86 protein-coding genes, 3 tRNA genes and 1 pseudogene (2 of these 90 cut by a window edge) are annotated in these 115,343 nt (G+C 50.0%); 54 read left to right on the top strand and 36 right to left on the bottom strand.

Features of this window, described 5'->3' with window-relative positions:
- From KNV97_RS02755 to KNV97_RS02735, 5 genes are all read left to right on the top strand, one after another.
- Positions 1 to 5,654, top strand: the 3' portion of a protein-coding gene (locus tag KNV97_RS02755; protein ID WP_407701879.1) for an Ig-like domain-containing protein. The gene continues 3,796 nt to the left of window position 1, outside the view; 5,654 of the gene's 9,450 nt are visible here — the last part of the coding sequence; its start codon lies beyond the left edge, outside the window; the stop codon is at positions 5,652 to 5,654.
- A complete protein-coding gene (locus tag KNV97_RS02750; protein WP_218562069.1) occupies positions 5,629 to 13,728 on the top strand; it encodes a beta strand repeat-containing protein in 8,100 nt (2,699 codons plus the stop codon). Before KNV97_RS02755 ends, KNV97_RS02750 begins: the two co-directional genes overlap by 26 nt.
- A gap of 193 nt (positions 13,729 to 13,921) precedes the next feature.
- A complete protein-coding gene (locus tag KNV97_RS02745) occupies positions 13,922 to 15,250 on the top strand; it encodes a TolC family protein (protein ID WP_218562068.1) in 1,329 nt (442 codons plus the stop codon).
- Positions 15,247 to 17,418, top strand: coding sequence for a type I secretion system permease/ATPase (locus KNV97_RS02740; protein ID WP_218562067.1), 2,172 nt, complete (start codon positions 15,247 to 15,249; stop codon positions 17,416 to 17,418). The genes KNV97_RS02745 and KNV97_RS02740 overlap by 4 nt, the downstream gene beginning before the upstream one ends.
- Entirely contained in the window at positions 17,418 to 18,605 is a 1,188-nt protein-coding gene (locus KNV97_RS02735; RefSeq protein ID WP_218562066.1) for an HlyD family efflux transporter periplasmic adaptor subunit, read from the top strand. Before KNV97_RS02740 ends, KNV97_RS02735 begins: the two co-directional genes overlap by 1 nt.
- 107 nt (positions 18,606 to 18,712) lie before the next feature.
- Here the strand turns inward: KNV97_RS02735 and KNV97_RS02730 are convergent, their stop codons facing one another.
- Positions 18,713 to 19,228 carry an NUDIX hydrolase gene (locus KNV97_RS02730; RefSeq protein WP_218562065.1) on the bottom strand — a complete coding sequence of 172 codons (516 nt, stop codon included), beginning with the start codon at positions 19,226 to 19,228 and terminating at the stop codon, positions 18,713 to 18,715.
- A gap of 309 nt (positions 19,229 to 19,537) precedes the next feature.
- On the opposite strand from KNV97_RS02730, the gene KNV97_RS02725 reads away from it, so the two are divergent.
- The 3 genes from KNV97_RS02725 (at position 19,538) to KNV97_RS02715 (ending at position 22,879) form a co-directional block, all read left to right on the top strand.
- Positions 19,538 to 21,193: an ATPase RavA domain-containing protein gene (locus KNV97_RS02725; protein ID WP_136483949.1), complete on the top strand. Its 1,656-nt coding sequence runs from the start codon at positions 19,538 to 19,540 to the stop codon at positions 21,191 to 21,193.
- A gap of 7 nt (positions 21,194 to 21,200) precedes the next feature.
- Positions 21,201 to 22,646: an ATPase RavA stimulator ViaA gene (gene viaA / locus KNV97_RS02720; RefSeq protein WP_218562064.1), complete on the top strand. Its 1,446-nt coding sequence runs from the start codon at positions 21,201 to 21,203 to the stop codon at positions 22,644 to 22,646.
- A 159-nt stretch (positions 22,647 to 22,805) separates the two neighbouring features.
- Positions 22,806 to 22,879, top strand: a tRNA-Cys gene (locus tag KNV97_RS02715).
- 208 nt (positions 22,880 to 23,087) lie between these two features.
- Here the strand turns inward: KNV97_RS02715 and KNV97_RS02710 are convergent.
- Genes KNV97_RS02710 through KNV97_RS21850 form a run of 3 tightly spaced genes read right to left on the bottom strand, consistent with a single transcriptional unit; the run spans position 23,088 to position 26,476 of the window.
- Complete coding sequence (locus KNV97_RS02710; protein WP_256611857.1) at positions 23,088 to 24,296, bottom strand: alpha/beta hydrolase; 1,209 nt, start codon at positions 24,294 to 24,296, stop codon at positions 23,088 to 23,090.
- Positions 24,262 to 26,091, bottom strand: coding sequence for a TonB-dependent siderophore receptor (locus tag KNV97_RS02705; protein ID WP_256611855.1), 1,830 nt, complete (start codon positions 26,089 to 26,091; stop codon positions 24,262 to 24,264). The genes KNV97_RS02710 and KNV97_RS02705 overlap by 35 nt, the downstream gene beginning before the upstream one ends.
- Positions 26,081 to 26,476: a hypothetical protein gene (locus KNV97_RS21850; RefSeq protein ID WP_256611854.1), complete on the bottom strand. Its 396-nt coding sequence runs from the start codon at positions 26,474 to 26,476 to the stop codon at positions 26,081 to 26,083. Before KNV97_RS21850 ends, KNV97_RS02705 begins: the two co-directional genes overlap by 11 nt.
- Positions 26,477 to 26,613: 137 nt before the next feature.
- Between KNV97_RS21850 and KNV97_RS02700 the strand changes: the two genes are divergently transcribed.
- Positions 26,614 to 27,558 (top strand): helix-turn-helix transcriptional regulator, encoded by a 945-nt coding sequence (locus tag KNV97_RS02700; protein WP_240798140.1) that lies wholly within the window; start codon positions 26,614 to 26,616, stop codon positions 27,556 to 27,558.
- A gap of 44 nt (positions 27,559 to 27,602) precedes the next feature.
- On the opposite strand, the gene KNV97_RS02695 is transcribed toward KNV97_RS02700, so the two are convergent.
- Together KNV97_RS02695 and KNV97_RS02690 are read right to left on the bottom strand one after the other, a co-directional pair.
- Positions 27,603 to 28,532, bottom strand: coding sequence for a CHAD domain-containing protein (locus tag KNV97_RS02695; protein WP_218562063.1), 930 nt, complete (start codon positions 28,530 to 28,532; stop codon positions 27,603 to 27,605).
- 87 nt (positions 28,533 to 28,619) lie between these two features.
- The gene (locus KNV97_RS02690; protein WP_136483953.1) at positions 28,620 to 29,516 is read right to left on the bottom strand and encodes a LysR family transcriptional regulator; all 897 of its coding nucleotides are present in this window, start codon (positions 29,514 to 29,516) and stop codon (positions 28,620 to 28,622) included.
- Positions 29,517 to 29,609: 93 nt separating this feature from the next.
- On the opposite strand from KNV97_RS02690, the gene KNV97_RS02685 reads away from it, so the two are divergent.
- The 4 genes from KNV97_RS02685 (at position 29,610) to KNV97_RS02670 (ending at position 33,514) form a co-directional block, all read left to right on the top strand.
- Positions 29,610 to 30,539, top strand: a complete 930-nt coding sequence (locus KNV97_RS02685; protein WP_136483954.1) for a DMT family transporter — start codon at positions 29,610 to 29,612, stop codon at positions 30,537 to 30,539.
- A 143-nt stretch (positions 30,540 to 30,682) separates the two neighbouring features.
- Positions 30,683 to 32,095 carry an NfeD family protein gene (locus KNV97_RS02680; protein WP_218562062.1) on the top strand — a complete coding sequence of 471 codons (1,413 nt, stop codon included), beginning with the start codon at positions 30,683 to 30,685 and terminating at the stop codon, positions 32,093 to 32,095.
- A complete protein-coding gene (locus KNV97_RS02675; RefSeq protein ID WP_136483956.1) occupies positions 32,070 to 32,867 on the top strand; it encodes a slipin family protein in 798 nt (265 codons plus the stop codon). The genes KNV97_RS02680 and KNV97_RS02675 overlap by 26 nt, the downstream gene beginning before the upstream one ends.
- Positions 32,868 to 33,088: 221 nt before the next feature.
- Positions 33,089 to 33,514: a VOC family protein gene (locus KNV97_RS02670; RefSeq protein ID WP_218562061.1), complete on the top strand. Its 426-nt coding sequence runs from the start codon at positions 33,089 to 33,091 to the stop codon at positions 33,512 to 33,514.
- Positions 33,515 to 33,595: 81 nt separating this feature from the next.
- On the opposite strand, the gene KNV97_RS02665 is transcribed toward KNV97_RS02670, so the two are convergent.
- From KNV97_RS02665 to KNV97_RS02650, 4 genes are all read right to left on the bottom strand, one after another.
- Complete coding sequence (locus KNV97_RS02665; RefSeq protein ID WP_136483958.1) at positions 33,596 to 34,582, bottom strand: LLM class flavin-dependent oxidoreductase; 987 nt, start codon at positions 34,580 to 34,582, stop codon at positions 33,596 to 33,598.
- Positions 34,583 to 34,691: 109 nt separating this feature from the next.
- Positions 34,692 to 35,555 (bottom strand): formate dehydrogenase accessory sulfurtransferase FdhD, encoded by an 864-nt coding sequence (fdhD, locus tag KNV97_RS02660; protein WP_218562060.1) that lies wholly within the window; start codon positions 35,553 to 35,555, stop codon positions 34,692 to 34,694.
- A gap of 13 nt (positions 35,556 to 35,568) precedes the next feature.
- Positions 35,569 to 36,471 carry a LysR family transcriptional regulator gene (locus KNV97_RS02655; protein ID WP_136483960.1) on the bottom strand — a complete coding sequence of 301 codons (903 nt, stop codon included), beginning with the start codon at positions 36,469 to 36,471 and terminating at the stop codon, positions 35,569 to 35,571.
- 243 nt (positions 36,472 to 36,714) lie between these two features.
- Entirely contained in the window at positions 36,715 to 37,020 is a 306-nt protein-coding gene (locus KNV97_RS02650) for a bestrophin family protein (protein ID WP_256611847.1), read from the bottom strand.
- Positions 37,021 to 37,778: 758 nt separating this feature from the next.
- Between KNV97_RS02650 and KNV97_RS02645 the strand changes: the two genes are divergently transcribed.
- A complete protein-coding gene (locus tag KNV97_RS02645) occupies positions 37,779 to 40,103 on the top strand; it encodes an FdhF/YdeP family oxidoreductase (protein WP_136483961.1) in 2,325 nt (774 codons plus the stop codon).
- A gap of 149 nt (positions 40,104 to 40,252) precedes the next feature.
- Here the strand turns inward: KNV97_RS02645 and uxaC are convergent, their stop codons facing one another.
- From uxaC to KNV97_RS02620, 5 genes are read right to left on the bottom strand one after another with little or no spacing between them, the layout of a single operon-like run.
- A complete protein-coding gene (uxaC, locus tag KNV97_RS02640; RefSeq protein WP_136483962.1) occupies positions 40,253 to 41,665 on the bottom strand; it encodes a glucuronate isomerase in 1,413 nt (470 codons plus the stop codon).
- A gap of 11 nt (positions 41,666 to 41,676) precedes the next feature.
- A complete protein-coding gene (locus KNV97_RS02635; protein WP_218562059.1) occupies positions 41,677 to 43,140 on the bottom strand; it encodes a mannitol dehydrogenase family protein in 1,464 nt (487 codons plus the stop codon).
- A 12-nt stretch (positions 43,141 to 43,152) separates the two neighbouring features.
- Positions 43,153 to 45,528, bottom strand: a complete 2,376-nt coding sequence (locus tag KNV97_RS02630; RefSeq protein WP_218562058.1) for a glycoside hydrolase family 31 protein — start codon at positions 45,526 to 45,528, stop codon at positions 43,153 to 43,155.
- Positions 45,529 to 45,584: 56 nt separating this feature from the next.
- Positions 45,585 to 46,886, bottom strand: a complete 1,302-nt coding sequence (locus tag KNV97_RS02625; RefSeq protein WP_218562057.1) for a TRAP transporter large permease — start codon at positions 46,884 to 46,886, stop codon at positions 45,585 to 45,587.
- Positions 46,887 to 46,896: 10 nt separating this feature from the next.
- Positions 46,897 to 47,424 carry a TRAP transporter small permease gene (locus KNV97_RS02620; RefSeq protein WP_218562056.1) on the bottom strand — a complete coding sequence of 176 codons (528 nt, stop codon included), beginning with the start codon at positions 47,422 to 47,424 and terminating at the stop codon, positions 46,897 to 46,899.
- Between the two features lie 313 nt (positions 47,425 to 47,737).
- Between KNV97_RS02620 and KNV97_RS02615 the strand changes: the two genes are divergently transcribed.
- From KNV97_RS02615 to uxuA, 3 genes are all read left to right on the top strand, one after another.
- Entirely contained in the window at positions 47,738 to 48,727 is a 990-nt protein-coding gene (locus KNV97_RS02615; protein ID WP_218562055.1) for a TRAP transporter substrate-binding protein, read from the top strand.
- A gap of 106 nt (positions 48,728 to 48,833) precedes the next feature.
- Positions 48,834 to 49,604 carry an FCD domain-containing protein gene (locus KNV97_RS02610; RefSeq protein ID WP_136483968.1) on the top strand — a complete coding sequence of 257 codons (771 nt, stop codon included), beginning with the start codon at positions 48,834 to 48,836 and terminating at the stop codon, positions 49,602 to 49,604.
- 66 nt (positions 49,605 to 49,670) lie between these two features.
- The gene (gene uxuA / locus KNV97_RS02605; protein WP_136483969.1) at positions 49,671 to 50,858 is read left to right on the top strand and encodes a mannonate dehydratase; all 1,188 of its coding nucleotides are present in this window, start codon (positions 49,671 to 49,673) and stop codon (positions 50,856 to 50,858) included.
- 303 nt (positions 50,859 to 51,161) lie between these two features.
- On the opposite strand, the gene KNV97_RS02600 is transcribed toward uxuA, so the two are convergent.
- On the bottom strand, positions 51,162 to 51,899 hold the full coding sequence (locus tag KNV97_RS02600) for a helix-turn-helix domain-containing protein (RefSeq protein ID WP_218562054.1): 738 nt from the start codon (positions 51,897 to 51,899) through the stop codon (positions 51,162 to 51,164).
- 276 nt (positions 51,900 to 52,175) lie between these two features.
- Here KNV97_RS02600 and KNV97_RS02595 point away from each other — a divergent pair, with 276 nt between their 5' ends.
- The gene (locus KNV97_RS02595; RefSeq protein WP_218562053.1) at positions 52,176 to 53,102 is read left to right on the top strand and encodes a ketopantoate reductase family protein; all 927 of its coding nucleotides are present in this window, start codon (positions 52,176 to 52,178) and stop codon (positions 53,100 to 53,102) included.
- A gap of 62 nt (positions 53,103 to 53,164) precedes the next feature.
- Here KNV97_RS02595 and KNV97_RS02590 read toward each other — a convergent pair whose 3' ends face one another.
- Positions 53,165 to 54,106 carry a sugar-binding transcriptional regulator gene (locus tag KNV97_RS02590; protein WP_136483973.1) on the bottom strand — a complete coding sequence of 314 codons (942 nt, stop codon included), beginning with the start codon at positions 54,104 to 54,106 and terminating at the stop codon, positions 53,165 to 53,167.
- Between the two features lie 223 nt (positions 54,107 to 54,329).
- On the opposite strand from KNV97_RS02590, the gene dalD reads away from it, so the two are divergent.
- The 12 genes from dalD to gnd all read left to right on the top strand — a co-directional run bounded on the left by dalD (position 54,330) and on the right by gnd (position 67,624).
- Complete coding sequence (dalD, locus tag KNV97_RS02585) at positions 54,330 to 55,697, top strand: D-arabinitol 4-dehydrogenase (RefSeq protein WP_218562052.1); 1,368 nt, start codon at positions 54,330 to 54,332, stop codon at positions 55,695 to 55,697.
- A 9-nt stretch (positions 55,698 to 55,706) separates the two neighbouring features.
- Positions 55,707 to 57,167, top strand: coding sequence for a xylulokinase (gene xylB, locus KNV97_RS02580; protein ID WP_136483975.1), 1,461 nt, complete (start codon positions 55,707 to 55,709; stop codon positions 57,165 to 57,167).
- A 104-nt stretch (positions 57,168 to 57,271) separates the two neighbouring features.
- Positions 57,272 to 58,546 carry an MFS transporter gene (locus KNV97_RS02575; RefSeq protein WP_136483976.1) on the top strand — a complete coding sequence of 425 codons (1,275 nt, stop codon included), beginning with the start codon at positions 57,272 to 57,274 and terminating at the stop codon, positions 58,544 to 58,546.
- A gap of 71 nt (positions 58,547 to 58,617) precedes the next feature.
- On the top strand, positions 58,618 to 59,259 hold the full coding sequence (gene hxpB / locus KNV97_RS02570; protein ID WP_136483977.1) for a hexitol phosphatase HxpB: 642 nt from the start codon (positions 58,618 to 58,620) through the stop codon (positions 59,257 to 59,259).
- A gap of 224 nt (positions 59,260 to 59,483) precedes the next feature.
- A complete protein-coding gene (locus tag KNV97_RS02565; RefSeq protein ID WP_218562051.1) occupies positions 59,484 to 60,509 on the top strand; it encodes a LacI family DNA-binding transcriptional regulator in 1,026 nt (341 codons plus the stop codon).
- Positions 60,510 to 60,772: 263 nt separating this feature from the next.
- Positions 60,773 to 61,768 carry a TRAP transporter substrate-binding protein gene (locus tag KNV97_RS02560; RefSeq protein WP_218562050.1) on the top strand — a complete coding sequence of 332 codons (996 nt, stop codon included), beginning with the start codon at positions 60,773 to 60,775 and terminating at the stop codon, positions 61,766 to 61,768.
- Between the two features lie 58 nt (positions 61,769 to 61,826).
- Positions 61,827 to 62,330, top strand: coding sequence for a TRAP transporter small permease (locus KNV97_RS02555; protein ID WP_136483980.1), 504 nt, complete (start codon positions 61,827 to 61,829; stop codon positions 62,328 to 62,330).
- Entirely contained in the window at positions 62,315 to 63,574 is a 1,260-nt protein-coding gene (locus KNV97_RS02550; protein WP_218562049.1) for a TRAP transporter large permease, read from the top strand. Before KNV97_RS02555 ends, KNV97_RS02550 begins: the two co-directional genes overlap by 16 nt.
- A gap of 165 nt (positions 63,575 to 63,739) precedes the next feature.
- Positions 63,740 to 64,699: a sugar kinase gene (locus KNV97_RS02545; protein ID WP_218562048.1), complete on the top strand. Its 960-nt coding sequence runs from the start codon at positions 63,740 to 63,742 to the stop codon at positions 64,697 to 64,699.
- Between the two features lie 2 nt (positions 64,700 to 64,701).
- Positions 64,702 to 65,700 (top strand): NAD(P)-dependent oxidoreductase, encoded by a 999-nt coding sequence (locus KNV97_RS02540; protein WP_218562047.1) that lies wholly within the window; start codon positions 64,702 to 64,704, stop codon positions 65,698 to 65,700.
- Positions 65,700 to 66,173 carry a YhcH/YjgK/YiaL family protein gene (locus KNV97_RS02535; RefSeq protein WP_218562046.1) on the top strand — a complete coding sequence of 158 codons (474 nt, stop codon included), beginning with the start codon at positions 65,700 to 65,702 and terminating at the stop codon, positions 66,171 to 66,173. Before KNV97_RS02540 ends, KNV97_RS02535 begins: the two co-directional genes overlap by 1 nt.
- A gap of 2 nt (positions 66,174 to 66,175) precedes the next feature.
- Positions 66,176 to 67,624 (top strand): decarboxylating NADP(+)-dependent phosphogluconate dehydrogenase, encoded by a 1,449-nt coding sequence (gene gnd / locus KNV97_RS02530; protein WP_218562117.1) that lies wholly within the window; start codon positions 66,176 to 66,178, stop codon positions 67,622 to 67,624.
- Between the two features lie 59 nt (positions 67,625 to 67,683).
- On the opposite strand, the gene idi is transcribed toward gnd, so the two are convergent.
- The 4 genes from idi to KNV97_RS02510 all read right to left on the bottom strand — a co-directional run bounded on the left by idi (position 67,684) and on the right by KNV97_RS02510 (position 70,687).
- The gene (gene idi / locus KNV97_RS02525) at positions 67,684 to 68,235 is read right to left on the bottom strand and encodes an isopentenyl-diphosphate Delta-isomerase (protein ID WP_218562045.1); all 552 of its coding nucleotides are present in this window, start codon (positions 68,233 to 68,235) and stop codon (positions 67,684 to 67,686) included.
- Positions 68,236 to 68,407: 172 nt separating this feature from the next.
- Positions 68,408 to 68,644 carry a non-oxidative hydroxyarylic acid decarboxylases subunit D gene (locus tag KNV97_RS02520; protein ID WP_136487635.1) on the bottom strand — a complete coding sequence of 79 codons (237 nt, stop codon included), beginning with the start codon at positions 68,642 to 68,644 and terminating at the stop codon, positions 68,408 to 68,410.
- Positions 68,644 to 70,083, bottom strand: coding sequence for a non-oxidative hydroxyarylic acid decarboxylases subunit C (locus tag KNV97_RS02515; RefSeq protein WP_136487636.1), 1,440 nt, complete (start codon positions 70,081 to 70,083; stop codon positions 68,644 to 68,646). Before KNV97_RS02515 ends, KNV97_RS02520 begins: the two co-directional genes overlap by 1 nt.
- 22 nt (positions 70,084 to 70,105) lie before the next feature.
- A complete protein-coding gene (locus tag KNV97_RS02510; RefSeq protein ID WP_136487637.1) occupies positions 70,106 to 70,687 on the bottom strand; it encodes a non-oxidative hydroxyarylic acid decarboxylases subunit B in 582 nt (193 codons plus the stop codon).
- Positions 70,688 to 70,890: 203 nt separating this feature from the next.
- On the opposite strand from KNV97_RS02510, the gene KNV97_RS02505 reads away from it, so the two are divergent.
- Positions 70,891 to 71,328, top strand: a complete 438-nt coding sequence (locus KNV97_RS02505; protein ID WP_136487638.1) for a MarR family winged helix-turn-helix transcriptional regulator — start codon at positions 70,891 to 70,893, stop codon at positions 71,326 to 71,328.
- Here the strand turns inward: KNV97_RS02505 and lpdD are convergent.
- A complete protein-coding gene (gene lpdD / locus KNV97_RS02500) occupies positions 71,312 to 71,695 on the bottom strand; it encodes a prenylated flavin chaperone LpdD (protein WP_136487639.1) in 384 nt (127 codons plus the stop codon). The genes KNV97_RS02505 and lpdD overlap by 17 nt on opposite strands.
- A gap of 696 nt (positions 71,696 to 72,391) precedes the next feature.
- Here lpdD and KNV97_RS02495 point away from each other — a divergent pair.
- Together KNV97_RS02495 and KNV97_RS02490 are read left to right on the top strand one after the other, a co-directional pair.
- Positions 72,392 to 72,979, top strand: coding sequence for a DsbA family protein (locus tag KNV97_RS02495; protein ID WP_322972678.1), 588 nt, complete (start codon positions 72,392 to 72,394; stop codon positions 72,977 to 72,979).
- A 1,269-nt stretch (positions 72,980 to 74,248) separates the two neighbouring features.
- Positions 74,249 to 77,302, top strand: a complete 3,054-nt coding sequence (locus KNV97_RS02490) for an NEW3 domain-containing protein (protein WP_218562044.1) — start codon at positions 74,249 to 74,251, stop codon at positions 77,300 to 77,302.
- Between the two features lie 156 nt (positions 77,303 to 77,458).
- On the opposite strand, the gene KNV97_RS02485 is transcribed toward KNV97_RS02490, so the two are convergent.
- Positions 77,459 to 79,642, bottom strand: a complete 2,184-nt coding sequence (locus tag KNV97_RS02485; RefSeq protein ID WP_256611834.1) for a hypothetical protein — start codon at positions 79,640 to 79,642, stop codon at positions 77,459 to 77,461.
- 857 nt (positions 79,643 to 80,499) lie between these two features.
- Here KNV97_RS02485 and KNV97_RS02480 point away from each other — a divergent pair.
- Both KNV97_RS02480 and KNV97_RS02475 read left to right on the top strand, forming a co-directional pair.
- Positions 80,500 to 80,586: transfer RNA gene (locus KNV97_RS02480), tRNA-Leu, on the top strand.
- 29 nt (positions 80,587 to 80,615) lie between these two features.
- A tRNA-Cys gene (locus KNV97_RS02475) sits at positions 80,616 to 80,689 on the top strand.
- 145 nt (positions 80,690 to 80,834) lie between these two features.
- Here the strand turns inward: KNV97_RS02475 and KNV97_RS02470 are convergent.
- From KNV97_RS02470 to KNV97_RS02460, 3 genes are all read right to left on the bottom strand, one after another.
- The gene (locus KNV97_RS02470; RefSeq protein WP_136487644.1) at positions 80,835 to 82,439 is read right to left on the bottom strand and encodes a BCCT family transporter; all 1,605 of its coding nucleotides are present in this window, start codon (positions 82,437 to 82,439) and stop codon (positions 80,835 to 80,837) included.
- A gap of 531 nt (positions 82,440 to 82,970) precedes the next feature.
- Complete coding sequence (locus KNV97_RS02465) at positions 82,971 to 83,165, bottom strand: hypothetical protein (protein ID WP_136487645.1); 195 nt, start codon at positions 83,163 to 83,165, stop codon at positions 82,971 to 82,973.
- 460 nt (positions 83,166 to 83,625) lie between these two features.
- The gene (locus tag KNV97_RS02460; RefSeq protein WP_218562042.1) at positions 83,626 to 84,840 is read right to left on the bottom strand and encodes a winged helix-turn-helix domain-containing protein; all 1,215 of its coding nucleotides are present in this window, start codon (positions 84,838 to 84,840) and stop codon (positions 83,626 to 83,628) included.
- 121 nt (positions 84,841 to 84,961) lie between these two features.
- Here KNV97_RS02460 and KNV97_RS02455 point away from each other — a divergent pair, with 121 nt between their 5' ends.
- The 5 genes from KNV97_RS02455 to cobA all read left to right on the top strand — a co-directional run bounded on the left by KNV97_RS02455 (position 84,962) and on the right by cobA (position 90,670).
- The gene (locus KNV97_RS02455; protein ID WP_136487647.1) at positions 84,962 to 85,489 is read left to right on the top strand and encodes a hypothetical protein; all 528 of its coding nucleotides are present in this window, start codon (positions 84,962 to 84,964) and stop codon (positions 85,487 to 85,489) included.
- Positions 85,490 to 85,839: 350 nt separating this feature from the next.
- Entirely contained in the window at positions 85,840 to 88,416 is a 2,577-nt protein-coding gene (gene nirB, locus KNV97_RS02450) for a nitrite reductase large subunit NirB (RefSeq protein WP_218562041.1), read from the top strand.
- Entirely contained in the window at positions 88,413 to 88,739 is a 327-nt protein-coding gene (nirD, locus tag KNV97_RS02445; protein ID WP_218562040.1) for a nitrite reductase small subunit NirD, read from the top strand. Before nirB ends, nirD begins: the two co-directional genes overlap by 4 nt.
- Positions 88,740 to 88,866: 127 nt before the next feature.
- Complete coding sequence (locus KNV97_RS02440) at positions 88,867 to 89,715, top strand: formate/nitrite transporter family protein (RefSeq protein WP_218562039.1); 849 nt, start codon at positions 88,867 to 88,869, stop codon at positions 89,713 to 89,715.
- A 193-nt stretch (positions 89,716 to 89,908) separates the two neighbouring features.
- A complete protein-coding gene (cobA, locus tag KNV97_RS02435) occupies positions 89,909 to 90,670 on the top strand; it encodes a uroporphyrinogen-III C-methyltransferase (protein ID WP_136487651.1) in 762 nt (253 codons plus the stop codon).
- 30 nt (positions 90,671 to 90,700) lie between these two features.
- Here the strand turns inward: cobA and KNV97_RS02430 are convergent, their stop codons facing one another.
- Positions 90,701 to 91,138, bottom strand: a complete 438-nt coding sequence (locus tag KNV97_RS02430; RefSeq protein WP_136487652.1) for a DUF4174 domain-containing protein — start codon at positions 91,136 to 91,138, stop codon at positions 90,701 to 90,703.
- A 149-nt stretch (positions 91,139 to 91,287) separates the two neighbouring features.
- On the opposite strand from KNV97_RS02430, the gene KNV97_RS02425 reads away from it, so the two are divergent.
- Entirely contained in the window at positions 91,288 to 91,761 is a 474-nt protein-coding gene (locus KNV97_RS02425) for a LabA-like NYN domain-containing protein (protein WP_136487653.1), read from the top strand.
- On the opposite strand, the gene KNV97_RS02420 is transcribed toward KNV97_RS02425, so the two are convergent.
- Positions 91,750 to 91,953, bottom strand: a complete 204-nt coding sequence (locus tag KNV97_RS02420; RefSeq protein WP_136487654.1) for a DUF2986 domain-containing protein — start codon at positions 91,951 to 91,953, stop codon at positions 91,750 to 91,752. The genes KNV97_RS02425 and KNV97_RS02420 overlap by 12 nt on opposite strands.
- A gap of 94 nt (positions 91,954 to 92,047) precedes the next feature.
- Between KNV97_RS02420 and KNV97_RS22300 the strand changes: the two are divergent.
- Positions 92,048 to 92,173: pseudogene (locus KNV97_RS22300) on the top strand (nitrous oxide-stimulated promoter family protein); the annotation flags it as partial.
- Positions 92,174 to 92,252: 79 nt separating this feature from the next.
- Here the strand turns inward: KNV97_RS22300 and KNV97_RS02415 are convergent.
- Together KNV97_RS02415 and trxC are read right to left on the bottom strand one after the other, a co-directional pair.
- Positions 92,253 to 93,407 (bottom strand): MFS transporter, encoded by a 1,155-nt coding sequence (locus KNV97_RS02415; protein WP_218562038.1) that lies wholly within the window; start codon positions 93,405 to 93,407, stop codon positions 92,253 to 92,255.
- Between the two features lie 194 nt (positions 93,408 to 93,601).
- Positions 93,602 to 94,036, bottom strand: a complete 435-nt coding sequence (gene trxC / locus KNV97_RS02410) for a thioredoxin TrxC (protein WP_218562037.1) — start codon at positions 94,034 to 94,036, stop codon at positions 93,602 to 93,604.
- A gap of 234 nt (positions 94,037 to 94,270) precedes the next feature.
- Between trxC and KNV97_RS02405 the strand changes: the two genes are divergently transcribed.
- Together KNV97_RS02405 and glpK are read left to right on the top strand one after the other, a co-directional pair.
- On the top strand, positions 94,271 to 95,365 hold the full coding sequence (locus KNV97_RS02405) for a ketoacyl-ACP synthase III (RefSeq protein WP_218562036.1): 1,095 nt from the start codon (positions 94,271 to 94,273) through the stop codon (positions 95,363 to 95,365).
- 192 nt (positions 95,366 to 95,557) lie between these two features.
- Positions 95,558 to 97,096 (top strand): glycerol kinase GlpK, encoded by a 1,539-nt coding sequence (gene glpK, locus KNV97_RS02400; RefSeq protein WP_218562035.1) that lies wholly within the window; start codon positions 95,558 to 95,560, stop codon positions 97,094 to 97,096.
- A gap of 137 nt (positions 97,097 to 97,233) precedes the next feature.
- On the opposite strand, the gene KNV97_RS02395 is transcribed toward glpK, so the two are convergent.
- The gene (locus KNV97_RS02395; RefSeq protein ID WP_136487659.1) at positions 97,234 to 97,551 is read right to left on the bottom strand and encodes a DUF496 family protein; all 318 of its coding nucleotides are present in this window, start codon (positions 97,549 to 97,551) and stop codon (positions 97,234 to 97,236) included.
- Positions 97,552 to 98,027: 476 nt separating this feature from the next.
- On the opposite strand from KNV97_RS02395, the gene KNV97_RS02390 reads away from it, so the two are divergent.
- From KNV97_RS02390 to luxQ, 4 genes are all read left to right on the top strand, one after another.
- Positions 98,028 to 98,666 (top strand): YceH family protein, encoded by a 639-nt coding sequence (locus KNV97_RS02390; RefSeq protein ID WP_218562034.1) that lies wholly within the window; start codon positions 98,028 to 98,030, stop codon positions 98,664 to 98,666.
- Positions 98,666 to 98,965, top strand: coding sequence for a GIY-YIG nuclease family protein (locus KNV97_RS02385; RefSeq protein WP_168797065.1), 300 nt, complete (start codon positions 98,666 to 98,668; stop codon positions 98,963 to 98,965). The genes KNV97_RS02390 and KNV97_RS02385 overlap by 1 nt, the downstream gene beginning before the upstream one ends.
- A gap of 410 nt (positions 98,966 to 99,375) precedes the next feature.
- Positions 99,376 to 100,470 carry an autoinducer 2-binding periplasmic protein LuxP gene (locus tag KNV97_RS02380; protein WP_218562033.1) on the top strand — a complete coding sequence of 365 codons (1,095 nt, stop codon included), beginning with the start codon at positions 99,376 to 99,378 and terminating at the stop codon, positions 100,468 to 100,470.
- 19 nt (positions 100,471 to 100,489) lie between these two features.
- Entirely contained in the window at positions 100,490 to 103,078 is a 2,589-nt protein-coding gene (gene luxQ / locus KNV97_RS02375; RefSeq protein ID WP_136487664.1) for a quorum-sensing autoinducer 2 sensor kinase/phosphatase LuxQ, read from the top strand.
- Between the two features lie 184 nt (positions 103,079 to 103,262).
- Here the strand turns inward: luxQ and KNV97_RS02370 are convergent, their stop codons facing one another.
- Positions 103,263 to 103,787, bottom strand: a complete 525-nt coding sequence (locus KNV97_RS02370; RefSeq protein WP_136487665.1) for a hypothetical protein — start codon at positions 103,785 to 103,787, stop codon at positions 103,263 to 103,265.
- A gap of 272 nt (positions 103,788 to 104,059) precedes the next feature.
- Between KNV97_RS02370 and KNV97_RS02365 the strand changes: the two genes are divergently transcribed.
- From KNV97_RS02365 to modC, 4 genes are read left to right on the top strand one after another with little or no spacing between them, the layout of a single operon-like run.
- Positions 104,060 to 105,541 (top strand): cobyric acid synthase, encoded by a 1,482-nt coding sequence (locus KNV97_RS02365; protein WP_218562032.1) that lies wholly within the window; start codon positions 104,060 to 104,062, stop codon positions 105,539 to 105,541.
- Position 105,542: 1 nt separating this feature from the next.
- A complete protein-coding gene (gene modA, locus KNV97_RS02360) occupies positions 105,543 to 106,316 on the top strand; it encodes a molybdate ABC transporter substrate-binding protein (protein WP_218562031.1) in 774 nt (257 codons plus the stop codon).
- A complete protein-coding gene (modB, locus tag KNV97_RS02355; RefSeq protein ID WP_136487668.1) occupies positions 106,297 to 107,016 on the top strand; it encodes a molybdate ABC transporter permease subunit in 720 nt (239 codons plus the stop codon). The genes modA and modB overlap by 20 nt, the downstream gene beginning before the upstream one ends.
- Positions 107,013 to 108,122, top strand: a complete 1,110-nt coding sequence (gene modC / locus KNV97_RS02350; RefSeq protein ID WP_218562030.1) for a molybdenum ABC transporter ATP-binding protein ModC — start codon at positions 107,013 to 107,015, stop codon at positions 108,120 to 108,122. The genes modB and modC overlap by 4 nt, the downstream gene beginning before the upstream one ends.
- 154 nt (positions 108,123 to 108,276) lie before the next feature.
- Here the strand turns inward: modC and KNV97_RS02345 are convergent, their stop codons facing one another.
- The 4 genes from KNV97_RS02345 to yccS all read right to left on the bottom strand — a co-directional run bounded on the left by KNV97_RS02345 (position 108,277) and on the right by yccS (position 112,667).
- Positions 108,277 to 109,533 (bottom strand): hydroxymethylglutaryl-CoA reductase, encoded by a 1,257-nt coding sequence (locus KNV97_RS02345; protein ID WP_136487670.1) that lies wholly within the window; start codon positions 109,531 to 109,533, stop codon positions 108,277 to 108,279.
- Positions 109,534 to 109,648: 115 nt separating this feature from the next.
- On the bottom strand, positions 109,649 to 109,936 hold the full coding sequence (locus KNV97_RS02340; RefSeq protein WP_218562029.1) for a hypothetical protein: 288 nt from the start codon (positions 109,934 to 109,936) through the stop codon (positions 109,649 to 109,651).
- Between the two features lie 194 nt (positions 109,937 to 110,130).
- On the bottom strand, positions 110,131 to 110,352 hold the full coding sequence (locus tag KNV97_RS02335) for a hypothetical protein (protein WP_218562140.1): 222 nt from the start codon (positions 110,350 to 110,352) through the stop codon (positions 110,131 to 110,133).
- Positions 110,353 to 110,513: 161 nt separating this feature from the next.
- Positions 110,514 to 112,667: a YccS family putative transporter gene (gene yccS / locus KNV97_RS02330; protein ID WP_136487672.1), complete on the bottom strand. Its 2,154-nt coding sequence runs from the start codon at positions 112,665 to 112,667 to the stop codon at positions 110,514 to 110,516.
- 264 nt (positions 112,668 to 112,931) lie between these two features.
- On the opposite strand from yccS, the gene helD reads away from it, so the two are divergent.
- Positions 112,932 to 114,995, top strand: a complete 2,064-nt coding sequence (helD, locus tag KNV97_RS02325; RefSeq protein WP_218562028.1) for a DNA helicase IV — start codon at positions 112,932 to 112,934, stop codon at positions 114,993 to 114,995.
- 112 nt (positions 114,996 to 115,107) lie between these two features.
- Positions 115,108 to 115,343: the beginning of a bifunctional nicotinamidase/pyrazinamidase gene (gene pncA / locus KNV97_RS02320; RefSeq protein WP_218562027.1), read on the top strand. Its footprint extends 391 nt past the window's final position; only the first 236 of its 627 coding nucleotides appear in the window; its start codon is at positions 115,108 to 115,110; its stop codon lies beyond the right edge, outside the window.

The raw sequence follows: 115,343 nt of genomic DNA, 5'->3' as shown, positions 1-115,343 counted from the left end.
TGACGTTTGACAGTATTAGCGCCGACACTGGAACCACCGGTGATTTCATCACCAGCGATAATAGATTGGTGTTTAATGGCAGCATTGACCCTGAAGATGGGACGACACTGAGTGTAAGAGTCGGTGACACCACATATACACACGGTGCGAGCCCAGAGCTGAGTGTGGATGATAGCGGTAACTGGAGCCTGGACCTGTCCAGCACAGCTCTGAACGATGGTAATTACACCGTTGTGGCGACGGTGGCGGATGCCGCCGGCAATACTTCCGAGACTCTGGCTCAGCAAGTCGTGGTGGATACGCAAATAGACACCAATGCTAATGGAAGCATGGTCACTTTCGAGGCAATCAGCGAAGATAGTGGAGTCACCGGTGATTTCATCACCAATGATAATACCTTGCTTCTTACCGGAACGGTGGATCTTGAGGATGGCAACAGATTAAGTGTCAGCGTTGGAGAGCGCACATATATCTATGGAGACGATCTTGAGCTAGTGGTTGATTCTGACGGGCAATGGGTCCTTGATCTCAGTGAAGTGCCATTAAGCGATGGAGATTATCGTGTTGTGGCATCGGTCACTGATATGGCCGGTAATTCTTTCAGTACAAGCAGTCAGACAGTGACTATCGATACTGCGATTGATGGTGATGGAGATGGTACAACGGTTACCTTTGACAGGATCAGTGAAGACAGCGGTATTGAGGGTGACTTCATAACTAATGATGTCGAGTTACAATTGCATGGCGCCGTGGATACCGATGATGATAACACGCTGAGTGTTATCGTCGGTGACAATACCTATGTGCAAGGCGTGGATTCGGAACTCACCACGGACAGCAATGGTAACTGGACACTGGACCTCAGTGCATTGGCATTAGATGACGGTACCTATTCAGTGACTGCACTGGTTACCGATGACGCCGGCAACATTGCTCGTACTATCAGTCAGCCACTGGTCATCGATACCACGATCGATGGTAACGGGGATGGTCAGACGGTGACCTTTGATGCTATCAGTGACGATACGGGGTTACCCGGGAATTTCATCACCAGTGATAATACCTTAATTTTACAGGGAACAGTCGATGTCAATGATGACAATGTGCTCAGTGTTAATGTTGACGGTACAGATTACGTACATGGAGTGGATCCTGAACTGAGCATTGATGCGTCTGGAAACTGGACACTGGATCTGACCAGCAGCGCTTTGGCCGACGGCACTTATACTGTGGTCGCAACCGTTACTGATGAGGCAGGGAATTCATTCAGTACTAATCCTCAGAGTGTTGTGATTGACACCGTGATCGACGCCGATGGTGACGGCAACACGGTTACGTTTGATGCAATCAGCATTGACAGTGGTGTGGTAGGTGACTTTATTACTGATGATAATACGCTGCTGTTGACCGGGACTGTAGATCTTGATGACGGTAATCTGCTGAGTGTTTCAGTCGGGGATACGATTTATGTTCAGGATGTGGATCCAGAGCTGTCGATAGATGCTGCCGGTAACTGGATATTGGATCTGACCGCAACGCCACTCGATGATGGTAGTTACACCGTAGTGGCGACGGTCTCGGATGAGGCTGGCAACAGTGCCAGTTCGGTCAGTCAGGACGTGGTGATTAATACCGGTGTCGACTCTGATCAAGATGGTTTTACGGTTGCTATTACCGCCATCAGTGATGACAGCGGCACGGTAGGTGACTTTGTCACGAATGACACCAACTTGCAGATCAGCGGGACGGTCGATCTTGATGACGGTAATGACCTCAGCATCACATTCAACGGAACCACATACACCGAAAATGACAGCGAACTGGTACTAGGGTCTGCGCCGGATGCGAATGGCCTGGTAAGTTGGACGTTGGATGTGTCTGGGACGACGCTGACTGATGGTACCTATCCATTAACCGCGACAGTGACCAGCAGTGCAGGTAATGAAAGCAGCGTACATCAGGATGTTGTGGTGGATACCATGGCAGGGGATGATGGTAGTGCACCAGTGGTTATATTGAGTGATGATCTGAATGATGATGGTTGGCTCAACGCCGAGGAAATGGCTGCGAACGAAGACGGCAATCTGCAGGTCAGTATCACTTTGCCTGATGGTGCGATTGCGGGGGATACCATCCGCGTCAGCGATGGTAACACCACCAACGACTTTATCCTGACGAATGAAGATATTGTTGCAGGTAATATCAGCACGGTTTATCCGCTGCCAGATGAAGGAAGCAGTTTAACTGTCCGTGCGGTTCTTATTGATCAGACTGGTAATACGTCGGCACAGGGTAGTGACAGTCTGAGTGTGGATACTCTGCTTGATACCGACTTTGATGGTGCCACCGTCACTTTCGATTCCATCAGTAATGACAGCGGTATCACTGATGAATTAGTTACCAATGATAATACCCTATTACTTCACGGGTCTGTGGATCTGGATGACGGCAATACATTGAGTGTGGCTGTCGGGGATACCACGTATGTCAATGAGGTTGATCCTGAGTTGACGGTGGATGATTCAGGGAACTGGATCCTGGACCTGACCAGCAATGAAATGAATGATGGCACATACGGGGTCGTGGCAACGGTGACAGATGCGGCCGGGAACACTATCAGTACCTCTCCTCGTGATGTGGTGATTGATACTTTGATTGATAGCAATGGCAACGGCACCACGGTTACATTTGACAGTATCACTGAAGACAGCGGGATTGCCGGAGATTTCATCACTAATGACAATACACCGGTTCTGAGTGGTGTACTGGATGTTGAAGATGGGAATACCCTGAGTGTCACTGTTGGCAGTGACAGTTATGTTCTGGGTACGGACCCTGAGCTTAGTGTAGACGACTCCGGTCGTTGGTATTTAGACCTGGCTGCTACTCCTTTAAGTGATGGCACTTATAGCGTTGTCACTACTGTGACAGACGCTGCAGGTAATACTGCCAGTACCGAGAGTCAAGATTTAGTCATTGATACCGTGGTTGATAATGACGGTGACGGTGACACCGTGACTCTGGATTCGATCAGCGAAGATACCGGAACAGAGGGAGATTTTATTACCAGTGACAACACACTGCGCTTTATCGGTAGGGTGGATCTGGACGACAGCAATATTCTTAGTGTAGCGGTGGGCGATACCACTTACATCCGTGGTGTTGACCCTGAACTGAGCGTTGACTCTTCCGGTAACTGGACGCTAGATCTTACCTCAACGCCGCTGGATGATGGCACCTACACCGTAGTGGCCACCGTGGTCGATATCGCTGGCAATACGGACAATATAAACCAAGATGTGATCATCAATACCGGCGTCGATACGGACGACGATGGATATTCGGTCACTATAGACAGTATGACTGACGACAGTGGAACCGATGGGGATTTCGTGACCAGTGATACCACCTTGCAAATTAGCGGCAGCGTCGATCTTGATGACAATAATACACTGACCGTCGATTTTAACGGCACTATCTACTCTGAAGCGGATCCGGAACTGACGCTGGACAGTACACCCGATGCCAGCGGAGTGGTGAACTGGACTCTGGACGTGTCTGGTATCAACCTGGCTGATGGTACGTATCCTGTTACGGCAACGGTGACCAGCAATGCAGGTAATCATATTAGTGCGCAGCAGGATATTGTGGTGGACACAGTCGCAGGCGATCTGGGCACGGCTCCTCAAGTCACAATAAGTGATGATCTAAACAATGATGCTTGGCTGAACAATGATGAATTGGCAGCGCTGACTGATGGCAATCTTGAAGTCGTGATCACGTTACCAGAGGGCTCTTCAGTCGGAGATATAATTCAGGTTAGTGATGGTACTAACAGCAGCGACCTGGTATTGAGTGAGACTGATATCTCCAATGGTAGCATTACCACTGAATTTCCGGCTCCCGCAGAAGGAGAGGGCGTCACCATTACCGCTGTGCTGATTGATGTGGCTGGCAATCAGTCGGCAACCGGCAGTGATCATCTGACGGTGGATACGCAGGCGGATGCCAATGATAACGGTAATACCGTAAGTTTTGATGCGATAAGTGATGATACGGGATCAGACTCTAGTGATTTCATCACCAATGACAATCGATTGCTGCTGACGGGAACAGTGGATCCGGATGATAACACCACACTGAGTGTCTCCGTCGATGGCACGACCTATGTACACGGCATTGCACCTGAATTGAGTATCGATGGTGATGGTCTCTGGACCTTGGATCTGACCGTTAATCCGCTGGAAGATGGGACTTACAGTGTGATGGCAACGGTGACCGATGAAGCGGGTAACACTGTCAGCACAAGCAGTCAGAATGTCGTCATTGATACGGTGGTGGACGGCAATGGAAATGGTACAACGGTCAGCTTTGACAGTATCAGCGACGACTCGGGTATCGCCGGTGACTTCATGACTAATGACAGCGGCCTGATCCTTAGCGGTACGATAGACCTGGACGATGATACGACATTAAGTGTGACGGTCGGAGGAGCGACTTATATCGAGGGAAGCGATACCCAGATCTCGATAGACGACAGCGGCAACTGGATCCTGGACTTGAGTGCGACTCCGTTGGTGGATGGTACATATGTGGTGGTGGCGACGGCCACCGATTTAGCAGGTAACGCTGTCAGCACAAGCAGCCAGAATGTGGTTATCGATACGGTGGCCGGCAATGATGGCAGCGCGCCGCAGGTGACGATCACCGATGACAGCAACGATGACGGCTGGCTCAATGGTGAGGAAAGCGCCGCCAATGCCGATGGCGATCTGGAGGTCAGCATCGATTTACCGGCCGGCGCGGCAGCGGGCGATACTCTGCAGGTGACTGACGGCACCACGAGCACGGATATCGTGCTGAGTGCAGCGGACATCAGCAGCGGCAGTGTCTCGGCCGGTTTTGCTGTGCCGGCAGAAGGCAGCAGTGTGACCGTGTCCGCGGTACTGATTGACCAGGCGGGTAACACTTCGGCCACGGGCAGCGACACTCTGACGGTGGATACGGTGACCGGTAATGATGGCAGCGCGCCGCAGGTGACGATCACCGATGACAGCAACGATGACGGCTGGCTCAATGGTGAGGAGAGCGCCGCCAATGCCGATGGCGATCTGGATGTGACGGTAAGTATACCGGCCGGGGCGGCAGCGGGCGATACTCTGCAGGTGACCGACGGCACCACGAGCACGGATATCGTGCTGAGTGCGGCGGACATCAGCAGCGGTAGCGTCTCGGCCGGTTTTGCTGTGCCGGCAGACGGCAGTGGTGTGACGGTGTCCGCGGTACTGATTGACCAGGCGGGGAATACCTCGGCCGCGGGCAGCGACAGTGTGACGGTGGATACGGTGACCGGTAATGATGGCAGCGCGCCACAGGTGACCATCACCGATGATAGCAATGATGACGGCTGGCTCAATGGTGAGGAAAGCGCCGTCAATGCCGATGGCGATCTGGAGGTCAGCATCGATTTACCGGCCGGCGCGGCAGCGGGCGATACTCTGCAGGTGACCGACGGCACCACGAGCACGGATATCGTGCTGAGTGCGGCGGACATCAGCAGCGGCAGTGTCTCGGCCGGTTTTGCTGTGCCGGCAGAAGGCAGCAGTGTGACCGTGTCCGCGGTACTGATTGACCAGGCGGGGAATAACCGATGACAGCAACGATGACGGCTGGCTCAATGGTGAGGAAAGCGCCGCCAATGCCGATGGCGATCTGGAGGTCAGCATCGATTTACCGGCCGGCGCGGCAGCGGGCGATACTCTGCAGGTGACTGACGGCACCACGAGCACGGATATCGTGCTGAGTGCAGCGGACATCAGCAGCGGCAGTGTCTCGGCCGGTTTTGCTGTGCCGGCAGAAGGCAGCAGTGTGACCGTGTCCGCGGTACTGATTGACCAGGCGGGTAACACTTCGGCCACGGGCAGCGACACTCTGACGGTGGATACGGTGACCGGTAATGATGGCAGCGCGCCGCAGGTGACGATCACCGATGACAGCAACGATGACGGCTGGCTCAATGGTGAGGAGAGCGCCGCCAATGCCGATGGCGATCTGGATGTGACGGTAAGTATACCGGCCGGGGCGGCAGCGGGCGATACTCTGCAGGTGACCGACGGCACCACGAGCACGGATATCGTGCTGAGTGCGGCGGACATCAGCAGCGGTAGCGTCTCGGCCGGTTTTGCTGTGCCGGCAGACGGCAGTGGTGTGACGGTGTCCGCGGTACTGATTGACCAGGCGGGGAATACCTCGGCCGCGGGCAGCGACAGTGTGACGGTGGATACGGTGACCGGTAATGATGGCAGCGCGCCACAGGTGACCATCACCGATGATAGCAATGATGACGGCTGGCTCAATGGTGAGGAAAGCGCCGTCAATGCCGATGGCGATCTGGAGGTCAGCATCGATTTACCGGCCGGCGCGGCAGCGGGCGATACTCTGCAGGTGACCGACGGCACCACGAGCACGGATATCGTGCTGAGTGCGGCGGACATCAGCAGCGGCAGTGTCTCGGCCGGTTTTGCTGTGCCGGCAGAAGGCAGCAGTGTGACCGTGTCCGCGGTACTGATTGACCAGGCGGGGAATACCTCGGCTGCGGGCAGCGACAGTGTGACGGTGGATACGGTGGCCGGCAATGATGGCAGCGCGCCGCAGGTGACGATCACCGATGACAGCAACGATGACGGCTGGCTTAACAGTGAGGAAAGCGCCGCCAATGCCGATGGCGATCTGGAGGTCAGCATCGATTTACCGGCCGGCGCGGTAGCCGGTGATACTCTGCAGGTGACCGACGGCACCACGAGCACGGATATCGTGCTGAGTGCGGCGGACATCAGCAGCGGCAGTGTCTCGGCCGGTTTTGCGGTGCCGGCAGACGGCAGCAGTGTGACCGTGTCCGCGGTACTGATTGACCAGGCGGGTAACACCTCGGCCGCGGGCAGCGACACTCTGACAGTGGATACGGTGGCTGGCAATGATGGCAGCGCGCCGCAGGTGACGATCACCGATGACAGCAACGATGACGGCTGGCTTAACAGTGAGGAAAGTGCCGCCAATGCCGATGGCGATCTGGATGTGACGGTAAGTATACCGGCCGGGGCGGCAGCGGGCGATACTCTGCAGGTGACCGACGGCACCACGAGCACGGATATCGTGCTGAGTGCGGCGGACATCAGCAGCGGCAGTGTCTCGGCCGGTTTTGCTGTGCCGGCAGACGGCAACAGTGTGACCGTGTCCGCGGTACTGATTGACCAGGCGGGGAATACCTCGGCCGCGGGCAGCGACAGTGTGACGGTGGATACGGTGACCGGTAATGATGGCAGCGCGCCACAGGTGACCATCACCGATGATAGCAATGATGACGGCTGGCTCAATGGTGAGGAAAGCGCCGTCAATGCCGATGGCGATCTGGAGGTCAGCATCGATTTACCTGCCGGAGCGGTAGCCGGCGATACTCTGCAGGTGACTGACGGCACCACGAGCACGGATATCGTGCTGAGTGCGGCGGACATCAGCAGTGGCAGTGTCTCGGCCAGTTTTGCAGTGCCGGCAGACGGCAGCAGTGTGACGGTGTCCGCGGTACTGATTGACCAGGCGGGTAACACGTCGGCTACGGGCAGCGACAGTGTGACGGTGGATACGGTGACCGGCAATGATGGCAGCGCGCCACAGGTGACCATCACCGATGATAGCAATGATGACGGCTGGCTCAATGGTGAGGAAAGCGCCGCCAATGCCGATGGCGATCTGGAGGTCAGCATCGATTTACCTGCCGGAGCGGTAGCCGGCGATACTCTGCAGGTGACTGACGGCACCACGAGCACGGATATCGTGCTGAGTGCGGCGGACATCAGCAGTGGCAGTGTCTCGGCCAGTTTTGCTGTGCCGGCAGAAGGCAGCAGTGTGACCGTGTCCGCGGTACTGATTGACCAGGCGGGTAACACTTCGGCCACGGGCAGCGACAGTGTGATGGTGGATAGGGTTATTGATACCAATAATGATAATAACACCGTCACTTTCGACAGCATCAGTGATGACAGCGGAACTGCCGGCGATTTCATTACCACCGATAACACTCTGTTGTTTAATGGAACGGTGGATGTGGCGGATAACAATACATTGAGTGTTACGGTGGGTGATACCACTTATGTGCAGGATATTGATTCGCAACTGACCATTGACACAAGCGGAAACTGGACCCTGGATCTGACCGCAACGGAGTTGGATGATGGCACTTATACCGTAGTGGCAACAGTCACCGATGAGGCGGGTAACACGTCCAGCTCGGCTAGTCAGGACGTGGTGATCAACACCGGTGTGGATGACAACGGTAATGGCTTCACGGTCAGTATTACCAGTGTCAGCGATGACAGCGGTATCAGTGGGGATTTTATTACCAATGACAATACTTTGCTGATTAGTGGAACGCTGGATCCTGATGACGGGAACAGCTTCAGTGTTAACTTTAACGGTATCACCTATGATGAGAGCTCCTCTGAATTAACTATCGACGGTACGCCGGATGTGAACGGAGTGGTCACCTGGACTCTCGATGTGTCGGGCTCGTCGCTGGCAGATGGCACTTATCCCATTACAGCAACGGTAGAGAGTCCGGCGGGCAATCATATTAGCGCACATCATGATGTAGTGGTGGATACCGTCGCTGGTAATGATGGCAGCGCGCCGCAGGTGACGATCACCGATGATAGCAACGATGACGGCTGGTTGAATGGTGAGGAAAGCGCCGCGAATGCCGATGGCGATCTGGAGGTCAGCATCGATTTACCGGCCGGGGCGGTAGCCGGCGATACTCTGCAGGTGACCGACGGCACCACGAGCACGGATATCGTGCTGAGTGCGGCGGACATCAGCAGCGGCAGTGTCTCGGCCAGTGTGCCGCAGCCGGCAGAAGGCAGCAGTGTGACGGTGTCCGCGGTACTGATTGACAATACCTCGGCTGCGGGCAGCGACACTCTGACGGTGGATACGGTGGCCGGTAATGATGGCAGCGCGCCGCAGGTGACCATCACCGATGATAGCAACGATGACGGCTGGCTTAATGGTGAGGAAAGCGCCGCCAATGCCGATGGCGATCTGGAGGTCAGCATCGATTTACCGGCCGGCGCGGCAGCGGGCGATACTCTGCAGGTGACTGACGGCACCACGAGCACGGATATCGTGCTGAGTGCGGCGGACATCAGCAGCGGCAGTGTCTCGGCCGGTTTTGCTGTGCCAGCAGACGGCAGCAGTGTGACCGTGTCTGCGGTACTGATTGACCAGGCGGGTAACACCTCGGCCGCGGGCAGCGACACTCTGACAGTGGATACGGTGGCCGGCAATGATGGCAGCGCGCCGCAGGTGACGATCACCGATGACAGCAACGATGACGGCTGGCTTAACAGTGAGGAAAGTGCCGCCAATGCCGATGGCGATCTGGAGGTCAGCATCGATTTACCGGCCGGCGCGGTAGCCGGTGATACTCTGCAGGTGACCGACGGCACCACGAGCACGGATATCGTGCTGAGTGCAGCGGACATCAGCAGCGGCAGTGTCTCGGCCGGTTTTGCAGTGCCGGCAGAAGGCAGCAGTGTGACCGTGTCCGCGGTACTGATTGACCAGGCGGGGAATACCTCGGCTGCGGGCAGCGACAGTGTGACGGTGGATACGGTGGCCGGCAATGATGGCAGCGCGCCGCAGGTGACGATCACCGATGATAGCAATGATGACGGCTGGCTGAATGGTGAGGAAAGTGCCGCCAATGCCGATGGCGATCTGGAGGTCAGCATCGATTTACCTGCCGGAGCGGTAGCCGGCGATACTCTGCAGGTGACTAATGGCACCACGAGCACGGATATCGTGCTGAGTGCGGCGGACATCAGCAGCGGCAGCGTCTCGGCCGGTTTTGCAGTGCCGGCAGAAGGCAGCAGTGTGACCGTGTCCGCGGTACTGATTGACCAGGCGGGTAACACGTCGGCTACGGGCAGCGACAGTGTGACGGTGGATACGGTGGCCGGTAATGATGGCAGCGCGCCGCAGGTGACCATCACCGATGATAGCAACGATGACGGCTGGCTTAACAGTGAGGAAAGCGCCGCCAATGCCGATGGCGATCTGGAGGTCAGCATCGATTTACCTGCCGGAGCGGTAGCCGGCGATACTCTGCAGGTGACTAATGGCATCACGAGCACGGATATCGTGCTGAGTGCGGCGGACATCAGCAGCGGCAGCGTCTCGGCCGGTTTTTCTGTGCCGGCAGAGGGCAGCAGTGTGACCGTGTCCGCGGTACTGATTGACCAGGCGGGGAATACCTCGGCTGCGGGCAGCGACAGTGTGACGGTGGATACCTTGCTCGATGCTGATGGCGATGGCAGTGCCGTCACGTTCGATGCCATCAGCGCAGACTCCGGCGCGATCGGTGATTTCATTACCAATGACAGTGGATTAGTTCTGAGTGGCACGATTGACCCGGACGACAACACCACATTGAGTGTAACGGTCGGAGATACTACCTATGTTGAGGGAAGCGATACGCAACTTACCGTTGATGGCAGCGGTAACTGGAGTCTGGATCTGAGCGGCAACCCTCTTGATGACGGTACGTACAACGTGGTTGCAACTGCAGTGGATGCAGCGGGTAACTCAGTCAGCTCAAGCAGTCGGGATGTGGTGATTGATGGTAGCGCACCGGTTATCACTGGCGGTTTTGGCTCTGTGTCTGAAGAAGGTTTATCCGGCGGAGTGGTCGACGCCACTGGTTCCCCGGCAGACATCACTGATAGCACGACTCTCAATGGTACACTGACCATTGCTGATCAAAGTGATATTAGTTCAGTTAGCATCAGCGGACCAGCCAGCCTTGCGGTACAGGGAGAAACGGTCACCTGGTCGGGAGCGTTTTCCGGTGACACATACACTTTGACTGGTTCAACAGCGGGGAGCGGTACCGTCGCGACTCTGACTTTAACCACAGCTGGTGCTTACAGCTTTACTCTGCTTCAGGCACTGGATCATCCGATGCCGGGCGTGGAAGATATTTTGGCACTTAACTTCAGTGCAGAGGCAACCGATGCGGCGAATAACACCAGTACGCCGGTCTCTTTAGTGGTCAATATTGAAGATGACAGCCCGGTTGCGGCCGATTCGGTGTTGTACAGCATTACCTCAACACCCGCGACGGAAAGTGGTGAGCTAGTAGACAGTTATGGTGCTGATGGCGGTTATGTTTCGTCTTTGACCCTAGATGGTTATACCTTCAGTTTCGATGGCTCAACAATCACGACAAGCGGCAGCTCAGATAGTGTATTAGGTTATTCTGCCAGTGATTATAGTAATGGTGTATTAACGATTAACACCATCAAGGGCGAAACGATTGCGGTCAACATGACTGATGGCAGCTACACCTACACAAATTCAGGAGTGCCTTTGTTAGCGCCGCAAACGGAGGAAGCGCCAGCAGTGACACTTGGCGACAGTAACAGCTTGTTAGGTTTGGTCGGGGCGGAAGCGTTGGGGGTGGTTAATTTGGCAGAAAGTCAGGAGTTTTCTGCCACAGACGCTAATAATGATATTACTTCCGTCACCATCACTTACACTGCTGTGAGTCTTAGTATTGCGGGGGGATTTAATGTCGCAGGTGCTAGAGTATTAGCTGAAGAGCTTGGTATAGACTATGCGATCGATGACCTTACGGTGTTTGATTACCGTGCTTCGATTAACATTACGTCGTTGGATGGGGGGCCGATTGATAATCTTAAACTGAATGAGTTCCTCGGCGCTATTTATGCTGATGATGGAGTTCTCTCTCTGGGGTTAGGCTCGACATTAGAGATCTCGGCTACCGATTCGCAGGGCAATACCAGTGTTGATTCCAACACTGATTTATTGTCGCTCGGGTTAATCAGTACCAGTGTTCCTTCCTATATGGTGATTGGTAATAACTTTGCTGAAACCATGAACGGCAGCAACAACGCTGATCGTATCTACGGTTTGGATGGTGACGATACCATTAACGGCGGCGCCGGCAGCGATATTATTCGCGGTGGTGAAGGAAATGACACCATTGATGGCGGGGATGGTAATGATATCCTTATTGGAGGCATCGGAGACGATACTTTGACCGGTGGCAGCGGGTTGGACCTGTTCCGTTGGGAAAGTGGTGATCAAGGCTCTGTCGGGGCGCCTGCCATTGACCATATTACTGACTTTAACTTTGTTCCGGCGTCGGCCGACGGCGATGTGCTTGATCTTGTCAGTCTGTTACAGGGAGAAGGTAAAATTGGTTCAAGCCCCGGTAACCTGACCAACTATCTCCACTTTGAGTTTGATGGTTCTGATACGATCATTTCTGTCAGTACCACAGGCCAGTTCCTGGGAGGCTTTGACACGACGGAAGTGGATCAACAAATCATCCTTGATGGGGTCGATGTGGTCGGCAGTCTCAGCCGTGACCAGGATGTGATTGCAAAACTGCTGCAACAAGGGAATTTGCTGGTGGATGAAGCAACCGCTGATACTGACCTGTTGGGCGGTTCGACCACGATCGATGCGGTGATCACCGATAATGATGGCGATACCGATTCAACCAGTGTGACCTTTGACAGCACGGGGGCGAGTGCGCCAGTTGTGACCGATAATTCCGCGCCGGTGGTTCAGGTTGATAACTCGGCTTTACTCGGTCTGGTGGGAGTTGATGCGCTACAGCTACTGGGGCTCAACAATCAGGACCTGGTCGCCGCGGATGCGGATGGTAACCTGACGTCTGTGCAAGTTGCCTATCAACCCTTACTCAGCGTTGATCTTGATGCTCAGACACTGACAGCTTCACAGCAGTTGGCTGAAGAGCTTGGCTTACGCATCAGTATAGAGAATAGTTCAGGTTTGCTGGGGCTGGTTGCTCCATCCTCGGTTCTGACCATTACTGCGTTAGATGGTGGATCGATCGATAACTTTGCGGTGAATGAACTGCTTGCCACCGTTCAATTTGATAACGGACAAAGCTTGCTTGGCCTGGATCTGGAAGTTCAGGCTGCCCTGTTAAATGCCACCTCGATTACCGCTACCGATAGCGAAGGACTGTCTGCCAGCGCTTCGCTGGGATCACTGACCGATATTAACTTACTCAACACCTTGTTAGGTAACGATATTCTTCTTGAAGGAGATTCTGAAAACAATACTCTCAATGGCGGAACAGACGGTGAACGCCTGTATGGTTACGACGGTGATGATGTTCTCATTGGGGATGGCGGTGATGATTTGCTGCGTGGCGGGTCCGGCGAGGACATTCTCGATGGTGGAGAGGGTAACGATATCCTGATCGACGGAGCTGGTGCCGATACCTTTATTGGAGGAGCGGGTGATGATCTGATTTGGATTAACAGCAGCAATTTTGTATCGATCGATGGTGGTACTGGACAGGATGTGTTGTTGCTGGATGGCGGTATTGATCTTGAACCCGGGGCCACCGGTCTTGGCAGCATCAACAATATTGAAACTGTTCATATGGGAGAGGGGGACGAAAGCAGTACCCTGACTCTGACTGAGCAAGCCGTGATCGATATGACCGATGAAAATAATCAACTGACCATCGCCGGTGACAGCGATGATAACGTTCTGGCTTTAGGCGCAAGTCTGGAAGGCAGCGTATCCATGGATGGCGTCAGTTATAACCAATATGCCCTCGGTTCAACAACACTATTGGTTGAAGATGACGTGAACATTGTTGTGAGTTAATCGGGTGAAAAGTGAAACCATGATATGGAGTGACCAAGCGTTTAAGTAAACGAAGAGGAGGTGGTAAATATGCAACATTTTACCAGGTCTCTGAGGTCTCGGGCATGCTTTAACCAGGGATGGTAGAGTGAGAGTGAAACAAGAGGTTCAAGGAACAATCGGAGCTATTCGGCCTCAATTAACGGCTGAGTGGTTGACGAAACGAAAAAAATGCGTGGGGTTGGTCACCGGACTGATGATAGTGATATCCGGTTCTGCGATGGCTCTGAGTGACAGCACACAGTATGCGGCTGCTTCTCAACCGGGGGCTTATTACGCAGATACCGGGGTGACCTTGCCTCAGTTGGTTGAGCGTGGGTTAAGACTAAATCCAGATGTTCAGGCGGAAACAGCCCGTGCGCAGCAACTGCTGACGGAAGTGGATATTGCGAAAAACGGTTATTTACCGTCAGTGTCGATGGCGGCAGGACTGGAGAACAGTCTCGACGGAGAGCTTGGCTACGATATTGTGTTGTCACAGATGTTATTCGATTGGGGGCGGGTTGCCAGTGAAGTCGATGCAGCGCAGTCAGAACAACTCGAGCAGGCCCAGGCACTGCTGGTGACACGCAATGAGGCCGCGCTCGAAGTGATCGAAGTTTGTTTGGATGTTCAGGCAGACCGACAACACTTGGCCGTTATTGATACTTATCACAGTCAATTGGTATCGATTCTCGAGTTGGTCGAAGATCGGGTTCAGGGTGGCTACAGTGACAACGCCGAACTCGGGCGTATGCGTCAAGCTCTGGGATATATGGAAGAGCAGTTTGCGCTGATCAGTGGCCGCTTACGTGACAGTGAACAGCAGTTTCGTTTATTGCTTAAACTCTCTCCGCAAAATTTGCCGGATCTGCAAGCCAGTACGGATTTTTTCGCCAGTCTACGATCGCCGCAAGTCCTTGCCAGAGCTATAGCTCGTTCACCTCGATTTTTACAGGCTGAACAGGAGATGGCGTTGGCCCAGGCCAATATCGAGCAAGCGAAAGCGCGCCTGAAGCCACGTCTGGTATTAGAAGCTACGACTCAACGGCGCGAGATTGGCAGCAGAATGACAGACGACTCCGGCCTGGCGTTGAGGCTACGTCTCGATACCATGCAGGGTCTGGCCGGGTTTCAGCGTGCAGAAGCGGAGCAGCAAGCTTTGGAAGCCGCGCGTTGGCGTATGGATGCGGTGCGTCGGGAGATGGAACGCAATGTCATATCATGGCGTGAAAATCGCTTGGCGTTAACCCAAAGAGTTCGTGCCCTTGATGAGCAGGTTGCGCAGACTGCACAAATCCGCAGTGCCTACCGGGAGCAATTTATTGCGGGTTTGCGCAACATTAACGAATTGATCAGTGTTGAAAGGGAAGGCTATGAACTGGAAAGTCAAAAAGTCAGTGCAACTAGCGAATTTTTACGTCTGCCTTATCGCGCTGCCACTGATATGGGGCTATTGACCCCTTTCATCACCGGTACTCTTGAGCGGAGTCTGACACCATGAGCCATGTGACCAAATTGCATCAAAGCCAGGCACAAGGTTCGGGAAAACATTATCAGTTTCAATCCCGGCAGCGTGATCCTCTGCGAGAAGGGTTATCATTACTCTGTTTTCAGTTAGGCCGTGTAATCAATAGTGCGGAACTCGGTGATGGTTTACCCCTGCAAGCGGGAAAACTGCCGCTGGAGTATGTTCCCAGAGCGTTACATCGTGCCGGCATTCAGGGACGGGTATTTGATGCTGAACTGGAGAGCCTGACCGGACACTTGTTGCCGGTGCTGCTATTGCTGACTGATGATACCACACTATTATTGGTTGGCTGGAAAAATGACCAGGCCCGATTATTGCTGCCCGAGTCTGATGGCGGTGAACAGTTGATGCCCCTGCATGAATTACAGGCACTGTATTCCGGTACCGCTATCGTTGCGAAACCTGTTTATCACCAGGATGGCCGTGCGGGTGACTTTGCACAGGATACTCGTGAACATTGGTTATTTGGCCCGCTGAAAAGCGGTTGGCGCGCTTATCTCGAAGTGGGTGTCGCATCTCTGGTGGCTAATATGCTGGCGGTTTCGACCGCGCTGTTTGCGATTCAGGTTTACGACCGAGTCGTCCCCAATGATGCCTTTGAAACTTTGTTTGTATTGGCAAGTGGTGTGGTGATTGCGGTCATCCTCGAGTGCATTCTCCGATTGGTGCGTGCTGCGGTACTTGATTCCACCGGGAAAAAGCTGGATCTGCATCTTTCATCTCTGTTGTTTGAACGAGTGATGCAGATTCGTCTTTCAGCCAAACCTGGTTCGACAGGGGCGTTTACCAGCCAAGTACGAGAGTTTGAGAGCGTGCGCGAGTTCTTTACCTCTTCAACTGCTGCGACTATCAGCGATCTGCCTTTTGTGCTTATGTTTGTGGTATTGATTGCTTATATTGGCGGCGTTGTCGCTTGGGTGCCTGTGGTTGCGATTACCCTGATGTTGCTGCCGGGCCTCTTACTGCAAGGGAAACTCAGCCAGTTGTCACGTGCCAATTTACGTGAGGGTGCTGTCAAACACGGATTATTGCTGGAAACCATAGATAATCTGGAAACGGTGAAAGCTACGCGTGCTGAAGGACGCAATCTGCAGTTATGGGAGTTGCTGTCGGCGGAGTTGATGGATGACGGGCAGAAAATTCGTCGCCTGTCTGCATTGTTGCAGTATGGAGCAGGTATGGTACAGCAACTTTGTTATGCGGCAGTTGTCATTGTTGGTGTGTTTCAAATAAGTGCAGGTAATCTGACCGTCGGGGGCTTGATTGCCTGTTCTATTCTGGCATCCAGAGCAATCGCTCCGGTCAATCAGGTCGCCGGCATTTTAGTACGCTGGCAGCATGTCAAAGTGGCGCTGGAAGGGTTGGATGCTTTGATGCAAGTACCGGTGGAACGCCCTGAAGGACGGCAGTTTGCGAGAAAACCTCATCTTAAAGGGCATTATCGGCTGGAAAATCTGCAATTTCGTTACGGAGACGATTTGCCTTTAGTGCTGGATATTGCCAGTTTGGAAATCGCCGCAGGCAGCCGGGTAATGCTGCTGGGGGGAAATGGCTCAGGGAAATCAAGTTTGTTGCGTTTGCTGGCTGGTATGACCGATGTCACCGCTGGGCGCCTGCTGTTAGATGATGTGGCGTTGGGTCAGATAGAGCCGACTGATCGTCGGCAAGCGATTGGTTACCTTCCGCAGGATATAGCGCTGTTTTATGGCTCTTTGCGAGATAACCTCTTACTGGATGGTGCCCGTCATGCCGACGAAGAGCTATTTGAAGTGTTGGATGCTGCCGGGTTGGGCAGTGCGGTTCGAGCTCATCCGCTTGGACTGGATATGCCAATCGTTGGTAATCACAGTGTTTCCGGCGGGCAGCGCCAGGCGATTGGTCTGGCAAGAATTTTTCTGCAGGATCCGGCGATTGTACTGATGGACGAGCCGTCCGCGGCGTTTGATCAGGCCAGTGAAGCCAGAGTGATTCAACATCTGCAGAATTGGCTACAAGGCCGCACGCTGATCATGTCTACTCATAAGCGTTCAATGCTCGCGCTGGGTAACCGGGGTGTGGTACTGCAGAACGGAAAAGTAACCATGGATGGTCCGCTGGACCAGTTAGTCAGTAAAACCGGTACGGTAGGGGAAGCGCGTTAATGGCGAAAAAATTACCTCAGCAGACCATATTGCATGAGCTTGATGAACAACGTTATGGCCGGTTACATCCGGCAGTACGACCGGGATTATGGTTCAGCACATTTTGCGTTGTAGTGTTTGTAGTTTGGGCATGCTGGGCAGAAGTCGATGAAGTTGTACGCGGAGACGGCCGCATCGTTCCGGTCAGCCGCCTGCAGAAGATTCAGAGTCTGGAAGGGGGCATTATTGATCGAATACTGGTCAATGAGGGCACAATGGTAACGGCTGGTCAGGTGTTAGTACGTCTTGATCACACCCGTTTTTACGCCGCATTTATGGAAGGACAAAGTCAGATTCGCTCGTTGCGGGCATCAATCGCGCGGCTTGAATCCGAAGTGAAGGGCTTAAATCAAATCTTCTTCCCTGCTGAAGTGGACATTAATAGCCCGGAAGTGAGTACCGAGCGCTCATTGTTCCGGGCCAGACGTGACAAAAAAAACCAAGCGGTGGCCTCTTTAAGGGAAGAGATTGCATTATCACAGCAGCAACTGACATTGATTGAACCTATGGTCGCTCGTAAGTCTGTTAGTGAAATCGAAGCACTGCGCCTGCGTAAGGATATTGCCAGTCTGAGAGGGCGCTTGGTCGAAGTTGAGAATGCTTATATTCAGGATGCGTATACCGAGCTTACCGCAAAAAAAGCGGATTTGGATGCTTTGCAGCAGACCCAGATACAGAGTAAGGATCAACTCAAACGAACTGAATTGATTTCGCCGGTCAAAGGGCGGGTCAATAATATCCTGGTGACCAGCAAAGGTGGGGTGGTTCAGCCTGGTGAATCAATTATGGAAGTGCTGCCGATCGAAGATCAATTACTGGTTGAAGCACGGGTGAAGCCTAAAGATGTCGCATTTCTGGCGCCGGGAATGAAGGCCCAAGTAAAAATTACTGCTTATGATTATACCATCTATGGTGACCTGGTTGGCACGCTGGAGCAGATTAGCGCGGACACTATCGAAGAAGATACCGCGAAAGGCAAAGAATACTATTATCAGGTTCTGGTACGCACGGACAAAAACTTTCTAGAGCACAACGGAAAGTCTCTGCCCATCCGGCCGGGTATGATAGCCCAAGTGGATATACTGGGCAGCCGGCGCTCCATTATGAGTTATTTATTGAAGCCGCTGCTGAAATCAAAGCTTTATTAAACAGCAAGCATTACAGGCTACACGATAAGAAGGTTCATCCGCCCAGTCGGTTGTAGCCAAGTTTATTCCGGGTCTGCGGGGGCGTCTTTAAGATACGTCATTTTAGGTCAAATATAGCCGCACAGCCGGGCTTTGCTCAGACAGGCGATGGTTTTGCTGTCGGTGATGTCACCATTGATAATCTTCTGTTCCAGTTGCTGCACCGACAGTTCGACGACTTCGATGACTTCATCCTCATCACAGCCCAGCCGATTGGTTTTGCTTAGCTGTTTCGCCACGTACAAATACTGGATTTCATCACAAAAACCAGCCAGTGGTGTCACGGACCCAAGTGCAATCATTTCGTTTGCGCTGTAGCCAGTCTCTTCCTCCAGTTCCCGGTGCGCGCAGGTCAGTGAGCATTCACCGCGCTCCATGGTTCCGGCAGGTAGCTCAAGCAACCATTTTTTCAGTGACGGACGAAATTGATGCACCAGGACGATCTTGTTTTGGGCTGTGACGGGCAAAATAACCGCTGCGCCGGGATGTTCGATGGTGGTATGAGTAATCGTGTGTCCGTTAGGTAGCTGCACCTCTTCTTCAGTCAGTGCAATAGTTTTCCAGCTGTGTATGGTTTTGCTCATGCGGGGGTACTTCGTGTCCGGTAGTCGCGAACCAGAGGTTATCTCCGGCTTGGTCTTCACCTTATCTTACTTCTCGCTCGGACCCAAATACAATTGTGCGACACTTGATGGCACTTATTCGCCGTTGATAGGGTATTCGTTCAGATTATGAACGTTATATCTGCAATCATTGATTCTGCATTACGGCCGCAGGCAGGAATCTGATATAAAGTCGTGTTGAAATGAAATTTAACTTGTAACAAAATGATAACAAATGTATAAATTTATTAATTCAAATGCCCTTTTTTCACCCCGCCGTGGAGCGATTTAATGATCAATCCTTCTTCTGCCTCGCACGCGCAACAGGCGTTGCTCTCCGAACGCATCAATAAACTGGCCAAAGCGCTGTCTGACGGTGTGTACGAACGTGAAGGTACCATCAAGCTATGTCTGCTTGCTGCACTGTCCGGCGAAAGCGTTTTTTTACTTGGTCCTCCGGGGATTGCCAAAAGTCTGATAGCAAAGCGCCTCATTCAGGCCTTTGATAATAGCAGTTATTTTGAATACCTGATGACACGTTTCTCGACTCCGGAAGAAGTCTTCGGGCCACTGAGTATTCAGGAATTGAAAGATAACGGGCGTTACGTACGCCTGACGGACGGTTATCTGCCGACCTCGCAGGTGGTTTTTCTGGATGAGATCTGGAAAGCGGGTCCGGCCATTTTGAATACCTTGCTGACGGTCGTTAACGAGAAAACCTTCAAAAATGGTAATGAGATCGAGAAAGTGCCGATGCGTCTGCTGGTCTCTGCATCCAACGAATTGCCCGATGAAGACAGCGGCCTTGAAGCCTTGTATGACCGTATGTTGGTGCGAGTGTTTGTTAACCGTATTCAAAATAAACAGAATTTTAAATCCATGCTGACGGTCGGTACGCCGCAAGAAGCGAGTATCCCGCCAGGCTTGGCGATTACCGATGCAGAGTATCATCAGTGGCAGGCTCAGCTTGACAAGCTTGCTCTGGGTGACGACGTATTTGAAAAGCTGTATCAGCTTAAGACACTGCTCGAACAGGCGGTGGAACGCAGCAATCTGGCTGAGATGGATATGTATGTGTCCGATCGACGCTGGAAAAAAGCGGTCAAGCTACTCAAAGCCAGCGCCTTTTTTAACGGTCGCAGTGCCATCAATCCGCTTGACTTGCTGCTGTTGCAGGACTGTTTGTGGAACAGTCCTGAGTCCCGTGATGTGGTACGTGATGTGATTCGTGAATTTGCCTTGCGTCATGCCTTTGACCAGTCCCAGGTCGAGCAACAGATTACCTTATGCCGTGAAGATTTATCTTCTATCCAGGATGAACTGGAAGCGGATTTTGGTATGCACTTGTCGACAGAGACCTCGACCGGCCTGATCAAAAAGCAGATCCATCACTATGATATCCGCGGCGCTAAAACCTATCGCATCGGTGCGGCTTATGACTTGGTCAAAATGGTGCTGCTGCAGAGCAATATGTCGGTATCCGAGTCGGAGAAAGGCGACAGTCGCTGGGTTTATCTGCCAAAAAACGAACTGGAGCGAGTGATCAAAGATGGCCACGGCGATGTGTACGGCTATGTGAACCAGAATACCAATTTGTGTCGTCTGCGCTTTGATGTCGATGCAGGCGATCAACTGGTCATTAAAGATATCGCCAACCGCTCGGTATTGGTTTCTCTGGTGACAGAGCATGGGCTGGACAATGAACGTTATCAGGAGTGGCTGCGTAAGGCAGAGCAGGCGATGGCACAGCTTTCTGACGCCGAACATCACCTGCGCAAAGTGCGTTCAACGTTCCATGGCGCGTTGCCTCACAACTTTATTGACCCCGAGCTGCCTACCGCAATGGAAGCGACCCTGCAGCAATTGCAACAACAACTGGAAATCATACAAACGGAGTGTGAAAAGAGCGTATTACGTTATCGTAATCTCGACCAGTTTTTCTCGTAGGTGACTTATGCTTGGTGTGGACGGATTGAATCTGGCCCTAATGATTGCGGACTCCGGTATTATCGATAGTGCCGTCAACGATTTAATGGGTCGTTCACAATTAATGATGATGGCCGAAAGCCGCGGGGTCAAATCCACGGTCAAAAACCATCTGCTTAAATGGCGTGGCAGCGTTAAGAAGCGCATTACGCGGGTGTGTGAAACTGAGCGCTTCCAGGAGGAGCTTTCTCTTTACCAGGCAGTGATTCACTGGGATGAGGGGATGTTTTTTGAGCGCATCAATGATGTGGTCAAACAGCTGGAGTGGCATTCTGCATTCTATTTGCCGGCCCGTCGTCTGTTGGAAAAGAACAAGGGTATCCACAACCCGATGTTCCCGCACTATTTTTGCGATCAATGGTATCAGTCGTTAACGGACGCGATTAAGCAAGCTCAGGTGATGGAGCTGGAAGCGAACAAGGAAAAACTGCTGGCTGACCTTTATCAGCGCATGGAAACTCTGCGCAACATGGATAAGGTGACGGAGTCGGGTGATGCCGGCAGTGTTGGCCGTTTATGGGATATGGCGTCGGCGAAACTGAGTCGTGGTGATCTGTCTGTGATGAAGCGGCACGCGGAATTTCTCAAGAAGAACCAAGGGCTGCAAGACATTGCCGAGAAGCTGGGCCGAATGGCCAGTGATGTGGATGATCCGGATCTCAATCGGGCGCCGACAGAAGAGTTGCAATTGGTGGAAGAGAAATCCGATGAAGCCACCGATGATATTGTCGGCATTCACGAAAGTGATGATCTCAATAAGTTGCTGCCCAACGAAACGCTGTTTCTGGCTTATCCGGAACTGGAAGTGGTGTTTTATAAGCACTTAATCGACAAGCGGTTGATGAACTATCGCATGCAGGGCAAGTCCCGGACGTTACGCAAAGTCAAAGCGCATCGTCCGGATAATCAGCAGGCTGACATTGAGAAAGGGCCGTTTATTGTGTGTGTGGATGCATCAGGTTCTATGAACGGTTTCCCGGAGCAATGCGCGAAGGCGATGGCCTATGCTCTGATGCAGATTGCCCTGGCAGAAGACCGCGATTGTTATGTGATGCTGTTTTCGACCGAGCATATTACCTATGAACTGACGCGCCAGGATGGCCTGCGTGAGGCGAGCGACTTCCTTAGTTACGCCTTTCATGGTGGCACCGACCTTGAGCCTGTGATGCTCAAATCGATTGAGCTGATGAGCAGTGGTCGTTATAAAAATGCCGATATGGTGGTGATTTCCGATTTCATCGCCCCTAAACAGGATGAAGAGGTTCTGGCCCAGGTTAAACGACTGAAAGCCGGAAAAAACCGTTTTCATGCTCTTAGTTTGTCCAAATATGGTAACCCGGAGTTGATGAGCATGTTTGATCACTGTTGGCACTATCATCCCAATCTGGTCGGACGATTGATGAAAAAATGGTGATACCCGGTGATTGACGCTATTTTTGCCGTATAAATATTCAGTTTGGTTTATTTGTCAGCAACTAAACAAGAAAATGATTTTTTTTGTTTGACTCTCCCGGCTCAATCCGTAAAGTGTGCATCGAACGCAGCGGGAGAGCCCGATGCAAGTTCAAGGTAAGGCGCGTTGGCAGAGTGGCCATGCAGCGGATTGCAAATCCGTGGACCTCGGTTCGACTCCGGGACGCGCCTCCATTCTTTCCTTGAACGTCAGACGACCAGCCAAGCGCTGGTTTTTTTATACCTGAAATTCCGGTGTGAATATTCCAATCTGATTTAACTGTGGTCCAAAGCTAACTTCGCATTTTCTGTTATCCGGGGTTCTGTTTCGCCGGGCGTTGTGCTAACCGGAATCAGCCAGGTGACTGACATGACCCGATTAGCACGGTTCGGGTAGTGGCACTTACCGGTAATAGTGCTGCAGGAGCGCTTGTGTCTGCTGTACCGAAATGTCCATCTGAGGCCAGAGGCGAGCTTTGTGTTCGAGAGCTTGCAATCGGTTGCGCTCCGGCTTCAGTGAGCTGCCAAAGCGCTGATTTAAAGACTGGTAGTTTGCACTGACGCGTTCGAGAGAAAATGTCGTCGGATTCAAATCAAGGCGATAACCACGAAACAGCCACTGCAGGCCATGATAAACCGCCAGATGATAAACGGAGTGATGGTCTTCTTCGGCATAATAGCGGCTGGTGATATCTCTTTCAGGTGCTGTCTGGCGTTGTTTCTGCTCAGAGGCTTGCAGGATTTGATCGGCAAATTTCAGCAGTTGGTCACGATGGAATTCGGAACGGCCAAATCCCGGGGTGTAAGGATTATTAGCAATCGCGATAAAGAGCGAGGACGGAAAGTGCGGCTTCTGTTTGAGCCGCTGCGTCAGTTGCTCGCTATGACGGGGAAAATCAAACCACAGACTGGCATCAATCGAGATAATTCCTTGAAAAGCATCATTATCTTGCGTAAACGCATCCAGGGCCAGCAAGCCACCCAGAGAATGGCCGACTAACAACGCTGGGCGTGTGGTACGAAACTGCTGTTCAATCTCCTGGCGTAACTCACGGATGAGGTAGGTTAAAAATTTGTCGCCACCACCAGTGGTAGCATAGGCTTTTCCTGCGGGCTGGCCATTAGGCAGCGTTTGAGTGTGGCTGGGAGTGTAATCCCGCATTCGGTCGGTGTTATGGATGGCGACGATGATCATCGCGGGCAGCGCGGGCATGAGCCCTCCCCGCAAAGAATCGGTGATACCGGCAACTTCTAGCAGGTGTTGCTCTCCATCCAGCAGATAAAGCACCGGAAAGTGCTGCCCGGTCTGTGAATCATATTCTTTGGGCAGATAAACGCTGTATTGGCGTTCTTCATTCAGAACGGATGAATGGTGGGTGTGGCTCGAAGCATAATTTACAGGTTGTGCCTGGGCTGTCGTGAAGCTCAACATTGCGATCAGAGTACTCAGTAGTTTTTTCATCATATAATGGTGTATCGGCGCTCGCTCATTTGGCCAGACTGATGCTAAACAGCGTGGCAGAAGATTCCCCGCCACGCCGCGTGTCTGGGTCGCTGAATAAAGGACTTTATCGGTATCAGTTAAATTTGTAGGTAAAACCAGCCATGACATTAGCGGGCTCACCATACATATTGAATGTCGTGGTAGAACCGACACGGTAGAAGTATTCGCGATCAAACAGGTTGTAAACATTGAGCGTTGCCTGCATGTTGTCGGTGATATCATAACGCAGGGCAGCATCAAAGATCGCGTAACCAGCCTGATGTGTGGTGACTCCGCTCTTGCTGAACGAGTAGTTGCTCAGCGCGGTCATACCACCACCGATGTGTAAGCCCGGGATCCAGTCAGCCAGGTGGTAGTCAGTCCACAATGACAATGAATGGTGCGGTATGGCATCAAACTTACCGTTGTGATCGCCTGACTTTTCATTAATGTCGGTATAGGTATAGCCGGTCATTGTCATCCAGTTATCGGTCAGGTAACCGGTCGCTTCAAGTTCTATGCCTTGTGTTTCGACTTTTCCGGTAGCCCAGTAGGTGTTGCTGATTGCCACACCACTGTCATCATAGGCTTGCGCGGCAATATTATTGTCTTTCATCAGGAACAGCGAGGCACGGGTATTCAGGCGGCCGTCAAGCAAGGCCGATTTGATACCGGTTTCCCACTGATGGCCCTCTCGCGGTTTCAGCATGTCGCCATTTTCATTTTGGCTGGTCTGTGGTTTAAAGACCTTGGAATAACTGGCGTACACAGAATGCTGATCGTTGAGGTCATAAACTACGCCAGCGTAAGGGGTCAGCTTAGCGTTGAAATCGTCTTCCTGTTTGGTGTCAGCCCCGGTGCTGATGACAGTATTCACCGTTTCCAGATCGTACCAGGATACCCGGGCGCCGGTAATGACCGCCAGAGGTTCCAGCAAACGCCAGGTCACCTTGCCATATAAACCGATCTCGGAAGACTCGGAATGGACATTTTTGCTGTAGCGGTAAGTCGGTTTAGTGACACTGGCCGGGTCATAATTAAACACGTTAATTGAGGCGATGCTGCGGTTGGTGTAGCTTTGTACATCGGATTCATAGCGTTTGTAATCACTGCCCACGACCATTTCGCTGTGTAGCCCAAACAGATCAAACATCTGGCTGTAGTTGATGTCGAGAGACGTGTTTTTTTGCTGGTTAGCTTGCGCGCTGAACATCAATCCGGTGTTACCGTCTTCATCAACGGCGCCGTTGGTGTAAGTTTGCTCCAGGGACATGTCATGATCCATATAGCGCGCAGAAATCTGACCGACACCGCCATTGCTAAAAGCGTGCTGTAAAGAAAAGCCGACATCTGTGGTATCAGCATGAAAGTTGTCGTCATCCGCTCCCAGGTAGGTCGTACGGCTAATATCGAGCATAGAACCATCACTGTAGGCAGGCAGACCATTGGTGGGCACAATGTCTTTGGTTTGATGCTGAGCGTAGACAGAGAGCAGGGTGCGATCCGTCAGATCAAACTCCAGAGTACCGTAATAGGTGCCGTTGTCATTGTCGTTGTCATCGACCTGGTTTTTAATATCGGCATTAGCGACAACCATGCGCCCGCGTACGCTGCCTGAGTCATTCAGTGAACCACCCACATCCGCTTCGAGATAATGACGGTCCCAGCTGCCGTAACGTGCCGTCACTGAACCACTGAATTCTTCGGTGGGGCGCTTGAGAACCATGTTGATCACACCACCCAGTTCGCTGGTACTGTTAAATAAACCAGAGGGGCCGCGCATGATTTCTACCCGGTCTACAGCAGCCAGCGCAGGCAGAGTGCCGTATTTACTTTGCATCGGTGCCGGTAAGCCATTCAAATTGACTTCATCGTATTCATAGCCGCGCGAGAAGATGGACGAGCGTCCGCTGTCATTCACCATGGTACGTAACCCGGGGGGTATATTTGGCCAGGTCGTCGACCGCAACAAAATTCCGCTCTTCAATGTAGTCATTGGTCAGCACCGTGATGGACTGAGGGATATCGCGCAGTGCCGCTGGTGTTTTGGTTCCGACTGTCGCTGAATCAACACCATAACCACCCGTCTCTTCAGAAGAGGCCATACCGTACAGGGGGTTACCGTATACCACGAGGATCTCTTTAGAAGATGATTCCGCTGCTTCGGTGTGGTTTTCCTGTCCGGTGTAGTTCTCCTGTCCGGTGTTGTGGTGCTCTTGGGCGAAAAGCGATGGAGATGCAGACACACCAAGTGCAAGACTGACCGCGATGGCTAAAGGGCGCAGATGAGTAGTATTAGCGACAACCATGAATATTAACTCCTTAAAGCGATATGATAATCATTTTCATTTGTTTTTGTCGGCGTTAATATATCACTCAGTATCCGGCAGGAATTTTGCGGATTGTTCATTTTATTTTTTGAAATGGTCAAAGTGATGATGGTGGATTGGATAAAGCGATGATGGATAGCGTGGTTAAAGATACCAGTGCGCGACAACGCGGGCTGTTTACCGGCAGAGTCGAAAATCTGAAAATGCAGCAGGGAATCCTGTTTCACAACAAAGACATTGTGCATAAGGCGGATTTTGCCACGCAACGCCAGCTCACGCCGCAGCTGATCATTGCTATTCCCTTGGAAAGTAAAGCCCTGATGACATACGGCGATGTTCATCGTCTGAGGAGTTGCCGTTACCACCGTTCTGATCCTATCCAGGCGACGGCCATATTCTATGCACGACCGGATTCTGTCCAGGGTGCGGCGAAAGCGCATGTGCGCAGCCGCAGCATCGTGCTGTCTCTGTCTACGGAATGGTTGGACAAACAGCTTTCAGGTGCGAAGCGACAAGGTTTTGAACGTAGTTTTTGCCAGCACCTGAGTCGTTTTGACTGGTCTTTACCCCCTCATCTGGGGCAGATGGCGGAGGTGCTGAATCTGACCAATAGTCATAACCAGGCAGAGGCTTTGATGCGAGAGGCATTCACCCTGGCGGTGTGGGAAAATCTTCTGCTTAATATGAAGCATCAGCCATTACTCAGCGAACCACAACCCAAGCCACAATCGACCCGACTCAAGATATTCCTGCGTCAAAAGCAGGTGGACGAAATGTCATTGGTTGAGATGGCATCTGAGCTGGGGATGAGTGTGTCCACTTTGCAGCGTATCGCGCGCAAAGAGCTTGGGATGAGTCTGCAGCGATACCTGCGTGAACGGAAACTGCACCAGACTAAGATTTTGCTGGAACAGGAGGCGATTTCGATTCAGCAAGCTGCACTCATGGCCGGATATCAGCATACCGCCAACTTTATCACTGCCTTTGGCAAGTTATTTGGCGGCCCGCCGAGTCAGGTGTGTGGTGTGACGAACAATCCGCACGATGGCCAGCCTGAATAAACACCTCTGAAGTGGGTATTACGAAGGTGAAGGTTATCAGGCATTTAATGCGCTGCCTTTTTTGTTCCGCGTTTTACCAATGTGGCGATATTGTTCAGTACCTGCTGCTTGCTGGCGTGATGCTGTTCCCGGCTGTGTTTAACAAAGGCGTCAACAGCTTGGACGGTCTTTGTGTTTGTCTGCAGTGGCGAGAGATGGGTCAGACAAAAATGTAACTGACTTGAAGTATCGTTAAATTTTCCCAATTCGCTCTGCCAATGTTTTAGCTGAGCTTGTTCAATCAATGACTGCTCTGCAGTGGTTATCCCCACAGCGCGGCAAAAGTCATTCAGGTAACGTAATTTCTTACAACCAATCCGCAGTTTATGAATCTCTTCGTCTGTGCTGCCGGGCTTGATTCGGCGGCTGGATTTCAGCAGTTTCCGAGTCTGTTTTTCGAGGTGATAAGCAGCGACAGAATGCAAACTTTTCAAACCGGCTTGAGTCGGGTGCTGAGCACAATCGATGAAACGGGTAAAAATCTGCTGCGTGATATGCTGGTACTCATCACTCTCGATCCAATGTGAAAAACGCTGAAATACTCTGCTCCGTTTGGCGGTCACAACAGGCAGCAGCTCACTGAGTATTGTGCTCAACGATTCCGGGTGTGAATCGGGATCAGTAAACACATCTAAGTCTCGCAACAATCCACTGGGTTCCATCATCACTTTAAGCTGCTGTCTGAGTTTTGTGACGGCCTGAGGCGGATAAACGACGGCGAAAATAGCCAGCATGGAACGACAGCGGCGCAGGCTGACCCGATACTGATGCAGATACTCAGGATCACGATCCTCGAGTATGCCTGGCTCATGCAGCAGGGCATACTGAAATTCATTGAGCAGATATTGGCTCAACAGCCAACATACCGGTGTGTCGTCTTCACAACGCAGCTGTTTGGCCGGGACTGGGAGCGTTAACGGGGAAAAGAGCGTCATGATGCACCTCCGTTCCATTAGTGTAGTGCCCGGCTTGGGAATTGGAGGTTAAGCGAGCAAAAAGTGTGTCGCTCTGTGTCATTTATTCTATTCATGGCTGTCGAAATATTGCAGGACAAACTCAATAAACAGTCGCACGCGCAGAGGAATATTTTGACGCTCGCGATACAGCATAAACAGGGTGCGTTCTTTACTGCGCCAGTCTGGTAATACGTGCTGCATTTCACCTTGCGCTATCATTGGCAGGGCAAAATAGTCGGGGATATAGCCTATTCCCAGTCCGGTTTTGACCGCATGCGACAGCATCTGAATTTCATCGAGTTCGAGCCGGACACCTTTTTGCGGATGGTAATCAAATTCCTGGTGATTGGTTTTATTCACCAGTTGCCAGGGAATCATAGGGTGACAAAGCACCGTCGGGTGACCACACAGATCTTTGGGGTGCTGTATCGCGCTGAGATCATAATCCGGATGGGCGCACAGGAGGAAATGAATGTGTTTGAGTGGGCGGGCGATCCAGTTATCGACCACCGGACTGCCAACCCTAAATACCACATCCATGCCTTCCGCTTCGATATCAATCAGGGAATTGGAGAACCGCAGGTCGAGCTGAATATCCGGCTGTTGCAATAAAAAATCATAAAAAATCGGGCGCAGAAACTGGGAGCCGGCGTTGATAGGCGTGGAGATACGAATTTTTCCGGTTGGCTGGTGTTTATCGCGGTGTAAATCCTCATCAATGTCTCCGAGCTCGTCAAACAAGGCCTCTGAACGCTGGAAGTACTGTTCACCGGTGTGAGTTAGAATCACCCGATGGGCATCGCGGTTAAGAAGCCTGAGTTGCAGATCGGTTTCCAGTTGGCGGATACGACGGCTCAAGGTGGAAAGGGGCATTTCCAGATAAGCAGCGGCTTCTTTAAAACTGGCAAAGCGGGCAACAGCACAAAAACAGCGCAAATCGTCTAAAGAGTAGTTAGGTTTCATTTATGGCATTTACCGTCTTAATTTTGCTTGTTTATTCTAATGTTGAAATCAATACACTAGGCAACCTGTTTTGACAAGTTCTTTGGAGTGACGATGAATTCCGATTCAATCCTGAAAGCAGTTGTGCTTCTTCTTATCTGTACCTTTTTCTGGGGCAGCAGCTTTCCCATCGGCAAACATGCGTTGCAGGAAGTGAATGCGCTGACCTTAGTCTTCTGGCGCTTTGTTATCGCTGCAGCCTGTCTGGCGCTGTATGTGCGTGTCGCGCGCATGCCTAAACCTGTCATCACCAACCGCCAGTGGCTGTGGGTGTTTGCGGTCAGCGCTGTGGGCGTGGGTGGTCTTAATCTCGGGCTTTTCACCGGCCTTGCCTATACCAGCGCAACCAATGGCTCGCTGATCATGGCTCTCAGCCCGTTAATGACCTCGCTGATCGCTAGTGTCGCTCAGCGCAGTTGGCCGTCACGCGCACAATGTTTCAGTCTGCTGGTCAGTCTGACCGGGGTACTGATGGTGATCACCAACGGCCATCTTGAAACCCTGCTTTCCTTGCAGATTAACCATGGTGATAAGCTCATCTTCTCAGGCATGCTAGCCTGGAGTCTGTACACCTATTTCAGCCAGGGGATCAGTCGTTGGATGGCGGTGATCCCTTACACTCTGGTAGGAATGCTGAGTGGCGCGGCCGTGATTGGCGTGATGTGTCTGTTCTCATCTGACGTGCATCCGTTCGCAGAACTGTTTAATGCCAGCGCTGTCGGCATTAGCGAGGTGGTGTACATCGGTTTGTTTGCCACCGTGGCCGGTTATCTGTTGTGGCTCAATGGTGTGCGACGCCTCGGTTCGGCCAGCGCAGCACTGTTTTTTAACTTCGTGCCGATTTTCTCAGTCCTGACTTCCTTTGTGATGGGGCATGCGGTGACTCAATTGCAGTTAGCCGGTATTGGATTAGTGGTGGCGGGCCTGCTTCTGCCTCGGATTCGTTTGCCGAAACGCAAATCAATGGCCTGTCCTCAGCAGTGATGTTGTGAAGATTGAGCAATAATAACGAGCAACAGCCAGCAGGGCGGGATATTCCCGCCCTTGTTTTATCTATGGCGATATTCACACAGCAAAGGTGAGGATTTTAGCTAAACTCTAATTAGAGTTTTATACCGGATCTGATTATGTATCGTCGGCTATTTGCAGCGCTTTTGTCGGTGCTGCTGAGTGTCTCAACACTGGCGACGGGTGAAACGGACAGTGGCACGCAGCCAGAACAGCCAGCATTGCCACAGTTACAGCGTTCATCTACCGTTCCAGTGATCACCATCAGTGGTGCTATCGGCCCTGCTGTTGGCGACTATGTGATCAAAGAGATTCAACGTGCCAATTCCATCGCTGATGCTCCGGCAATCGTTATTGCGATTGATACTCCCGGTGGCCTGGTGTCCAGCCTACGCGATATAAACCAACATATCCTTGCTTCCCACATACCTGTGCTTTGTCTGGTTCATCCGCCAGGAGCTCGCGCTGCCAGTGCGGGTACCTATATTCTTTACGCCTGCCATATTGCAGCAATGGCACCTGCGACCACACTTGGGGCTGCGACGCCGGTACAAATGGGCGGCCCTGGCCCGGGTGGAGAACAGCAGGACAAGCCCAGCGAACCCAGTGCGATGGAGAAAAAGATCCTCAACGACTCAATAGCTTATATTCGTTCTCTGGCACAGTTGCGTGGCCGTAATGTCGAATGGGCGGAAAAAGCAGTGCGTGAAGCCGCTACCTTATCGGCTAGCGAAGCACTCGAGCTGAACGTGATTAACGTTATGGCTGAGTCACCCCAGGATTTATTGTCAGCAGCGACAGGGCAAACGCTCGAGCTGAATCATCAGCAAGTGACGCTCGATTTTAGTCACGCTCAGGTCGAAAAGCGTGACCCTGATTTACGCAATAAGTTTTTGGCCACCATCACTGACCCTAACGTCGCCTATATCCTGATGATGATCGGGGTATATGGCCTGTTACTCGAATTCTATAGTCCGAGCTTTGGTATTGCCGGGATCACCGGCGCAATCTGCCTGCTTATCGCCTTGTATGCTTTCCAGTTGTTGCCAGTGAACTATGTGGGGCTGGGCTTGATGTTGCTCGGTATCGCTCTGTTTATTGCCGAATCCTTCCTGCCCAGCTTTGGGTTGCTCGGTTCAGGTGGCATTGTGGCCTTTGTTCTTGGCTCGGTCTTTTTGATCGACAGCGATCTGCCTGAGCTACGTGTTTCCCTGACGTTGATTTATGCGATTGCCGCTGTGTCGGCAGGGGTGATCATTTTTGTGCTCAAGCGCGTTATGGAGCTGCGCAAAAAACAAGTGGTCAGTGGCAGCGAAGCGCTGGCTGGTGAGCATGGCGTTGCGTTGGAGAGTTTTACCGGACACGGTTTTGTGCATGTCGAAGGTGAACGTTGGGAAGCCATCAGTGACGTACCGTTAAGCAAAGGGGACCCGATACGAGTCATTGAACTGGATGGCTTGATTCTGAAAGTCACTAAAGTTTCTCAAGTAAAAAGGAGTACAGACGATGCCAGCAATTCCAGTCAACACTGAGCTGCTAACACCGATTCTGATTGTGGTGCTGGTGGTGCTGATCGCAGTGCGCTTATTCCGTATTCTGCGTGAGTATGAACGCGGGGTGATTTTCTTCCTCGGTCGATTCCAGAAGGTGAAAGGTCCGGGTTTGATCATCGTCATCCCGGTCATCCAACAAATGGTACGGGTCGATTTACGCACGGTCGTGATGGATGTACCGAGTCAGGATGTCATCAGCCGTGACAACGTGTCGGTGCGGGTCAATGCCGTGCTCTATTTCCGCGTGGTTGATTCACAGAAAGCCATTATTAATGTGGAAAATTATCTCCAGGCCACATCGCAACTGGCTCAGACCACCTTACGTTCGGTGCTGGGTCAGCATGAGTTGGACGAGATGTTAGCCAACCGGGAAATGCTCAATGCGGATATTCAGGCCATTCTCGATGCCCGCACGGAAGGGTGGGGGATTAAAGTCTCCAACGTCGAAATAAAACATGTCGATCTGAATGAATCGATGATCCGCGCCATTGCCCGTCAGGCCGAAGCTGAGCGGACCCGACGCGCGAAAGTGATTCACGCATCCGGTGAGATGGAAGCGTCAGAGAAACTGGTGGAAGCGGCTAATCGTCTGGCGACTGAGCCGAATGCCATTTTGCTGCGTTATTTGCAGACATTAACCGAAATCGCCGGCGAAAAAAGCTCGACCATACTATTTCCGATGCCAACCTCAATGATGGAAGGTTTGTTCCAGACCCTGACTAAAAACAAAAAACCTGATAAAGAGCCCTGATTCTGGGCGCGTGAGCACGGGGCAGAGCGGCCGGCACAGGTACACTTGAACAAGTGGTTGACGTTTGAGGTGTTCAACTACTTAAGTCACAGGGAAGTCAGGTGTTAACGCCAAGTCTGACCGCTGTATTAGTGGCAAAACAATGCAGTATCAGTAGCAAAACAATGCAGTATCAGTGGCAAAGCAGTGCTGTAGCAGTAGCAAAAATCAAGGAAGTGCTCATGAGTTTACAACCGTTTCATTTAGCGATACCTGTCTATGATGTGCCGCTCGCCCGGCAGTTTTATCGCGAAGTCTTTGGCCTCGAAGAGGGGCGCAGCGCAGAAAGCTGGGTCGATTTTAATTTTTTCGGTCACCAGTTGGTGATCCATTTTCATCCGCGTACCGCCGATCAGGAGCGGGCGGTGACTAACCCGGTCGATGGGCATGATGTTCCGGTGCCGCATTTTGGTGTGGTGCTGACCTGGGAGCAGTGGCAAGCGCTGGCCGAGCGTCTTAAGCGCTACAACATTGAGTTCGTGATTGAGCCGTATATTCGTTTTCAAGGCCAGGCTGGTGAACAGGCAACCATGTTTTTTTTCGATCCGTGTGGTAATGCGCTGGAATTTAAAGCGTTTAAAGATATGGGGCAGTTGTTCGCCAAGTAGGCAGGAACTGTGCTTTAAATCGACGACAAAGCCGCGTTTTGACGCGGCTTTGTGCTGTTTGTGGTTGAGCTCAGACCTGGCTTAGCGTAACTCTGACAGCAGCTGATACGATTTCAGTTTTTCCTGATGATCGTAAATCATGGCGTTCACCATGATCTCATCGGCCTGAGTCCGCTCAAGCAGATTTTCTAAGCGGCGACGGACTGTCTCCTGGCTGCCGTGGATCGATTCCCGTAATTGCGTTTCAACATGGCGCTGCTCATGGGGCAGCCACAGCGGGTCCATGCTCATGACCGGTGGCGGTAGTTTGTCGCGTCCGCCACGTGCCATTTTAAGGAACTTCTGCTTTTCCGTCGTGCCCAGATACTGTGCCTGACGATCGGTTTCGGCCACGATTACGTTCACGCCGATCATGGCGTAAGGCTTGTCGAGTTGTTCAGACGGGCGGAAATTATCACGATAGATGTCCAGAGCGCGTAACATCGAATCCGGGGCGAAATGAGCGGCAAAAGCGAAAGGTAATCCCTTGATACCGGCTAAACGGGCACTGTAGGTACTTGAGCCGAGCAGCCACAAAGGCACTTTCGCGTTGTTGCCCGGATAGGAGCGTACCGGCTGGTTGTCGGATATCGGGCCCATAAAAAACTGCAGCTCTTCCAGCAGTTCATCAAAATCAGGATCCATGCGCTCCGGATCGCGGCGCAGCGCGTGCATGGTTGGATAATCGGTACCGGGCGCACGACCTAATCCGAGATCAATCCGGCCCGGATAAAGGGCTTCCAGGGTACCGAACTGTTCGGAAATCACCAGCGGAGCGTGGTTAGGCAGCATGATCCCGCCGGAGCCAAGACGAATTGTCTGCGTATTGGCGCCGATGTGGCTGAGCAGTACGGAAGTGGCGGCACTGGCAATATCGGGCATATTATGGTGTTCCGCCATCCAGAAGCGCTTAAATCCTAACGCTTCAGCGTGCTGGGCCAGAGAAACCGAGTTGCGGAATGTGGAATGAAAATCGGAGCCTTCAGAGACTGGCGCCAGATCCAGGATTGAAAAAGGAGGTAATTGCATGAGGACTCTTGTGTCATGGACGAGTGATCACTATGCCTGTTTATCACGCCAAAATAAACCGACAGAATGTAAGGGCTGCGCTGTTCAGGCGCAGCCCTGATGAAACCGGCTAAGCAGGCACTAAAGATGAAGTACTGCGTGGGCCGGGAGCCGGGCTGTACAGACGTGGCGCGCTGTGCTTGGGCAGATGAATCAGATTCAGATTGTGTTGCCGCGCCCATTGCACAGTTAATGCGGTTGGGGCGGAGAGCGTAACCAGTGTGGCTACTTTCGCGCGCACGGTTTTGTGAATCAGTTCCAGGCTACAGCGACTGGTCATCACCACAAACCCTGTTTGCGGATCAATTTTCTGGTGCAGCATCGCCCCAATCAGTTTATCCAGTGCGTTGTGACGACCAATGTCTTCACGGCACAAGGTAATTTCACCTGCGCTGTTAGCATACAGCGCTGCGTGCAGGGCACCGCTTTGGCTGGCGAGCACCTGGGCCTCGGCAATGCGTTGGCGTAAATTGATGAATTGACGCGGGTCGGGTGCGGCTACCGGAGTCAGTACTTCAAGCTGCGGCAGTGCCTGCTCCAGAGCTTCAACCCCACAAATACCGCAGCCACTGGTTCCGGCCAGGGTACGGCGCTGGGTTTTCAGTGCCCAGAAGGCGCGGCTGCTCAGTTCCACTTCTGCATTGTGCGCGTCCTGGCCGGTGCGCAGTTGAATGTCGCGAATTTCACTCATCGATTGCACGATGCCGCTGCTGAGGCTAAAGCCGCGGATAAAGTCTTCGATATTACCGGGCGTGACCATCATCACCGCATGATTGAGGCCGTTATAGCTGATAGAAAGCGCGGTTTCACTGGCCAGTGGTTTGTAAGCGATATTCTGTTGCTGATCCATTTCGACGTAGCCGTACTCGTCCGGATTTGGCGCGGCAACGTTAGTATCAGCCAATTCACTTAACTGAGTTAATGTACATGTCATGCTGACCTCCGCGTTAATCTGTCTGATGGCTGCCGGCAGCAAAAATTTCTTGTGCCTTGATAAAGCAGCGTTCTGCTACTGCTGAGCGCGGTTCGGTTTTTCGCATCAGCAATCCCATGCGGGCGCGGACACGGGCGTCTTCAATCGGAATGATGTGCAGCGCATCGTTCATGTGTTCCAAACCGCTGTTGAGCGGCATGATTGCGCAGCACAACCCTGCGTTGACCGATTGCAGCAGTTGGAAGGTGGAGTCACTTTCCAGCAGGATTTTAGGTGTGATGCCTTTACTGCTGAAACTGATATCAATCGACTGCCGATAGTGCATACCTTGAGTGAGCAGGCCTAAAGGCATGCTGTTTAACCTTGTCCAGGCCATCTCGGTCTCGTCGAAATCAAAATAGCGCTGATCGTAGAGCAGCCCCATTTGGGTGGAAGGCAGCTCGATGACGTCAAAATGAGTGGTATCAATCTGATCCATATAACATAAGCCAAGATCGAGCTGGTTGCGGTTAAGGCCGTCGATCACTTGCTCTGAGGTCAATGAAGAGAGCTGATAACGCAGCTCCGGATAACTTTTGGACAAGGGCTCAAGCAACACCATTGGATTCAGGCTGGCCAGAGGAACCATCCCCAGACGCAGGCTACCCACAACCTGGCCGCGACAGTTAGCGGCTTCCGTTTGCAACGCATCGTGCGCCGCCAGTAGGGTATGTGCCCAGGCCAGGATTCGTTCACCCGCTTCGGTTAGGCCCTGATAGCGCTGACCACGATTGATCAAGGTCAGATCCAGCTCTTCTTCCAACTGACGAATGCGCATAGACAGCGTCGGCTGAGTGATGTTACACATTGCTGCGGCTTGCCCGAAGTGCTGGGTTTCATCCAGAGCGATGAGGTATTTGAGTTGCTTAATGTCCATACTACTTCCTTAAGCGGCCCTTTCTTTAAGCGCACTCGTCACTGCGGCAGCCATACTGTGAATGGCAATTTTGGTGCAGGCCGCGTCATGTCCGGTGACCAAAAAGGTCCGCTTGTGTTGAGACTGACAGACTGAATAGATTCAGTTCGACATTATTATCGGCTTTTATTTGTTGTTAGCCGGTTCTCGTCGCGCCGCTACCTGGCTATGCCGGCGGTTATCTGATCCCCTACAGGGCCAAATTCAGCTCAGGATATAGTCCACCGGCTTTTTCTGCGGAGGCAGTTCGGTAACGTTCAGAGTATCAAGAATATCACGTTCGATGATTCGTACCAGTGCATCGAGTGGCCGTGCATTTTCATCATGACCGAACGGGCCTTCCAGTTCGTCACCAATTGCGTCCAAACCAAACAAGGCATAGCTGACGATAGTGGTAACAATCGACAGGGAGATGCCCAGCAACGTAAACGGCGTCGCGCTGACCTGACTAAACAGTGACGAATACCCACTTTCGACCAGAACAATGATCGCAGCCAGAGCAGTAATCATGAAAATGCGTTTCGCTATTTTTTAGCGATAGACCCTTTTAATGAAAAAAGGATATCAAATAAATTTGGAGTAAAATACACGACCATAGTATTTCCAAACGTATATTCAGCCAGGTGTTGACGTTGTATGACGTATTAAACTAACTGAGGAGAATTAATTATATATAATGAATTTATACGCCTTAATTATTTTGTTGCTACCTGAAATAACCGCAAGAAAATGAGTTACACCGATCGTTAAACCGGATAAAAATATCAGATGATCCCAGGTAGCTTTGTTGCTTGCCTCGTTCTGATGACAAAAAATCTTATCGACATGGTGAAGAAATCGACAGCTTCATTGATCTGGGTCAATCATAATCCCACTATTATGTCTGATCAAATCGGTTGTGTTTATCAAACCATAGAGCCGGCTGATAAATGCGCTTGCATAGCTGAGTATAAAACAGGTCTTAAACCTTGTTTAAATTGTGGACTAGGTGGGTTTAAAATAACCGATAGATGCCATCTATCAAGTGTTAGATAACCTCAATTGGACGATGCAAAATTTTAGGATTACTCTCAGGCCAAATAAAAAACTCGGCAATTTTTATTGCGAGAGTTTGAATTATAACTCAATGAACTTGTCTCTTTATTTCTGTCATCGCACCATGATGCATTGCTCTTTTATGGTTAATGATGCCTGTTTTCAGGGGAAGTTTGCCACATGCTCACAGGTAGATCGTAAGTTCATTGTTATTCCTAACGAGGAGTGTCGTCATGAACCAAAAGGAAAATATTACCGATTATAATGGCCCTGCTGCCGGATGGGGGGCATTAAAAGCGGTAACAACAAGCTGGTTTCGCAGTGAAAATGGCTTTCGTAACCTGCGAGCTTTGTTAAAAACCAACCAGAATAACGGTTTCGACTGTCCGGGATGTGCCTGGGGCGAATCACCGGAAAGCGGTATGGTCAATTTCTGTGAAAACGGCGCCAAAGCCGTCAACTGGGAAGCAACCAGTCGTCTGGTTGATGCGACGTTTTTTGCTCAGCACAGTGTGAGTGAACTGTTCAAACAGACCGACTACTGGCTTGAATATCAAGGCCGTCTTAGCCAACCGATGCGTTATGACGCTGCCAGTGACCATTATGTTCCGGTTTCCTGGGAAGATGCCTTTGCGCTGGTTGCCCAGCATCTGAAATCTCTCGAATCACCTGATCAGGCTGAGTTTTATACGTCCGGCCGTGCCAGTAATGAAGCGGCATTTCTTTACCAGCTTTTCGTGCGTGCTTTTGGCACCAACAACTTCCCAGACTGCTCAAACATGTGCCATGAAGCGAGTGGCGTGTCGATGTCGGAAACGTTGGGCGTTGGTAAAGGCACCGTCGTGTTTGATGATTTTGAGCACGCGGATGCGATTTTTGTTATCGGCCAGAATCCGGGTACCAACCACCCACGTATGCTGGAACCGTTGCGTGAAGCGGTTAAACGCGGCGCTGAGGTTATCTGTCTCAACCCGCTGAAAGAGCGTGGACTTGAACGTTTCCAGAATCCGCAGAAACCAATCGAAATGCTCAGTAATGGTTCTAAACCAACCAGCAGTGCTTACTTCCGTCCTGCTCTGGGCGGAGACATGGCGGTGTTCCGTGGTATGGCGAAGTTCCTGCTGACCTGGGAGCAGCAAGCGCAGCAAAATGGTGACGAGCCAGTTTTTGATCACGATTTTATCCGTGAACACACTTCAGGACTGGATGCTTACCTGCAAGCCGTGGAAGAGACCTCCTGGGATCACATCGTGCAGCAATCTGGCCTGCGTCTGGATGAGATTGAAACGCTGGCGCTGATGTTCCGTCGTGCTGAGCGCGTAGTGATGTGCTGGGCAATGGGTCTGACGCAGCACCGTCATTCAGTGCCAACGATTCAGGAAGTGGTTAATCTCCAACTGTTACGTGGTAACGTAGGTAAGCCGGGTGCAGGCCTGTCTCCGGTGCGCGGACACAGTAATGTGCAGGGCGACCGTACTATGGGCATTAACGAGAAGCCGCCACAGTTTCTGCTGGATGCGATCGAAAAACGTTTTCAGTTTAAGGTGCCGCGTCACCACGGCGATAACGCCGTGACGGCCATCCAGGCGATGGAAGAGAAACGTGCCAAAGTCTTTATTGGCCTGGGCGGCAACTTTGCCCAGGCGACACCGGATACACCGCGAACTCACGATGCGATGCGTAATTGTGAGCTGACCGTGCATATTGCGACTAAGCTGAATCGTTCTCATCTGGTGACCGGCCGTGATGCCCTGATCCTGCCGTGTCTGGGGCGTACCGAAGTGGATATGCAGGCCAACGGCCCGCAGGGTGTGACGGTTGAAGATACCTTCAGCATGGTACACATCTCTTACGGTCAGTTAAAACCGCGCTCTGATCAAATGCGCTCTGAACCGGCTATCCTGGCTGGTATTGCCAAAGCAACGCTGGGCAATTTCCCGATAGACTGGGATTGGGCGATTGAAGATTACGGCCGGATACGCGATATGATTGCAGATACGATTCCGGGCTTTAGCGATTTTAACCACAAGATCGCCAACCCGGGCGGGTTCTATCTGGGTAACACAGCGGCACGTCGCGAGTGGAATACGGCCAGTGGTAAGGCTCAGTTCTCTGCGTCGACGCTACCGGCGCAGCTGATTAATGAAACGGTCACTAAACTCGGTGATACGCCGGATCTGATCCTGCAGACCATGCGTTCCCACGATCAGTACAACACTACGCTGTACGGCCTGAATGACCGTTATCGCGGTGTGTTTGGTAAACGTGAAGTGGTGTTCGTGAGCGAAGACGATATCCTGCGCCTTGGTTTTGAACCGGGTGAAAAAGTGGATATGGTGACGCTATGGGAAGACGGGATTGAACGCCGCGTCAGCGGATTCGAACTGGTGCCCTATGATATGCCAAATGGTCAGGCAGCGGCTTACTACCCGGAAACCAACCCGCTGGTTCCGCTGGAAAGCTACGGCGATCGTACGTTTACTCCGACCTCTAAATTTGTCGCGATTAAGCTGGAAAAATCCAAACCGGATAATATTATTCCGACCACAGCGGCTTAACCTGGCTCTGGCTTACTGCTGAAAAACGAAAGGGAAACACATCGGTGTTTCCCTTTTTATCTTTCTAGCTGGCAAACCCCTGAGTTTCTGCCCGTTAACTGAACTTAACGAAACCGTACTTAATGAAACCGTACTTAACGAAACTAAGCTTAGCTGCGCAGCTCAAAATAGCGTTTGGCGTTATGGAAACAGATGTCTTCCACCATGGATCCTAGCAAGGAGAGGTCGTTTGGCACTTCACCATTTTCTGCCCAGCGGCCGAGTATGTCACACAAAATACGGCGGAAATATTCGTGACGGGTGTAGGATAGGAAGCTGCGTGAATCGGTCAGCATACCGACAAACTGGCTCAGAAGGCCAAGTTGTGACAGTTGCTCGATTTGACGTTGCATGCCGTCTTTCTGATCGTTAAACCACCAGCCGGACCCAAATTGAATCTTACCGGCAATACCGCCACCCTGGAAGTTGCCAATCATGGTTGCCATCATTTCGTTATCGCGCGGATTGAGGCAATACAGAATAGTGCGCGGCAGCTCGTCGCTTTTATCCATCGCATCCAGCAGATTGGCGAGTTCAAAAGCAAACGGACGGTCGCCAATCGAGTCAAAACCGGCATCAGCGCCGAGCAGACGGAACATACGGCTGTTGTTGTTACGCTGCGCGCCGATGTGCAGTTGCATAACCCAACCCAGTTGGCAATAGCGCTGACCAAGCCACACCTGCACAGCGGTTGAGAACTGGGCGCATTCGGTTTCGCTGAGCACAGCGCCGTCTAAACGTTTAGCCAGCAGGGTATCGAGCACTTTCTCCTCAGGAACCGGCGCAAAGCGAACCACTTCAATGCCATGATCCGCGGCGCGGCAGCCATGAGCGTCAAAGTGGGCCAGACGTTTATCCAGAGCGCTGAGTAAATCGCTGAAACGGCGAATCTCAATATCACTGACCTGGCCAAGCTGATGCAGGTAATCGGTAAATCCATCGAGTTCAATTTTAAACACTTTATCCGGGCGCCAGCTTGGCAGCACATCGACATTAAAGCTTTCATCTTCTGCAATTGTGCGGTGATGCTGTAAAGAATCAATAGGATCATCCGTGGTTCCTGCCATGACCACATTCATTTGTTGCATGATCCCACGGGCAGAAAATTCTGGTGTTGCCAGTAATTCGTTGCAATGTTGCCAGACTGATTCGGCTGTTTTTGGCCCGAATAAGGTGTTCGTGATACCGAATGGACGGCGCAGCTCAAGGTGAGTCCAGTGATACAGCGGGTTACCCAGGGTTTGCGGGACTGTGTTGGCCCAGGCCAGGTACTTGTTATAATCACTCGCATCACCGGTGATTAGCTGCTCACTGACCCCGGCGGAACGCATGCCGCGCCATTTATAGTGATCGCCTGCCAGCCAGATTTGAGTCAGGTTTTCAAAGCGGCGGTTACCTGCCACTTCAGCCGGATTGAGGTGACAGTGATAGTCATAAATCGGCTGGTGGCTGGCGTACTCATGGTACAGACGGCGTGCTGTTTCGTTGGAAAGCAGGAAATCTTCGCACATAAATGGTTTCATTTGGGTTCTCCTTACAGGGCGGCAACGGTGGCACGCGCACCGTGATCAAGCAGGGACTGGTAAGCTTTGCTGACAGCTGTGATAACGGCCGGGTTCTGCCCCAGTTCTGGCGGGAAGATCGCCTCCACGCTCAGTAAAGCGGGTACGACCGAGATGTTGTGATCATGCTGATCGCAGATTTGGCGCAGCATATCGGCCATAGGATCGCGGACATCAATCGGATTGCCCTGTTCGTCCACACCGGAGACATAACGCATCCAGCCAGCGATTGCGGTCGCCAGCCAGGAGAAGTCACTGTCGTTGGCGAGATGGAACTTGAGACTGCCGCCCAGGCGTTGCGGAATCTTCTGACTGCCGTCCATGGCAATTTGCCAGGTACGGTGTTTGAGACTCGGATTGGTAAAGCGCTCAATCAGCAGTGTGGCATAGCTTTCCAAATCCGTTCCCTGAGGCATGTTCAGTGACGGTGCCTGCGCCTTCATCATCATGTCAAAGGCGGCTTTACGATAGCCTGCGTCGGTCATGGTGTCGGAGATATGCTCATAGCCCCCCAGATAACCCAGATAGGCGAGGAAAGAGTGACTGCCGTTTAACATGCGCAGTTTCATCTCTTCATAAGGCACGACATCCTGAACAAATTCCGCACCGACGACGTCCCAGTCTGGCCGGCCGGCCACAAAGTTGTCCTCAATCACCCATTGACGAAATGGCTCACAGGCAATGCCGCATGGATCATCACAGCCCAGAAGAGAGGAAATTTCAGCCAGTGTATCCTCGGTTGCCGCAGGGACGATACGGTCGACCATGGTACTTGGGAAGGCCACGTTGGTTTCTATCCAGTCGCGTAATTCAGCATCCAGTAACTGGGCAAACTCCAGAATTGCGGCTTTGGCGACATGGCCATTTTCCTGTACGTTGTCGCAGGACATGACGGTAAATGGTGTTAAGTCGCGTTCACGGCGCAGTTTTAGCGCCTGCACTATGTACCCTAAGGCTGATTTTGGTGCTTTTGGATTGCTCAAATCGGCCTGAATCAGCGAATTATTTATATCCAGTTTACCTGTGGCCGGATCGGTGCAATAACCTTTTTCGGTAATGGTCATAGAGACGATGGCGACCTGAGGTTCGGCCATTTTTTCCAAGATTGCATCAATACCATTGTCCGCCGGATGCATGGCTTCAGTCACCGCCCCGATGATCTTAACCTCTGTCTCCTGTACGCCTTTTTCTACCACAGAGTAAAGACAATTTTGCTGTCTGAGTGCTTGTATCAGTGGGGCACCACTGAAAAGATTAATTTCACAAATTCCCCAATCACTGTTCGTTTTGGTCAGCATGTCATGGGTGAATAATCCCTGATGGGCGCGATGAAACGCCCCAAAACCTAAGTGAACGATTCTGGTCACTAAACGGCTGCGATCATATTGGGGCAGACATACGTCAGATTTTAGCAGCGTATTAGAAATATTTTTCATCTTGGTAGACTCTCAGATAGAAAGGCGATAAAGGTTGCCTGCAGATTCACCGTTGATAACGAGCGTTCGTTGTTCGGTTGCTGGCAGGCGAATTTCGACTGCAGAGTAATCTGGCTTGAATTCACCAGATTGGGTGATTACCACATGAATACACTTCGCGTCCGTTGTAACCACCAGGGTCAGTTCCAAGTATTCACCATCCTGGTAAGCGTAACTTTCACCGTCGTCATCGAAAATGGTTTGGGTAAAGTGATGCACACCCTGAGCCGGGAAGAGCAGAATTGTACGCTGGTTATCATCCTGAGTGGTCTGTACCCCAACTTCGGGATTCAATGGCAAAGCACATCCAGCTTTGACCATAAGTGGAATGGTTTCCAATGCTGCCGGTAGTGTGATGATTTGACTTGCGCTAAACCATTGATGTGTATAAAAGTCATACCATCCCAGACCGTTGTCAGGGAGATACACTTCACGCTCACGTTGATGAGGTTCAACCACGGATGCGACCAGCAGAGATTGCCCGAGGATAAAGTCGTCATTCTCTTCCCACGTGTTGGCATCGTGTTCATGATCAAGGAACGTCGGCCGCAACATCGGTTGATGATAGCGGTGTGCTTGCCACAGGGTATCGTAAAGATACGGCATGAGTTGATATCTGAGCGCCATTGCTTTGCGAATAATCGGCGTGACCTCAGGATACATCCAGGGTTCATTGACTGTGCCGTCGTCATTCCAGGAGTGGATGGTAAAGCGCGGGTGCATCACGCCATTTTGAACCCAGCGGACAAATAGTTCAGGATCGGGTTTGTCACCGGAAAAACCACCGACATCGTGTCCCAGATTGTACAAACCAGACAGGCTCATGCCGAGACCCATTTTGATATTGTATTTCAGGCTGGTCCAGTTGGTACGGTTATCGCCGCTCCAGGTTTGCACATATCGGTTCATTCCCGGGCAGCCAGAGCGTGAGATTAAATACGGGCGCAATTGCGGCGCGAATTCGCGTTGCGCGTGATACGATGCTTTCATCATTAATAAAGGCTGTAACGGTCTGATCAGCCCAATTGGAATCGATTGCCCAAAGCCAAAACAGCGTGCGCTGTGATCCCATATTTCATACTCGTTATTGTCGTTCCAGGTCGCATCGATGCCTTTTTCAAGCAATTGGGTAGTGACGTTACTTTTCCACCAGTCGATCGTTTTGGGATTAGTGAAATCGAGGTGTGAGCCATCGGCATCCCAGAACACAGAAATTTCCGGCGTATCGCTTTCCGAATCCTGAATAAACAACCCCTGTTGTTTGACGTCCTGATACATTGGATGGTCATGCAGTAAACAGGGTTTGATATTGGCGGCCAGCTTCATATCATGCTGGTGGAAGTGGTGTGACATATCTTCCGGACTCGGCACTTTGTCGTGGTTCCAGTTAAAGACATAGCGTTTGTCACCGATTGAAGTATAGCCGGATGACAGTTGGAACGAGTCACACGGAATCCGATGTTGCTGGCATTGATCGACAAAACTTTCCAGCAGTTGCTGAGAATGGGGTTCATCGGTATATCGCATTGTCGAGCCGCTGTAGCCTAAGCTCCATTTGGGGCCGAATATCGTCCCACCCGTTAATCGCGTGAAGGAGCGAGTGACATCCAGGACGGTAGGGCCGAGGATAAAATAGAAATCAAGGTCACCATCTTCAGCGCGATAGCTACGGTATTTTATGTGGTAATTATCGAGCTCATTGCCCAAGTCAAACCAGCAATTGGCCAGGTTGTCGTAGAACAGGCCGTAACTGACATTTTGTGGTGTGCGAGTGATATAGAATGGAATGTGTTTATAGAGCGGGTCGGTTGAGCTGGCGTTGTACCCCATGGCATCCAGGTTACGCATTTCAAATCGACGTCCTTCACGATTGAGATTGCCCGTTTTTTCGCCCAGACCAAAGTAATATTCGTCATCACCACGGTGCATGAAATGGGCAATACCTTGAGACTGGGTGGCGAGTTGAATGGCTCCAGTTTTACGATCATGGGCCAGCGGTTGCCATTGGCCTTCACTTAAATAGCTCCAATGCATCTGCAGTGGCTGACTGATGGTTAATTTCAGGCGGTCGGTCTCAATGTCGACCGTATCCTTGGTGTGTGTGAGTCTGTAGTCGGGTAGGGAATAACCTTGGGTGGAGACTCGTTCACGGCCTTGCCACTCGACATCATCGGTTGATGGCGCTACGGTCCATGTTCTGTCCAAGCGAAGTTGTTGGTTTTTCTTTATCAGAATGCGGAAAATGTCCTGTTCCAGGATAAATATATGCAGCGTATGCTTAGAATCGCACCGAAGGACTACTTCGTTGCCTTGAGCTGAGTCCCATTCCCAGTGTTTCAGTGTTTTCATTATTGAGTCCTTAAATACAAGCGCACACTGGGTGCGCTTTGAAAATACAAATTGGATTAATAGCCGAGTAAAGCCCGAGGCAGAGTGAGGCTGACTTCTGGAATGTAGGTGACAAGCATCAGTGCCAGCACCAATACCGCATAAAACGGTAATAAGGGCTTGATGACTTTATCAATTTTTACTTTACCGACAGAGCAGCCGATGAAAAGTGCACTGCCGACCGGCGGGGTACATATACCGATACATAGGTTAAACGTCATCATGATGCCGAAGTGAACCGGATCCATGCCCAAGTCCATCGCGATAGGTAGGAAAATCGGTGTAAAAATCAGCAATGCGGGCGTCATATCCATGAAGACACCAACAATCAACAGAATCAGGTTGATGATAAGAAGGACAACCAGGGGTTTTTCGGACACAGCCATCAAGGCGTCGCTGATCATGTATGGAATATCGGCATTGGCCATCGCCCAGGACATCCCCATTGATGCCCCAATCAGTAGCAGAACAATCGAGGTGGTGATGACAGACTCCAGAATGATGGCGGGCAATTGCTTGAGGTTAACTTCACGGTAAAAAACGACTGCCAGAAGAAGCGTATAGACGACTGCGATAGCGGATGCTTCCGTTGCGGTAAATATTCCGCCAATGATGCCACCCATAATGATCACAATCAGCCCAAGGCTAGGTAACGCATCCAGCGTTTTTTGCAGCACGACTCGGCGGGTGGGTTTTGCGGATACGGGATAGTTACGTTTTTTGGCGATTAAAGCTGCCACGATCATGAGCGCTAGACCCATGATAAGACCGGGAATGTATCCGGCCAGAAATAATGCCCCGATTGATGTACCGCCAGAAATCAACGAATAGACGATAAACGTGTTGCTGGGTGGAATAAGCAATCCCGTTGGACAAGAAGTGATGTTGACCGCAGCGGAATAGGCTGGGTCATAACCTTCTTTCTTTTGCAAAGGCGACATAGTGCCGCCGACCGCCGCCGCAGAGGCCACAGCGGAACCAGAAATGGACCCAAACATCATGTTCGCCAGAACGTTAACGTGTGCCAGTGAACCTGGTAACTGGCCACCAATAATTTTTGCAAATTCGATTAATCGAAGTGCAATCCCTCCTTGGTTCATGATATTGCCGGCCAGAATGAAAAACGGTATGGCCAGTAATGAGAAGCTATCAAGGCCGGAGGCAAGCTTTTGAGAGATCACCGCAATGGCTGAGTCGAAAGGCAATGACAGCATGATGGTTAGTAACGAAGAAATGGCGATCCCAAAAGAAATCGGTACCCCTAATCCGAGGAAAACAAAGAAAGTTCCAAACAAGACGATAATAATTTGCCAATCCATGAGTTATTTCCTATTTAAATTGGTTAGCCACAGAATCCACCTCGGACGTTTTCCCGTCCTTACATGTCCTCAGATTGGTCAAGAAGTCAGCCGATAAGTATATCAACATGAATATTCCGCTAAGAGGAATGGCGGAATACACATAGCCCATCTGCAGGCTGAGAGCAGGGGAAACCTGCCCGCTTGCCAGGGTCTGGAGCATCAGTTTACCACCACCATAAATCATGATTACGCTGGCGAAGATAATGCTAATGATGTTAACAACCAGACGCAGAAGTCCAATTTTTACCGGATTGTTTTCTAGAATTTGTTCAAGTAATTCAATGGCTAAGTGGCGTTTCTGTCCCAGTGTATATGCGGCGCCCAAGAGTCCAACCCATATAAATAGGAAGCGGGCAAGCTCATCGGTTGTGGTGCTGGGAGCATTGAGCACGTAGCGAGAAAAAACTTGCCAGACAACGCAGGTAACGAGAACGCTGGATAGTGCGATGCAGAATGTCGACAGCCCTCGATTAATGACGCCTATTAACTTGTCCATAATGACTCCTGGTAAACCAATTTTTTGTTATAAGTGCGTAGGGATAGATTATTTTCCATAAAATCGGCGCTGATTAGAGCATGAGTTACCAAATCAGCCTGTGATCTAACTCCCATTACTATTTTGGCTGAACAGACGAGTGCGTTTTTTATGATATTGGTCAACCAATTTGAGATTTTTGGTTGCTATTGGTTCGCTTTGGCGGATAAGTTAACAACGAATTGCTGCAGATGAGGTAGGAATGCATGGTGTACTCATCCAGTGATTGGAAAGATAACGCATGAAAACAACATCATTCTAAACGGAGAACATTATGCGGTTTAGTAAAAAAACACTGTCTGCTGCGATCGCTTGTGTGGCTGCTGCTTCCATTTCTTTTTCTGCCTCTGCAACCACCATTTTGAAACTGAGTCATAACCAGGATAGAAATCATCCGGTGCATAAGTCGATGCATTACATGGCTGACAAAGTGAAGGAATACACGCATGGAGAAGTGAAAATTCGCATTTATCCGAATGGTCAACTGGGGACGCAACGAGAGTCAATGGAACTACTGCAAAACGGTGCTCTGGACATCGCCAAGTCTAACGCCAGTGAGCTTGAGTCGTTTGAACCGGCTTACGGCGCATTCAATATCCCTTATATTTTTCACGACCGTAACCATTTTTATCAAGTATTAACGGGTAAAGTGGGGGCTGACATTTTAGCTGCATCAAAGGGTAAAGGCTTTATTGGTTTAACGTATTATGACGGCGGTGCGCGTAGTTTCTACGCTCAAAAACGCATTGAGGCACCAGCGGATCTCAAAGGGATGAAGATTCGAGTTCAGCCAAGCCCTACTGCTGTCAATATGATCAAGTTAATGGGCGGCTCACCGACACCTTTGGCTTACGGTGAGCTGTACACAGCGCTACAACAAGGCGTGGTGGATGGCGCTGAGAACAACGAAACGGCGTTAACAAACTCTCGTCACGGTGAAGTGGCGAAATATTTTAGTTTGGACGAGCACACCATGATTCCTGATGTATTAGTCATCAGTGAAAAGTCCTGGGATAAACTCACTGCTGAACAGCAAGTTGCCGTGCGCAAAGCGGCGCAAGAATCGATGCTTTACCATAAAGACTTGTGGACCAAAATGATCGCTGAAGCGCGAGAAAAAGCAAAGTCAGCGATGGGCGTTTCTTTTGTCTCTGTCGAGAAACAGCCGTTTATCGACGCAGTTAAACCGATACATGATGAGGCGTTAAACAATCAAGCGATCGCCCAATATGTGAAGGAAATTGATGCATTAGCGTCGAATTAGTTGGTCAAATCTAAGCTTGAACTTAGATTGATTGCCCAATTATTCGGGGTTCGATTATAGTTATATCTGTACAGGGCAATACCGGTAGTGGATTAAGTGAGATCATATGGGTATTAATACAAACTTAACGATTAGTGTTGGCATGATAAATCCAAAACGTCTTTATCAGGAAATTGGCCTCGGGCTACAGAAACGGATTGCGTCTGGTGAATTTATTCTTGGGGAGAGATTACCTCCTGAGCGAGAAATCGCAGAAGAGCTGGATGTTAGCCGTTCGATCGTTCGTGAAGCGATTATCATGCTGGAACTTCAAGGGTTTGTTGAAGTACGGAAAGGTTCGGGAGTTTACGTGATCAAGCTTCCGGACTCTTTAAACGATAATCAGGATCCTGAGTTAAATCGCAATAGCGATGTTGGTCCGTTTGAACTGTTACAAGCTCGTCAGGTTTTAGAGAGTCAGATCGCTAGTTTCTCTGCTTCTAACGTTACTAAAAGTGATATTTCCCGTCTTAGATCCTATTTGGATCAAGAGCGAATTAATCTTGAGGATGATAAAGAAGATTATGAATGCGATCGTATGTTTCACTTAACAATTGCTGAAGCTTCGCAAAACAGCGTCCTGAGTGACATTCTCCAAGACTTATGGGACCGGCGAGCAGAGAGTCCAATGTGGCAACAACTGCATGCACGTATTACAAGTAATACGTACCGTTATCAATGGCTAGAGGATCATGAAAAAATCCTCTTGGCGTTAAAGAAGCGTGACCCGGAAGGGGCAAGACAAGCGATGTGGCAACACATCGAGAACGTTAAGCAGACGTTGTTCAAATTATCCGATGTGGATGACCCTTCTTTTGATGGCTATCTGTTTCGCTAATTGGTTGGATGTCTCGTTGAAGCAGTCATACGATGTTGCTCAACAATATATAACTAGGAAACTATCATGGAACAAACTTGGCGCTGGTACGGCCCGAATGATCCGGTATCGTTGGATGATATTAAACAAGCCGGGGCAACCGGTATTGTGACTGCTTTACACCATATTCCGAATGGTGAAGTGTGGAGTATAGAAGAAATCCTGACCCGTAAAGAGTTATTGGAATCTAAAGGTTTTAACTGGTCTGTGGTTGAAAGTGTGCCGGTGCACGAAGAGATCAAAACCCGAACCGGCGATTATCAGTTGTGGATTGATAACTACAAACAGTCGCTAACCAATCTGGCCAAGTGCGGCATTGATACCGTGTGTTACAACTTTATGCCGGTACTTGACTGGACCCGCACCGATTTGGAATATCAGTTGGCGGATGGTTCCAAGGCACTGCGCTTTGATCAGATTGAATTTGCGGCTTTCGAACTGTTTATCCTCAAGCGACCTTGTGCCGAAGCCGATTACACTGAGCAGGAAATAGTCGAAGCGAAGCAGTGCTTTGAGAACATGTCTCAGGCACAAATTGATAAGCTGACCGCGAATATTATCGCTGGTCTACCAGGCGCGGAAGAAGGTTACACTCTGGATGAGTTCCAGGCCCGACTTGATACGTATCAGGGCATTGACAAAGATAAGTTACGTGAACACATGGTGCTGTTCCTGCAGGAACTGATGCCGGTTTGTGAACAATATGGCCTGAAACTGGCGGTTCATCCGGATGATCCACCGCGTCCTATCCTGGGTTTACCGCGTATTGTGTCTACCATCGAAGACATTGAGGCGCTGACAACCGCCGTACCGAGCAAGATGAATGGCATTACCATGTGTACTGGTTCTTACGGTGTGCGCGGTGATAATGACCTGGTACGTATGATTGAAACTTACGGTGACCGTATCTATTTTACCCATTTACGTTCAACACAGCGGGAAGAGAACAATCCCAAAAGCTTCCATGAAGCGGCCCATTTGGATGGTGATGTGGATATGTATAACGTTATCAATGCGTTGCTTAAAGAAGAGCATCGTCGTGAACAAGAGGGTGATGTCAGACGTATTCCAATGCGTCCGGACCATGGTCACCAGATGATCGATGATCTGAAAAAGCAGACCAATCCGGGTTATTCCTGTATTGGCCGCCTGAAAGGTCTGGCGGAAATTCGCGGAGTAGAGCTGGCTTTGAAACGCACGTTCTATACCCGCTAGCCTCCGTCCTTACTCGCTGAAAGTTTGGTAAGCACGCTATATCTGATACTGTCACGCTATATCTGATACTGTCACACTAGGCTGTGCTTTGCTCCTTACGTCCTTTATCTTCATCTGACGTCGCACGTTTATTTCGCTCCAAACGTGTTGCGTCAGGTTTTTACCTGCGTTGCTTCCAGCGTATCAGACGTGCATTCACAAGCGGTCAAAGCAGTTTGCTCTGACCGCTCTGTTACTGATAACTGGCAAAGGTACATAGAACGAGCGATCAGCGCTTATTTTAATATTTAATAACGCGATGTTTTACAAAACGTTATTGACGACCAGCATGTTGAGTTTTTTCGACTCTTTCAGTTCTTCTTTGGTCAGGCGCAGTTGCTCTTTCAGTTCATCCGAGTAGGGGCGACTGTTAAGTGTGACCAGACATTTGAACGCGCAGGGCCGCATATCGGCCGATGAAATCCCGCATAACAGACCGAAGGTGTTGTCCCGCAATTCCAGCGGGTTAAATATGTACAGCAGGCATTCTTCCAGCGTGTTGTACTGGTTAATAAATGAAAAGCGGATCAACCGATCGCTGTACGTCACGCAGCCTCTGTAATAGATCTCGCTACTTTTGCCGTCTGGGGTCACGACGCTGATAGTCAGTGTCGCGGTCTGCTGGCTGCCTTGCTTGTCTGGCAATATATCAATCACCCCGTCTTTTAGCCGGTTGTAGCGGCCGTCGTAAAAATAGAAAAACAGCCGCGCAGCACTGTGAAAGGTTTGAACGCCAGACGTTGGCGGGGCCGGTTCAATACTTGGGCTGACGCGATAATCAATCAGCTGAGTTGGGGTGACTTTAAGCGCTTCGGCAATGGTAAACAGGGTTACCATATCGATAGAGATCTCGCCGGTTTCGTATTTTGATACCGTGGCGCGGCTTTTAAATATCAGATCGGCCAACTGCTGAATCGTGAGCCCCAAGTTTTTACGATGGGTACGGATTCTGGCGCCGATATGGCGATTAATCGCCACATGATCTGTCGGTGGTCGGTTCATGATATTCAGATCCTTTAATCAATGACCGGATGAAACGTTCGTATAACGGTGCATTTGCGTGATTTTGCTGATGAATGGATTTTCTGCTTTGCAAAACTAGCAAATAAGTGGACTTTTTTCTATTTAAAAGAGAATTTATCAAAATTTTGTTTCTTTAAATGAAACTTATGCAGTTTGTCGTGGCTTAAAGGCTACCGATATACTCAGCGCAACCGTGCAGTCAGGAAACGGACACTTCCGCGCTGGTCACGGAGTCAACATCACAGGAAGCAAAATATGAAAATAGCGGTGATCGGCGCCGGCGCCATGGGGTGTCTGTACGGTGCGTATTTAAGTCAGCAGCATCAGGTCTTTATGATCGACGCACTGGAATCTCAGGTCACGGCGATTCAGCAGTCAGGGATAACTATTGAAGAGCAAAGCGGTGAAAAAGTGAATTTTCCCCGTGTTCAGGCATACTTATCCGGTCGATGTGACGTCGCGATGGACTTGGTCATCGTCTTTGTCAAATCGACCTATACTCAGGTCGCTCTGGAGCAAAACCAAAATCTGTTTAAAGAGTCAACCCTGGTGATGACGCTGCAAAATGGCGCTGGTAATGACCGCCTGATTCAGCAGTATGTGAAGCCGGAAAACATCATCATTGGCACCAGCAAGCATAATGCGGTCAATCTTGGCCTAGGCCAAATCAAGCATCCGGCCTCTGGGGTCACCACCATCGGCAGTAATCATAATGCGGATAAGCAGGTTGCACTGGCGCAAGGCGCCTTGCTGGAAGCGTCCTTTGTGGTCGAAGCGACCGATGATATTCAGCGAATTATCTGGAGTAAGCTGTTGGTGAACTTATCGGTCAATACGTTTACCGCCATTACCCAAACCCCAATTGGTTACATGATTAAGAACGAACATGCGTGGGACTTTGCCAAGCGTTTGATTTATGAGGCGATTGAAGTTGCCGAAGCCGACGGTACCTATTTTGACCGTCGCGAAGCGCTGAATATGGTTAAAAGTGTGTGTGAAACCGCCGGCGATGGCTATTCCTCCATGTATCAGGACCGCAAAAACCAGGTCAAAATGGAAATTGATGCCATTAACGGCGCGATTGTCGAACAAGCCAAACGCTATGGTGTGCCAACGCCTTACAATACCCTGATTGTGGATCTGATCCACGCGATGGAAGGTGCATACGGGTTATATGACTAATTTTATAAGGGGAAGTGTACGCACAGCCGCGCTTCCCCTAACAGACTTCCTCTAACAGTATGTCACTGGGTCAGTAACCAGCGCGCGGTTGTCTCATCAGTGACAAGGCCATTTATCCAGCCGCCACGCAGCGCGGCCAGAATGGCTGGGCGTTTGTCTTCTCCGCAGGCTGAGCCGATTTTCGGACAACGGCTGCTGCGCATATCATAACTGGTGATGAAGCGGTTGATGCTGCAGTTCACCACTTCGCCGTCCTGGTTAATGAAGCGGCCCAGAATTTCACCCACCGCCCCTTGTTCGTTCAGCTCCTGCGCTTTATCTGCACTGATAAAACCGTCTTTGATGATCGGACTGGCTTTACTCAGCGAACCAATACCGATAAAGATCACGTTGGCGTTGTCTGCTACCGCTGTAACATCGCCAAACAGGCGGGTTGTGGTCCAGGTTTTATGTTCCTGCTCGGATGTGGCGTAGCGCGGCGCCGGTAACTGATAGTAGTTTGCCTGCACTTTGCTGGCCAGAATCAAGGGCACATCATCATAGTAGTTACATTGTCCATCCACACCCATCGCACTGATCAGTGCGACACATTTACTGCTCGGTGCATCGAAATCAATTCGTTTAATCGCCTTCTTCAACGTTAATCCAGACCCGATACCAATGATCTGATCCGGTTGATCCTTGATGTATTTCGACATCAGCTGAAAGCAGCCAAAAGAGACATTATCCAGGGTTTCTTCTGGGCTGGTGGTCGGCACTATGCTGCACTCGACTAATTGATACTTCGCTTTCAGCAGTTCAGCATAATCCAGACAGGTCGCAATCGGGTGGTGCAATCCGATCGACACAATGCCTTCTTCTTTAGCGGCGGCGATCAGACGCTGCACCACGGGCCGTGACAGGCCAAGTTCAGAAGCGATTTCACTCTGATTACGACCGGATACGTAGTACATCCAGGCGGCTCGCACCATTTGATCGGTTTTGAAATTGTCGTCTTTTGCCACGATTTTTGCCTCGTATCTCGGTTTTATTACTCTGAAAACACCGTGTTATCTGTGGTGCCCAGCTATCTTCGCCTGTTCTGGTATTGAGTGCAAATCAAATCATTCACTCACAAATGAACAAAAATTCATTTAACGGTCTTTTGTTCATTTGTGATCTATGACTATTTATTTGGTTTTTTGATCATTTACAGTGAGCTCATCATATAAGAACGAGGAAATAACAATGAAAAACCAATACACGTGGCTACATATCGGTCTGGGATCGTTTCACCGTGCGCATCAGGCCTGGTACCTGAATCAGTTGCTGGAGCAGGGTGATCAGCGTTGGCACATTGCTGCCGGTAATATCCGTAACGATGCCGAAGCGACAGTTTCTGCTCTCCATCAGCAGCACGGCGAGTACGTGTTGGAAACGGTCAGTCCGGCGGGTGAGCGTGACTACGAAGTCATTAAATCGATTCAAACCTTGTTGCCGTGGAAGGAAGACTTAGCGCCGCTGATCGAAGAAGGCGCTAAAGCCGCGACGAAAGTGATTGCGTTTACGGTAACGGAAGGCGGTTATTACCTGAAAACCGATCATCGACTGGACGTGGAAAATGCCGGTTTGAAAGCCGACCTGAACGGCGGACATCAAACTATTTATGGCACCATCACCAAGATTCTTGAGCGTCGTATGCAAACGCAGGCCGGTGCGGTGACATTACTCAACTGCGATAACGTGCGTCACAACGGTGAACGTTTCCGCGATGGCCTGGAGGAATTTCTGACGCTGACCGGCAAAACCGAACTGCTAAACTGGCTGCAGCACCACACTACGAGTCCGAATACCATGGTTGACCGTATTACACCGCGTCCTGCGGCCGATTTACCAGCCAGAATTAAAGCGGCGACCGGCATCGAGGATAACGCTCCTGTGATGGGTGAGCGCTTTATCCAGTGGGTGGTTGAAGATGATTTTAAGGCTGGCCGACCTGAGCTTGAAAAGGTGGGTGTCGAGATGGTCGACTCGGTTATCCCATATGAAGAAGCCAAAATTCGTATTCTTAATTCGTCACACAGTTGCATTGCCTGGGCAGGCACACTGGCCGGTCAGTCTTATATCCACGAGAGTACGCTGACCGATTATATCCGTCAGATTGCGTATGACTACGTTACTCAGGATGTGATTCCGTGCCTGGGCGATAACGGTATCGATTTAGCCACCTACCGTGATGTGGTATTGGAGCGTTTTACCAACCCACACATTCAGGATACTAACCAGCGCGTTGCCGCAGATGGCTTTTCTAAGATTCCTGCCATGATCACCCCGACCATGCTTGAGTGTTATCAGCGCGGTGTCGCGCCATCGGCCACCGCCGTACTGCCGGCGCTGTTCTTTGTCTACATGCAGCAATGGCACCTGGGCAAACTGCCTTACGAGTACCAGGATGGCATTCTGGATGCCGACGCCGTGCATGCCATGTTTGCATCGGCAGACCCGATTGCTGAGTTTGCCCATGATTCGGCCCTGTTTGGTGAACTGGCGCAGAGCGCCGAGTTTGAAAGCCTGCTGCGCGAGAAAATCAGCGCGGTCTACGCGATGATTCAGTAAGGAGTGGTTATGTACTTAGGTATTGATCTGGGCACCTCTGAAGTTAAAGCGTTGGTCATTGATGAACGGGGTGAAACGGTGGCCGCACACAGCGCGCCGCTGACCATTCAACGGCCTCATCCGCATTGGTCCGAGCAGGATCCGCAAGCCTGGTGGGAGGCGACCAATTACCTGATCGATGCGCTGCGCGAAAAATGTGCCGAGCATTGGGGCGCAATTAAGGCGATTGGTCTGTCGGGCCAGATGCATGGTGCAGTGTTGCTGGATGAGAGCGACAGCGTGATACGTCCGGCCATTTTGTGGAATGACACCCGCTGTTATACCGAGTGTCAGGAGCTCGAAGCGATGGCGCCGCAACTGCATCAGATAGCCGGTAACCTGGCGATGCCCGGTTTTACCGCACCAAAACTGCTTTGGGTGCGTAAACATGAGCCGCAGCACTTTGCACGTATCGCAACGGTACTGCTGCCTAAAGACTATCTGCGTCTGCAAATGACCGGACGTAAAATTTCTGATATGTCGGATTCGGCTGGCACGCTGTGGCTGGATGTTGCCAAACGTGACTGGTCAGATTTACTGCTCGACAAGTGTCAGCTCAGTCGCGGCCAGATGCCTTTGCTGGTCGAAGGCTGTGAAGTGTCAGCGACCTTGTCGGTGGAGATCGCCGAACGCTGGGGGCTGAGCCCTTCGGTGTGTGTGGCCGGCGGTGGCGGTGATAATGCGGTCAGCGCTATCGGTGTGGGCGCAGTGGAAACTGGTGATGCCTTTATTTCCCTCGGCACCTCTGGCGTCCTGTTTGTGGTCAACGATCAGTATCGCCCGGCGCCAGAAGCCGCGGTACATGCATTTTGCCATGTCCTGCCGCAGCGCTGGCACCAGATGAGCGTGATGCTGAGCGCCGCCAGTTGCCTGCAATGGTTGTGTCGTATCGTCGGCGTGACGGAAGTGGAGTTGTTACAGGAAGTGGAACAGCTCACCGAAGAAGAAAAAGCCGGCGCGCCGCTGTTTTTACCTTACCTGTCCGGTGAGAGAACACCGCACAACGACCCGGATGCCAAAGGCATGTTCCATGGCATGACTCACTCCACCCGCCGGGCGACTCTCGGTTATGCGGTGCTGGAAGGGGTCAGTTTTGGCCTGGCTGATGGTCTGCGTGTCTTGAGCGACAGTGGTACGCACATCGAGCAGTGTTCACTGGTCGGTGGCGGGGCGCGCAGTCCTTACTGGGCGCAGTTACTGGCGGATACTCTGCAGCTTTCCATTGTTACCCACAAAGGAGGGGAGACCGGCGGTGCATTGGGTGCGGCAAGGCTGGCCTCTCTCGCGATGGATAAACCGCTGCGGGAGGTGTGTAAAAAGCCGGAAGTCTACCGCGTCTACCAGCCGGATAGCTCGCGTCAGGCGGTGCTGGAATCGCGCTATCAGCGTTTTCGCGCTCTGTATCAGAACGACCTTAACCTGCGGCAGTAATCGGCTGCTCAAACCTGAATCAATATAAACACAATAACAATCAACGGTGCCCTGACGCGAAAGCAGGGGCACTCGATTCCTTTTACCCTACAAATGAGGAATATATGGACACTACAAGCAAACAGTGGCTGGGATTGCCACTCAACTTAGTCTGGGGTTACATCGCGATTGCCATCTTCATGACCGGTGATGGCTTCGAACTGGCGTTTTTATCTCACTACATTACCGAACTGGGCTTTTCACCGGCGCAATCCTCTTTTGCGTTTACCCTTTATGGCTTTGCCGCCGCCATGGCAGCCTGGATTTCAGGTGTTGTCGCGGAAATTATTACTCCGCAGAAAACGATGAAAATCGGCTTCCTGTTGTGGTGTGTTTTCCACACATTGTTTCTCACTTTTGGCCTAGGCGAATCCAATTATGCGCTGATGCTGCTGTTTTATGGCATCCGTGGTTTTGCCTATCCGCTGTTCCTATATTCATTTATCGTGGTGATTGTGCACAATGTGCGCAGTGATGGTGTCAGTTCGGCACTGGGCTGGTTCTGGACCGTGTATTCGATCGGTATTGGTGTTGCCGGCAGTTATATTCCGAGCTTCACCATTCCGTGGATTGGTGAGTTTGGCACCTTGTGGTTATCGCTGGTGTTCTGTGCCGCAGGTGGTGTTATCGCGATGTTCGCACTGAGAAACGTGAAAACACCGACCCACATGCATAATCTGACCAACAAGCAGAAGCTGAAAGAACTGAGCCGCGCCGCAACTTTGCTGTACAGCAACCGTAACGTGCTTTACTCCAGTTTTGTCCGTATCACCAATACCTTATCTTTGTTTGGCTTTGCGGTGATCATGCCGATGATGTTTGTCGATGATTTGGGTTTTACGACCTCTGAATGGCTACAGGTGTGGGCGGTGTTCTTCTTTACCACCATATTCTCCAATGTACTGTGGGGAATTCTGGGCGAAAAACTGGGGTGGATGAAAGTGGTGCGCTGGTTTGGCTGTGTCGGTATGGCGCTGTCGAGTCTGGCGTTCTATTACATTCCCCAGCACTTTGGCCACAATTTTTATATGGCGTTGATCCCGGCGATTGCATTGGGGATTTTTGTCGCGGCATTTGTACCGATGGCGGCGGTGTTCCCAGCGTTGGAGCCGAATCACAAAGGCGCGGCGATTTCGGTCTATAACTTGTCGGCCGGGCTGTCTAACTTCGTCGCTCCTGCGATTGCGGTGGTGCTGTTGCCTTACTTCAGTACCCTGGGGGTAGTGATCGCTTATACCACGCTCTATGTGGTCGCGTTTTTTGTGACTTATTTGATCGAAGTCGAACAACCTGGCTTTGAAACGCCAATTGTTGACTCAGGTAATGTCACTGTGACTTAAAAAATGTTTTAAGGTATGGCAATAGCTTTTATTGCCATACCGGTTTTTTTCTTTTGAGGTAAGTATTTAGTATGAATAAACAAGCGGTCATTTTTGATATGGATGGTGTGATTATTGATTCAGAACCCTTGTGGCAAACGGCGCAGATTGAATCGCTGGCGCTGTTTGGGGTCACCATCAGTCGTGAGGACTGTGAGCGTTTGACGATGGGTAAACGCATCGATGATATTGCCAGAACCTGGTGCGATACGCATTCACTTGCGGTTGCGGCGACCGAGCTGGAAAGTATGATCCTGACCCGCCTTTGTGATGCGATCAGCCGGCAGGGTGAGGCGATGCAAGGCGTCTACCGTGCTTTAGAGACCTTTATGGCTCGTGAGCTGAAAATTGCTCTGGCGACATCGTCCAACCATGTGGTAATCAAGGCGGTCTTTGACCGTTTAGATTTATGGGAAAAATTCAGCGTGATTTGCAGTGCGGAAGATGAAGTGAACGGTAAACCCCACCCCGATGTCTATCTCTCAGCAGCGAAAGCACTCGGCGTCGACGTCAGCCAGTGTCTGGTCATTGAAGACAGCTTCACCGGCCTGACTGCCGCTAAACGTGCTGCAATGACCACATACTTGGTCTCATCTGAGTATCAGAATGAAAAATTTGCCATTGCTGATGCCAGATTCAGTAACCTGAATGCGGTCGTAGACTCTCTGAGCTGAAGACTTTCCAGAGGCGGTATCCGCTGGTACATGCTGAACATTTTCAGAACTGGGTCACTTTTTTAGGGCATTATGCGTTCATATCTTGCTTGAACAACTGGTAATCACATGTAAATACGTAGTAGATTTTGGAACCATTGACCATCAAAAGGCCGCAGCTACTGTTTGATCCACGTTATTGGTGATGTGAATTAGGTGGTTGCCGTAATGACCGGACAAACCCCGTGAATACAAAATCAAGAAAGCAAGGCAAAGCTTTTGCCACCATCTCAGATGTGGCCAAATACGCTGAGGTGGGTAAAACCAGTGTGTCGCGCTATCTCAACGGTGAACAAGACAAACTTTCTGAACCACTGCGTGAAAAAATTGCTCAGGCGATCGCCCATCTGGGCTATCGTCCCAGCCATTCCGCGCGTATGCTCAAAGCCGGCCATTCCAAACTGATTGGTTTGCTGCTGGCCGATGTCACCAACCCGTATTCGATTGATGTATTGCAGGGGATTGAGCATATCTGCCGTCGCGAAGGCTATATGCTGATGGTGTGCAATACCGATAACCGTCTTGATCAGCAGGAGCGTTATCTGGAAATGCTGGAAGATCATCGGGTCGACGGCATTATCGTCAATACTCTGGGGATGGAAAGCGGCCACCTTGGTATGCTGAGCCGTATTGACTGCCCGTTTGTGTTCGTTGACCGGATTGACCCGACGCACAGTGTCGACTCGGTAGGGCTGGATAATACCGGGGCGGCTGAGTTGGCTTGTCAGCATTTAGTGGAGAAATGTTATGAGTCTTTGTTGGTCATTACTCAGCCTCTGACCATTGCAACCCGCCGTGAAAGGGTTGAAGCATTGCAGATGTTTGTCAGCCAGCATGAAGGCATGAGCTGTGAGGTGGTTGAAATGGCCGACATGAGTGGTGACAAACTGAGAGCGCCGATTCGTGCGTTTATTGACAATAAGCGCGGGCTGAAAAAAGCGCTGTTTTGCACCAATGGTGTGGCGACCATGTGTGCGGCTAAGGCATTAAAACAGCTTGATATGCATCTGGGAGAAGCGCTGGGATTACTCAGTATTGATGATCCCGACTGGGCACAATTAGTCGGTGGGGGAATTACGGCGATGCGCCAGCCAACCCGACAAATCGGTGAAACGGCGTGTGAACGCTTGATTGCACGCATTCGCGGCAGCGAACAACCGCCACAGCAAATACGCTTGCCTGCGGAGCTGATTGTCCGGGCCTCAACCTGAATCAATGCCTGTTACAACCTGGTGTAACAGGCTACAGCCGTTATTTTTAAAAAGCCTGGCGGCATCTTTAGTACCACTCTTTTACCTGTCCTGATCTCTCTTTACGATTGTGTTACTGCAATCTCAAAAAATAACAACCTGCATCATATTGGTGACGTTTTGATCACAGTTCCTCATTTTGGTGCTGTGTCTGGAACCGATTCCAGACTATGTTATTCAGCGTAACGTGAACATAACAACAACGCTTTTAACTGGAGCTCATTATGAAAAAGTACCTTGCGCTGCTAGTAGCCACCGCCCTGTTCGGATGTGGTGAATCGAACGATACCGCCGGTAGTGGTGCGCTGCATCTGGTGGCGGCTCACAACCAGACCAATGTTTCTAGTCCGTATCAGACCGGTATGCTGAAACTGAAAGAAGTCGCTGATCAATCGGGACTTTTTGATGTTGAAGTTCACGCGGGTACCATTGGTACTAACGAAAGTGAACTGGTTGAGAAACTGGTTCTGGGTGGCGCTGATGTGGTGCTGGTTTCGCCGGGTTTCATGACCTCCTCCGGCATTGATGAAGTCGATCTGTTCTCTTTACTCTACCTTTTTGACGACTACAGCCACTGGGAAAAGGTGGTTGATGGCGAAGTGGGCAAAAAAGTGGCCGACATTATTTACACCAAATCCGGTGAGAAATATCGCGTGGCCGGTTACTGGACCGCCGGTGTGCGTCACTGGTACGGCAAACGACCAATCAACACCATCGAAGATGCGAAAGGGCTTAAAATCCGCACCCAGACATCCGGTGTCGTATCCCAATACTGGAAAGATATCGGCGCGATTCCGACTTCGGTAGCCTGGGCCGAGTTGTATCAGGCATTGTCAAGCAACGTGGTCGATGGTGCAGAAAACGCTTATCCATACTTCATTCCGATGGAGCATCATAAAACCTCAAACGGTAAATACATCTCTGAAACCGGCCATGATTACACCACGCGTCTATTGCTGGTTCGCAACAGTGTGTGGGAAAGCTTCAGCGATGAGCAGCGCGCCGCGTTTGACAAGGCGGTCACAGCGGCGACTGACGCTGAGCGACAAGCACTTTACGCTCAGGAATCTGAATTTAAGCAGAAAGCGATTGATGATGGAGCGATTGTAAACTCGGTTGAACGCGGTCCGTTTATTGAAAAGGCGGTGGCGATTCAGGACGAGTGGGCTGCTAAGCATGGTATGACTGACGTGATTGAGACTATCCGTCAGGCACGTTAAGGCTCGATTAACAGGCTTTAGTCTTGCTCTTTGAGCAATGGGAGAAAGGACGAACAGTATGAAATATCTGACTTTACTCATGGCCAAACTTCAGCTGACTATCGGTGCAGTATGCCTGGTGATCTTTGTGGTAGCGACTCTGGTTCAGGTCGCTACCCGCTATCTGGGTATCTCGGTTCTATGGACAGAAGAAGTGGCGGTCAACGCCTTTATATGGGCGATGTTCCTCGGCGCCGCCGTGATGGTACGGGAAAACGAGCACTTTAGCTTTCGTATCCTGACCGATAAGTTTGAAGGGAATAAACGTTCCTGTCTGTTACTGGTACAGAACCTGATTATGCTGGTGTTCTGTATCCTGTGCTCTGTTTACAGTGTGGAAATTACCCAGACATTCTGGAATTCACGCTGGATTACCGTGCCGGAGTTTAAACAGGGCTATATCTGGCTGGTTATGCCGGTCACCTTCATCAGTTCCAGTGTCTATCTGGTCGATAACATGATCAAAGAAGTGGCGAAGTTAAGAAATGCTTCTAAGAAGGGGGTTGTATGGAACTCGCATTAATTACCGTGCTGTTTATCGGCTTGATCATTATCGGGGTCCCGATTGCGTTTTCGATTGGCATTTCTGCTCTGACCGGTATTGCGACTATGGCTGGCACGCCAAATACCATGATTCCGATGAAAATGTTTTACGGACTCAATTCATACGTACTGCTGGCGGTGCCTTTGTTCATCCTGACCGCAAACATTATGAACAGCGGCAGTATTTCCCGTCGCCTGATTGATTTTTCTATCGCTCTGGCCGGACGTCGTCCGGGTGGGCTTGGCCATGCCAACGTGATTGTGTCGATGTTATTTGCCGGAGTGAGTGGTTCCTCAACCGCCGATACCGCTGGGGTAGGTAAAATTCTTATTCCGAACATGATCGATAAAGGCTACAGCCGTGAAATGTCGGTCGGGGTGACCGCGGCTTCGTCGACCATCGGCAGTATTATTCCGCCTAGTATTACCATGGTTATCTATGGCGGCCTGACCAATACCTCGGTCGGACAACTGTTTATCGGTGGTATGCTGCCAGGTATATTGATTGGTTTCGGTATGATGTTTGTGATTGGTATCATTGCCCGTTGCGATAATCTGCCAATTATGGAAAAGATTACCCGCGCAGAATTTATTGCGCTGGCTAAAGATGCTTTGCCTGCCATGATCACGCCGCTGATCATTATCGGTGGTATCGTCTTTGGTGTGTTTACACCAACCGAAGCGGCCGCTTTCTCTGCCATCTATGCTTACGCGATTAGTGCTTATTACTACAAAACCATCACCTGGCGCGATATGCCAAAAGTGTTTGTCGAAACTCTGAAACTGAGCTGTCTGTCTCTGTTTGCTCTGGCAGCAGCGTCTGCACTGGGTGAATTCCTCGGCTACTACAAAATCAACGTGATGGTGGCGGATTTCTTTAACAGCCTGGGCGGTAATGAATATCTGTTCCTGTTTATCATCATTGCGTTCTTCCTGTTCATCGGTACGTTCATGGATGCGATTCCGGCTATGGTGTTGTTTGTACCAGTGATTTATCCGGTTGCTCTGTCAATGGGTGTGGATCCGGTACAACTGGGCGTGGTTATCATCATTACTCTGTCGGTTGGTCTGATCACTCCGCCATACGGGTTATGCCTGCTGATATCGAGTGTGATCGGCGGATTGTCTCTTGATCAATCGTTTAAGGCGGTGATGCCTTACATCGCTGTGATTCTGGCGGTTCTGCTGGCCGTGATCTTTATGCCATTCGTGTTATTGGTATGAGCTTTTTGTCAGGGTGAACGAGCCAATGCGCTAAGCGCTATTGGCTGTCACCATGCATTGTTTTAGTTAAAATTTGGAATCGGTTCCACGTTGTGGTCTTCTCCCTGGCTTGATGAATCATCGCCGGAGAGAGGGAGGACAGCGATGGTGCCGGGGGAGAACGCAATGAATACAGTACCAAGCAAGTCTTTTGTAACGCTGGGTGAAGCGATGGCGATGATGGTCGCCAATCAGATCGGTCCGCTGGCAAAGGTGGAAACATTTAACCGCCATCTGGCCGGTGCTGAACTTAATGTCGCGATTGGTATGGCGCGGCTTGGTTTTGACTCTCGTTACGTGACGAAAGTCGGCCGTGACTGCTGGGGCGAGTTCATCACTCAGGCACTGGCTGATGAAGGAGTCAATACCGGTTGGATCTCAACCAGCGATGATCACTCGACCGGGATGGTATTTAAGAGCCTGCAGAACGATGGCAGCGATCCTGCGGTGGAATACTTTCGCCGCCGTTCTGCGGCCAGCACGTTAAGTGCAGATGATTTTCAGCCTGATCTCATCGGTGAAAACAGTCACCTACACCTGACCGGCGTCGCGGCGGCGGTGTCTCCGTCGTTGCTGGCGCTATCGCGCTATGCATTGCAGCAAGCGAAGACAGCGGGAGCCTCAACCTCGTTTGATACCAATCTTCGTCCGACGTTATGGCCGGATGAGCAGACGATGCGCGACACCATCAATGAGTTGGCATGTGGCTGCGATGTGGTGTTGCCGGGAATCAATGAAGGCAAGATACTGACCGGCAGCGAGGACCCAGAGAAGATTGCCGATTTTTATTTAGCGCGTGGTGTGCAACTGGTAGTGGTGAAACTTGGCAGCGATGGCGCCTACTTTAAACATGCCGGCGGTGAGTCAGGCACGGTGCAGGGGATTATGGTCGAGAAAGTGGTCGATACGGTCGGTGCGGGTGACAGCTTTGCGGTTGGCGTGGTATCCGCATTACTCGACGGCCGCACACTTGAGCAGGCTGTACAGAGAGGCAACTGGTTTGGTGCGCTGGCAGTGCAGGTTCGCGGAGACAGTGAGGGGCTGCCAAGCCGTACCCAATTAAATCAATTTGAACCAAGGGCTTAACGATGAAAAAGAAAGTTGTGTTGTACAAAAGCATTCCGGAGCAGTACCAACGTCAGCTGGAGCAGCATTTTGACCTGCAGGTCTTTGATGGTGTCAACGACAGCAACCGCAGCGAATTTGCAGCCGCGCTTGCTGATGCGCAAGGTGCGATTGGCGCCAGCGTTGAGATGCCGCCGCAATTGCTGCAATCCGCCTCCAGGCTTGAAGCACTGTCGACGATCTCTGTGGGTACCGATCAATTTGACCTCGATTATCTCGCTAAGCGTGGCATTCCATTGATGCATACACCGAGTGTTCTGACCGAAACGACCGCTGATACCGTATTTATGCAGATAATGTGTGCCGCGCGCCGGGCAGTTGAGTTATCCAATCTGGTGCGAGACGGGAAGTGGACCAAAAGTATCGGTGAAGAGTATTACGGCGTCGATGTGCACGGCAAAACGCTGGGCATTATCGGGATGGGCCGGATTGGCTATGCCGTGGCCCGTCGTGCTCATTTAGGCTTTAACATGAACATTCAGTACTGCAATCGCAGTGCGCATCAGGAAGCGGATCAGGTGCTGAATGCGACCCGTACCGAAATGGAGACCTTGCTTAAGACCTCCGATTTTGTCTGTGTGATGGTGCCACTGACTGCAGAGACCGAGCGCCTGATTGGTCAAGCACAGTTCGCCCTGATGAAATCCAGCGCCATTTTTGTTAATGGATCACGCGGTAAAGTCGTTGATGAATCAGCGCTTATTGAGGCGTTAAGTCAGGGCCAGATTCGGGCTGCCGGTCTGGATGTGTTCGAAGTCGAACCGCTGCCGGGCGACTCTCCGCTGTGCAAACTCGATAATGCGGTAATTTTTCCGCACATTGGCTCAGCAACCGGAGAAACCCGCGAACAGATGGTCGCTTGTGCGGTCGACAATATAATTGCCGCGTTACAGGGTGATCTGTCGCGCAACTGCGCAAACCGTCATTTGCTGAACGGTACACAAACTAAGAGGAACGCGTGATGTTTACGGGTCGTTGGGACAACTTACAAGCGTATCCCTATATCAAAAAAAACCTCAAACATATTATCCAACAAGCGCTCAAGGTCATCGAAGAGCAGACGGAACCGGGTAATGTTGTGCTGCAGCCGGATGATGTGTGGATTGAAATGAAACACGTCAATACCGATCCGGCGGATGGTCGTATGTTTGAAATCCACAAGCAGTTTATCGATGTGCATGTGCTGCTTGCAGGCGAAGAATATATGGGTTTTGCCCATGATGAGCTGGTGGTGGAAGACTTATCGCTGGTGGAGCACGACGTCTATTTTGGCAGTAGCCGCGAAGGTCGCTATGTTCTGATGAAGCCGGGCGAGTTGGCGGTGTTTTTTCCGGGAGAAGTGCATAAGCCGCAGTGTCACCTTGGTGAAGCATCGGTCAGTTTGCGTAAAGCGGTGATTAAAATCAGACAATCCATCTTACAACAGGAGCAATAATGATGAAGGCGGATATCGGAGTTATCGGCCTGGCAGTCATGGGCCAGAACCTTATCCTGAACATGAACGACCACGGCTTTAAAGTGGTGGCACATAACCGTACTGCGGCGAAAGTCGACGAATTCCTGCAAGGCCCGGCGAAAGGCACCAACATTGTAGGTGCTTACACCCTGCAAGAGCTGGTCGACAAACTGGAAGCGCCACGTAAAGTGATGCTGATGGTTCGCGCGGGTGCCGTGGTTGATGCATTCATCGACCAACTGGTTCCTCTGCTGGACAAAGGCGACATCATCATCGATGGCGGTAACACCAACTACCCAGACACCAACCGTCGCGTTGCAGCACTGCGTGAAAAAGGCATCCACTTCATCGGTACGGGTGTATCCGGTGGTGAAGAAGGCGCACGTTTCGGACCTTCTATCATGCCTGGCGGCGCGCCGGAGGCATGGCAAGCGGTTAAGCCTATCTTCCAGGGCATCTCTGCAAAAACTGATGCGGGTGAGCCTTGCTGTGACTGGGTTGGTAACGACGGTGCTGGCCACTTCGTGAAAATGGTACACAACGGCATCGAATACGGCGACATGCAGCTGATCACTGAAGCATACCAGTTCATGAAAGATGGTCTGGGCATGTCTGCAGATGAAATGCAGGCCGTATTTACTGACTGGAACAAAACTGAGCTGAACAGCTACCTGGTGGAAATCACGGCTGACATCCTGGGCTACAAAGACGAAGACGGCGAAGCACTGGTTGAAAAAATCCTCGACACCGCGGGCCAGAAAGGTACCGGTAAATGGACCGGTATCAACGCACTGGACCTGGGCATTCCACTGACTCTGATCTCTGAGTCTGTGTTCTCTCGTTGCCTGTCTGCCCTGAAAGACCAACGTGTTGAAGCCGAGAAGCTGTTCGGCAAAACCATCACGCCGGTGGAAGGCGACAAGCAAGAGTGGGTGGATGCACTGCGTCAGGCTCTGCTGGCTTCAAAAATCATCTCTTACGCACAAGGCTTTATGCTGATGCGTGAAGCGTCAAACGAAAACGGCTGGGATCTGAACTACGGTAACGTCGCTCTGATGTGGCGTGGCGGTTGTATCATCCGCTCTGCGTTCCTGGGCAACATCCGTGACGCTTACGAAAACAATGCGCAGCTGGCTTTCCTGGGCTCAGATGACTACTTCAAAAACATCCTGACCGGCAGTCTGGCAGCATGGCGTAAAGTGGCAGCGAAATCGCTGGAAGCAGGCATCCCGATGCCATGTACTACTTCAGCGCTGACGTTCCTGGATGGCTACACCACGGCTCGTCTGCCAGCGAACCTGCTGCAGGCGCAACGTGACTACTTCGGTGCGCACACTTATGAGCGTACTGACCGTGCACGCGGTGAGTTCTTCCACACCAACTGGACCGGTACTGGTGGTGACACAGCGTCAACCACATACGACGTATAACGCCATACCGATGGGTTTGGTGATATGTACACACAGCCCGCGATGCGGGCTGTTTGCGTTCAGGCCATCAAACCTTGTTTGAGATGGGCAACCAAATCACGATGGCTGAGCTGCTCACGCATCCATGGGCTGAAAGCAAACGGCGCTGTTTGCACGCTTTGCAGCAAGTCATCAAAGTCGATCCAGGCGTAATCGGCGACTTCACTGGCTCTTGGTGCTAGCTCTGAGGTTAAACGTGCCTGAAATACAGGGCAAAATTCATTTTCGACCACGCCACTGTTGTCTTTGGCGTAGTACTGAAAATCTTCACAGACGCTGCGAATGTCAGCTATTTTGGCCCCGAGCTCATACTCGGCGCGGCGATGCAGTGCGTCACTGAATACTTCGTCCGGCAGCGGGTGACCACAAAACGAGTTGGTCCAGACCCCGGGCCAGGCCACTTTATCGAGTGAACGGCGAGTCAGCAGAACCTGACCTTGGTCATTAAACAAATAACAGGAAAACGCCAGGTGCAGTGGCGTGTTTTCATCGTGGATGCCGGCTTTGTCGGCCGTGCCAATGGGTTGATAATTACTGTCAAGTAACACAACCTGCTCAGTCGTTGATGTCATAAGACCTCACTTTTGCCATCATTTGCATGACAGGCGAATACGATGGGGAAATACAGGCAAAAAAGTCGCTAGATAAAGGGTAGTCAGATAAGCCTGGAATGCCGAATTGAAAATGCCAGTCTGTACAGACTGGCATAAAGGACAGTTAGGATAATCGCTCTTAATGACCGAATCAACGCTCAGATTCAGGTAGCAGCGGCGGAATCGATGGCACCATAGGCGCATTATCAATGTCCGTCTGAGTCATTTTAAACTCTTCCGGGTAGAGAGCCGGGTCAGTACGACGAGCGGGCTCTGTGGAACGCCAGGTATACAGGCAGCGTTGACACTGGAACACTTCCCAAACATCAGGGACGGGTGATTTTGCAAGTATTTCAACGTGGTCTTCACCACAGCGAGGACATACCATTATTTATGCTCCTGTTTCTGTTGTGCCAGCATTTCGGTCAGTTTATTGATCCACTCTTTAGTTTCCGGCAGGTCTTTCACCGGCTGGCTGTAATGGCCTCGGGTATCCGGCGCGACAGGGGTGGTGGCATCAATGATCATTTTGTCGGTGATACCGGCAGGTGATGAGCCAGGGTCTAGCTCCAGCACTGACATGTTTGGTAACTGCACCAGATCGCCAGCCGGGTTCACTTTGGACGACATCGCCCACATTACTTGTTGCAGATCGAACGGATCTACATCTTCATCGACCATGATCACCATTTTCACGTAGCCCAAGCCATGCGGCGTGGTCATCGCTCGCAGTCCGACCGCCCGGGCGAAGCCGCCATAGCGTTTCTTGGTTGAGATAATGGCCAGCAGACCGTGGGTGTACATCGCATTCACAGCTTGTACTTCAGGGAATTCAGCTTTGAGCTGTTGATATAAAGGTACACAAGTTGCCGGCCCCATCAGGTAGTCGATTTCTGTCCATGGCATACCCAGGTACAGCGACTCGAAGATGGGCTTAGTGCGGTACGACACTTTATCGATACGCACAACCGTCATGTTACGACCGCCGGAGTAGTGACCGGTAAACTCACCAAACGGGCCTTCAATTTCACGGACACGACTTTCGATCACACCTTCCAGCACCACTTCTGAGCCCCAGGGCACATCAAAGCCGGTCAGCGGCGCGGTAGCGATCGGATAAGGCTTCTCACGCAGTGCGCCGGCCATTTCATATTCGGACTGATCGTATTGCAGCGGCGTCGCACCCATCAGAGTGATCATCGGGTCGTTACCCAGGGTGATCGCCACCGGCAGATCCTGACCGCGCTCTTCGGCTTTGTTTAGGTGAATCGCAATATCGTGCATGGGCACAGGTTGCAGGCCAAGTTTACGCTTGCCTTTCACTTCCATGCGGTAGATACCGACATTCTGCTTACCGAAATTATCCGGGTCAGTCGGATCGCGCGAAACGGTGCAGGCTTTATCCAGGTAGAAACCACCGTCGCCATCATTGAGGCGGAACAGCGGCAGAATATCAAACAGATTGATATCATCACCGTCAACGCTATTTTCTGCCCATGGCGGGTTGTCACGACGTTCCGGTGCGACAGGGAATTTATCCCAGCGACGGACAAATTCGGCGATCTGCTCACTGACCGGTGTTTTTGGTGGCAGATTCATTGAAATGGCGTGGTTCTGCCATGAGCCAATGGTGTTCATTACGACACGAGCATCGGTAAAACCTTCGATATTGTCGAACCACAAAGCCGGGGCGCCGTCACCGATACGGCCAGTGGCATTTGCTGCTGCGGCGATGTCCGGTTCGGCTTTTACTTGTTCAGAGATTCTTAATAGCTGTCCATGTGCTTCTAATGATTGCAGAAAACTGCGTAAATCATCGTATGCCATAGTCTTTCTCCTTAGCGGTGTATTAGTCTAAATTTTGTGCGTGTGCGATGCCTTCCCAGCGTTTGGCCTGGGGGTAATCGAGATCAAACTGGTCGAGCACTCGGGTGACGATATGATGCTGCACATCTTCAATACTTTTCGGATGGTTGTACCAGGCAGGCATTGGCGGCACGAAAGAGACCCCTTTTTGTGCCAGAGCCAGCATGTTTTCCAGATGAATTGTGCTAAGCGGGGTTTCACGAGGCACCAGCACCAGTTTGCGGTTCTCCTTGATCACCACATCGGCGGCGCGGCCAACCAGTCCTTCTGAGTAACCGGCGCGAATACCGGCCAGGGTTTTCATACTGCAAGGAATAATGATCATGCCGTCGGTCTTAAATGATCCGGATGAAATCTTCGCTGCCTGGTCTGATGAACTGTAAGTGACGTCAGCTAATGCACTGATATCGCGGGCAGTGTATGCAGTTTCTAACTCGATCGTGGCCTTGGCCCAACGTGACATCACTAAGTGAGTTTCTACGTCCGGTATTTGTTGCAAGGCTTGTAAAAGTGTGACGGCTAAAGGAGCGCCTGTCGCGCCCGTGATTCCAACGATCAGTTTCATAAATGGTCTCTCAAATAATTTGTTCGTGCACGAACGATATAGTTAATCTATGCCTTTGGGAGATGGAATGCAATAGCATAACAATAAAAAGTTCGTGTACGAACTTTCTGGTTTTTATATGTTGCTGAAAATTGGTAAAAAATAGTTTTTTGTAAGTTGTGGTATAATGGCACTGTAATATCTGAATAAGAATTGAGAAATTTATGCAATCCAAATTAGGTCATATTGCCTTCCATCTGATGCGAAAACTCATGCAAGAGCATACGGCCAGCTGGCAGAGTGCTGTCGAAGGCCTTACCAAGCCACAATACGCAGTGATGTTTGCTGTTGCAGAAAAACCTGGGATTGAACAGTCTGAGCTGATGGAGCCGTCGGTATCGACCAAGGCTACGCTGGCAGAAATTTTGGCGCGCCTCGAAAAGCGCGAGCTGATCTTTCGTAAGCAGGGAGAAATCGACAAAAGACGCCGCTTTGTCTATTTGACTGAACAGGGCATGGCGGTATTCGAGCAGGCAAAAGCAAGTGCGAGCCAGGTCGACGACCACTTTCTGTCACGCATGCCGACTGAAGATCAACAAGAGTTTATCCGTTTGATGAAATGTATGACAGAGCAAAGCTCACCACTTAAATCGAATCAATAAAATCATTCAGTAGTTCTTCAACCAGAGACTGGATAACGCGAATATGCTCTTTACCAGCGTTATTAATATGAATCCCGCAACTGACGCTGACGACACAATTTAACTTTGAAGCCAGTGACTGTGCGACATGATGCGCCAGCAGTTCTTCTTTGTGTCCCTGTACACATATCACTGATGTCGATGCGCTGACTTTTTTTGGATCCTCAAGGCTGGCTCTGGGCTGAGCCAGCGCCGTCGCACCAATGTGCGCTTGATCACCACCGTATATCGCGACCATTAAGTCTCGACCGACGTGCAGTACGGTCATATTCACTTCAATACCACTTTGTTGTTGAGTAAAAGAATAGCAGACATGTTGCTGAGCCATAATGAGTCAAATCCTGTGTAATGTGATGGAGAGTCCTGGTGGTATCCGATATTTACTATTTATCAATTGGATGAGGATACCAGTCCAGAACCTATATTCAAAAGAGTGCTTATTTAGACTACGACCGGGTGGACTACCTGTAAATAGTCTCACTTCAGTTGCGGCATAAAGTTTTTATTTAAATCATCTTTTTACTCTTCTCTACTTTGTTGAATTATTGAATTACATCATTTTTGATATTGCTGCACAGATTCGGATTAGTACGCATGCAGAGTGAAGAAGTAATCTATTAAATTAAATTCATATTATTTATGCAACTATAACCCCGACAGTTAACTCTCAAAATTGACTAATAGCCTATGCTTAACAATACTCTTGTTGTTGTTTTAAATAAGTGTCTAGCAAACAATAACTTAAAATTAAGTTAAGTTACTAAATAGCATCATAAAAGTAACGAATGCACTAAGTTTTACAGACTAATGTTGATATGAAGTATAGAAAGTCAGCGCAAGTTTTATAGCATTTCACGCTTAATTTTTTCCAGGTACAGGTTATAACCGACAGAAGTATCGGCACATCATATTCACTATGTTTAATAGTGGGGGACTAAAAATGGTACGGCATAGCATAAAATTTTTTGCTTCTTTATCCGTGTTACTGTTTGTCTTCGGCTGTCAGCCAAAGCAAGACGAGCAGATGAAATCGGAGATGGAGCAGCTAAAACAGCAAATAACGCAGTTAACAGAAGATGTGAAAAAGATAACTGACAATGTAGAGAAAATAGATAAGGTGGTATTTAAGCCTAAATATCAAACTCTACCCAATCAAGATAATGTTTTTTCAGATGAGAAAACGCCGAGTTTAGGTAGCAGTGACGCTAAAATTGCGATCGTTGAGTTCTCCGATTTTCAATGCCCATACTGTAAGCGTTTCTCTGACAATACCTTTGGTCAGTTAAAAACAAATTATATTGATACCGGTAAAGTCAAGTATATTGCCCGTGATTTCCCTTTGAGTTTCCACCCTCAGGCTAAGGGGGCAGCGGTTGCTGCATTGTGTAGTTTCCAGCAGGATGCTTACTGGCCAATGCGTGCTTTGTTGTTCAATAATGTTAAGCAGTTGGGGAATGATCTGTATCAACAGTCTGCTTCTGAGTTAGAGCTGGATAAGGAGAAATTTGATAATTGCCTTTCTGATCAAGAGGTAATGAAAAAAGTAGAGCAGGACATGGCACTGGGGAGTTCATTGGGGGGTACGAGGAACGCCAAGCTTTCTGATTGGTAAAGTTGCAAACGGTCAACTGATAGAACCTCAGTTAGTTGTCGGGGCGCAGCAGTATGCCGTATTTGCTGAGTTACTCGATAGCTTGGATGATACAGCCAAAAAAGAATAAACACAAAACCAGAGTAAGGCAGCCTTTCAAGGCTGCTTTTTTTGTCTTTATTAAATATATTAATTTAATTACCTACTGTTAGTTTAATATATTAATTGTTTTTAGTATTAGTGGTTGTTATTAAGATGGAATTAAAAATAATCTTTCACCTTTGTGTTAAATTACATTTTACACCTGTCTTTATTATATTGCTTTATAATTAATAGTATGAAAACCCATAGACGATGAATTACCTAAGCTAGTATGCAACAAATAACCTATTTTTAAGCGGGGTTATGTTTATTTTATGTTAATGAGATGATCCATGAGTCATAAAGTTGACGAATAGATTTTTGTGTCAAATTAACGTCATTATTTCCCCATCTCTATGATTATTAATATTTAGATGACAAAGAAAAGAGGTCAACACTCGAGCTGTTGTTCTAATTTTATATGATTTTATAAAATGCATAAATTAACATTTTATTATCTGTTCTATCTTAATGATTTATGTGGTTTTTTACCTTATTGACATTTTCATGAATAAATTTGGTTGAATTTTAATCTGTTCGTTTGGTAGTATTCTTTCCGAATTAAAACGCTGGTTGTATGGTTGGGGGCAATTCAATGTCTCTGATGAGGTTAAGTGTTTAACCTGTTTTATATAAATTACATGCTCAATGAATCTTATTAAATTGCAAGGCGGCTAATTGTTTTGCCAGGTTTCTATTTAATTTAATATTTTATTGGAGTCAGTAAGTTATGAAAAATTTACTAACAGTCGGGCATAGAGGGATGTGGATGATATATGTACTTACGTTTATAGCGTTTGTATGCATTTAGAATAAATAAATTTCAATGAACATAGAGGCAAGTTCGCAGCACTTTTAGAGTGCTCGTTGTGTCGCCCCTGTTTAGAAACACACGGTATCTGCTGTTATGCCGCTCTTGTGTTTCCCGAAACTAATGCGTTTTACCTTAACTCAATGTCTGCGTGCCAGGCATGACTCATTCTGTTTGGTATGCTGGTTAAGTGTTAAAAAGTATTTAAATTCAAAATGTTAAATTAAATTTCGTTGCTGAAATATGGACGCTTTTTAGCTTGTCCACAGGCTTGGTGTTTGTGTGAACTAAGGCTTTCATATCCGGCATTAATTATTAAATCCTGAGAAACTAAAAGTATGTTTAATCTCCATTTTAATTTCCGTGATGACGCTGTGCGCAGCAGTAAGCAAGCATCCGCACTGTTACTCGGTGCTTTTTCTTTGTTGTTTATCGTTCCCTTCGCCAGCGCTTCTCAGGTACATCAAGATCATGGCTTAAGCCACAGCCATTATGAAGATTTGTCTGGTCAGAATTACGGCCAGCAGATCGCTCAACAAAATCGCTTGCAAGCAAAAGCTGAAACTCAGGCATTGGTCGATTCGCTGAACACTTACCGTAGCGCTGACAAAGCCGATAAAAAGTCGGCGCTCAATCAGATGGTTAGTCTGGCTAAACAGCGCAAAGACTATTTAAAGCAGCTGATGGAATCCGATCCTGCGGCTGTGGCCGGTGCGGTGTTGACTGCTGCCGAACGGCAGCAGATGCCTGATGCTGTCTCGCAATATCTGGAGCAAAAAAAGACTCTGGATGGCGAGCTGGAAGTTTTCTATGAAGATTACGAAGATCACAGTAAAAGCCGTCTGCGTCATATTTTGAAAACCGCCAATGGTCGTATTGAGTTGCACATGGCTGAAAAGTCAGCAGTGCAGTCGTTTTCTAGTGGGGAAAAAGTTCGTGCCCATGGCTGGAGATTTGATAATAGCGAGGAAAGCACCAATTCATTGGTACTTGAAAACGATCCTGAAGCATTAGCTTTGTTGGCACAGGACGGAACGTCAACAACGGGAAGTTCCGCATCCACAAACACTTTTGGTGAACAGCGTACTTTGGTGATGCTGATTAACTTCCAGGACAATATTCAGGAACCCTGGACTGCGCAAGAAACGCAAGATTTGGTTTTCGGGCCTGTCAGTGACTATTACAAAGAGAACTCTGATGGTCGCACTTGGCTAACCGGGGATGTTGTCGGGTATTATACGTTGCCGATTGCTTCGACGTGTGATTCCTGGGATATCTATGTCAATGCTAAACAGATGGCCGAAGATAGTGGTGTCGATGTAAGTCGTTATCAACGTTTAGTCTACATCTTCCCTAAGAACAGCAGCTGTGGCTGGACCGGAATGGGGACTCTGGGGGGAACTCAGACGCGTGCTTATATCAATGGCTCTTTTACCATGAATACTATTGGTCATGAATTGGGGCATAATTTCGGTCTATATCATGCTGAATATCTTGATTGTAAAAATGAAATCATAGGAGAGGGCTGTTTAGCGATTACCTACGGCGACACATTGGACATTATGGGCGCATACGGTGTTGAAGGTCATTTTAATGCATTTAACAAAGAACAATTGGGATGGTTGTCTACCGATTCGGGTGACATTGTAGAAGCTGACACCGAAGCTAGCTACATTATCGAACCATTAGAGACTACTCTGAGCGATTCTGCTAAAGGAATTAAGATTCCGCGTGGAGTTGATCCTGAAACCGGTCAGCAGCAATGGTATTACGTTGAATATCGTCAGGCGATTGGATTTGATAGTTTTCTCAGTAATAAGCCGGGTGTAACGAATGGTGTGGTGATACACCGTTCACCGGAGTCAAGTACGCGCGGTAGCCAACTATTGGATATGACGCCACAAAGTAGCCTGTTTGATCTGGATGATGCCGCTCTTTTGACCGGAAATAGTTTTACTGATTCCGATGCTGGGATCACAATTACCACTGAATGGGCCGATAGTACTGGCGCTAGTGTGCACGTGAGCTTTACCCAAGCGACGTGCTCATCATCGAGCCCTGGCGTCTCTGTCGTTGCAAACCAAAGCTCGGTATTGGCAGGTGATACGGCAAGTTATAGCGTAACTGTCGTCAATAACGATAGTGATAGTTGTGCAGCAACCAATTACAACGTGTCCGCGGAGGTTCCGGATGGTTGGCTAAGCACCAGTTCGGTTGTTTCTCTGGCTGCCGGAGCAACTGAGACAGTGACGCTAAATGTTACCCCATCAGATAAGGTGGCAGAAGGAAGCTATAGTCTTTCCTTTACTGCCGCCAATGGCTCTGACAGTCGTGATATAGGGAGCGCAGTCGTTAATCTCACCATTGATGCTCCTGTTGAACAATGTGTACCGGGCAATCCAGTGTTGTCTTTGACTGCCAGTCAAACAGGAGCGGTTGCAGCTGGAACGACGGTGAGTTATACCGCAACAGTAACGAACAAAGACAGCATGAGCTGCGAGTCTTCAACGGTAGATGTAGTTGCAAATGTGCCGAATGGGTGGACGGCAGACAGCCGTAGCGTAGCACTTGCTCCGGGCCAGTCCGCTTCAGTCAATCTGAGCGTGACGTCATCGGATACCGCATCTGAGGGTGTCTACCCAGTCGATGTGTATACGTATAACACCGCAGATATTGCCTATAACAGTAGTGCTGAGAGTAGTTATATCGTCGCAGCGCCCGAAGCTCTGTGTGTAGAAGCTGCACCACGTATCTCGGTTGCATCGGTCAGTGGCGAGGTAACAGCAGGTAGCACGGTGACTTACAATGTGACTGTAACTAATCAGAATAGTACCGATTGCGAAGCGACAAGCTACAGTGTGTCTGCTCAGGTCCCGTCGGGATGGAGTAGCACTCATGGTATCATTTCACTGGCTTCAGGCCAGAGTAGCACCATGCAAATCGCGGTAACGTCTGCTACCCATGCCGCCGATGGAACTTATAACATCGCAGTACTTGCGCAAAGTGCGACCGACAGCAGTGTTGTCAGCAAGAGTTCACTAAGTTATGTCGTTGTGAATTCGGTCAATAACGCGCCTGTGGCAGTATATGACAGCGTATTATTGTTAGCTAAAGATCCGACATTGATTAACGTATTAGGCAACGACAGTGATCCGGATGGTGATACATTGCGCATCAGTGGAGTGACTCAAGGAGCTAAGGGCTCGGTTGACATCACCGCTAGCGGACAACTGCTGTATACACCAGCGAAGAACTTTAAGGGCAGTGATAGTTTCACTTATACCATTACAGACGGTGAGAAAACCGCGACTGCTACGGTATCGATAGGGATGGACAGCTCGACATCAAGTAATTCCGGGCCAAGCAATAACAGTGGTAAAGGTAAAAAATGATGTCATCGCAGGGTTGGATTAATCCTGTTTGTCGAATGATTGATTGATGAGATTGATGAGAAAAAGGCGATGATAGGTATCATCGCCTTTTTGTTTCCTGTGAAAGTCTTAACAGGTCAATGTCAGCGCACTCGCTCGATTTGTCGTGATTTCAGACTATGGAGCTAATGCTGGCTCGTTGGTTACGATTTGAATACCAACAGAGCTGCTTTCGATGTTGCCCTCGTCATCAGAGACCTGAATATCAAGGTCGTTCAGCAGGTTGATACTTCCATCGGCAGGATCAAAGCCTGGGAGTAGTTTGAGTGTAAATGCACATTCATACACGTCTCCTGGGATCAGTACTGTACCTGTGGTACAGAAGTCTGGTGCGACGACTGCATCATAACTGCTCATTGCGGCGTTATTTTCTATCACAAAACTAGAACCGTCGGTTGAACCGTCGAAGACAGGTACACCATTGAAGTTCATAGTGGTAATGGTCATATTGTCCACGTTACCGTTTACAATACGAACAAACGCTGTCGCTTTCATGGCAAACTCTGGGGTTAACTGCAGAGGCAGATCCAAGAAAGTAACCATTGCGTCGTCATCATCCGATACCATCAGGCCGTCTTCGTCTGTACCGTAAATGGTTGCGACGTTAACGTGTTCATCACCTGCATTACCTTGCAGTTGCAGTGTAATGGTACAGCTATCGGATTGTCCTGGACTGAGTGTAACAGGAAGAGCCGAACATTGACTGGTCAGATCGCCGAATTTATCATCGTCCAACTTATCAAAAGTCACGTCATCAACGGTAGGGTTACCCATGCTATCCACAGTTTTGACACTGAAGGTAAAGGTATATTCTACGTCGCGATAGACAGTAGGATCGTCGCCGGTCTCATCCACTGAGGTTGGGTTGGCCTCTTTGATTAATTCAACCACAGATGGGACGTCGCGAATAGAGACGGTCCATGAGTCTGAGTGCATCGCCTCGTCACTCTCATTGTCAATTGCAACGGCTTTAACGACGTTAGTAACGGATTCGCCTTGATCTCCTCCCACATATTGCGTGAAAGTACAGGTGTAAGCATTCATAGCACCGTTAACTATGTAACCGCCAGTGGCACAAGTACCTATACCATCGAGGTCTTGAACAACAGCACCAATGGTGTCGGTCAGAGTAGTCAGTTGTACTGGTGAGTCAAAGTCTTGGGAGGTATTGGTGACGGTTACAGTGTAAGTCACATTCGCACCGGGTTCCAAAACCTCGTCGGTATTCGCTGTTTTTACGACGGTAATCGTTGGTGGAATATTAGTAACCTGAACGGTTCTCTCCACACTACAATGTTCGCCGGCAGCAGAAGTCCCAACCCCCGCAGGACAGGTTTCACCGTTGGTCACCGCATCACCATTTTTATCTTGCATAGTGACTTTGACTACGTCTTTGTACAATTCCGGGCTCTGATCATCTGGCAGATCGGTATCCACAATATGGACTGTAAATTGACAGCTGTAGGTACCACTAGGTGCTATTTCTAGCAAAGGTGAACCCACTGTACAGTTCGTCGCGGTCAGATAGACACCGTCACCGCCAGGTGAGGATGTCGCACCCCATAAATTCAGCGTTTTATCGTAGCTGCCATCACCGTTGATATCGATTTCATCTGTGACGGAGCTCAGATACAGGGATGTCTGACTGTTAGGGTTGGTGAAGCTGAGGTTAAATGTGTATGTACCACCTGGCTCTGAGCGAGTCGTTGGGTTGCCTTCACTTTTCACAATGACTGGTGGTGTAGGTTTTATGAATACGTCGATGTTAAACGTATCACAGTTACATTTAGATTTGGTATTTGGAATCTGACCAGGGTATGGGTCTTCAGCCAGTGTACAGTTGTCTCGCTCGATGTTATCCCACGCAGCACAATAGGTGAAATCGGCACGATTATCACCGTCTTCATCCGCACAGAGCATGGTGATTGTTTCATTTTCCAGTACGTAGGTGTCTTCGCCCGCGGCTTTACTGATATCACCACAGACGTCGCCATCAAGTTCAACGTCAGCAGAATAACCGCTGTCACCTGGTATCGGCAGAATCATACTACAGTTATCACCGCCATCCTGAACAACCTGTGGGCTGTCTTCCGTTAATGGCAGATAAAAGGTGGTGTCATAACGCTCATTTGCGTTGGTACGAATTGTCACATCTGCATTAAATGAAAATACCTGTCCTGGTGTACATTCTTCGTTCGGATTTGTTGGCGTGACCTGAGTTATCTCAACATCATTCGCGGTACAGTTCAGTGCATCCTGAGGAAGCGAGTTGCCTGGTTTCATTAGATATGCATCAGCCATACAGGCGACCGCATCCAAATTTGGATAAGCTCCGGCACTTGCTGGCGCAGACTTCATTAACCCATACAGGGCCGCCGTACTCATCAACGCAATACTGAGTATTCTGATAAGTCGGCTGTGTATTAAGCGTTCCATCATTTACCTTCTTTCTCATTTGAAAATTGATAAAAGGGCTCTTTGAATGTTCGATATTCCGTCTGACCGTTAATGTCAGTGCAGATACCGGACAAGCTAACTCCTATGCCCTTTGTCCTAAGGCAACGGCCCAGTGTGATTGCTGATCACTTATGTCTATAGGGGAGTTGCCAACTGAACACTTTATGAGCAAGAAATGAACCAAGAGTTATCTTATTGATTTTTAGTAATTATTTTTAATTTCATGGTGCAGATAAACAGGTGGGTGAACACATTGTTAACAAATGTGTCAGTATTGTTTTTTGAAAATGCTGGAATATGACTTGGAAATCATAAGATTAAGCAAAAGCTAAACCAAGTGTAAGCCTCTGACGGTTAAGTTTACAGTTGAACACTTTTGGTTTTTGCTTGATCCCTTGTTCTTAGTACACAAGTGGATCTCATCATTGATGCAGGATTATGAGTTATCTGCGCCTCAAGGTTTGTGGTGAGGAGGGGCTATTTTCTGACACTGTTTTGATTCAGAGTCCGGGCGACGTAAAGAAAGCGATGTCTTGTTATCCATATTGTGCGTTAAATAATCCCATTGGCACGTTTGTTGTTCAGTCAGTTGATAAATATCAAATTTCTTGTTGACCTGAAAACTCAATCCGTTAAAGTACACCTCGTTCTCACGGCACAGGTCGTTAGAACAGATGGTGTGACCATCGCTTGATTGAGTTGCCCTGGTGGTGAAATTGGTAGACACAAGGGATTTAAAATCCCTCGACTTTCGAGTTGTGCCGGTTCAAGTCCGGCCCGGGGCACCATCAATCAACTTATCACCATCTACTATTGAGGCGCGTTGGCAGAGTGGCCATGCAGCGGATTGCAAATCCGTGGACCTCGGTTCGACTCCGGGACGCGCCTCCATTCTCTTCTTTATTGTGAGAACGACATGACCAGCATAAAGCTGGTTTTTTTGTATCTGGCGTTCAGTAACCGCGACGAGCTTCCATGAAAAAGGCCAGCATAAGCTGACCTTGATCTGTTTGTGTGTTTCCATTGGTATCGCGTATTAAGATTTAACCGCAATGGCTTGGCTATCGTAGACATGATACTCAGAGCGCAGTCCCTTCACTAAGCTTACACACATTACCAGTAGCACGATACTGAACGGCAGAGCAGTCGCAACCACACCCGATTGCAATGCTTGCAGTGCTTCCTTGCCGCCAACCCAAAGCATCACCGCCGCGATTGCGCCTTCGACGCTCGCCCAGAAAATACGTTGCGGTACCGGGGCATCGATTTTACCGCCGGCGGTAATGCTATCGATGACCAGTGAGCCTGAATCTGATGAGGTAATAAAGAAAATCAGGATCAGTACGACAGAGATAATCGAGATTGCCGTACCATATGGCAGCTGCTCGTAGACCTGGAACAAGGTCAGCGAGATATCGGTCAGACCATTGGCTCCCAGTTCACCCACTTTGTTAGCGACCTGATCCAGCGCAATACCACCATAAATAGCCATCCAGAGCAGCGTCAGCAGAGTAGGGACAAAAATCACCGCAAACAGGAACTCACGCACGGTACGACCGCGAGAAACGCGAGCGATGAACATACCGACAAATGGTGACCATGAGATCCACCACGCCCAGTAGAACACAGTCCAGCCGTGCATCCATACTTCATCATCACGGCCATACGGGTAGCTCAGTGGAAGAATATGTTCAACATAAGCTTTCAAGGTGAAAGGAATGGACTCTACAGTCAGATTGAAGGTCACAGCAACAATGAATACCAACAGTGCGAAGGCGAACACCATGTTGACGTTACTCAATACTTTAACGCCGCCATCGATGCCGCGAATAACGGAAATAATCGCAATCAAAGTGACGAACACGATGACCGACAGCTGCATACCGATCCCGCCATCGGTACCAAACACGTAGTTCATACCGCTGGTGGCCTGCTGAGCCCCCAGACCTAATGAGGTTGCAAGACCAAAAAGAGTTGCCAGTACCGCCATAATATCAATCGCATGCCCTGTCCAACCCCAGGCACGATCGCCCAGTACCGGATAAAAAACGCTGCGCAGAGACAGAGGTAAGCCTTTATTAAATGCAAAGAAAGCTAAGGCCAGTGCAACAATCGCATACATTGCCCAACCGTGAATTCCCCAGTGGAACATGGTCGCCCCCATCGCAAGAGATTTTGCTTCCGGGGTGTTTGGGGTCACATTAAACGGTGTACCCCACCAATCGGTATAATATGCGGTTGGCTCAGCCACACTCCAGAACAGCAGACCGATACCCATACCGGCGGCAAATAACATCGAAAACCAGGATGCACGGGAGTGATCCGGTGTTGCTTCTTTGCCGCCGATACGGATCCTACCTAAAGGAGAGATCATGATGATGAAGGTAAAGAGGACGAAAAAGTTGGCGACCCACATAAACAGCGAATCAAACTGTTCGATGATGCCATTTTTCAAAGTGTTTAATGACTCTTTAGCGGTTTCCGGTCCGACAAGTAATAGTGTGGCCAGGAAAACAATAATGAGGCCAGCGCTGATGCCAAAAACTGGGTTATGTACATCAAAGCCCCATTTTTGAACATTGTCCTGACCGACCTGATAGTCAGTGGTTTCTATACTGTATTTTTTTAAAGCATCTTCCATAAAGATCAACTCAAATTGTTTTGTGTTCAATGTATGGTAAGCCAGTCCGTTTGGCTAATTCCTACGTGGTATTAATTAAATGATTAGTGCACAAATGAAAATCTATGGCAAAAATTGTAGCCTTATAGCGTTGTGTAAGTCAAATGTGGTGATTTTATCCGATACAGATGGCTTTGAGCTTGGTTTAAAGTGTTGTGTGCGAAACATTAGTCTTCATTGTACTGAGCCGTGTTAGCAGACTGCATGCATTATTGACCGTTAGGTCGGAACTCATCATTCGTGACCGCTTGCGTACTAGGCTGTCCTAAAGGTTGAAGAGGTTATCGTACTGAGTAACGAGTAGTGGGTGATTGTCTCAATGCGACATTATTGTCTTCCAAATAACGCAAATGCCTTCCAGTTCAAGGAATTGTGTGTCAAACCACAAAAAAGGTGGGTCAGCGAATGGCGTTGTCTAAAGTGCAGACTGCTTAAATATAAAAAATCAGGGCCGTGGCGGCCCTGACAGAAGTGATGGAACACTAAAACTCATTACCAACCTCGGCAGACAGGCTCGTCCATACATGGTTCATCACCTTCACGGCCTTGATCTGATGTGGTGACCACGACGCTATTTAGCAGTCCGGTTGATGATTGATTGGGTTGAGCGACAGCAATACTGGCTCCGAAACTAGAAATCACCAGTGCAACTGCCAGAACTAATGCTTTTAAACTTATACTTTTCATGACCTTATCTCCTAGATTCTCGCGACCTTAGCGCGTCGCGTTCTCATTACACGCCTTAATGACAGGTGATAAAAACGTCTAATTGAATCAAATACCGGTTGGTAAAAGCTTTGATACAGTCCTGCCGATAAGCCTGCTAACTCGTACGGAGCAAATATTGATCCAGATCATAATTTATTGAAAATACTTAAAAGGGAGAGTGGATAAAGTGTCCACGTTACAACCAAGGGTGTGACACATTGTGTACAGACCGGGAAACAATATGTAGGTGAACTTTTTGAAATAATATTATTATACATATAGTTAGGATGAATGCTTTTAGACTCTCAAGGTGTAACACCTGTAACATTAGCAAGTGACAGATGTTACACCTTTGCGGTGAGTGACAATCAATGAACTGCTGATTAAATAACCGAGTGATTAAAGCAAAGGACTGAAGGGGGAGTTGTGATAACGAGATTCAGTTTTCAGTAAGGTCAGAGTCGATGTTCAGGCGGTAACCGACGCCTCTGACGGTTTCTATCATTTTTGACTGCGCTGCCAGTTTACGCCGCAGTGAAACGATAATGGTGTCGACGACGTTACTTGCTCCTTCGTAATGAATTCCCCACACCTGTTCCAGTAAGGCCTTTCTGCTGACCACATTGCCCTGATGAGTCATTAACACAGCAAGAACGCCATTTTCTAATGGTGTTAAATCGACTTTGTTTCCAGCCAACTGCAGTTGCCGCTGAGCCGGTATAAACCAGGTGAGTGGGGCGGCGTTATTTTGTTTCACCCAAAGCCGGGATCGATACTGCAGGCGTTTGTAGCGATGCGGATCCCTGGCCTGCAAATGAGAGTGAATCAGTTGGGCAATAACCGGTGAAAGGGAGAGTCCTTCGTGATGGTGCTCAATAGCCCAGTGCCGGTTTAACTGATGATAATCGCAGGGGCCGAGTTTGTTTTCGCTGATGTATGCCAAACCAGGCTCACTCATGTGCGGTACAAAGGTGAATAGCTCCAGATTCTTCAGGATGGCGGTATCCTCCCGGTTGGGAAAGAAATAGTTGATGAGCAGATGAATCAGTTCAAAACAATCGTTGTGCGCCGGGTTATCAGGGTTAAACACGCTGGCATTAGCGCAAAGAATATTGAGTACTGCCGGATGGCCGTGTGCTAACTGCTGAATGTGTCCCGCAATCGGTTGCGATACATTTAGTGAAGTGATGTAGTGATGGGCATTCCGACTGGTCAGTGGTTGCAGAGTGAGGCTGTGAAAATGGTAGTTGAACGGTTTGGCTATCATCCAGCTCATGTCGGGTCGTGATCGGCCTGCAATGATTACCTTCCCCGGCGGTAATGCGGCTTGGTAAGTTGCTTGTCTAATCCAGGGTTCGAGTTGAGGCGTACAATCGATGTGATCAACGATCAGCACAGAACTGAGCGTGGTTTGACGGAGTAACGCCGCCAGTTTAGTTTTCAACGTCTTGGTTGTGTTATGGCTTTGCAGTTCTGTATGGCAGTCAATAACGTGGCAGTAGGCAGGGCAGTGGCGAGCAAACTCCGTCAGTAATGTTGTCTTCCCGACGCCTTTCATGCCATGGATAAATACGATGTCACTTTGTAAAGAATTCATACAATTCTGAAGCGAGCGGAGCTCTTGCTGCCGGCTCGCTAAACGCTCATCAGCCATGGTTTTCCGCCCGTTGAACTGGGTGTAGCGGCATCTCATCAAAATCTCATGAAATTACCATCAATAGATTTATCAATAGCGCTTAAGTTTATTGATGTAAAGCGAGTGAGGAGGAACTCCGATGAGATTAACTCAGTTATCGGCATGTGCGCTGGCTGTGATTGCTTTCTCTGCGTCGGCTGATATGGATGAAAAAATCCAGCGGGCAGAAAGCGCCGCACACAGTGATTTAAGCTCAATGGCAACGATTGTCGATACGGATGGCAGCGTGCTTAGAGAAGGGAACCATTGGCACTGTATGCCGGGCATTCCGGTGATGGCAGGCGACACTCATCCCATGTGTAATGATCCGGTATGGAGCGCTTTGCTACAGGCTGCGGCGAAAGGAGAACCGTTTGAAACGGACAAAATCGGCTTCTCATACATGATGCAAGGCGACGCCATGGTCAGTAACGCAAGCCCGGCAGCGACCGACCCGAATGATGGTGGTGTGTGGGTTAAAGAAGGCCCCCACATTATGATCGTCGGGCCTAAATCAATGCTAGAGGGCATCAGTGACGATCCATATAACGGCGGTCCTTATGTGATGTGGAAGGATACACCCTATGCGCACATCATGGTGCCACTGGATAACAAAACGAAACCTTAAGTAGTATAAGCAAGTCTGGTTCAGGGAGTATTGGGTTGCCGTCTGGCAACCCAATTTTTTGTATTGAACCTTTTTTTGTATTGAATCTTGATGCGTTGAATCAATCTGGTTGGTTTGTAAAGCCCAACGGCGAGTTGTTGTAATTTTCCAACTCTGAAAGCAAAGGTGCAGAGAAATCGGCGCGAACCGGATACGGGTTACCTTTACACATCAGTTGTTGAACAGTTGTTAACTTCTTATCTACCCCTTTGGGGTAGTTCAATTCTGTAATTGATTTACATCATTAATTCATTTTCTTTCATAAATAACAATCCGGATTAACGAATTAAGACAATTATCTGGGAATCCGTATGAGCAAATTGAAGCTGGTCATCATAGGTAATGGCATGGTAGGCCATCGCTATCTTGAAGATCTTGTGGAGAAAATGGACGCCACTCAATTAGAGGTAACTGTGTTCTGTGAAGAGCCGCGCATTGCCTATGACCGAGTTCACCTATCTTCTTATTTTTCTCACCATACCGCAGAAGAGCTCTCTTTGGTCACTACGGGCTTCTATGAGAAACATGGTATCCAAGTGCATGTTGGTGAGCGCGCTGTCAATATTAACGGTGAGCAGCAGATAGTGTATTCCAGTGCGGGCCGTGAGGTTCACTATGACAAACTGGTTCTGGCGACTGGCTCGTATCCTTTTGTTCCGCTTATCAAAGGCAATGAAGGTAAAGACTGTTTTGTATACCGTACGATTGAAGATCTCAAAGCGATTGAAGCCTGCGCCAAGAAAAGCCGTAGTGGTGTTGTTATTGGCGGCGGACTACTGGGACTGGAAGCGGCCGGTGCACTGAAAGCTTTGGGTATGCAAACTCATGTGGTCGAATTTGCTCCGGTACTGATGGCGGAGCAGTTGGATCAGCAGGGTGGCTTGCAGCTGCGCAACAAAATCGAGCGGATGGGCGTGCAGGTTCACACCAGTAAAAACACGCTGGAAATCGTTGCAGGTGGCGAAGCGGCGCGTAATACCATGGTGTTTGCAGACGGCACTCATCTTGAGGTGGATTTCATCGTCTTCTCTGCCGGTATTCGTCCGCAGGACAAGCTGGCTCGTCAGATGGGGCTCGACATTGCGCCGCGAGGTGGTATTGCGATTAATGATCGCTGCCAGACATCGGATCCCGACATTTATGCCATTGGCGAATGTGCCTCCTGGAATCAACAGTTCTTTGGCCTGGTTGCACCGGGCTACAAGATGGCAACCGTGGCGGTTGATCATCTGGCCGGCAACGACAGCAGCTTCAGCGGCGCGGATATGAGCGCCAAGCTGAAATTGCTGGGTGTTAAAGTCGGTTCGATTGGTGACGCTAACGGGCGTACACCGGGCTGTAAAAGTTACGTCTATCAGAATGAAGAGCAGGAAGTTTATAAACGCATTATCGTTTCGGAAGATGGTAAGAAACTGCTCGGTGCTGTTCTGGTCGGCGACACCGCGGACTATGGCGATCTGCTGCAACTTAAACTTAATGATATTGAATTACCCAAACATCCGGACACCTTGATCTTACCTGCCCATGCCGGAGCAGAAAAACCAGCGCTCGGCGCTGATGCGTTGCCGGACAGCGCCGTGATTTGTTCTTGTTTTGATGTCACGAAAGGCAAGATTGCCCAGGCTGTCGCGCAAGGCTGCCATACCCTGGCTGCTGTCAAAGCAGAAACCGGGGCGGGGACTGGCTGTGGTGGTTGTATCCCGCTGGTGACTTCGGTGCTGAATGCGGAGCTAGCCAAGTCGGGTATCGAAGTGAAACGTGATATTTGTGAGCACTTTGCTTATTCGCGTCAGGAACTGTTTCATCTCATTCGCATTGAAGGACTGAAAAGTTTTGCCGAGGTACTGGAAAAGCACGGCCATGGTTATGGGTGTGAAACCTGTAAACCCGCGATTGGTTCGATCCTTTCTTCTTGCTGGGGCGAGCACGTACTGTCACCGTCTCTGGTTGCTTTGCAGGATACCAATGACAACTTCCTGGGCAACATGCAAAAAGACGGCACCTATTCGGTGATACCGCGTATGGCAGGTGGTGAGGTGACACCTCAGGCTTTGGCTGCGCTGGCCAATGTAGCTGCTGAATATAATTTGTACACCAAAGTGACCGGTGCCCAGCGGATTGGTCTGTTCGGCGCGCAAAAAGATGACTTACCGGCTATCTGGCGCAAACTGCTGGAGGCCGGATTTGAAACAGGTCAGGCCTATGCCAAAGCGCTGCGCATGGCAAAAACCTGTGTGGGGTCAACCTGGTGCCGCTTCGGCGTCCAAGACAGCGTTGGCCTCGGTGTACTGATTGAAAATCGTTATAAGGGTATTCGTACGCCGCATAAAATGAAATTCGGCGTGTCTGGCTGTACCCGCGAATGTGCGGAAGCGCAGGGTAAAGATCTCGGTATTATCGCGACCGATGCCGGCTGGAATATGTATGTGTGCGGAAACGGCGGGATGAAGCCGCGCCACGCCGATTTACTGGCCAGCGACCTGGATCAGGCTACGCTGCTGCGCTACATCGACCGCTTTATGATGTTCTATATCCGCACCGCAGACAAATTGCAACGTACCTCCGTATGGCTGGAAAACATGGAAGGTGGTATCGACTATCTGCGTCAGGTGATTGTCGAGGATAAATTGGGTATCAACGATCAGTTAGAAGCCGATGTCGCGCGCCTGGTGGATGAGTATCAGTGTGAGTGGCAGGCAACCCTAGACAATCCTCAGCAGCTGAAACGTTTTTCTCACTTCATTAACAGTGAGTTACGTGATGACAATGTGCTGTTTGTCACACAGCGCGATCAGCATCGTCCGGCGACGTGGGCGGAGAAACACGCCGACAGTGCAATTGCTCAGCGTGGTGACATTTTACATGTGGCTTTGGAGAATGAAGCATGAGTCAGTGGCTAAAAATTTGTGACATCAACGAGATTGTACCGGGAACCGGAGTGTGTGCGCTGGTCAATGGCGAGCAGGTTGCCCTGTTTCGTCCCGGACAAGAAAGCAGCGTGGCGGCGATTGCTAACCTGGATCCGTTTGCGAAAGCGAACGTTTTGTCCCGCGGTCTTATCGGTGAACATCAGGGCGAGCTGTGGGTTGCCAGTCCTTTGAAAAAACAGCGCTTTAATCTGCGCACAGGTCTGTGTCTGGAAGATGAGCGTTTCAGTGTGAAAACGTATCAGACGCGAGTCTGTGACGGCATGGTAGAAGTCGCACTGTAATACTACCTGGCCACCTTCTCAACAACGGGGTGGCCAAGATTGCACAGGCAAAGGATTTGTATCTCTGATCCCTTTACCTGTTCAATCTTCAATTTTTTCAATTTAACTTTTCGATGGGGATTCCTCTATGTCAGCACTGAAACCTGCAGAAATTGTTCAAACCATGGTTGATGTCGGCGAAGCAAAAATCAAAACCGGCACCCGGGATCTGATATTGCGCGGCATGATGGCCGGTATCATTTTGTCTCTGGCGGTCGTTGTTGCCATCACTACTATTACTCAAACCGGTCTGGGTATTGTCGGGGCATTGGTGTTCCCGGTCGGCTTTTGTATTCTGAGCCTGATGGGCTATGACCTGGTGACAGGCGTGTTTGGGCTGGCACCTTTAGCAAAACTGGATAACCGCCCGGGAGTCACCTGGGGACGGGTGCTGCGCTGCTGGGGCCTGGTCGGTTTGGGTAACCTGATTGGCTCTCTGATTGTTGCGAGCCTGATTGCACTCTCGCTGACCATGAACTTCAGTGTTGAGCCGAATGCGGTGGGTCAGAAATTTATCGCAGTCGCCACAGCTCGTACCATCGGGTTCGAAAATCTGGGTGCTGATGGCTGGCTCACCTGTTTTGTGCGCGGTATTTTATGTAACCTGATGGTGTGTCTGGGCGTGATTGGTAATATGACCTCTCGTTCAGTGGCGGGTAAAATTGTCGCCATGTGGCTGCCGATTTTTATCTTCTTCGCTCTGGTATTTGAACACGCTGTGGTGAATATGTTCCTGTTCCCGCTCGGCATGTTACTGGGCGCCGATTTTGGCATCGCGACCTGGCTGAATTTCAACCTGGTGCCGACTATTCTGGGTAATATGATTGGTGGTCTGCTGTTTACCTGCCTTCCTCTTTACCTGACCCACGCCAAAACCGCACCTAAGCTGGATGATGAAACTGAACATAGCGCGCAACCGGTATTGAGTGCTAAATAATCCGCTGCAGGCTCTGCGTGTGAGCACGGCCTGCTCCTCTCTGCTGCTGTTTTAGGTCGTCTTGAGGCGTTGCAGGCTAGTTTGTGGCATTGCAGTCCAATGTTTTACATCAGTTTAATTATAAAAGGTCATCAGGGTGGTGCGTCGGCATCAGTGACTTTTGATAATTGAATTTACCCGGTAGGTTTTAACGATGAGCGTGACTCAATCTTATCCGCAATCTTGTGGTTTTGTTTCTCTGGTCGGTGCCGGACCCGGTGACCCGGATTTGTTGACAGTGAAAGGACTGCGAGTTATTCAACAAGCGCAGGTTGTGGTGTATGACCGTCTGGTTTCGCAGGCCATCCTGGACTTAGCGCCGGCCCAGGCAGAGCGCATTTATGTGGGTAAGCAGCTCGATTTTCATTGTGTTCCCCAGCAGCAAATCAACCAGATTCTGGTAGATAAAGCGCGGCAAGGATTACATGTGGTGCGTCTGAAAGGCGGCGATTCATTTATTTTTGGTCGCGGTGGTGAAGAGCTGGAAGTACTGGCAGATCATCACATCGCCTATGAAGTGGTGCCTGGAATTACGGCGGCAGCGGGCGCAACGGCCTATGCCGGTATTCCGCTCACTCATCGCGAGCACGCGCAAAGTGTCCAGTTCATCACCGGGCATTTGCAACAAGATGGATCCCCAATTAACTGGCAAGCCTTAGCGCAAAGTAATCAAACCCTGGTGTTTTATATGGGGCTCAAGCAGAGCCCGCACATCGCCGAGCAACTGATCAGCGGCGGCCTGGCGAAGGACACTCAGTGTGCGATTATAGAGAAAGGCACCACGCCACAGCAGCGGGTATTGCGAGGTGAATTAGCTCAGTTGTCTGAGTTGGCGGTCCAGGCGCAGAGCCCGGCATTAATCGTGGTTGGCAGCGTGACCGCTCTGCACGACAAACTGGCCTGGTTTGGTGAATAACCAGATAGATATGAAAGCTGAATACGATCGCTAAATCTGACAGCGGCTGGATGAGCGTGCCATCTCCTGCCGCCGCATGGGCATAGCATCAATGGTTTGCTTGAGAGCGTCCCAGTCCGTGGTTTTTCCCCAGCGCATTTTTTCGCTGCCGTCTTTGCCAACCAAAACAGCGGTGTGCTGGCCAGGGGACACACGGTAAGCGAGCAGAATATCATTGAGGTCAAACTCATGTTTCAGCCACTCAGGCTGGCTGAAACCATCTTCAGTGATGACTATGGTGACAACGTCACGCTCTGTCAGTTCGCACTGGTGCATCAGAGTTTCTACTAAGAACTGGCGCACGTAGTGATCCTGAGTGGGGGCAAAGTAGAGCACACTGCGATGAGTCCACTGATTAGAATAAAGTGGGTAAGCCTGAGCAACAACAGGGACAATAAGCACAACAACAGCAAGTAGCGCAGATTTCATGGTTTACCTCCTGTGCTGCCGGGGCAGTGAATGGCTAAGGATTCCATGGGCTGAATGTGTTAAGGTCTTCCTTCCACACATAAGCCAGCCCTTGCTGCACGTTTTTACGCGCAGGGCACGGTTAAGTTCACTTAAAGCAGACATAAACTATGCAAACCATCGCCATTCTGGTTGACGTTCAGAACGTTTACTACACCTGCAAGTCACGTTATCAGCAGCACTTTGACTATAATCACTTTTGGCAGAGCGTGACTCGGGGACGCAAGGTTCATCAGGCCAACGCCTATGCCATAGCCTCCAACGACAGCCGCCAGCGTCAGTTTCATCACATTCTGCGTGGTATCGGTTTTGAGGTGCAGCTTAAACCTTTCATTCAGCGTTCTGACGGCAGTGCCAAAGGCGACTGGGATGTAGGGATCACACTGGATGCGATTGAACTGGCAGCCGAAGTAGACACAATCGTGCTGGTCTCCGGTGACGGGGATTTCGATATTCTGGTTAAACGTATTCAGGACAAATACGGGAAAGAAGTCGAGGTATACGGTGTGCCGGGGTTGACGGCTAAAAGTCTGATTGATGCCGCCAACCACTACGTGGCTATCGAGGGTGACTTACTGCTCTGACTGAGGCTCGGTCACTGCGCTCTCTTGCTGCTCAGGCGCTTGTGCTGCTTGCTCACCTTGTGCCTGTTCGGCTTCAAGTTTGGCGCGCTCCGCTTTGGAAATGTAGCGCGGCTTGTTGCTGTTATGCAGCTTAGCGTTCTGTTTTTTCAGTTTGGTTTTTAAAATCTGGTTAATGCGTTTTTTACGGTTCATCTCAGGCTCTGTGAGTCTAGGTGTTGAGGTGCGGAGCTTACTGGTTTTCGATGTGAAGCTCAACTGTACCGAGTGGTTATTTACTGGCGGCAATGGCGGGACAATGTTGCTGCCGCATCCGCTGCTGGCCATCCGGCACTTGTTGCATGAGCGCAAACCCGTTCCAGATAAACCGCCCAGAGAACAGTCTAACCGCCTTCTCAGACAAGCGCAGAAATAACAAAGACAAGCCGCGTGGCTTGCCTTCATCTTTTTAGAGTCGTTGAGCTTTGGCTGACTTTATTCGCCGCCAAGCTGTCTTATTCTCCGGCCACCCATTGGCGCTTGGTTTTTACACTCGACATCAGCATGTATATACAAGTTGCCAGCAGGATAACGAACAGGTAACCCAGCAGACCTTGCGTATCTTGCATAAAGCTGTCGGCCAGGACCGGACCCAGTACCGACCCAATACTGTAACTAAACAGCATCACCTGAGTTGCAGAGACAATGTAGCTTGCGTCAAGCTTGTCACAGCCGAGGTTAATCGCAATCGGATAGATAGCAAAAGTTGCCATGCCGAGCAGGAATAAACCCATCGCTAACATGTCTGCGCCCGGATTGATCAGTGGTAAAACCGTAGCACCGGCACCGACTAAGCTGAACAAAGCCATCAGTAATTTACGTCCCATGAATTTTGACATCCATGGCACCATTGGCTGGACTGCCATTGCACCCAGAATGATCAACGCCATTAATGTGCCAATATGGCTATGGCTGATACCACGTTTTGCCAACTCGACCGGCATCAGGCCGTAAATTGCACCCAGTGTCAGGCCAGACACCAGACAGCCGATAATCGCCGCGTGGCTGAGTTTAAAAATTTGTTTCCATGACAGGCTGACACCGTGCTGTGTCTGTGGCTGATCGGTTTTACCGTAAATCAGTACCACCGATGCCATAACCAGCAGTGTGATAATGGCAAAGAAAGGAACACCACCGGAAACGCCCAGTACACCGATACCAAGCTGACCGATTGCAGTGCCGCCGTACAGAGCCGCCATGTAAATGCCCAGACGTTTGGCACGGCCAGATTCGTTACCATGCAGTAACCAGGACTCAACGACCACGAAGACGCCCGCAACGGCAACGCCGGCGACAAAGCGAGCAACAAGCCATGCTGCGGCATACGGCAACACCGGTAGCGCAACAATCGAAATAATCAGTACTGCCAGACAGCCCAGGAACGCCAGACGGTGCCCGAGACGGTTAACAAACGGTTCCATAATCACCGCACCCAGCAGTAAACCTGCATAGAATACGCTGGCCATCCAGCTGGCCAGAGATGCTTCAAGCCCATAATCAGAAAGCATAAGAGGGATAAGACTCATCAGGTAGCCGGATGCAACCGCATACAGTGACAGGGCGATCACTGGTACAGAAATTCGTTGGACAGAAACAGCAGAAGTACTCACGGAGTAGCCTCGAAAATAAGCAGGAACAGGGGGATTTCGCGGCGAATATGAAACTTATGATTTGAAAGGTAAAATGAAAAATTGTGATCTTGACGATTAATAAATTTTATCAAGGAGTCATTTAGCAAAAGGGAAGTAAAGTTGGTGTTCTCTAGCATAAAACACCAACTTTTAGCTAAATTTATAGGAATAAGTTACTTAACTAACGCTTGGTTCAGCCATTGTTCAAATTGCGATTTTGGCAACGCACCGTTGATCATATCGACCCTTTGCCCCTTTTTGAACACCATGATGGTCGGGATGCTTCGGATCTGAAATTGCGCGGCTAACTGCTGCTGACTTTCGGTATCGATTTTGACAAAGCGAACCTCTCCTTTGCGCTCTTCAGCCACATCGGAAAATACCGGTGCGAAGCCAACACACGGGTTACACCAGGGAGCCCAGAAGTCGACTACGACAGGCACATCGCTGGTAAGCAGGGCGCTGAAGTTAGCGATAGTACCTTCAAGCGGAGCGCCGTCCAGCAGCGAGGCCTGGCATTTGCCGCAGCTCGGGTTTTCTGAAATACGGGTTTCTGGAACGCGGTTCATCGCATGGCATGCGGGACAGCGAGTATTAAATGTGGTCATAACTTCCTCTCAAATGTGACGCCCGGGTCACCCCGGTGATTTCGCCTTGGCAGCCAAATCGGCGTATACTTTCTTGCATTGATGCGATATGCGAACCTTATTCGATTCCGGCCGTATTGAACATTTGCCATGCTCTGACCTGCATGTGTCTTGTCATTATCGCAGTTGATGAGTCAAATGTTGGGGCAGGTCGCATGATTACAATGATAACAACAACAAAAAAACAGGATGACCATGACTAAGTTTTATGCGGACATTACTGGCTGGGGGAAATGTCTGCCCCCGGCAACGCTCTCCAATGACGACCTCAGTACCTTTCTTGATACCAATGACGAGTGGATTCGCAGTCGCACCGGCATTGAACAGCGCCGAATCAGCCATGTGAATACCTCTGAACTGGCCACCGTTGCGGCGCGCCACGCACTGGCTTGTGCCGGGCTTAATGCCGCTGACATCGATCTGATTATTGTCGCGACCTGTTCACCGGATTCGCTGATTCCTAATATCGCGTCCAAAGTACAACAGAATCTCGGCATTCGCAGTGCTGCTGCGTTTGATCTCAACGCCGCGTGTACCGGCTTTGTCTACGGCCTGGAAACCGCGACGCGGCTTATTCAGGCTGGTAATTATCAGCACGCATTAGTGATAGGCGCAGAACGTCTGTCTTTTTACCTCGACTGGACTAAACGCGATACCGCGGTGCTGTTTGGCGATGGTGCCGGTGCTGTGACGCTCAGTCGCACCGAGCAATCGGTCGGGCTACAGGATGCCAAGATTGGTTGTGATGCCGCCGGCCGCGACATTCTGGCGGTGCCTGAGTTTGGTACGGCCATGGATCGTTTTGATGAGCAGAACGGCTTCTGGGCGTTTGAGTTTGTTGGTCAGGAAATTTTTAAGCGCGCGGTGAAAGGCATGGGCGCAGCGGCCAAGAGTGTGCTGGCACAAAGCGGTCTGTCGAAAGATGATATTGATGTGGTCATTCCCCATCAGGCGAATATCCGCATTATCCAGACATTGTGCGAACTGTCGGGCATTGAACAGAGTAAAGCTTTCGTTAACATTCAGCGCTATGGTAATACGTCAGCGGCTACTGTACCGATTGCGCTGTGCGAGGCATTGCAACAAGGCCGGATAAAAGCAGGCGATAATCTGCTGCTGGCTGCGTTCGGAGCAGGCCTGACCTGGGGGGCGGGTTATATCAAATGGGGCGAGCGCACGACACCGTTGGGGCTCAGTGATGGCGAGCTGCCGCCATCGGAAAAAACCGCGTTAGAACTGCTGCAGGCGGCGATTGAACATTGTCAGCACCACGCGGCTCTGCAGGTATAAATCGCACGTCTTCACTCGCTGGCTGCGGGGCCAGCGATCCTTCATTTTGATTTCATTTTATTGCTTCAGCATGACGTGAATTCAGTACCGCAATCATTTTGTCGCACCTTGATTCAGTCCAGATTGATTCAGCTGATGGGCGGAATATGGCATATGCTCAAAAGAACCGTAGCAGCAGTGTCAGGGGTGTTTATGACCAAGCCTAAATCAGCCGGACCAAACTTCATCGTCGCTCTGGATCAGGGAACAACCAGCTCCAGGGCGGTGGTACTGGATCACGATGCTAATATTGTCAGCGTCGCACAACGCCAGTTCAGCCAAATTTATCCTCACCCTGGCTGGGTTGAACATGATCCAATGGAAATCTACGCCACGCAAAGCGCAACCTTGATTGAAGCCCTGGGTAAAGCCGGGATCCGCAGCGATGATGTGGCGGCTATCGGCATCACCAATCAGCGTGAAACTACGATTGTCTGGAATAAGGAAACCGGCAAGCCAGTTTATAATGCGATTGTCTGGCAGTGTCGCCGGACCGCGGATATGTGCGCCGCGATGAAAGCTCAGCAGTTGGAAAGTGATATACGCGCTAAAACCGGCTTAGTGCTGGATCCTTATTTCTCTGCCAGCAAAATTAAATGGATTCTGGATAATGTGCCCGGGGCCCGGCATGCTGCAGAGCAGGGCAAACTGCTGTTTGGCACAGTCGATAGCTGGCTGGTGTGGAAAATGACTCAGGGCAGAGTCCATGCGACGGACTACACCAATGCCTCCCGTACCATGCTGTTCAACATTAACCAGTTGTGCTGGGACGAGTCGCTGCTTGAGTTGTTCTCCATTCCTGCCGCGATGATGCCGGAAGTGAAAGCGTCATCGGCGATTTACGGCCAGACCAATATTGGTGGCGAAGGTGGAACCCGTATTCCGATTGCTGGTATTGCCGGTGATCAGCAGGCAGCGCTGTTTGGACACTTATGTGTGAACCCTGGTGATGCCAAAAATACTTACGGTACCGGCTGTTTTCTGCTGATGAATACCGGCCAGCAAAAAGTCTGCTCAGACAACGGATTACTGACCACTCTCGCGTGCGGTCCGGATGGAAAGCCGTGTTACGCGCTGGAAGGCTCCGTTTTCATGGGCGGAGCAGCAATTCAGTGGCTGCGCGATGAGCTGAAGTTACTGAGCGATGCAAAGGATTCCGAATACTTCGCCACCAAAGTGGAATCGTCTGAGGGGGTTTATGTTGTGCCCGCATTTACCGGACTGGGCGCGCCCTATTGGGACCCGTACGCGCGGGGAACCGTCGTCGGATTGACGCGGGGGACGAATGCCAGTCACCTGATTCGTGCCACGCTGGAAAGTATTGCCTACCAGACCCGTGATGTACTGGATGCGATGCAGGCCGATTCTAACATGCGTCTTGCAGCGTTACGGGTCGATGGCGGCGCGGTTGCCAACAACTTTTTAATGCAATTCCAGGCGGATGTTCTCGATACCAGGGTTGAGCGGCCGGTCGAAACGGAAGTGACCGCACAGGGTGCTGCCTATCTGGCCGGATTAGCAGTCGGGTATTGGCAAAGTCTGGGAGCGTTGCAGCGTAAAGCCGCAATCGAGCGCTGCTTCGAGCCGTATCATGATGAAGCTAAGCGTCAACGGCGCTACCGTGGTTGGAAACGTGCTATCCAGTGCGCCCGCGCCTGGTCGGAATTACATCAGGATGACCAAGAACGCTAATGTATGAGCCAAAACTAACGTGTGAGCCAAAACTGATCTGTACGCCCAAATGGGCGTCTATCAGAAACGGCGTCGGTAAAATAACAAACCCGCCGGGCGGCGGGTTTGTGCAATAGATAACTTAGCTCAGGACAGGATTATTTCTTACCCTGAGTGGCCAGTTTGTCCTGCTCGGTCAGGTCGCGGATGCGACGGCTGATTTCACGGCGCTCTTTGGAGATTTCCGCGCTCTTGATGATGTGGTCATCAACACGGTCTTCGTAGTCCGCTTTCATGTTTTTCACGATTTCGATGATCTCTTCCTGAGTCATGTCTGGCTTGATGTAGTCAACCAGGTTCTCAAGCAAGTCAACACGCTTACGGTTGTCACGAACTTTCTTTTCGTTATCCAACAGTTCACGCTTGAGTTTGTTTTTACGGCGAGCCAGACTCACAATTTCAAATACGCTGTTCATAGGTCCCTTTCCCTAAAATGAATTAAAGCAACTGTGGCTGATTAAAGCATAACATCCCAGCTCATAACAGCCTTTAGATCAAACATGACAACGCCTTGACTAATAAATCACCACTCGATATACGGGTGGATTGTACATGCCTGAAAATACGCTATAACATGGATTCAATAATGATGAACCTATGATCGATTATGCAGCCTTCAGAGATTATTGTTCCCCCAAGCGAAGAGTCAGCCCCCAGCACGAAAGCGCAGCCTGTTCCGATAGAGCAGCGGGTAGACTCTCAACGGGCTAAACTAGGTCAAGCTTATATACGAGAACGTCACAAGCAGGAATTGACGAATATAGAATTACATCGTTCTAAAGTGATTGTGATGGATGAAAACGGGCGTATTCTGCGCATGTCCCTATCGCCTGAGCACTAAGAACGTGAGTTCGGCAGTGAGCCGTAACAATAATAATTAAGGAAAAGAACAATGAATCAAGAACTATCTCCCCTTGAAGCACGCGTTATCGGTTGCTTGATAGAAAAAGAAATAACCACGCCGGATCATTACCCGCTGACGCTCAATAGTTTAACCACGGCCTGCAATCAGAAAAGTAATCGTGAGCCTGTCTTGTCATTATCTGATGCAGAAGTACAAGATACGGTTGAAGGGTTGATCAGTCGCCGTTTAGTCAGCGATGAAAGTGGTTTTAACAGTCGTACGCCTAAGTATCAGCACCGTTTTTGTAACACTGAGTTTGGTGATTTGAAGCTGGGTGAACAAGAGCTCGGCCTGGTATGTTGCCTGTTACTGCGCGGTGCCCAGACTCCGGGCGAATTACGTACCCGAACTAACCGTCTTTGTTCTTTTTCTGATGTAAAGCAGACCGAGGCAGTGTTGGATGCCTTGGCGCAACGTGACTTGGTGGTCAAACTGCCGCGTGAACCGGGTAAACGTGAATCTCGTTACCAGCACCTGTTTTGTGGAGAAGTCGATTTAGAATCTCTGCTAAGCGCATCTGTCGCTCCAGCGGCCAACTCACAGATTGAAGCACTGGAGCAGGAAGTGGCGACACTGCGTGAAGAAGTTGCGGAATTGCGTGCTCTGGTTGAACAAGCTTTGGCCTGATGACGCTCGTGAGCAGTGAAAATTCAAGTCCGAATTGGTGGGTGTATCTGATTCGGACTTCCTCCAACGCCCTTTACTGTGGTATCACCACTGATGTGGAGCGACGCTTCAGTCAGCATGAGAAAGGGCAGGGGGCGAAAGCGTTACGGGGTAAAGGGCCATTAACCCTGGCCTGGCAATATGAACTTGGCCCATTAAAGGGCGAAGCACTGCGTCTGGAATATAAAATAAAACAGCTAACCAAAGCACAGAAAGAGCGCCTGATAATGGATGATTCCCGTTTGTCGCTGGTTTTGTGATCCCGCTGATTTTCCTGCCTTGTTGATGTCAGACACTCTGTCTATGATTAAGTTGTGTCCATATTATTGATATAACTGCTGTTTTTGTAGGGGTAGTTAGGGGCTGTACTCAATGACAGTTATCTGTGCCCTCGCAAGCGGTTTTGCAAACACAGCACTGTTTCAGAAATAGGAAACAGTTATAACTTAGATTATTTATTGTATATACAACCAAGAAAATGTTGTTAATTTAATCACTTGCATAAAAAATTCATGCTTTATTTGCCGTGCAAGCTGTTAATTGTACGCTGTATGCTTAATAATTCTCAGGCAATATTGATTTGCTGATATTACGGCGCTGCTTTGTAAACAAGCACGTCTCAACAATGCGTTGATGGTGTGATTATCAACCAACAGGCGGAATGTGTGGAATGAAGAAGGCGCTCTTTCTCTCTTTTTTACTTGGTTTCACCCCGGTAGCTACGTCCTATTCATCTCAATTGTTGAGCGGATACTGGCATTATCAGGAATTCTTAAATGCTAACCCACAGCAAAAGCAGTTGACTGATCAGTTGTCACGCGCCGTTCGCCAGGCACCAGTTGCAATGGCAGGGGAACAACAAAAGCCCGTATCCATTTCCGTTGTTTTTCCCGGCCAGCAGGTTTCAGACTATTGGGTTCGCAATATAAAAGCGTTCGAAATGCGTATGGAAGAACTGGGGATTGAATATCAGATCAATCAGGTCTTTACCCGGCCAAATCTGGACACACGTCAGCAAAGTCTCTCTCTGATGGAAGCGTTAAAAAACAATTCTGACTATTTAATTTTTACCCTGGATACGACACGGCACCGAAAGTTTATTGAACATGTACTAAGTTCTTCGCCAACTAAGTTGATCCTGCAAAATATTACGACGCCAGTCCGCGACTGGGACGGCAGACAGCCAATGATGTATGTTGGCTTTGATCATGAAATGGGTGCACTGCAACTGGCCCATTATTATCGTGAGCATGTTCCCAAAGGCAGCAAGTATTCTGTACTGTATTTCTCCGAGGGCTATGTGAGCGATGCGCGTGGTGATACCTTTATTGAGAATATGGAGCGCAGCGGTGATTATCATCTTGCTTCATCGTATTACACCAAGGCGACAGAAGAGAGCGGTTATGAGGCTGCTCTGAATATTGTCAAAAATGATCCCGATATTAAATTCATCTACGCCTGTTCGACAGATGTGGCTTTGGGGGCGGTGAAGGCCCTGAAAGAACTCAACCGGAACGACATTATGGTGAACGGCTGGGGCGGCGGTTCGGCAGAGCTGCAGGCGCTGGAGGAAGGCACTTTGGATGTCACCATTATGCGCATGAATGATGATACTGGTATAGCGATGGCCGAAGTGATTAAACGTGATCTCGAAGGGCTGGCTGTCCCGACGGTCTTTTCCGGCGATTTTGAGCTCGTTTCTCATGATGATAAGCAGCAGATCAGCTTATTCAAACAACGTGCGTTTCGGTATTCCGATCGTTAATTAGCCCAAGGAACACTGAGTGAACATCCGGTCCAGTACAGTAAAACAGAAAAGAAGAATTGCGACCTTTATCAGTCGTGCCATCGTGGCGGTGCTGGGCGCCCTCACGCTGGCTGTGCTGTTCCAAAGCTATCAAATCAGCAGCCGGTTAATCTCACAGGAAGTGGCACGCAGTGCTACCCAGACCGCGAGCTTGATCCAGAATCTGTTTAATTACCGTCTTGCTACGTTGCAGATTCACCAGGACAGTAGTGCTAAAAACAGCAGTTTTATTGATGCGTTAAGCAGCGATTCTGGCGCTGCACTTGATCAGTATTTTCTCAGCGTGGACCAACTGGAGTTGAGTAATACTCCGGACATCCGTTTTATCACTGATTTGAAAGAGTTGGTCTGGGAAGACGGTAACGCCCAGTTTTACGGCATTCAAAGCCGAGAAATGAATAAAATTATCCGTCGGGTCTCGGTGAGTAACAATTGGCATTTGGTGCAGACCCCGTCTTTACTGGGTATGACTTATTTGTTAGTACGTCGCTCGCCCGTCGTCAACAGTACGACAGGTGAAGTGATAGGCTTTCTGTTTGTTAGCATAGTGCTTAACAATAATTTTGCCCTGATTGAAACCATTCGTGATAGCAGCAATTCACAGAATTTAATTCTGGCTGTTGGCTCTGAAGTTTTAGCGTCAACTCTCAACGGGGACGAGTCCTACTCGGCGTTTGATGTGATTGAAGATGGCCTGAGTGAAGGGCTGTACGATAAAAACATGGTCAGTAAAGCGGTACTAGATGTCGAAGGTGTGCCTACTTATCTTGAGGTGTATTCGGTACAGAGCAATCAAAATGCGCTGAGCTTACGCGACAACTACTATTTCTGGATGATTTTTGCTCTGGTGGCGATGATCGCGGTCTCTATGCTAATTCGCTGGTGGTTGCAACGTCGTATTGAATCTGAAATTGAAGGCTTGATGACCTATACCCACAACGTTGCTGAGCGCGGTTTGGACGGATTCTTTCCCGGTTCTAAAATTTACGAATTTGACCATTTTGGCCGCACGTTGGAACACACTTTCCAGCGTTTGTCACAGCAGGAAAAGCAATTTGAGGATCTGTTTACTTTCGCTTTATCTCCGACCATTTTGTGGACCAGCGATGGTGAGATGATCCGGATGAATCCGGCTGCTGAGTCTCACTTCAGGCCAAAGGATGCTAATCAGTTGTCTCTGTTCAATGTGTTAAAGGCACAACTGGTACCACAGATAAAGCTGGCCGCACGAGGTGAAATCCTCAATGAGGTGAACACCGAAGTCGACGGTCGGGTTTTCTTGTGGAACCTGTCGCCGATTATTGTGGAGAATCGGGTCGAGTCCATCATTACTCAGGGCCAGGATGTCACTACGATTGCTGAGGCAGAAAAACAGAGCCGCATTGCCCGCAATGAAGCAGAAGAGACCGCGCGAGTACGAGCCGATTTTCTGGCCAAGATGAGCCATGAATTGCGCACGCCGCTTAACGGCATTCTCGGTGTATCTCAGTTACTGAAACGCACGGTGAAATCAAAAGAACAAGCGGAGCAGGTCAACGTTCTGTGCAGTAGTGGTGAACATTTGCTGGCGGTACTGAACGACATCCTCGACTTTTCCAAGATTGAACAAGGCAAGTTTCGTATTCAAAAAGTGGATTTCCGGCTGGTTGATGTGGTTTCAGCGATTGAAAGAATCTACGGGCCGCTATGCAGAGAGAAACAGCTGGAACTGCAACTTGAGAGTAATATTGATGAAGACATTTTCATCAATGGCGATCAGGTTCGCTTAAATCAGGTGCTGTTTAACCTGCTCAACAATGCGGTGAAGTTCACCCATGATGGTTCTATCTCCGTTCAGCTTGAGCTGAATCAGGATGTGTCACCGACCAAGCTGAAAATTGTCGTGCTCGATACCGGTATTGGGATACGCGATCAGGATCTGGCTGCTATTTTCGAACCTTTTGTGCAGGCGGAGTCGACCAATACCCGCGAATATGGCGGTAGCGGCCTGGGGCTCACTATTGTTCACAGTCTGATTGAAATGCTGGGCGGCAGCATTGAGGTTTCTTCTCAGTTTGGCGTCGGCACCCGTTTTGATATCGAATTACCGGTAGAGATTGTTGCCAATGAAGTGCGGGAAGCTGACACCCAGGTTGGTAAATCCCGCTATGATCTTTTCGACGATACTGTTCAGGTATTGATGGTGGAAGATAACCATACCAACGCCTTCATTGCCAAGGCTTTTTGTAATAAATACGGCATGAATGTGGAGTGGGTGACCGATGGCCTCAAAGCGATAGAGAGGGTCAAACAGCAGCATTACGATATGATTCTGATGGATAACCAACTGCCTTATCTGGACGGGGTCGATGCTACCCGGATCATCAAACATGAAATGGGGTTACCGATCCCGGTTTATGCCTGTACTGCGGATGGAATGCTGGAGACACAAGAAGCGTTTATGCAGGCGGGCGCCGAGTACGTAATTGTAAAACCGATCAAAGAAGATACCCTGCATCAGGCACTGGTGAATTTCCAGCTCAATCGTTCAGGGTATAACGCGCCGGTTAAAAAGAATTATTCCTGAACAACTTTTCGAACAGAGACATTTTCAGCTGGTCAGAAAGTTCAATGGCTTCTTCAAATTGTACATTTGATTATATTCCATTTTTTAGCTGTATCGACAATGCAAAGCAGGGCTTAGTGACAGCGATATGATCTCTATGTTCAATGTATTCAACATGATCTATATGTTCAACCTGATCGATGAATTAAAACTGAAAACGGACACCCATACTGAATTGCGGGCCCCACACTCCTGCATTTCGCGCTTCAGCGTTCAGCGACATTTGTTGCGTGGAATGGAAACGCACACCAGCGATGATAATAGAGTGCTCTTCAGTCCGGCCAATGCGTCCGTGTACTTCCAACTGATTGGTCAGCCACAGGCGTGAGCCTACGTTTAACTCCATGACGACGTCAGTATTGTGGTTCTCGTCGCCATTACCACGGAGATGGTGCGCGAGAAACTGGCCATAGATGTCGGCGAACGCATTAATCGGGCCGTTGAAACCAATGCCGCCCGCAGCATCCCAGTCTCCTTCCATGCGAGAATCAATTCGCGCGACTAAATGCGTGTTTTCAGTGAAAAATGTGCTGAATTCTCCGCCAAATGATTCCGGACTCACGCCAGTGCGCAGTTCTAAAAAGTTGTAGTTAAAGTTGTTCGCCAACGCCGTTGTTGGCAGGGCAGTGGCAAATGCCACCAGACCGGCCAGACATGTTCTTTTTATCATGACTTGAGTCCTAAAATGGAAATTTAAAAAGGCAGGCAAATTACAGGCCAAATCATGCGATAAATCAATAGCGTAGCGGATGAATATTGTACAAACTGGACCCAAAGGCACAATTTTATCCATATTGAGCGTACTTTTGCGCAGTGCGCTGGGCCGGAATGAGGAAAGATTCGGCGTTGATTCAGATATCTGCCGTCCCCCCGCTTGTGCTTTGGCTGCACTCACGGACCAGTTACGTATACAATGGTGAAAACTTCACGATAAGCAGAATTATGGAATCTACATTAAAGGCGCTGATGGTTCAGGGCACAACGTCAGATGCAGGTAAGAGTGTTTTGGTGGCTGGCCTATGCCGAGTGCTTAAACGGCGTAACATCAAGGTGGCCCCATTTAAACCCCAGAATATGGCACTCAACAGTGCCGTCACACCCGATGGCGGAGAAATTGGCCGCGCGCAGGCAGTGCAGGCGATCGCGTGTGGTATCGAGCCGACCGTGCATATGAATCCGGTTCTGCTCAAACCCAATTCGGATACCGGCGCCCAGGTGATTTTACAGGGGCGCGCACTGTCGAATATGGAAGCTAACAGTTATCACGATTACAAAAAAATAGCGATGCACACGGTGCTCGACTCCTTTTCCCTCCTGCAGAGTGAGTATGACAGCGTGATGATTGAAGGGGCCGGGAGCCCGGCGGAGATCAACCTGCGTGCTAATGATATTGCCAATATGGGCTTTGCTGAGGCTGCCGATGTGCCGGTGATTATCGTCGCGGATATTGACCGTGGCGGTGTGTTCGCCCATCTGTATGGCACGCTGGCATTGTTGTCAGAATCGGAGCAGCAGCGCGTCAAAGGCTTTGTCATTAACCGCTTTCGGGGCGACATTAGTTTGCTGCAGTCTGGTCTTGACTGGCTGGAGGAGAAAACCGGTAAGCCGGTGATTGGTGTCTTGCCGTATTTGCATGGTTTTGATCTCGAAGCGGAGGATGCCATTGCAGCCAAACAGGAATTGGGCGATAACGTTAAGCTGAATGTTGTGGTGCCAGTGTTCACCCGGATCAGCAATCACACCGATTTCGATGCCTTACGCCAAAACCCGGATATTAATCTGCGCTATGTCGGTAAAGGTGAACGTCTCGACGGCGCAGATCTGATTATTCTGCCCGGCAGCAAATCAACCCGAGCCGATTTAAAACATCTGCGTGAACAAGGTTGGGACAAAGATATCCTGCGCCACTTGCGTTTGGGAGGCAAAGTGATGGGTATTTGTGGTGGCTATCAGATGCTCGGACATTGGGTACATGATCCTGATGGTGTGGAGGGAGAAGCCGGCAGTACAGTAGGATTAGGGCTACTAGATACAGAGACCACTCTGACGCAAGAGAAGCAGCTCAACAATGTCTCTGGTCAGTTGGATTTAGATGGTGAATCGGTGGCAGTAACTGGTTATGAAATTCATGTCGGTCGTACTGTCTCAGTGTCAAACGAAACGAAAATTAATCCGCTGATCACGTTGACTAATGGGGCTGAAGATGGTGTTGTTAGTGAATGTAATCAGATACTTGGTACTTATCTGCACGGTATTTTCGATACATTCTCTGCCGCCCGGCTTATCTGTCAATGGGCAGGAGCTCAGGGTATTCAAACACACGATCATCTCAAGGCCAAAGAGCAGGCGATCGATCGCATTGCCGATGCAATCGAGGCCCATCTGGATCTTGCACTTTTGTGGCCGCAACTTGACGAGAATTAACATGAAAAAAAGGGCTTTATTAATTAGCGCTATGTTGGCGGCAACACCGGCGTGGGCTACAGATGCGGTCAATATTTACGCAGCGTCATCGATGACCAATGCGGTCGAGGATTTAATCAAAGCGTATGAGTCCGATCATGATGTCGATGTGGTGCCGGTCTTTGGCGGCTCATCTTCTCTGGCTCGTCAGATTGAGCATGGTGCTCCTGCGGATGTGTTTTTGTCGGCGAATGAAAAGTGGGTGCATCACTTGGTTGATAACGACATCGTTCAGGCTGACCATGTCAAATTGCTGGCTGGTAACCAACTGGTGCTGATTAAGCCGGTAGACTCCGACCAGGCGGCCTTTGATGTGGCGGACAAACAGCAATGGCAAACTTTGCTGAGAAACGACCGCATGGCGGTAGGTAACACCGACGCTGTGCCGGTGGGTATCTACTCTAAAGAAGCGCTGACCAATCTTGATGTATGGAAAACCGTTGAACCTAAGCTGGCGCAAACTGCCAATGTCCGTTTAGCTCTGGCACTGGTAGAACGCGGAGAAGCGCCTTTGGGGATGGTTTACAAAACCGATGCGATTCTGACTGACAAAGTCGCTATTCTGTCAACGTTTAAACCCACGTTGCACAGCGCTATCCATTACCCGCTGGTGCAGATTTCTGATACTCAGGCCAGCGCCAATTTCGTTCAATTCTTACAATCAGACAAAGCGAAAGCCGTGATGCAGCAATATGGTTTCCGCACTGACATGGGAAATGAAAAATTTGTTGAATAGCGACAGCTTTTTGACCCCATACGAATGGACTGCACTGCTGCTCAGCCTGAAAGTGGCCGGGTATGCAGTGTTATGGTTGCTCCCGGTTGGTCTGATCATCGGCTGGCTGCTGGCTCGTAAAGAGTTTGTTGGTAAGAGTGCGTTAGACAGCCTGGTTCATTTACCTTTGGTGCTGCCTCCGGTGGTGATCGGCTATCTGCTGTTGATCTCAATGGGCAAAAAGGGACTGATTGGGCAGTGGTTTCATGACTGGTTTGGTATCACGTTCAGTTTCAGTTGGCGCGGTGCGGTCCTGGCGTGTGTGGTGATTGCTTTGCCACTCATGGTGCGTTCGATACGCCTTAGCCTGGAAAGTGTTGATCCTAAACTTGAGCAGGCCGCTCGCACATTAGGTGCCTCGCCACTCAAGGTGTTTGTCACTGTGACGTTGCCGCTGACGTTGCCCGGTATTATCACTGGGGTGATGTTGTCATTTGCCCGCAGCCTGGGTGAATTTGGCGCGACAATTAGCTTTGTGTCCAATATTCCGGGGCAAACCCAGACGATTCCTTTGGCTATGTACAACTTCCTCGAAACGCCGGGAGCAGAACTGCAGGCGGCACGCTTGTGTGTTATCTCGATTGTGATTGCCTTGTTGTCACTGTTTATCTCTGAATTGATTAGCCGGCGAATGAAGAGAAAACTGGGGGTCAGTCAATGAGCCAGTTACAGGTGCAGTTCCAAAAGTCGTTGGGCAGCACAATGCTCGATGTCGACCTGGTTTTACCTGGTCAAGGCATTACTGCTGTGTTTGGCCGTTCTGGTGCCGGGAAAACCTCGTTCATCAATGTGATCAGTGGCTTAATCAGACCGGATGCAGGTTTGATTACGGTTAATGAACGGGTGTTATTCAACAGCGCGGCGAAGGTCAGTCTGCCAGTCGAGCGCCGCCGTATTGGCTATGTGTTCCAGGAAGCCCGGCTGTTTCCGCACTATACGGTGCGCGGTAACCTGAATTATGGCGTGCGGGTTAAAGATGACGGTTATTTCGATTCTGTCGTGGCATTGCTGGCATTGGAGCCTTTGCTGGCGCGTTATCCGAACGCCTTGTCCGGAGGGGAAAAACAGCGGGTGGCGATTGGCCGCGCGCTGTTGTCCAAGCCGGATTTGTTGTTGATGGATGAGCCACTGGCCTCGTTAGATTTACCGCGTAAACGGGAAGTGATGCCGTTTCTTGAGCAGTTGTCACAACAGGTGCAGATTCCTATTTTGTATGTTACCCACAGTATGAATGAAATTCTGCGTCTGGCGCAGCATCTGGTCGTGCTGGATGGCGGTAAGGTTGTTGCATCAGGGCCGATTGAAGAAGTCTGGTCATCGCGCAGTATGCGACCCTGGCAGTCGTTTAGCGAGCAGAGTACTTTGTTTTCTGCGACCATTAGCCGGCACCAGTCTCGTTATGGCCTGACTCAGATTGAGCTCGCCAAAGGGGTTGGTTTGTGGGTTCAGCAAGTCAGCGGTGAACCGGGCGCTGCGATTAGGCTGCAGATTCGCGCCAACGATGTATCGGTGACATTAAATGATCCGGGTAAAACTTCGATTCGCAACATTCTCGCCGCTACCATTGCTGACATTGAATACCATCAGCAGGGTGAGGATAAAAAGAGTATCGCTCTCAAGCTTGAACTGGCGCCAGAGTGCTATTTATGGGCGGTGATTACCGAGTGGGCGCTGGAAGATCTCCAGCTTGAGGTTGGGATGTCGGTTTACGCGCAGATCAAAGGTGTCAGTGTGTCCCAGCGTGATATGGTGTTGAGTCAGGTGTGAATCTGTTGCAATACAGTGCTGCGTTTCTTGTAGCCCTCCATTGTGAGGGCCTGTTTTACTGGGGTTTGGTGTAAGAGAGATGGCGAGCACGCATCTCGATAAAGTGAGTTTCGTTACAACGCTTGTCTAAGCCGCGTTTTCGTCGAAAAAACAATCAACGAGCCAGTTTATGGTGCGCACGGGAGAAGTGGCCGGCACTGAATGCGCCGACAATAGACAGTTCGCCTGCCAGGCACAAACCAGCCACAACCTCTGCCAGTGCGCGTGCTTTTCCCTTTCCGGCCAGGCCGAGAATATCCAGACAGGCTTTCTGACTCGGCAGTCCGGTGCCACCACCCACCGTACCCACCATAATATTCGGCAGGGTGACACAAGCGTATAAGCCACCCTGTGCATTCACTTCCATTCTGGTAATGCCGACGGCTGATTCGGCAACACAGGCAGCATCCTGACCACAGGCAATATAGAGCGCAGCTAATGCATTGGCATAGTGCGCATTAACGCCGATTCCGCCGCTGAGTGTCGCGCCTAACGTCGTCATGTGGCCAAACTCCACCATATTCTTTGGCGTGGTGTGCAAATATTTTTTAACCAACGTGGCTGGCAGATGGACTTCAGCGGTCACTTTTTTACCGCGCACACTGCGCAGAACGTGACTGTTTGCTTTCTTATCACCGGAGAGATTGCCGTCCAGAAACGCCTGCTGCGGACTGACCGGAGCATGCGCCAGAATGAATTCAAACACCGCGTTGGTAGCAATCGTGACCATATTCTGGCCGGATGCATCGCCGGTGGTGTACTCAAACACCAAATAGACGTGATTGCCTTCAATCGAAACGTTGATGTCATGCAGGCGGCCATGTTGAGTGGTGGACTGTGCAATCGACTTAAATTGGTCGTATTGGGTAGTAATCCAGGCGACAAATTGTCCGGCTTCGGCCAGGTTATAGAAGGAAAAAACCGGTGTTCGGGTTATTCCTTCATTGAGCAGCATAGCGCTCACCCCGCCCGCTGCGGTAATCAGGCGGCATCCACGGTGATAGGAGGCAACCAAAGCGGCTTCTGTGGTGGCAAGAGGAATCGCATAATCACCATTGGCGTGTAAGCCGTTGATCCGCAGTGGTCCGGCTATACCGACCGGCACTTTTACCGTGCCGATAAAGTGTTCAATGTTCTTCTCGTAACGCGCCATATTTTGTGCCGTTTGGGGATCAAGCAGGTGATCTCTGGCGTGACGGATATCTATTTGCTGCCAACGCTTTTGCACTTGCTTGTGGTTCAGCGCTGCGCTAAGAGGTAAAGACGTGGTGGGAGTGAGTTTGGGGTCAAGGGCGGCACTAAACTGTTCGTTCGTCAGCGCAGGGTGAAGATCAAGTGGGGCATCGTGACGAAGCGAGTTTAATTTAGGCATGGCGATTAGAGAGCATCAGTCAAAATTGGACTGCATTGTACCGCTGACAGGAACAAACTCAATGTTTTGTCACAGCCGGTGACAAATTAATACCGGAGGAGAGTCAATGCTTAAATTAAACACTGATATCAAGCAGGCTGCCGATCATATCCTGATCGCGCTGTAAAACATGAGTCCCAATTCGGTTGTATTGTTGAGCCTGATTGAGCCGCACCAATGCATCGACGTTGTCAGGAGCCGGCTGAGGTTTATCCAATTCCACTTTATTGAAGGCAAGAGCATCGTTGTTGGTATTGGCAGGGTTGACAACTTGGTTACGCTGAATGTCATGCGCAGCATCGTCAGCCATCTTTGAAGATTGCTGAATAATCGAATAACCGGGTTGTACGGATGACACTGACATAGGCGTTCCTCTCTGCTGATCGCAGCATATGGTGATAAATTAACCAATGCAAGCATTTTGAGAACATCACGTTGACATCTGTTGCTGCCTGTCAACTGAGCAGGCTTGAAACCGATAGCTTTTTAAAACAGAAGTGCGTTTTCTAAATCATCAGTTGGCTTTCTAAAGCAGCAGAGGAGTATAAAACCTGACGCTTAGGAAAACAGACTGACGATTGCGTCCATCTCTTCATCAGTTAATATCGTCGCCGGCTCATCGCTTAGTGAGTGACGGATTTCACCTTGTAAAGATTTCAACTGCTGAGGTGTCAGGAGTTTAAGCTGTGATTTAAGTTGTTCAAACTGGATACTGTTCATTGCTGTATTCCGGATAACGGGTCTGTGGTGGCGCAACAATCTTTGGTGTTCTTCTTCCATAATGGTCTTACTCAGGTAAGAACGGCATGAATAAAATTTAGTATTTGCCAGCGGTTTTTTTGTCCGAAATGTGTTAATAAAACGCAAAAAGAGGCCCAGTTTGGCCTCTTTAATAACGGAATATGTTTAATTATGAATTGGTTGTATATTGAGCGGTGAGGTCAGTTAACCCGCACCGCGAACTTGCTGGCAAGTGAATGAAGTTCGGGCAACATGCGATAAATAAGATGCAACTGTTGCAGTACCATACGTGCCGAGCTGTCATCCTCTTCGCGCCATTCTGACAGACGTTTTTCCAGCCCTTCAGAATTGATCGCACTGATGTCGCATTCCCCCTCTCGGGTAAACAGTTGTTGATACAAGACGTCCAGATGTTTATGAATGGCACGGTGCGAGTCGAGTACCAGTTGATGCACGGTTTCATCATCAATCCGGGTACGATGCGCGCCGAGCGCGGAGATGTAACTCAGTAACGCATGACTCAGGGTCAGAAAGCGATAGCTCTCATCGGTAGCCGCGCGGTACTTACCCGGTTCAGCCAACATGTTACTCACGGCCGCAGCCAGAGAAGCATCCTGATTGTGTGCGTTACGCCGGGCGATACGATAGGTCAGGTTGTCTTTCTTACCAATACGGTACTGACCGATAATCTGGTCCAGATATGTCTTATTGGCCTGGATAGTATCAGCCATCACCTTGTGCAGACGCTTTGAGTGCCAGTCCGGCAAGATAAAAGCCACGGCAGCGACCGCTAATCCGCAGCCGATAAGTGTATCGGCCAGACGGGGCAGGACCACCGCAAAACCTTCACCCAGTTGGTTAAAACAAAACAGCACCAGCAGGGTAATAAAGCCGGTCGCATAACCATAGTTGTTAAGACGAAACGCAAAGAACATGACTCCGGAGAAGACAATAAAGACCAATTGGCTTTCCTGAGACGGGAAAAACGTAAGCAGTGGTACCCCGATCAGCAGACCGGCCAGAGTACCTATAATACGAGAGGTCAGTTTTTTACGCGTGGCGGCGTAGTTGGGCTGGCAGACAAACAAAGTCGTCAGCAGGATCCAGTAGCCCCGTTCCAGGCCCAGTCCCTGTAAAATGCCGTAACCGAGAGTTAACGCTATCGACATCCGCACCGCGTGGCGAAACAGCAGCGAATCTTTATTCATATTGGCTTTAATACGCAGCCACATTGATTTGAGTGTATGTGCTTCGGTATCGTCCAGTTCATCGTCTTCCGGTTTGCTCACGTCCGGGTTGCTTACGTTACTTAACTGGCGTTCAACGGTGGCAAGGTTATTGAACAGATAACCGAGCTGTGCAAGCAGCATTTTCCATTCCGGTTGTTTTTGCTGCTGAAGATAGGTCAGTGAAAGCTGAAGTTCATCCAAGGCCAGTACCGAGTCACTGGCGTGCTCATAGTGAGCACCGATACGAATGGAGTGAGCAATGTCGCGACAGGCTTTGGCCTGAGTCTCGAGAAGATGTTTGAAGCGGAACATGACGTCTGTACGGCCAAAATGGTCTGCCAGCTCCTGATAGCGATAGTGGGTGGAGCTGACCCGTTCATGAATATCCTGGGCAACAAAATAAATTTTCAGAAAGCGGTCGCTGGCACCGTCAACGTGGCCTCGCTTGGAGCGGGTCAGGAAAGTCGCTTTACACTGATTCAAGGCACTGACGGTCGATGCGTTGAGGTTCGCTTCGGTAATGCGGTGCGGTTGTGGCGCCAGGTTCGACACCGGATGAAACAGTTTGGATTTGGCATCAAGGTAGTTGGCTAACTGGACAAATACATTCGCCAGATCCTGCTGCACCGGCTGAGTTGGCCACAGTGCGTGCCAGAGCATAGAAACCAGGTAATACCAGGCAGAACCGCTCAGTAACAGTAAAGGCTGGAACCAGATGTTGGTGCTTTGGTCTGCGCCGAGCATGGCATAAATGGCGATCAGCAGAGAGCCGAACGCAATGCTGGCGTAACGGGCTCCCATTGCGCCGAGCATGGTAAAGCCAAACGTTGAAATAAACAGGCCGAGCGCAAACAATGGCGGTGTGTCGAACAGAATTTCAATTGAGAAAGAGGCTACAGCAAAACAGACAAATGTCAGCGAAATGGCTTTCAAGCGTCCGGTAAAGCTATCATCACGTTCTGCCAATGCAGCGGCGATCACGCCAAGGATCAGCGGCGTGACCCAGGTATTGAGGTTGTAATGCCAGGCCGGAATGACAACACCGAGTAAGGTGACCAGAATCAGGACACTGTAGTTGATGGTTTTGTTGGCCCAGTAAAGACGAAGTTGATTGGTTAACTGCACTGTTGATTCTACACGCCAGACGGAAAAGTGAGAGTGTAGCAGAACCCGATGCTAAGAATCTGATCAAAAATAAAAAATCATTAGTTTTGCTGATAATGTGAGACAAAGGTTGAGTGAATTTTGCCCGTAAAGCGGTGAATTGTCCGCCAGACAGGCAGTCACAGAAAGCTGGCGGCGTTGCGTGTGGCAACTTTGACATTAATTTTTCATAGCGACAGTGGTTTACGTTATTATGGCCGCAACGAAACAGGTGAGTAAATATCCATGCAGCTAAGTGCAAAAAAGTCTGCACAATTTTTTATTTCTAACGAATATCATCAGGTAAAACTGGAGGACGAACTGGTTGTTCTCTCGTCCCATCTGAGTGAAGAGCGGATCCCGTTTAATATCTGGAATGGTCAGATCAAAGTCCATCGCGGTTTGCTGTGGGGCGCTTTACAGTTTTTCGCCCATGAAGAGCAAGGGATCCAGCGTTCATGGATGGTGCAGGGGCTGCCCTGGCCCGATTGCCGTCATTTTGCTCATCAGTTGGTCAATTTGTATCAGCAATGGCACAACCGTCAGTGCCAGATGCTGGGTGAATACTTACCTGACTGGCAGCAGAAACTGACTCAGTTGCAGCGCTTACCTTCATTTCTGCCGCATTCGGCAGTGGATAACTGGGTCACCAGTGTATTTGATGATCTGGCTAAAATAGGGATGACGTTAGAAGAAGCTCATCAGCGCCTGCCTGAACATATTGAAAAACTGGTGCCTTGGTTACTCGACACCACACAGTCGCTGACCGAGCGTAATCACGATTGGATCGAAACCGAACGTCGCAACTGGGAAGTCCTGTTTTCGACGCTGGAATCTTCTGCGCTTAACTTGTCCCAGCAACAGGCGGTGTTGCTCAATGATGATCATAACCTGGTGCTGGCCGGAGCCGGCTCCGGTAAAACCAGTGTTCTCACCGCGCGAGTTGCCTATCTGCTGCAGAGCCATTTGGCTCGTGCAGAACAGATTTTGCTGGTTGCCTTTGGCCGCGATGCCGCTAAGGAAATGGAAGCGCGACTGAGTGATAAAATTGGTCTGGCGGCCGAGCAGGCGCGGGTCAATACCTTCCACCAGTTAGGGCTTTACATTCTTAACCGGGTTGAAACCGAAAGCGTGGTGATATCTCCGATCGTTTTGGACGACAAGCTGAAAAAGGCGTGGTGTATTGACTGGTTAAAACGTCACTGGATGACTCCGACCAACTTTAAACGTTGGCAAAAACACCTCACTAAATGGCCGATTGCTTATTTGGCAGGTGACGATGAACTGGGCAGCCATGTTGAGAATCCTAAATTGATTGCCTGGCTGGAGCGTCAGCTGGATCAACTGGCTCAATTGAGTCTGTCGAAAAAAGAGATCCAGCAACAGTTGGTCGAACATCCTGATTACACGCGACTTAACAGCGAACTGGCACTGACCTGGCCGTGTTACCAGGCTTGGCAGCAGATGCTGAAAGAGACCAATCATATTGATTTCAACCTCATGATCAGTCGCGCCACTGACTACGTGAAGAAAGGTAAATTCGTCTGTCCGTGGAAATTTATCATGATCGATGAGTATCAGGATATTTCACCACCCCGGCTGGCGTTGATTCAGGCGTTGTGTGAACAGAATGCCGATCAAACCAATCTGTTTGCTGTCGGTGATGACTGGCAGTCTATTTACCAGTTTGCCGGTTCGGATGTGGACTTAACGACGGACTTTTCCGCCCGTTTCCCACACTCAACGGTACATTATCTCGATACGACCTATCGTTTTAACGATCAGATAGGTTCGGTAGCGAATCAGTTCGTTCAGCAGAATCCACATCAGTTACCGAAGACGCTTAACAGCTTTAAGACCCAGAAACAAAAGGCGGTCTATCTGGCACCGAGCAGTAACGTGGAGAAGATCCTGGATCAGCTTAATCGTCAGGCCAATGGTATCAAGAGCGTGCTGTTACTGGGACGCAATCATTACCATAAACCTGAGTTACTGCGTGACTGGCAGAATCGCTACCTGTCACTCAAAATGGAATTCATGACCTGCCATGCCAGTAAGGGTAAAGAAGCGGATTACGTTATTGTCCTCGCGGTCGATGAAGGTCAGTTCCCGGCCAGGGTTAAAGCCATACATCTTGATGGCGCGTTAACGCAATCGGCGCACGATTTTGCCTATGCAGAGGAGCGACGTCTGTTCTATGTTGCGATGACCCGGGCCAAAGAAAAAGTGTGGGTCACGTTTAACGGCAGTGGCTCGACATTTGCACAGGAGTTAGCAGACGGAAACTATGCAGTTGTTAAGCAAAAATAATCCTGGTATCGATATGAGTAACCAAGGAAGCACTTTGCTAGCAAGGAACCACTTTGTTCGTCAGGAACCACTTTGTTGGTAAAGAACGATTTTGTGAGTAAGGGAGCATTTTATGAGTAAGGCACTGATTTTAGTCGATGTTCAAAATGATTTTTCCCCCAGTGGAGCATTACCGGTGCCGCAAGGTGATCAAATCGTACCGGTCATCAACCAACTGATCCCTCATTTCGAGCATGTGATTGCAACCAAAGACTGGCACCCGGCCGGACACGCCAGTTTTGCTTCTGTTCAGGGTAAGCAACCTGGAGACGTGATTGATTTAAAAGGGATCAGTCAAATTATGTGGCC

Source organism: Vibrio ostreae (assembly GCF_019226825.1).
Taxonomy (GTDB): Bacteria; Pseudomonadota; Gammaproteobacteria; order Enterobacterales; family Vibrionaceae; genus Vibrio; species Vibrio ostreae.
This window is presented reverse-complemented; position numbering and strand designations above follow the sequence as displayed.

Excerpts from the sequence above, each read along its gene's own strand:
- viaA (WP_218562064.1), top strand. The coding sequence starts at position 21,201 with ATGCTTGGTGTGGACGGATTGAATCTGGCCCTAATGATTGCGGACTCC.
- KNV97_RS02630 (WP_218562058.1), bottom strand. The coding sequence starts at position 45,528 with ATGAAAACACTGAAACACTGGGAATGGGACTCAGCTCAAGGCAACGAA.
- KNV97_RS02625 (WP_218562057.1), bottom strand. The coding sequence starts at position 46,886 with ATGGATTGGCAAATTATTATCGTCTTGTTTGGAACTTTCTTTGTTTTC.
- KNV97_RS02645 (WP_136483961.1), top strand. The coding sequence starts at position 37,779 with ATGAACCAAAAGGAAAATATTACCGATTATAATGGCCCTGCTGCCGGA.
- KNV97_RS02520 (WP_136487635.1), bottom strand. The coding sequence starts at position 68,644 with ATGGTATGTCCTCGCTGTGGTGAAGACCACGTTGAAATACTTGCAAAA.
- trxC (WP_218562037.1), bottom strand. The coding sequence starts at position 94,036 with ATGACCACATTTAATACTCGCTGTCCCGCATGCCATGCGATGAACCGC.
- KNV97_RS02740 (WP_218562067.1), top strand. The coding sequence starts at position 15,247 with ATGAGCCATGTGACCAAATTGCATCAAAGCCAGGCACAAGGTTCGGGA.
- KNV97_RS02455 (WP_136487647.1), top strand. The coding sequence starts at position 84,962 with ATGAGATTAACTCAGTTATCGGCATGTGCGCTGGCTGTGATTGCTTTC.
- KNV97_RS02685 (WP_136483954.1), top strand. The coding sequence starts at position 29,610 with ATGAATTCCGATTCAATCCTGAAAGCAGTTGTGCTTCTTCTTATCTGT.
- KNV97_RS21850 (WP_256611854.1), bottom strand. The coding sequence starts at position 26,476 with ATGGTTGTCGCTAATACTACTCATCTGCGCCCTTTAGCCATCGCGGTC.
- KNV97_RS02615 (WP_218562055.1), top strand. The coding sequence starts at position 47,738 with ATGCGGTTTAGTAAAAAAACACTGTCTGCTGCGATCGCTTGTGTGGCT.
- KNV97_RS02395 (WP_136487659.1), bottom strand. The coding sequence starts at position 97,551 with ATGAACAGCGTATTTGAAATTGTGAGTCTGGCTCGCCGTAAAAACAAA.
- KNV97_RS02730 (WP_218562065.1), bottom strand. The coding sequence starts at position 19,228 with ATGAGCAAAACCATACACAGCTGGAAAACTATTGCACTGACTGAAGAA.
- dalD (WP_218562052.1), top strand. The coding sequence starts at position 54,330 with ATGAAAAACCAATACACGTGGCTACATATCGGTCTGGGATCGTTTCAC.
- KNV97_RS02725 (WP_136483949.1), top strand. The coding sequence starts at position 19,538 with ATGATCAATCCTTCTTCTGCCTCGCACGCGCAACAGGCGTTGCTCTCC.
- KNV97_RS02510 (WP_136487637.1), bottom strand. The coding sequence starts at position 70,687 with ATGAAACTGATCGTTGGAATCACGGGCGCGACAGGCGCTCCTTTAGCC.
- KNV97_RS02495 (WP_322972678.1), top strand. The coding sequence starts at position 72,392 with ATGAAATCGGAGATGGAGCAGCTAAAACAGCAAATAACGCAGTTAACA.
- KNV97_RS02420 (WP_136487654.1), bottom strand. The coding sequence starts at position 91,953 with ATGAACCGTAAAAAACGCATTAACCAGATTTTAAAAACCAAACTGAAA.
- KNV97_RS02735 (WP_218562066.1), top strand. The coding sequence starts at position 17,418 with ATGGCGAAAAAATTACCTCAGCAGACCATATTGCATGAGCTTGATGAA.
- KNV97_RS02665 (WP_136483958.1), bottom strand. The coding sequence starts at position 34,582 with ATGCAATTACCTCCTTTTTCAATCCTGGATCTGGCGCCAGTCTCTGAA.
- KNV97_RS02515 (WP_136487636.1), bottom strand. The coding sequence starts at position 70,083 with ATGGCATACGATGATTTACGCAGTTTTCTGCAATCATTAGAAGCACAT.
- KNV97_RS02370 (WP_136487665.1), bottom strand. The coding sequence starts at position 103,787 with ATGATAAAAAGAACATGTCTGGCCGGTCTGGTGGCATTTGCCACTGCC.
- KNV97_RS02535 (WP_218562046.1), top strand. The coding sequence starts at position 65,700 with ATGTTTACGGGTCGTTGGGACAACTTACAAGCGTATCCCTATATCAAA.
- KNV97_RS02460 (WP_218562042.1), bottom strand. The coding sequence starts at position 84,840 with ATGGCTGATGAGCGTTTAGCGAGCCGGCAGCAAGAGCTCCGCTCGCTT.
- KNV97_RS02600 (WP_218562054.1), bottom strand. The coding sequence starts at position 51,899 with ATGAACCGACCACCGACAGATCATGTGGCGATTAATCGCCATATCGGC.
- KNV97_RS02695 (WP_218562063.1), bottom strand. The coding sequence starts at position 28,532 with ATGACGCTCTTTTCCCCGTTAACGCTCCCAGTCCCGGCCAAACAGCTG.
- fdhD (WP_218562060.1), bottom strand. The coding sequence starts at position 35,555 with ATGACATGTACATTAACTCAGTTAAGTGAATTGGCTGATACTAACGTT.
- KNV97_RS02345 (WP_136487670.1), bottom strand. The coding sequence starts at position 109,533 with ATGCCTAAATTAAACTCGCTTCGTCACGATGCCCCACTTGATCTTCAC.
- KNV97_RS02365 (WP_218562032.1), top strand. The coding sequence starts at position 104,060 with ATGGAATCTACATTAAAGGCGCTGATGGTTCAGGGCACAACGTCAGAT.
- idi (WP_218562045.1), bottom strand. The coding sequence starts at position 68,235 with ATGACATCAACGACTGAGCAGGTTGTGTTACTTGACAGTAATTATCAA.
- KNV97_RS02380 (WP_218562033.1), top strand. The coding sequence starts at position 99,376 with ATGAAGAAGGCGCTCTTTCTCTCTTTTTTACTTGGTTTCACCCCGGTA.
- KNV97_RS02635 (WP_218562059.1), bottom strand. The coding sequence starts at position 43,140 with ATGAAAAATATTTCTAATACGCTGCTAAAATCTGACGTATGTCTGCCC.
- KNV97_RS02385 (WP_168797065.1), top strand. The coding sequence starts at position 98,666 with ATGACGCTCGTGAGCAGTGAAAATTCAAGTCCGAATTGGTGGGTGTAT.
- KNV97_RS02620 (WP_218562056.1), bottom strand. The coding sequence starts at position 47,424 with ATGGACAAGTTAATAGGCGTCATTAATCGAGGGCTGTCGACATTCTGC.
- KNV97_RS02675 (WP_136483956.1), top strand. The coding sequence starts at position 32,070 with ATGCCAGCAATTCCAGTCAACACTGAGCTGCTAACACCGATTCTGATT.
- KNV97_RS02390 (WP_218562034.1), top strand. The coding sequence starts at position 98,028 with ATGAATCAAGAACTATCTCCCCTTGAAGCACGCGTTATCGGTTGCTTG.
- KNV97_RS02670 (WP_218562061.1), top strand. The coding sequence starts at position 33,089 with ATGAGTTTACAACCGTTTCATTTAGCGATACCTGTCTATGATGTGCCG.
- KNV97_RS02470 (WP_136487644.1), bottom strand. The coding sequence starts at position 82,439 with ATGGAAGATGCTTTAAAAAAATACAGTATAGAAACCACTGACTATCAG.
- xylB (WP_136483975.1), top strand. The coding sequence starts at position 55,707 with ATGTACTTAGGTATTGATCTGGGCACCTCTGAAGTTAAAGCGTTGGTC.
- KNV97_RS02540 (WP_218562047.1), top strand. The coding sequence starts at position 64,702 with ATGAAAAAGAAAGTTGTGTTGTACAAAAGCATTCCGGAGCAGTACCAA.
- nirD (WP_218562040.1), top strand. The coding sequence starts at position 88,413 with ATGAGTCAGTGGCTAAAAATTTGTGACATCAACGAGATTGTACCGGGA.
- KNV97_RS02560 (WP_218562050.1), top strand. The coding sequence starts at position 60,773 with ATGAAAAAGTACCTTGCGCTGCTAGTAGCCACCGCCCTGTTCGGATGT.
- helD (WP_218562028.1), top strand. The coding sequence starts at position 112,932 with ATGCAGCTAAGTGCAAAAAAGTCTGCACAATTTTTTATTTCTAACGAA.
- gnd (WP_218562117.1), top strand. The coding sequence starts at position 66,176 with ATGAAGGCGGATATCGGAGTTATCGGCCTGGCAGTCATGGGCCAGAAC.
- KNV97_RS02655 (WP_136483960.1), bottom strand. The coding sequence starts at position 36,471 with ATGGACATTAAGCAACTCAAATACCTCATCGCTCTGGATGAAACCCAG.
- uxuA (WP_136483969.1), top strand. The coding sequence starts at position 49,671 with ATGGAACAAACTTGGCGCTGGTACGGCCCGAATGATCCGGTATCGTTG.
- KNV97_RS02690 (WP_136483953.1), bottom strand. The coding sequence starts at position 29,516 with ATGAAACCTAACTACTCTTTAGACGATTTGCGCTGTTTTTGTGCTGTT.
- KNV97_RS02550 (WP_218562049.1), top strand. The coding sequence starts at position 62,315 with ATGGAACTCGCATTAATTACCGTGCTGTTTATCGGCTTGATCATTATC.
- KNV97_RS02425 (WP_136487653.1), top strand. The coding sequence starts at position 91,288 with ATGCAAACCATCGCCATTCTGGTTGACGTTCAGAACGTTTACTACACC.
- KNV97_RS02555 (WP_136483980.1), top strand. The coding sequence starts at position 61,827 with ATGAAATATCTGACTTTACTCATGGCCAAACTTCAGCTGACTATCGGT.
- KNV97_RS02710 (WP_256611857.1), bottom strand. The coding sequence starts at position 24,296 with ATGTCATGGCTGGTTTTACCTACAAATTTAACTGATACCGATAAAGTC.
- KNV97_RS02490 (WP_218562044.1), top strand. The coding sequence starts at position 74,249 with ATGTTTAATCTCCATTTTAATTTCCGTGATGACGCTGTGCGCAGCAGT.
- KNV97_RS02465 (WP_136487645.1), bottom strand. The coding sequence starts at position 83,165 with ATGAAAAGTATAAGTTTAAAAGCATTAGTTCTGGCAGTTGCACTGGTG.
- nirB (WP_218562041.1), top strand. The coding sequence starts at position 85,840 with ATGAGCAAATTGAAGCTGGTCATCATAGGTAATGGCATGGTAGGCCAT.
- KNV97_RS02440 (WP_218562039.1), top strand. The coding sequence starts at position 88,867 with ATGTCAGCACTGAAACCTGCAGAAATTGTTCAAACCATGGTTGATGTC.
- hxpB (WP_136483977.1), top strand. The coding sequence starts at position 58,618 with ATGAATAAACAAGCGGTCATTTTTGATATGGATGGTGTGATTATTGAT.
- KNV97_RS02595 (WP_218562053.1), top strand. The coding sequence starts at position 52,176 with ATGAAAATAGCGGTGATCGGCGCCGGCGCCATGGGGTGTCTGTACGGT.
- modB (WP_136487668.1), top strand. The coding sequence starts at position 106,297 with ATGAAAAATTTGTTGAATAGCGACAGCTTTTTGACCCCATACGAATGG.
- KNV97_RS02545 (WP_218562048.1), top strand. The coding sequence starts at position 63,740 with ATGAATACAGTACCAAGCAAGTCTTTTGTAACGCTGGGTGAAGCGATG.
- KNV97_RS02405 (WP_218562036.1), top strand. The coding sequence starts at position 94,271 with ATGACTAAGTTTTATGCGGACATTACTGGCTGGGGGAAATGTCTGCCC.
- glpK (WP_218562035.1), top strand. The coding sequence starts at position 95,558 with ATGACCAAGCCTAAATCAGCCGGACCAAACTTCATCGTCGCTCTGGAT.
- KNV97_RS02340 (WP_218562029.1), bottom strand. The coding sequence starts at position 109,936 with ATGTCAGTGTCATCCGTACAACCCGGTTATTCGATTATTCAGCAATCT.
- lpdD (WP_136487639.1), bottom strand. The coding sequence starts at position 71,695 with ATGGCTCAGCAACATGTCTGCTATTCTTTTACTCAACAACAAAGTGGT.
- cobA (WP_136487651.1), top strand. The coding sequence starts at position 89,909 with ATGAGCGTGACTCAATCTTATCCGCAATCTTGTGGTTTTGTTTCTCTG.
- KNV97_RS02505 (WP_136487638.1), top strand. The coding sequence starts at position 70,891 with ATGCAATCCAAATTAGGTCATATTGCCTTCCATCTGATGCGAAAACTC.
- KNV97_RS02705 (WP_256611855.1), bottom strand. The coding sequence starts at position 26,091 with ATGGTGAATGACAGCGGACGCTCGTCCATCTTCTCGCGCGGCTATGAA.
- KNV97_RS02575 (WP_136483976.1), top strand. The coding sequence starts at position 57,272 with ATGGACACTACAAGCAAACAGTGGCTGGGATTGCCACTCAACTTAGTC.
- KNV97_RS02430 (WP_136487652.1), bottom strand. The coding sequence starts at position 91,138 with ATGAAATCTGCGCTACTTGCTGTTGTTGTGCTTATTGTCCCTGTTGTT.
- KNV97_RS02680 (WP_218562062.1), top strand. The coding sequence starts at position 30,683 with ATGTATCGTCGGCTATTTGCAGCGCTTTTGTCGGTGCTGCTGAGTGTC.
- modA (WP_218562031.1), top strand. The coding sequence starts at position 105,543 with ATGAAAAAAAGGGCTTTATTAATTAGCGCTATGTTGGCGGCAACACCG.
- KNV97_RS02335 (WP_218562140.1), bottom strand. The coding sequence starts at position 110,352 with ATGGAAGAAGAACACCAAAGATTGTTGCGCCACCACAGACCCGTTATC.
- modC (WP_218562030.1), top strand. The coding sequence starts at position 107,013 with ATGAGCCAGTTACAGGTGCAGTTCCAAAAGTCGTTGGGCAGCACAATG.
- KNV97_RS02650 (WP_256611847.1), bottom strand. The coding sequence starts at position 37,020 with ATGATTACTGCTCTGGCTGCGATCATTGTTCTGGTCGAAAGTGGGTAT.
- KNV97_RS02610 (WP_136483968.1), top strand. The coding sequence starts at position 48,834 with ATGGGTATTAATACAAACTTAACGATTAGTGTTGGCATGATAAATCCA.
- KNV97_RS02485 (WP_256611834.1), bottom strand. The coding sequence starts at position 79,642 with ATGGCTGATGCATATCTAATGAAACCAGGCAACTCGCTTCCTCAGGAT.
- uxaC (WP_136483962.1), bottom strand. The coding sequence starts at position 41,665 with ATGAAACCATTTATGTGCGAAGATTTCCTGCTTTCCAACGAAACAGCA.